Here is an 85,404-nt window from a genome sequence, read left to right as displayed (position 1 = left end):
CCATCATTGTCCGCATCTATGTCCAAGAAATTATAATTGTTATCACCATCTTGGTTGTCATTTGGATAGCTATTCGGTGCACCGTCACCATCGGTATCAGCTCCTGTTCGAGTAGTCGCATTGGCACTATTCGCTCCATTCGTATCGGTTCCTGCTGCCAATGCATTGGTTGGATCGCCATCTACTACATCATTAAAGCCATCTCCATCCGCATCCACATAAGCATCTTCTTGACCATCTCTATTCGCATCCGTTCCGCCTGCTTCTTCGATATCCAAAATACCATCGTTGTCCGCATCTAAATCAAGCATATTTAAAATGCCATCACCGTCTAAATCATCGTTTGGATAAGTATCAGGAGTTCCATTATTATCACCATCTGCCCCTGTCACTAATAATGCATTGCCAGTATTAGAGCCGTTACTATCATCTGCTAAAGCCAATACATTCGTTGGATCACCATCGACCACATCATTAAAACCATCGTTATCGCTGTCGGCATAACTATCAGCACGACCATCACCATTTACATCAGTACCACCAGCCTCTACTACATCTGGAATGCCATCATTGTCTGCATCTAAGTCCAGATGATTCAATAAGCCATCTCGATCTGTATCTCCAGTAGGGTATGAATCTGGAACTCCGTCACTGTTCCCATCTACGCCTGTTTGTACCAGTGCATTTGCTGTATTCGCTCCATTTATATCTGTTCCTAATGTTAATTCATTGGTTGGATCACCATCGACCACATCATTAAAGCCGTCACCATCCGCATCGGCATAATTATCTGCACGTCCATCTCCATTCACATCGGTTCCACCAGCTTCTACCACATCTGGAACACCATCGTTATCCGCATCTAAGTCTAAGTGATTTAATAAGCCATCTTTATCGGCATCTTTATTTGGATAACTATCGGGAATTCCATCGGCATTACCATCTCCATTGGTAATAACCAATACATTGGCAAGATTTTCAGAATTACCATCATTTCCTACATCACCGTCAACAATATCATTCCAACCATCATCATCCGAATCTGCATAATTATCAACACGACCATCTCCATTAATATCTGTTCCCCCTGTTTCTACCACATCTGGAATGCCATCGTTATCAGAATCTACATCTAAGAAATCTGGCAGCAAGTCATTGTCTGTATTATTATTAGCAATATCTACTCCTAGAGAAGCCGTTGGGATAAAAAAGTTTAAGTTACTAATACAAGAAGTAAAGTCGCAAAAGTTTACATCTGCATTGGCTTGTAAAGTGATTGTGATAATTCCATCATCATTCCAAAGGTTCCAATCAGCTTGTGGGATTGTAACTGTAAAGTTCATCCCTGGACTAGAGCAATCGGTATAAGTAGGATTGTCTGAATTTTGACGATTAAAAGTGCCTCCAATTGGCGTTCCTCCTTCTCCTGCCAATGTAAATTGTTCAAAATCTGCTCCATAATCACCTTGCAATGTGAACGTAAAATTAACAGGACTAGTGACATCAACGGTTCCAGAGTTAACTTCTATAACATGTGAAGGAGAAGGAATTCTATTACAATTCATCATTTGGAAATTGTGCAAGGCTCTCACATTTCTAATACATGAAACATTGGTACACAGGTTGACATCTGCATTGGCTTGAATCGTTAGATTGACAACATTATCATCATTCCATCTATTCCAATTTGCTTGGGTTATTGTAATGATGAATTGCATTCCATTAACATCACAATCTACATAAGCAGGATTATTAGAATTTTGTCTATTAAAAACACCGCCAATACTTACTCCTTCTTCTCCTGTTACAGTAAACGCCTCAAAATCTGCCCCATAATCTCCTTCTAGATCAAATACAAGAAACACATCAGAACTTGCATCTATATTGCCAGAATTAAAAACAATATTATGGGTAGGTGCAGCAACAGTTTGACAATCATCGGCTGCATTGTATTGTATGGTTCCTGTTGTTATCGGAACTCTAGATGGATAGGTAAACTCGTCATCATATACATCCATCAATCCATCTCCGTCAGAGTCTGTAGTGATATCTATTAGTCCATTTCCATCCGTATCAACCCCACCAGCTTCTACTAAATCGGCAATACCATCGTTATCGGCATCTAAATCAAAGGAATTGATAACAGCATCTCCATCGGCATCAAAGTTATCATTGACACCATCCATATTAGCATCCACAAATCCTGGGAAATTAGGATCTAAATAATCAGGAATGCCATCACCATCCAAATCTAGTAAAGGGTCTATGGGATGTTCTATCAGATCCAAAATACCATCATTATCATCATCAATGTCTATATCATCAGCGATACCATCACCATCCAAATCACAGTTAGGCGTCGTTCTAGCAAAAGGGATAGAAGATACATCATAAGACCAAAACCAAGTATTGATTGTTCTCGCATTTCCAAAATCATCGCACAAAGGAGCTGTAGTTGTTCCATTTCCTGAAGTAGGTCCAGGAACGGCAAATGTTGCTCCACCATTCCACGCATGTGTAGGGCCTGCCGCCCCCTCTAGCATATTTGTTGTAGCTACTCCTATTCCTGTGATATTGTCGGTAGCTTCGACACCACAAGTTCCAAAATCAGCCACAGTAGCATCGTCCCAATATAATTTTCTGGTACCCAAGGAAGGAAAAATTGCTGTTACAGAAAAACCATTGATATTTACTTCTGCATCATGCATTGGTATATTGGTTCGTCCTCTAAACAGTGTGACTGTAATATTAAAGCTAATATTGCCATTGACTGGAGCTCCTAAACCATCTAATCCATTCCAATTGATTACATGATTGCCTGACGTTAAGTCATAAATTTCTATAATTCGATCGGCTGTTCCAGCTTGAAAACCAGCTGTTCCGTTTAAATCTAATAGTATCGCAATATCCCCTGGATCAGGAACAAACAAGGGAATAAAATAATTGCCTGGACAACCATAAATTTTGCTAGGAATAACTGGCGCACTAGAAGGAGGAGCGACAGCAAATATATTGGTATCTGGCACTGTCAAAAAAACTTCATATCCATTAGTTAATGGTGGAGCCGCAGCACCTGTATATTCACTAACTCTATCTACAGCAAAGTTACCTGTATTCCTAATTCCATACTTATTCATTGCTAAGATATACCCCAATGGTCTAAAACCTGGCTCAAAATTAACCCTCAAAACTGAACTGTCGGCAGTATATGCATAATAATCTCCTTCGTAAGAAAAAGCGGAATTGGGTGCAAATGCAGGATCGGCTGGATCATAAGTAATGAAAGACCACCGTTGACAATGCAATCGCCCTGAATAAACGGTATTGTTTGCCTCCGCTACGGTAAAATCAAAGTAGGGAAAAAACATTTCGCTAGGGGCTCCCCCCACTACTGTAGTAGCTCCTCCATCAGTACTTCGGTACAACTCTACTCGATAATCTCCATTGACAGTTGGATTAAAAACAATAGGAGGATATCCCGCTGGGTTGAGCCCATTTACATTGGGACCTGCTACCGCTTGTGCATAGGTTGCAATAAATCCTGGTCCAGCTACAGGGATTGGTGTGGGAGGAACTACCTCTACCCCAAGCGGATCTACAATTCTATAAAAACCATCTGTGACAGGTTGGTTGGTAATTCGTTCCCAAGCATTGAGTCCCAAATAAAGGTTTTCTACAGTATGATCGTTGATGCTTATTTTTAGAATATTTTCTGAAATAGCGCCTCTATATGGTCCCATACCAAGATCAAATCGCACAAATAATGCGGTGCCATTAGTATTGTTGGGCATCACAGCTGATGTTCCTTCTGCTCTCAAATTTTGATTCTCAAACAAAAGAAAAAAACAAAGGCACAACATCATTACCTTATAATGTACTACAATAAAGTGTATCTTTTTTTTCATAATTTTCTTTTTTTCTCTGTAAAAATTATTCCCTTAGTTAAAATATAATTCATCATCAATAATAATATAAAATATTATCACATATAATAATAAATAATATTGTTATATAAAAATTATACCTGTTAATTTATGCGGAAAAAATAGTTAATTCCAATTGTCATTGTCAAGCAGAGGTTCTTGTCCAAATTATAATTGACCTAAATATTGGAGCAAAAGATTATAGTAGGCTCCATCTTATGAGAATTAACTTCTAATATTCTAAAAATGATTGTTGCTTCAAGAACATTTATAAAAGATGTTCTAACAAATTTGATCGATCGTTAAGCAGTGTCAACTGTTCTTTCTTAACTAATTCAATACAGGTATTTTAAGAATATTAGTGTTGTGAAGTAAGCTAAATGTGTGATTGATATAGTGTAATAAAGTACTCCCTTTTGCAAGGAATCAATATAGGGTACTGGAAAAGTATCCTAATATCGTATTTTGAGGTTTTATAAAAATAGAAACAACATCCTATAAAATCATTACTCCGTCGAAAATCATATTAACTTAATTATCAGAAAGATACATCCTACCAATCTTTATACTAAAAGACTAATAATCAGCGGCGAAGCCCTCACACAGTACCACGAAGTAGCAGCGAACCGAGCTGTGCGAGCTCACGACCGAAGGAAGTAACAAAGCTAAACTAATGCAAGATACTTTTTTATGTTTTTACTTCGTGCGCCTGCGGGTTCGTAGAAAAACTAAAAACCAACAGAGTATTAATAAAATGATACAGTAGTCATTAATTTTGTCTACTTTTATCAAATCTCTAGCACTTGCAAAATTCAAAAAAGAAACTAGTTGTAAAATCTAGAGTCACTATTTTATTTTGTTATGGTTGATTGATCACTAAAAATAATTATGTTCGGTATTCATTTCTATTTTTGTGCTACTCTTTTTGCATCTACCTTTTGTCATCCTAATAATATACATTAATTTTATATTAATTGCAAGTTTTAGGCAACATTATTTAGCTGCACTGTCCAGACAAAAGCTTCTATTTTATACCAGATCAGAATATATCTCTGATTAAAAACCTGTCATCAATACTAAAAAGCAAGCATACAATATGAAACGTTTTTCTTCTTCTAATCTATCTCCGCAGATTATTCAAATGTTACAAGAAAAAGGTATTGACCAACCTACAGAAATTCAAGCCAAAGCAATTCCTATTCTATTAGAACATCAAGGAGATTTTGTGGGGCGTTCGGCGACTGGAACTGGTAAAACATACGCTTTTGGAGCACCTCTGTTGTCTAGGATTAATACCAATGAAGGAAAAATTCAAGCAGTAGTTTTGGTTCCTACTAGAGAACTTTGTGAACAAATTGGCAACGAACTGATAGCCCTAGGCAAATACATTCCTAATCTAAAAATTAAAGCTATTTATGGGGGCTCCTCCCTAAAAAGTCAAGTACACGAATTGAGCAATGGGGTACAAGTTTTGGTTGCAACTCCTGGTCGACTGATGGATTTAGTCAATCGAAGGGTTATTTATTTATCTACCTTAAAATTCGTTGTTTTTGACGAAGCCGATGAAATGTTATTAAGAGGTTTTCAAAATGATATTGACCGAATATTGGCAACTACCGACCGCCAATACTCTACTTGGCTTTTTTCTGCAACTATGCCTAATGAAATCAATGGTTTGATAAAAAAATACCTCCACAAAACACTAAAAAAAATTAGTATTGATAAACATATAACAACCAATAGCAGCATTCAGCACTGGGCAGTAGAATTAAAAGCAATCGACAAATTAAATACTTTGCTGTATTATTTGACACGCTTTGGCAATCAAAAAGGCACCATTTTTTGCCGCACAAAATCAGGCGTACAAAAACTTTACAAACAACTCTCTGCCAACAAATTTTCTTGTGGTGCTGTGCACGGTGATTTACCACAAGGTTTGCGAAACAAAATCATGGATCAATATAGAAATGGTCATATCAATCTCTTAATTGCAACCGATGTGGCTGCTAGAGGTTTAGATGTAGAAAACGTTTCTTTTGTTATTCAATATCATTTGCCTGACACGGCTATTGCTTATACACATCGAAGTGGGCGTACCTCGAGAACAGGAAACAAAGGGACTAGCCTTACTTTTATTTTTCCTGAAGAGAAAGCTAAATTACAATTAATAGAACAAGAACTTAAGCTATCTATCAACTACCTGCCTCTTCCTTCTGTCAAGGATCAATTGGTCAACAAGGCGATTTTGTGGGGAAGAAAAATTGCCAAAGAAAAACCCTTAGGAGATTTACTAGATCAAGCCAACAAACAAGCTTTTAAGGAGGAACTGCAACATTTATCTAAAGAAGAATTGCTAGAAAAATTATTGGCTACTTATTTGAGGGAACAATAATTATCATTACTCCATTAAAACCACACAGTAGCAGCCCAGTTAGTTAAAAGCAAAGCACACACGCAGTAAATCGTATTAATTATACTAATAAATGCAAAATAGATACTCTCACCATTAATCGTCAAAAATGGACTTTTTTGTGGCATGGCAGCATATGCCTTATTGTCTTCTATTTTTTATTCTACTCGATTAGACATATTTGTAGCTTTAACCCAGTATTTTGAATATAAGTCTGGTATTCTAAATGGGAAATCAGAATCAATATGTTCTTCACAGAGATTAACTACATCTGTTTTCCCATACATATCTGAAACTACAGCTGTACAAAATTCAAAGTCTATTTTGTTTTCATGATTTTTTATTTTCCCAGGAAGAGAAGAAATCCCAATAATGTTATTGACTCCATATTCATTTTCAGAATTTTTTAAAAAAGGGTCTTCAAAAACCATAAGTATACCTTTTGAGAAGTTAGTAGCGAAACCAATATTTATTCTTTTTTCTCTAGTAAATTCACCTTTCATTCCTACATCCACAAGAAAGGATGAATTTGGTTGATGCGTTGAGATTTTAAAAGAAGGATTCCAATACTCTGTTTCAAATGGCTTATATGTAAATTTCCAACCCATTATTTCAAAAAAAATCGCCCATCTTAATTCTAATTTAGATTGGTATTCAATTTCATTATAAGTAAACCATTTTTTACTGTCAAATATTTTATTAGAAGAAAGAACAAGACTAGCTTTTAATTCAGCATCTTCTTTCCAAGATATTAGGAGTCGTTTAGGATATTTTTCTACATCAGTATCTATAAGTTTAGCACAATTCCCACAAAGCCAAATTCCATTTGAAATATCTTTTCGCTCCTTTGGAGTAAGTTTTTCATCGAATCTAGGTCCTCCTTTTGCAGCAGCAGTAATGTGAGCTGCAATCCCAACTTTTGTAGATTTTGTGGCAATGGAATTTGGACCAATTGTGATTTTTAAACAGTTAGGATTGGAACATTTATGAGCTACTCTTTCTGCTAATGCTCGTTTTACTTTTTCTGGAAAATCATCTCTCATTTCAAAGTTTTTGAATTCTCTTTAAATATAAGAAAAAAAGTTAGATATAGTAGATTAGATTTCAAAGTTTTCGATTTACATGAAAGACAACTGAAAATATATACAGAAGCTCTATTGACCAAAGGCATTTTTTTTGGCAAGGTTAAATAATTCTGGAAATTCTGGATCATCGCAAATTAACAATAAATATTCAAAGGTATCTTTGGGAAATTCTCCTTGTGCAACTAGTTTGCCGAGTATTTCCATCTAATCGGAAGGCTCTGGCGCATCAGAAGGGCAACTAAAAATAGATTCAATTTTTTCAATGATTTCACTAGAATTGGGAAAACGAACAAGCCCCTCAACTAAAGTCTCCCAAGCAATTTGAGGCGAATCATACACTTCTGTTAATGTGCCCAACAATGCATATAACCTAGCTTGATACGCTTCTGGAAATTCATCTTGATGTTCATATATTAAACCAATATAGTCTTTTGCATATTTTTGTATTATATCATAATCCTCCATGTAGGTCATCCAAAAATCCAACAGCTCCAAATTTCGAGCATTCCGTTTTAGTTCTTGAGATAAAATATTTTTTATTGCTTCATTATCTCCTGCCTTATCTAGTTCTTTCAATTTAATCGTTAAATCCATTTTTACTCTATTCATTACTCCGTTGAAAAATCGTATTAGTTTGATTATCAGCAAGATGCACTTTTCTTGGCTTTTATACTAAAAGACTGATAATCAAACTAATGCAAGATGCTTTTTTACGTTTTTCGTAGAAAAACTAAAAAATCAACGGAGTATTATCTATTGAAACCTTTTCTTAAAAAACCTTCATTTTATAAGAATTGATAAATTTTCTACGTTTTTTCACATCCTTTTCTGTTGCTAAATAAGACAAAATAAATAGAAGCTCTTGGGAAGAAAACTTTAAAATACTTCCCCAAATATTTATCTCACCAAAACCTGTTTTAGTATTTATCCACGTACAAATTTTGTAATAGAGGTTTTGTCTTTCCAGCAAACGCTTATTCTTAAGATTTAAACAAATAAATGTATCGTTTGAATATTGTCCTGACGTTGTTTGTTCAAACACTTCTTTAATATCCTCCCATTTTATAAAGCTAGGTTGATGGTATATTGCTTTTAATCCGTTTTCGTTTATTGCTACCAATGGTCTATTATCCAAAGCCATATACAAAAAAAACAAACAAAAGCCGCCAAAAAACATCCCAGCAATTATAATGATTCCTAGAATATTTTTGGTTTCCTGAGTAATCCCTATATAGGCAAGTAGAGCTGTTAGAAATCCAAAAAGTAGGATATAGAGTAAATTGCTATTCTTTTTTCTATAAAAGTTTAGGGCAAAAATTTCCATGAAGTAGACAATTAGCTATTAAATATAATACAACTGAATTCTATGAGATCAGTTGACATTTAAAGCAACGCATTTATCAAGGTAATAGTTCTACCGTTGCCACAATACCATAATGATCTGCTAAATCAATTTGCTTCCCTTTGTGCTCGGCTTTAAGTCTCAACACTTTTTGTTCATAAATATTCGTTTGTGTTGCCCTCGCTTGCAATAAGACATAATCCAACTGAATACCCTGACTATGAGTGTTCCAAGAATTTTTATTGTCAATTGTATACGGTTCTTCCTCATTCAAAGGGTAATCCTTCACTCCGATTGTTTCTATCATTTGAGTGTATTTAGGGGCATTAGATTTTCGGGTATTCATATCTCCCATAACCAACACGGGAACCTTTTCATTAGCATGCTTGTCTAACAAAGTTCGAATATCTTGGTATTGTAATGCTCTAAACTTTTCAGCAGCAGTGGAACCGCCAGATTGAAGGTGCGTTCCTGCAATTTGAAACAAAAAACCTTCTTTTTCGACCTCTACCAACGTACATCCCTTAGCAGCCCAAGCATCTTCATGGGCTCCTTTTGCATAAATAACATGGTCGATATATTTCATTGGAATTTTGCTTACGATAAAAATTCCATTACTGGTTAACCGCCCTTTTTCAATACGGGTATCTACTTGGTAGGGATACATTTCTTTTAGCCCCTTTTTTAACTTGCGTTTGATGTCTCGATCAAATACCTCTTGAAATACAATCACATCATAAGGTGCATTTAAACAATGCTCGATAATCCATGGTGCTCGGATACGTTGTTTTTTTCTCAAAGCACTAGAAAAAATCCCTAAAGCATTGGGCAACATTTGAATATTCCAAGATACTACTTGAACCTCAACTCCCTTGTTAGAAGCATCTGTTTGTCCAAAGCTGGTTTTTATTCCCATTATGCCAATCAGACACAACAAACAAAATTTACATCCACTTTCCAGAATTTTTTTTCTTAGGTGTTGTTCTCTTTCTTTTTTTCTTTTTTTCAAAATAAATATATTTATGCAAACTATAAGTAACAGAAACGCCCATAAATGTATACCAATCTTTTCCAGAACTTCCTCTCGGCGTGTATGCTTTTTCTATCTGATTTCCAGACTCATCATAGCTTCTATTCGATAAATTTGCTGCCAAAAGACCATTGCCATTTCTCAATTCATCTAAGGGCACATAATCGCCACTAACATCATCCAAATAGTCTGTAAAAGTTTTTCTTAACCCAAATTCAAAGGTAAAATTGAACCGTTTGCTTACACAAAATTTAATCCCGCAACCAAACGGAATAGCCACCTCTACCAAACTATACTTGGGACCATAGCCTTCCATTCCTTGCCCCTCTGTCCCCAAGGGTTGCAAATAATGTTTTGTTGATTTGTAAACCGTGGTAGGGTTAAAATGAAAAACGCCAATACCCGCAAATACAAAGGGGGTAATAGGTTTAAAATTTCGTTGAGGATGAAACGGTAAAATATTGACCTGTGCCAAAGCAGAAAATTCTAAAATATGAGAATGGAAATTTAAATTTCGCTGTCTACGACCAGAATCATAACTAGAATTTCTATCATCTCCCCTAATCTGCCCCCAAATAAGGTTTCCCCGAACAGAAATCCGATCGGTAAAGTTATATTGATACGTTGCCCCAAGCGCAAAACTGGTTCCTAAAAAATATTCTTGTGGAGGAACTAAATCTCCTAAATAATTGCTTACTCCCATTAGAACGCCAACTTCGCCATATTGGGCATTCATTCTTAATGTTGTTATCAATAAGAATAAAGATAGTAAAACTACTTTCATGTATTTGTGTTTGTATTTGTGTTTGGTAATTATTGATCCAAGATACTGTTGTATCAAAAGCTTGCAAAGATAGTTCCTTACACTTTAAAGCAATGGTTTTTAGTTTACTTTTTATACTTTCGATGTTTTAATCATCTACTAAAACCATGCTAACAGCACTCAAGCCAAGGATATAAGTTTCCTCTGAACAACATAACATCACCTTCCAGAGGCAGCTATTTCCTTTTCACAAAACTACAACGTTAATTTAAGTGTTTTTATTCCTATAAAAGCCAACAAAGATAAAGTCGATTTCATTTGATTTTATAACTTTACGCACAAAACAGATTACAAAATAATACACAAAACACAACAAACTTCCTATGGAAAAGAAACCAACCATTTTAATCTCTAACGACGATGGTATTACAGCACTTGGCATCAGAAATTTAGTCGAAGTTGCCCAAAAATTTGGCAATGTAGTCGTAGTAGCGCCAGACAGCCCGCAATCTGCACAAGGGCATTCCATTACCATTGAAGACCCTATCCGTATTCACAGTTCTGATATTTTTGGTCCCAATGTTCAGGCCTATGAATGTACTGGTACTCCTGTTGATTGCATCAAGTTGGCTAAAAATGTTGTCCTAAAAGATCAAGACATAGATCTCTGTCTTTCGGGCATCAACCATGGTTCTAATGCCTCTACCAATGTCATTTATTCAGGTACCATGTCAGCAGCAATGGAAGCATCTATGGAAGGAATTCCTGCCATTGGTTTTTCTTTATTAGATTTTGCAGCCAATGCTGATTTTACAGCAGCCAAACACTTTGTAGAACAAATTGTATCCAAAGCATTGTCAGAAGGATTGGGCGAGACCTTGCTATTGAATGTCAACATTCCTAAATTGCCTTTAGAAGCCATCAAAGGCACTCGCATTTGTCGTCAAGCAAAAGGATATTGGTCAGAAGACTTCCAAAAAGGAATGGATCCAATGGGACGTGCTTACTACTGGTTGACAGGCAAGTATGTCTACGAAGATGAAGGGGAAGATTCTGACATTTGGGCCTTAGAAAATGGCTATGTTTCTATTGTTCCTGTTATGCATGATTTGACACATCATCAAGCTTTACCTAGTTTAGAACACTTTGGCAATTTGTAGTTTTTGCTGTTTCTTGTAACGAAGTTAAAATTTCGTATTATAACTTAACAACAATTCATTGTCTGCAAATTACAAACTGGAGTTCTGCAAGTAACAAATTTTGCAGAACATACCTTACAAAAACACATTATCTATGTTAAAAAATAAATTTATTAATGGGCTTATGGTAGGAATCGTAATTCCATTGATTGCTTTTCCTATTATTTATCTCTTTGACCAATCTTTAGTTAGTTCTGAGTCTGTTAATATAACAGGCAATGATCATTTTCTTTGGACAGGATTTAAAACAAGTACTTTGGTACTCATGGCTTTTTGTTGCAACTTAATTCCTACTTATTTTGCCAACAAACGCTACCTAGAAGAATTCATTCGAGGAATTATGGTACCAACAATCATCTATTGCTTTATTTGGTTCTTTTACTTCAAAGATAATTTTCTCTAACGATAGGCTTTTTTTGACTAGATTATGAATCTTACAATTTCCTGCTTTTGTCTAAAAAAAGTAGGTTTGTGTCAAAGTAATTCCATAACATACAAAATCTACATCTTTTAAATATGTACATTCGACCAAGAAGAAATAGAAAAAGCGCAGCAGTACGTTTTCATGCACAAGAAACCCATTTACACGCAGGACAATTAATTTATCCACTTTTTTTGTACGATGGTAAAAACATCAAGCAAGAAGTTCCTTCTTTGCCTGGAAATTACCGATGGTCTTTGGACCAACTTATTCCTGAAGTAGAAGCGTGTCTAAAACTTGGAATTACAACCTTTGTTTTGTTTCCTGCGGTAGAAGAACATCTAAAAGACAACATCGCTAGTTATAGCTATGCTGAAGATAATTTTTACCTCCATGCTATTTATACACTCAAACAAACATTTCCAGAATGCTGTATCATGACAGATGTAGCAATGGATCCTTATAGCTCTGATGGGCACGATGGTTTTGTTTTGAATGGAGAAATTATGAACGATGAAACACTACCTATTTTAGCTAAAATGTCTGTGGCACAAGCACAAGCTGGAGCAGATATTTTAGGTCCTTCCGATATGATGGACGGACGAATAGGTTTTATGCGGGAAGCTTTGGACGATGCAGGCTTTACGAATGTTTCCATCATGTCGTACACCGCCAAATATGCCTCTGCTTTTTATGGTCCATTTAGAGATGCACTGGATTCTGCTCCAAAAGCTGGTGATAAAAAAACCTATCAAATGAATCCTGCTAACAAGCAAGAAGCTCTGCTAGAAGCTCAGTTAGACATGCAAGAAGGAGCCGATTATCTAATGGTTAAGCCAGCCTTGCCCTACTTAGATATTATTCATTTGTTAAAAGAAAATGCAGATGTTCCTATTGCCGCCTACAATGTTAGTGGAGAGTGTGCGATGTTGATTGCTGCTTGTCAAAATGGTTGGTTAGACTTTGACAAAGCCATGCCAGAAATGTTGATGTCTATCAAACGAGCAGGTGCCGATGTTATTTTGACCTATTTTGCCAAAGCTTACGCTGAAATGTTAGTACAAGGAAAAGGTTTTAAAGGTTAATTGTTGCTGCAAACGTTCAAAAGAAAACATTTAAGAGAAAGAATAAGTACTTGGTATGGTATTTATTCTTTTTTTTATTGGCTCAATTTTTTCCCAATCTTGGTAAGTGACCTAGTATACTATAACAATCATGACTCATTTTAAGCCTTTTTTATTCGCTCTATTCATTTTGTTGAACACTAATATTTTATTTGCTCAAACAAAGAAACAACTTTCAAACTTCTACCAAAATTTTGACTCTATTAAATTTGAATTATTACACTTATACACAGATGGCTTACAAGCAACAGCCTCCTATTCTTCTAATAGTAGTTATCCATTCAAAGGAAAGAAAATAAACCCTCCTCCCCTTCTAAAAAAGGTACTTAAAGTCGATCATACCAATGATTACTTTGCCATTTTTCGATATTCCATTGCACCTCAAATTGAAGGGTTAATACTTAGGGTATACGATCAAGAAATGCAATCCAACACAATATACAATCTCATTTACAATACCTCAACACAAACCATCAGGGAAAGCATTTTATTAGCACACGACTATCAAGCCGAAGGTGGCAGTGGCGCAACTCAAAGCTGGATACTTGATTTAGATAACAACCATCAATTAGATATTCTAACACGTAGTTATTACGACAAGTACGAATACAAAAATGCTTCTGAAGAGGTACATTTAATACATCGTGAAAACAGCTATTTAAACATTGTAAAACAGAGTCATTTTCAAAGAACACCCGTCCAAAATGAAGACTTACAACAACTCATAGCAAACGATTTTCCTTACCGCCCTATTTACGCTCCTTTTATGAGTGAAGACACTCATAAAAAATTACTCAATAATATAAAAAAAAGCGGTTTGGTCATTCCTTCTGAAACGGATTAAGTTGCTTTCTCTTGAAAGGAGCTTACGGCAAAGATTAAAATCAAACTTAATCCTCCTGACAGCATAAAGCCATGAATAATTGGCAAAAGAGTTCCATCATAACGCAACCCAATCAAGGTTCCAATAACAACTGCTACGAAGGTAGATACTGATCCAACAATAGCTGAGCCTATTCCCGCAATATGCCCCAAAGGTTCCATTGCCATGCTGTTTAGGTTTCCAAAAAGAATCCCGATGCAAAACAAGGTTGTTATCAAATAAACCATTGTCAACCATAAGGGCATTGCTGTCCCTAAATTAGGCACAAGAATCGCAAAAGTTATTGCAATCAAAACTAAAGTACTAATCGCTGTTTTCACCATCATTTGCGAGCCATAACGCATCACCATTTTGCTATTAAAAAAAGAGGCAAAACCAATAGACATCGCCAATATGCCAAAGTAAATTGGAAACTGATCGCCCAAATGATACTGGTCTTGAAAGATCTGCTGTGCTGAATTGAGAAACCCAATAAAAGCGCTCGAAACCAATCCTGCTGTAATGGTATATCCTAAGGCTACTTTGCTCGAAAAAATCTCTATCAATGAACTTCCTATTCGTTTGAATGAAAAAGGAATTCGATTTTCAACGGCTAATGTTTCGTGCATTCTACTACCAAACCAAAGCAAAATAAGTAAAGCCATTGCCATAATAAATATAAAAATGGCTTTCCAACTTGCCACTAATAGAATCAATTGCCCTACTCCTGGTGCTACGGTTGGAACTAAAATAAAAATCATCATAACAAAAGACATTACTTTTGCCATTTCTCGACCTTTGAATTGATCTCTGATCATTGCTAAGCTCACCGTTCTTGGGCTAGCCAAGCCCAAACCTTGTATGCCTCTTCCGATAATCATTGTTGTCAAATTGGTTGCCCAAATAGAGATCAAACTTCCTATCACAAAAATGATTAATCCTCCATACAAAGGAAGTTTTCGACCAGTACTATCCGAAATAGGTCCATATATCAATTGCCCTATTGCTAGACCAAAAAACAAGGCAGATATGGTTAGTTGATTGCTATTAGGATTGGTGACGCCCAAATCGGCTCCTATAGTAGATAAAGCAGGAAGCATGGCATCTATAGACAACGCTGTCAACGACATCATCATGGCCATTAAAACTATAAACTCTCCAAAATTCATTTTTTGAGTTGTGTTAGGGATAGTTGAGGATTTTGCTGTTTTTTGTTCGGTTGTTATTTGAGATTCCACTAAAATTATTTTGTTTGTTATAAAGATTTAGTAGTTAGTTACGCTGTTACAGCATGTTTTGAACCGACTACTGAAAGATATGGAAGAAACACTATTCAATTGAATAAAGTTTGGAATATGCTCTTTATTTTTATTTTTATTACATTTATTGTATCTAATGATTCCTCAAAAAGCTGTCCCCTGTTTTTTCATCATAAAGTTTCTTTTAATTATTGACTAATGTAATACACCTACACCGTCTGCTTATAAGAAGTAAGTAGTCAAAAAATTTGTTTATCAAACAAGTTAGTCGACTATCATTTCTCAGAACTAAAAAATTAAAGTAAATGCAAAAAACAGTTTACGGTCAAGCTAGACTTTCTATCATCCCTATTCGAGCCAATGCTAGTCATAGTAGCGAAATGGTCAGCCAATTATTATACAATGAAACGTACACCATCTTAAAACAAGAAGAGGATTGGCTGTACATTGAATGTTTGCACGACGGCTATAAAGGTTGGATAGCTGAAAATCAAGTGCACTATATTTCTCAAGAAATCTTTGACACGCCATTCAAACGATATAACCCCGATTTAATTGAGTGGGACCAACAATTGGAACTCAATTTATTTATGGGTAGCCCTTTTTATGATCTTGCTCCTAGTATTGTACCTCCTATAGAACGAGTTTGCAATGCTGCCAAGCAATTTTTGAATAGTCCCTATCTTTGGGGCGGGCGTACAGGTGCAGGGGTTGATTGCTCTGGTTTGGTTCAAGTTGCGTTTAGAATGGGCAATATCTTGCTACCTAGAGATGCTGCTCAACAAGCCAAAGTCGGAAAAAAAGTTGCTTGGGAAGATCGCCAGCGAGGAGATGTAGCCTTTTTTAAAGACAAGACAGGAAAAATCACCCATGTTGGATTGCTTTTGAGTCCAGATACCATACTACACGCTTCGGCTTGGGTACGTATTGACAAAATTGATTCAGTAGGTATTTTTCATCAAAATATCTGCACTCATGAATTATCTTTAATAAAACGTATGCGCTAATTATCTAATAACAAAGCTGTTGGAAAAAACTTTCAAAAAAAATTGTTTTTTTTGTTCAAAAAATTTGCAGATATGAATAATTCCTTCGTATATTTGCATCGCATTAAACAAAGCGGGTGTGGTGAAATTGGTAGACACGCTAGACTTAGGATCTAGTGCCGCAAGGTGTGTGGGTTCGAGTCCCTCCACCCGCACCAACAGAATACGCAGGAAAGTGCAAGTTGCCGAATCGCTGAATTAGCATCATGATTCTCAGCTTGCACTTTTACTTTTTATCAAAAAAAAAATCAAGTTATGCCAACAATAACGCATGAGAATGTTGATGAGCTGAATGCTATTGTAACAATTGAGCTTTCTCAAGACGATTACTTGCCTAAAGTTAATTCTAAGCTAAAAGAATATCGCCAAAAAGCACAAATCAAAGGTTTCCGTCCAGGTAAAGTACCAATGGGCATGATCAAACGTAAATTTGGTACTACTGTTTTGGTAGAAGAAGTAAACGAGGCAATTGGTGAAAACTTAAACCAATATTTTAAGGATAACAATCTTAGAGTTTTGGGGCAACCATTAGCAATTGAAGATAAAAATCTAAAATTGAGTATCCACAAACCTTCTGATTATACATTTAAGTTTGAATTAGGTTTGGCTCCTGAGTTTGAGATCAAAGGTCTTTCTACTGATAATCAGCTTCCATTCTACGACCTTAGCGTTAGCGAAGAAGAATTAGAGGCTGAAATTGACAACGTTCGCAAAAAATACAGCAAAGGATTCCAAGAAGGAATTAATGATGTACAAGAAGATGACATGTTGGCCATCAGCTTAGAAGAATTGAACGAGAACGGTGACATCAAAGAAGGTGGTGTTGTAAAAGAAGAAACATTCTTGGCTTTGAGAGATATTGCCAATGAGGAACTTAAAGATAACTTGTTGAGTGCTACTCTAAGTGATTCTTTTGATATCGATGTTTTCACTATTGAGGACAAAGATGAAACTTACATCCGCAAACATGTATTGGGGATTGAAGAAGATCAAGAAATCAATAAAATGTTCCGTTTGACGATCAAAGAAATCAAACGTGTTGACAAAGCTGAATTGAACGAAGAATTCTTCAAACAGTTATTCCCTAACGAGGAAATTGATTCTGAAGAAGCCTTTAGAGAAAAAGTAAAATCAGAAATCTACAAAGGGTACAAACAAAGCTCTTTAAATCACTTTAGCAACTTAGTTTTTGACTTTTTATTGGAAGAAAACAAGTTAGACTTGCCTGTTGAGTTCTTGAAAAAATGGTTGAAAGAAACCAATGAAGGTATTACAGATGAATTCTTTGAAGGAAAAGAATTTGAGGCATTTATCAAGAATACAAACTGGTCGTTGTTGCGCGATAAACTAGCCGAAAAATATAAGGTTGAGGTGAATTACCAAGATGTAGAAGATGCTACTCGTGGCGAAATCTTGCGCTATTTCAACTATCAAATCCCTCCTTATGGCGAAATGATGGACAGTATGTTACAAAAAATATTGTCGGATAGAAAAGAGGTTAATCGTCGTTTCGAGGCGATTATGGATGAAAGAATCCTAGAAAAAACGTCTGAGGATATGGGTAAAGAGATGAAAGATGTTTCTAGAGAAGAGTTTGAGCAAATCTTGAAAGATTATCAAGCAAGCAAAAATCCCGCTCCTGTAGAAGAAAATACAGAAACAGAAGTTGAAGCATAAAAAATCTTATAAAAGATTTTCTCAATGTTAAAATATTATAAAGGCGTTTCACGTTAATTGTGAAACGCCTTTTTGTTTTTGTATCCTCCAATTTTTCGAGCTTTTTGATATATATAGTTAAATTTATTGCGTTTTGAATCTAACATTCAGCAAAAAAAATGTATAAAAATAAAACATAATTTTTATACTTAGTCAGTTTTTTTTCATATCTTAGAGCTTCAAATATATACCATGTTAATGAAAGTATTCTTGATACTTAACCATAAATTAATTTTGGCATTATATTTTAGGAATTATTAAAATAATTTCCCTTTTTTTAATTCTGAGAAACACCCATCCCAAAATAGATTAACGTCCTATAACAATCCCAAATGGAACAGCGAATCCCCTCATTTAAATTATCCTTGATTGATAATTGAAAATATTTTATTTATATTTGAACAGTTTTATTTACTTTTTATTATTGTGAATGAACGTTTTAGTTGTTAACCTTATTTAAATACTTTACCGTATGGCAAAATCAAAAATGGAGGTTTTTACCCTCAAAAATGGTAAACAAGAAATCAAACTTATTTACCCTGAATTACGCAAAGTGGTATTGATACTTCGCGCAATTGGTCATGACTTGCGCAAGAAAATCGTTGATCTTCTTCGTGAGAACGAAACAATGAATGTTACCGATATTTATGTAAAACTACGTATCGAACAATCTGTTGCTTCTCAACATTTGGCTATTTTACGAAAAGCTGGTATCGTCCTAACCAAGCGCAACGGAAAATTCATTTACTATACGCTAAACAATGAGCGTTTGGCTGAGGTATCTGTCTTAGTAGAACAACTTGCTGCCTAGAAATTTGTTGTCCCACAAATTTATTATAACAGCATTAAACAATTTTTTTTTAATTTTATCAAAACATATCCCCTTACAATGGAGTCACAAACCGTTATCATAGACGAGGATAAGCTGGAATTCGCAGCTGAAGTTATGCGCGCCTTAACGCATGATTTAAGATTACAAATCCTTTCTTTTATTGACAAGAATAAGAATATCAACGTTAATAAAATTTACAATACTCTTGGTTTAGAACAGTCAATTACTTCGCAACACTTGCGTATTTTGCGTCTAGCCAATATCGTAACACACGAAAGAAAAGGAAAACAAATTTTTTACAGTGTTAATTATGATTACATTAATAATATTGTAGGAGACATCAGTGTTTTTCTTTCAAAAATTTAATTGCAATCATTGCAAACGGATACAAAAAGCGGCACCCCTTTGGGCTGTCGCTTTTTACGTTACGATACTTGTTGCTTTCTAAACAATCGAATAAGTATATCCTCTGATTACAATTCTGTATTCTGTTGTATCATCTGTGCAAAGCTTTTTTGCTCTATTTTACTTTGGAGCCAAATTAAAATATTGAAGTTGTCCAACGTGATTTTATTCCGAGCTTCTTCTGGTAGTTGATCAAGTTGTTCGTACGTTTCTTTGTATAGTTTTTCTAGTGCTTGATCCTTGTAAACTAGTGGCAACTTTCGCACGAAATTCGATAGAATTGCTTCAAATTCTGAAAAATTTTTCTCCGTCCGCAACATCCGATGCAATCGTCTTGCGATGCTTTCTTGTAAATCAACATTCCCTAATTCATAATGGGCTAATAAATAAAGTAAGTTGATATGAAACGATTCTTTGTTCCAATCTAAGTTTTGATTCTGAAGAATTTTATAACAACAATCTTGTGATTTGTTGTAGTCTTCCATCAAAAAATATAGATAAGAAAGTTGATAGTATATCTTCATAATGCCAAATGCACCAATATCGTCACGAAATACTTCTAACTGCTCATGAAATCGAGCTAATTTCTCTTTGACTCGACCAAATTGGCAAGTTCGGTTGGCAATTGTCAATTCTAAATAAGCCTCATACCGAAACACTAACATTTTAATGGTTTTCGGTGCTTGCTTGGCGTATTTTTGAAAGATCTGTGGTAACCAATCAATTTTTTCTTCTGCTTCTTGGTATGCTCCTACATCAATTAAGATACTGATGTAATTGTGATAAACAATAATATAGGATTTTAGATTGTCTTTTAGAATAATTGGGTTGGCCTCAAATAAGTCGACAATTTGCTTGGCAAAAACCAAAGAGTCATCTAAGTTTCCTTCTACTTGTGAAAAAAAAATATGCGTATTATAAAAAAGCTGTCTAGCCAAAAAAGAAGTTGCTTGCTCTTTTTGAAGCAAAGGATTCAACTGCATCTGTTCCAGTTTTCTTTTTGATAATTTATCTCCAGACAAACTATATTTCTTATAATACAGAAAACAAAGGCTAGATACTCTCCAATAATTGTTATAACTAGCAGCTTGTTGCAACGCTCCTTCTACTTCTGCCCAACTTTGTTCAATGATTTTTTCATCAAAACTATAATAATGTGTTTGATTCAAGGTTCGTTCCCAAAAAATAAACAACGATTTAAATAAAAACTTGTCGGATTTATGTGCTAAGTTAATTCCTTTTTGAATAACTCCCTGACATTGTTCATACAACCCTTTTTGATACAATATTTCAATATCTTTTAACATATCTGCCAACTGGCTTGTGGTAGAGTTTTGACTATGATATTGACGTAAACTTTTCAGAATCAACTTATATAGATCACTTTTTGCCACTCCAAAATTCTTCATAAAAGCCCTCCCTTTAAATTTTTTTATTAACTGAGCTTCGTTATAAATTGATTGTTTTGAAATAGCATTCATCAATTCCAAGTAATTTTTTTCTCCTTTTTGCAAGCCCGCCATTAGTGTGAAATAGCGTTTTTCGGATTTAGACAAAGATTGAATCAAGTCAACTAGTTTCTTCATATATTTTATACTATGCTTTTTTACGAAAACCTCTTTACTAATATAGTTCGTCCAAATTACGAAGTAGTAACATGTTCAATTATCATGTTAAGAAACTAAAAAATATGCTTTTAACTAAATAATAGTCAATTAATTAATAAAAAATAACCTTTAAAAGAAAACTTATTAAATACAAATAGAGATTTGTTTCTATATTTCTAAATATCGACCTTAGTGCTCTGTGAAATTATTATCTAATAATTTTTAAGTGAGCCTTTTATCCGTGCTGCTCATTTCATCTTTATTATGTTGATAGTGCCACTATCCAAGACAAAGCAAATTCCTCAAAATTTTGTTTTTTAGCAAAATCATTAAAATATATCAACCTCCAAATATTATTGAGTGAGTTCTTCTCTGGTTCAACCTTCCCCACAAGGTTGAACCATTATTCTATGGGTGATATCAACCTTACATACTTTCTTAGCAATAGTATAGAACGTCTTTCGTTTTGAAGTTGTTTAAAATTAAGTAATAATCAAATATGAAATCACTTTTTGTCCTACTTTGCGTTGGATTTTGTCAAATAGCTACCTTTAGGGGTATACTCATATTAAAAAAGACGCAGTTTTAAACAACTTCATTATTAAATACTACAATTGATGGTTATTTTCTAAATTACTATTATAATCCTTTATTTCCTCTTTGAACTGTACATGTAAAAATGTTATACTCTGACAACATTGATTATAAATAGTTTTTTAAGAAGCAAGTGTTTAGAAAAAATATAGCTAAAAATAGACTTATTTTTATTATCATTTTTCTTGCTTACTTACTTTTAATTTTTGCTACAGGGCATTCAAATTTTAAGAACTCTATGAGAAAAGTATTAATCAATACCTTTATACTAACTTTAGTCGCACTTGCTATTTCGGGCATTGCATATACAAGTACTACAAGACGTATTCAAGGAGAAGCCATTATCATTATTCTTACACTCGCCCTAATAGCAGCAGTTCCAATAACGATGGGCTATATCATTGCTTCGGCATCACTTCGATCTCCCAATATTGTTTGGACAATCCTTAAGTTTTTTTTGTTTTTAGTCAATGGAGGCTTAATTATAGGAACAACTATATTAACCACCGCAATTCTCCCAGAAGAAGGAGCTGTTTTTGTTGGATATCCTTATATTTTGGCTGGAATTTACACGTATTATCAAACCATAAAAATCATCCGTTCCCCCTCTTATATTGAAACACAAGCTCTGCCAGACAATGATCTTCTAGATGATTTTTTAATGGACTCAAAATAGCAATCATAAGCAATCCATAATAGATATTATTAATCACTCATTTTATTCTCACAAATCAATTCTAATGAATACTTTTTTTGCACGTTCCCTCCTATTTTTAACACTACTTTTAATCGGTTCTTATTCCTCCAAAGCGCAAGATCTTAGTAAGATTGCTCATTCAATACTTGGCAAATGGGTTGTTGACTACGAAGCAACTCAAGCACTAAGTCTATGTAGTCAAAAGAAAAATGCAAGCTATATTAAAACACTCAAAAAATGGAACACCATATTCAAATTTAGAAAAAATAACATTCTAATTACCTGGGAAACAGACCCTTCTAGCAAAAAAAACTACGAAAAATAAATTTTCTTGGAGTCTGAAGAAAAAAGACCTTCCTCCCGAAAAGCTAGAACAATTCAAACAACACTCAGACTTTGACACGATCCTAAAACAAGGTTATTACATTGAACTAAGTATTTTGGAGCATGGCCGTCCGAGACCCGATAGAATGGTTATCTTAAAATTAGAAAAAGACCGATTAGTTATTCTAGATGTTGGTTGTCCAGTTGCTCTAAAGAAGTAATGCTTGTCTTTTGGCATCTATAACAAATTCATAGTAAGAAAATAGGGAGCAATGCTCCCTATTTTCTTATTCAACTGATTCCATGACCATTTTTCTATCCCCTAAATCTATTTCTTGTTTCAGTATTTTTCTTGAAGTTCTATCGATATAATACGTGCTTACTGTTGAGTTATTAGAAATATCATCTGTTGTTTCTACGACCCAAACTTGTTTTTTCTTTCCTTTAAAAGAAATCGTCATTTTTTTCACACTTCTAATTGTAGCTCTAACAACCCCAATTTTTGCAGTAGGGTTATAATCAAAAATCGATATGGTATTAGAATAACCGTTTTTAAGTGGCAACAATCTTACGAGTTCAGGATAAAAATTACTATCAAAAAAAGAGGCGTTTGTTTTCTCAGAAATAGGAGTTTTAATGGCTGTTTTTTTGTCTAAATAATACCCTGTTACCTTTTCTCCAAAATTCAAAACCATATCTCTTTGAGCATTAAAAGAAGAATGATAAATGGGCTCAAAGTTCAATACCCCAACAACCGTACTATCGATCCATTGTACAGGGGATTGCTTCATGCTTATTGTTTTGATAATCTGTATCTTTTCTTTGTCTCTTTGAATTTTAGTTTGAATGTTTCCTATCGGTATTTTTAGAGAATCATTGAGCATAAACCAATCCATTTCAGATGTCTCAGATTGTATCAAGTTCTTTTTGGCAGGATTATACAAAGGACTTAAAGGAGTTTTTTGACTAAAGGCAGGGCTACAAGCGCCTATCACGATTAGCCAAACGTAGAATGTGTATTTCATTGATTAACTATTTTATTCCAATGTGCAATTAGATGTTGACAATTTATTCTAACAAAGCCAATTTGGCTTCATTTTTTAAGCTATTCTAGCTATGACTAAATGTAGTAACTTTTCTGTTTCAACAGGAACAAAACAACTATCTATATATATATTTACGACGAATTCTATTGTTTTTTCGATTTACTAAAATCTCCTTTTGCCCATTGCTCTTGCAATTGAAGATATTTTTCTTGAGGATGACAAGTTACCCAATCAATGTTATTCGCTTTGCATACTTTAATGTGAAACAACAATCCAATCAAAGGATGTCCTATGATAAATAAAAAACTCCAGTGTCCAATCCAATTTGCCAGAAGAAAAGAAATACTTACATAAAAAATAAACTTTCCAGGTATCTTCCATTTGGGGCGTACAAATCGTCCTGTGTGACAATAGCCAACAGTCCAGATTAGTATGGCAATAAGAACATATAACAGTTCTATATTCATAATTCTCTTAGTTACATTTTAAGACTAATTTAGCTTAAAGCGAACAGGCAAATTATACTTGACACGAACCTCTTTCCCATTCTGTCGCCCAGGAATCCATTGCGGCATCAGACGAACTAACCGAAGACACTCTTTTTCCAATGGTTCACAGATTCCCCTAATCGCACGAACATCGACAATCCTTCCATCCTCCATAACCGTAAAACTAATCACAACCATACCCTCCGCAGCATTTTCACGAGCAAATGAAGGATATTGAATATTGCTATAAATAAACTTCAATAGCTTTTGATCGGCACACTTTTTCTTAGCCTTATGGTCGCCCTCTTCTGCTTCACAACCAGGGAATCGTGGCATTTCATCTACAATAACATCATTCTCACTCAATTCTGCTTCCTCTACTTCCAATGTTTGTTGAATGATAGAGTCTGCTTTATACATACCTTCATTCACTACCATCCCCAACGTATCGTATTCCACAAAAGCACCTTCTCGCAAATCATCCTTCCAATAAAGTTCACTTTCCACCTTTCCATTTTGGTAATAATACTTCCAAAGTCCTTGTTTTTCTCCTTTGGTATATATTCCTTCAGAATAAAGCTTTCCATAACTGTAGAATTTCCAGATACCTTCTTTGTAATTGTTCTTATAATTCCCTTCCGAAGTTTTAAGTCCATCATCTGACCAACTCATATACGAACCATGCAAAACGTCCCTATCCTCATATTTATATGTACTTAAGGAGGTAATTTGCCTTTTTTCAGGGTAAATACTTCTTACAATATACGCTTCTTCTCCCCTGACAGAATTTATCCCCAAATACCACGCATATACTTTTGTCTCCGTTGGTTCTAAAAAGTCGTCGTAAGCATTTTCATAGGGATTTTTTTCAGCAGTTGTTTTAGTTGCTTTCTGAGTCGAATTACAATTGACAACTAAAATAGAAAGAGCAATTAATGCCATTAATTGTTTCATGTTGTTTGATTTAGTTTTGGTTTCAGTAAAATAGAGATCGTTTTGTGCCGACAACAAGTCAGTACAAAGTGACAAAGATAATAATTATGCCCTTTAATTTATCAACAAAATATGTATTTAGCCTGCTTCTTGAAACGATTGGCACTTAGCTCCCTTTTGTTAACAGACGATTGTTATCATAAATCAAAGCCAATAAAACCCATAAAGCCCCAAATCCTTCCCACAAAGCGATTAACAAAAGTGCATCTTGATCCTGAACGACACACCAATAGACCAATACAGGTACTGTGATCAATAACCTAAAAACAATGGTTATCTTAAAAAAAATAATCACTCTATGGTAAGCCATGTATAAATAGTAAGCTCCCATATTTGTTGAAGCAATACCACTCAAAACAATAATTGATCTCAACTCAGTTGTATCAACCGAAAATAGGTTCAAACGCTCTACCATATAACTAGGGTGAAATATCGTTGTTATGCCTAATATAAATGCCATACCACCAAATACAGCCATAGCAATACGAGATTGCTGATAAGAACAAGTTCTGCGTTTCATACAATACTTTTTAGTAGCTTGACTCTTAGTGAACACAAGCTTAGTTTTAAAAAGCTGAAAACCTCCTTAAGAGATGATCAGTTATTCTTTTTTTCTAGGTATTGTTTTAATTGTCTTAACAAGGTGAGATGAGCGTTTCGTGCGGTTTTGGTAACAAAACTTGATAGACCTAAGGGGGCGTTTATCGTTACTTGTTCTAAGATATGAGTATGATTAGTATTACTTGCTGTGAATTGATAAGTGCAAGATAGGGAAATACTAGGAAAGCTTCTTACTGTAAAAATGCATGTATTTTCTTCTTCTAATAAAACGCGATGTGCCAAATAAGTTTTAGGGATAAAAATAGATTTCCATACTTTTACCCGTTCTTGAATTTCAAATATCGTCACATTTTGCCCTTCTTCATCCCGAAACTGTTGTGCAATTCTTACACTTTTGAGCAAAGGGTGCAAATGCACATGATTTTGCAAATCACTAAAAAAACTAAAAACATCTGCTAGCGTTCGTTCTACTACTATATCTATTTCGTAACTAGTTTTTTTTATAATTGCGTTCATAAAATCATGATTCTTTGATCATTCGATATTAATATGTTATCGCCAATAAGAATTTACAATATCTCTCTTAATCCTTTTATAAGGGTTCTATCGGTCGTAATTGATGGTTTCCAGCTGAATTGGAGTAGGATTTAAACGAATCCACTTCACAGCAATTTCACACAACCTTGCTGTGCTCCCCGATTTTCGTTTAATCTCTTTAATCAGTCCTGTAAGTTCTTTCAAAATATCTTGTTCAATTTCTTGCCCAAACTGAACAAACTCGTAGAAAGCATCTGCCATTCTTTTGTAATCACTATCCCAATTTATGCCACCATTTCCATCCAATTCATTGGCAATTCGACCAGAAATTCGAATTACTTCTCCTTGAATTGTTTGAGCTGGTCCACTAGAGGGAACTAAGAAATTCCAAAGCTCTTGATGTTGTTGCTGCCAGGTTGTTGCTTGTACAGAAATAGGTGATTTTCCGTCATGTATTCTTCTTCTTTTTACAGGAGTAACATCAAATAAAATATATAGCTCGTCTAGAGCATTGCTTACCTCATCAACAAGATCTTGATTAAAGTTATTTCTGTGAAACTCAAATTGTTCTCCGATTTCTCTAACCAATTTTTTAGTCAATGGGCTTAATGTTGCTTTTGCATTGATCAGAATTTTAGCAATTTCAAGTACACGAATGATAGTAACATTCTGACAAAACCTTAAGGTCAACTCTAAAGGAGTTAAGTTATCTCTATTCAAAGCATCAATTGAAGCTCCCCTTTCTACTAATATTTGGGTATTTTTTACATGGTGTGAAGAAACTGCTGCGTGCAAAGGAGTCCCTATTGAACTTCCATTATCATGAATATCTGCCCCAAGTTCTAATAAACTTTCAATATTTCCTAAACGACTTTTAGCTCTATTATGAAGTGGCGTATTTCCCCAAGTATCTCTTGCTTTTAAATTCGCACCATGCTCGACCAACCACTTCGCTAACTCATGTGGACATTGGTCAAACGCCAGTGCTGTTTTTTTGCCATAACCTCCATATGCGTCCAATTCACATTTATCAAATACCTTGATTAACTCCTCTATACTTGCTTCTTTTAAGAGTGTCTCAAAATTTTTAGGAAGCGTTTTTCTTTTTCTTGCCATATTGTGATTCGTTAATGGTAAGAGACAATATACCAGTTATTTTCCACTCCATTCACAATCGTAGATTTTTCTTCATCGCGAACCACTCTTACCCCAGTTTTATACAAACGAATAAATGATATAAAAAGCCCTCTAAGACCATCATTGACATAAGGCGTATAGGTTTCTATAATTACTTTTTTCTCTTCTTTGTTGTGTTCTATACATTTGAAATAACCTGCGTATCCATTTCTATGATTCATATCATACATTGGACCTAATACCTCTAAAAACTTATCCAATGTCTCCAAGCCTTCGGGCGTTACAATTTCATCTGCCGCAGATTTGCCTAGCTCAAAAATGGTATTTACACCATACTCTCTTTCAATTCTTTTATAAAATCGAATTAAAATATCTAGCTTATACCACTCCTCTAGTTTAGGGTCCGCAATCCCCTCCTCTTCGAGCATTTTTAGGAGGTTTTTCTTAATAAAATTAGGTTTGGCGAAAATAGGATTAAATGCAGATTGCCCGATAAATTCAGTGTTGGGATCAATAGGCTCTAGCATATCTTTAATTTTATGGTTATGAATATAATAAGTCTCTTCAATAAATGTTGTTGCTATTTCAATAATACAATTAAGTAATCAAGCAGGTTAAAACAAGCTTTTCTGATAAAGAGTACAAAAGGCTGTTTACTTCGTGAGATCGCTTTGTTTAGTTAGCTGTGCTACTACTACATGTACTTGTTATTTTTTTTAAACGATTACTTATCGTGAATAATACAACGCTATCCTTAACAAGGATTAATATATAACCTTTCTCCAAATTATCAAAACAACTAGGTATACTGTTTAATAAATTATAAGTAAGTGGACAGGAAAAAATATAGTTAAAAATGTAATTGTTTTTAGTGCTGTTCAAAGAAAAGAATTGAAGTTTTACCTGCGGTGCTACTTCGTGGTAGCGGGCTAAAACGAGATTTTTTGATGAAGAACAGTGCAAAAAGGATTCTATTTTGCCTATAAATTTTTATAAACGATTATTTATTGTTTGTAAAAAACCTTTAAATCCAATTGATGATTTTTCAAAAGCCAATCCCCATTCTAATCATTTCTTCAAATATTAAAAGGTTACTTTTTTACTCCTAAGGCATTAACAGGAAGAATAATTAAATTTCTATAACAAATAATATTCCGTTGACTACCTACGGTGCTACTTCGTAGTTTCAACGGAGTGATGAACAAATTAACCCACTTTAATTTATGAAATACATCCTATGCCTCCTGATTTTCTTTCTATTTTTAGAAAAACCCCATGCTCAAATAGTACGTATAGACTACCTTATGGAGACAGTCCCCCAACTGGTTGCTCCTATTTCCAATACTCCACTAGCCCAAAACCAGTATCCCATTTCGATGCATTATGGAAGTGCTCAGATTAAAAATCTTGACATCATCACAAAACTTAAGCGAAAAACCATTACAAGAATTGATTTAATTTACACTGCCTACAAACGTTCCAATAAGTTTGAACAACACTCCCTTAATCGGCAAAGAATTCAAACCTTAAAGCGCCACTTTCCTATTGTATTTGATAACAACCTAATTCAGTGGAATTTTATCGAACAACAAACGACCGATTATCAAATGGCAGAAGATTTATTTCATGGATTTATGGTGTATACTACTGAACCTGCTGAAGTTTCAGCACCCAATTCATCAACCATCTCTGAATCTAGCAATGGTCGCTCGAAACTTTCTACAGAAGAAGAAATTGTCATTATTAAGAAGATACTCGAAGAAGCTTTTGGCTCCTCTAGTGGTACTTTTGCAAGTGAGTCGCCGCTATCTGGTGGAGGGGGAACATATGAAGCTCCCAAAACCATTATCAAAATAGATACCCTTATTAGTAAACGTGTTATTAAAAATACAACTCGACGTTTCACAGGGCTTTATCTCCCTAGAAATAAACGTTTGCTAGAAAAAGGCAAACGATTTAAAAGACCTGGTCTATTCAAGCTTCGAAAAAAAGAGTCTTTAGATCCAGATCCTGCTTTGGATAAAACTGTTTATGATACTACCTTTACAGAATCAGAGATTTATGAAGAAGGCTCTACAACACGGTCTATAATTAGTACTCTTTCTAAAAGCGGATATTCTGGTGGCTGGTCCCCCGGCAGAAGTAGTTATCGCCAACATTTGCAAGATACTGTTGTACTAAGGGTTTTAGAAAAGCGAAAAACTCGTTGGGAAAATCATATTATTGTGGAAGATGTTACAGGGAGTATGTATCCTTATATTGCACAAACTTTTATTTGGAGACGCAACAACTTTGAGCGTTTAAACGCTCCCCCATTTGTCTTTTTTAACGATGGGGACACTGGTCCTAATGGTTATGAACACATTGGTAATATTAAAGGCATTTACGATATTCAAGACGATAGTATCGAAGTTGTTGAAGAAGTTTGTTATAGTACCATGCGCAAAGGTTCTGGTCGAGATGCGCCAGAAAACAATTTAGAAGCTGTGATTAAGGCTTTAAAAAAATACCCTGACAATGAAGGCATTGTTATGATTGCAGACAATTTTGCGCCTGTAAAAGATATTAAATTATTATCCAAAATTGATATTCCTATCCAAATTATTCTTTGTGGTGTGGAACGCTCTGGAGGTCGAATTCATGCGGATTATCTAAAAATTGCCATAAAAACCAAAGGTGCCATTTATACGATGAACGATGATTTCGAAGCCTTATCCGAACTAGAAGGAGGCAACACTATAAAAATCGGAGATCAAAAATTTAAGCTAACAGGGGACGAACTTCTTTTAGTACATTAAAAACAAAGAGCCATTCTAGGAATTATTTACTTGGATGGCTTTCTTGTTTAACAAAATCAAAGTATGCATTACTTAAAAACTACCTGATAATCATAGGTCATTCCTGGATCACATATTTCAAGAGTTCCTTTTAGGGCATCAGAAATTACTTGTTGTGCTTTCTCTTTATGATAACGACTTAATTCAACTTTTAACCACTTATCTCTTACTTTTGGGGACTCCCCTCCTCCTATACTTTTTACCCAAATAAATTCTTGTTTTTCACTTCGATCTTTCAGACCAATATATTTTTCGCTACAAGGGGCATTGTATATTCCCTTATAAGATATAGTTTTTTGTCGAAGTAATTTCACTAAGCTTGTTTTTTCAATTTCTTTTTCAAGCTTTTCAATCGTTATAATATCTAAAGGTACTCCCTCATCGACTCCTTGTAGATTATTTTTGATATTGACTTGAGGCAGTTTAGGCAAAGCCCAGTCTCTGACCTCAAAAGAATACATTTTCTCCCATTTTTTATTGAAAGTATAAATTTGAAAAGTATTTATACTAGAATTATCATCATGGTAACAAACAAAACCAATTTCATCAGTTCCATTGCCATCTATATCTCCAATTTTTTCTAGCCAAGCAAGACCAAAATCGCCAATATTTTTTAAGGTATCAACTAAAGAAGCGTTATCTACTAAAAATGAATAGTTTTCGCCAATTTCATGTCTAAAATAAGCATAGCTACCAACAGGGATATTTTCGTAAAATTTATTGGTTTCTTTTCTTGTTTTAAGACTGACGAATTTTTCTGTCAGAGTATCTATCTTACCATCTCCATCAAAATCACCACTAATTTTAAAACGATATCCCCAAATAGCTTTCCCCATAACTTCTTCAATACGCTCCTCTTTAATCACCTCTTTTGGAGTTACTTTTATCGAATAATTGGACTCTTGTTCCGTACTTTTTTCCGAATTCTGATTGCATGAAAAAATAAAGATTGATAAAAATAAAAGTAGTCCCCCTTTACAAGTAATACTCATCATAAATTTTGGATTTTATTGTTTTGCCGCCTCTTCACTTTCTTAAATTTGAACTCATAATTTCTCGAATTTTCAACAACTTAAGTTTTTACTTTTACTAAATGAAAAAAGTTGCTATTTTAAAAGTCTAATAAACTTGTGCTTGAACCTAAGCATATCATTATCAACAATCAAAAAAGAATGAAAAGCATGAAACAATTTAAAATTTTAGGATTACTCTTCCTTAGTTGCTTGGGCTGGGCGTGCAATAAAGACAATAGTACCAATCCTGATTGCATTGGTTCTTTTACAGACCCCAGAGATGGCAAAGTTTATACTACAGCTATAATCGGTCTACAATGTTGGATGACAGAAAATATGCGTTTTGAAATGACGGGCGACTTAATCAACCCTATGAATCCGACAAACCAATATGGCAGATTGTATACGTACAATCAAGCCTTAAATGTTTGTCCTGATGGTTGGCACTTGCCTTCAGATGAAGAGTGGATTGCCTTAGAACGCTTTTTAGGAATGTCTAAGACAGAAGCTGATTTTGTTGGTTCTAATAGAGGCAATAACGAAGCTGCCTTATTAAAATCTACTTCTGGATGGTCTGATTTGAATGGCACGAATGACTTTGGTTTTAATGCTTTTCCAGCAGGTTCTAATAACAATGGTAATTTTCAAAACTTAGGGGACAATGCCCGTTTTTGGTCCCACACAGGTTCTGGCGCCAATACTGCTTACTCTAGAGTTTTCTTTCATAACACACAGCAAATTGCACGTTATAGAGATAATGTGAATTTCGCCTATTCGTGTCGCTGTTTAAAAAATTAAACTACTTTTATCATTACTTCGGAATAACAGCGTAACTAACTAAAAGCAAAGCGCTCACGAAGTAACCTAACAATATCAACACACATGTTTCGATTCACACTGACCTGTTTTATTCTATCTACTTGCTTACATCTAAAAGCGCAACAAATAGATACTATCTCATTTGTATTGACCTCTTTTAACAATATTTATATTCCTGCTCTTTTAAATCAAAAAGATAGTCTAAAAATGATGTTTCACACAGGAGAGAGTGGTGTCTCCATCATTGAAGAAGTATTTAACAAGATCGCTACTAAAAAAAACGCTACCAGTACAGAAGCCAATAGTTGGGGCGGAAAAGGGACTGCTAAATTTTTTAAAAACAACACATTCTCTATTGGGAATCATCGTTTCGATAGTCTAGTCGTATGGGTGGACAAACATTCAGGACAACTAACCGATGGTAAGTTTGGACCACTTCTTTTTAAGGGAAAAATGATTGAAATTAACTACCATGATAAAAATTTTGTTATCTATGAAAGTGCCCCGTCAAAACAACATTTAAAACAGTTTCAAAAGTTTCGATTAACACAAGAAAAAGACTTGTTATTTATTGAAGGAAAATTAAACATTGGGCGACAAAGGTTGCAACAAAAATTTATGATTCACACAGGCTATGGAGGAACAATTTTACTGGACGATGCCTTTGCTCAAAAACATCAATTAGGGCGTCTCTTAAAGATTACCAATGAAAGTACGCTAAAAGATGCTTATGGCAATACCTTAACAACTAAAAAAGCCGTCTTACCCTCATTCAAGATTGGGCGTACTAAGTTTAAAGCACTCCCAATTAGCTTTTTTGAAGGTTCCATTGGACGGCAAAAAATAAGCGTTCTTGGCAATGGGTTATTGAAACACTATAATATGATCTTAGATATAGAAAACAGCTTGGTGTATTTAAAACCTAATCATCTATTTGAACAATAGACCTTCTTAAGCCTTATATGCCTATACATTAGATAGAGTCTTTAAGAAGATTCTATCTAATGTTCGTTTCACAAAAGTTGTTTGCCCAGTAATCAATTGATTTTTATTTTTGGCAATGTTTTACTTGCAGTTGCAAAACTTCATCACCATACATATCAGTATATCCCTGTTTGAGCGCATTGTCTAAATCCTCACAAGCCTTAGCGATCTTTTTCTTCTCAATCCAAATCAATGCTCTAATTTTATATGCATAAGGATTGCCAGGAAAGAGTTTAATTGATTTATCAATATCTTTCATAGCTGCATTTAGTTGCCCTAATTTTAATTTACTAAAACTCCGATTGCTATACCCTAAAGGCTCATTGGGTGAAATTTTGAGAGCTTGATCAAAGTACTCTACAGCCTCTTTGTGTCTGTTCAATCCTTGGTATTTAAAGCCAATATTAATGTATGCAGGAAAATACAAGCTATCAATTTCAACTACCTTAATTAGATACCTTAAGGTTTCCTCCCCTTTCCCAACTTCATCAGCTACCATTCCCAAATTGGTCAAAACGGCTAAGTTAGTAGAATCTAGTGCGTAAGCTTCCATTAAATCTTGGTAAGCCCCTTCATAGTTCATAATTCTAGTTTTTGCCCCTGCTCGGTTCGACAAATAACTAACTCGCATTTCTTCTGTTTTTGCCAGTCGAATGGCTTCTGTATAATCTTTAATCGCATCTTCAAAGCCTCTCAAATGCAACAACAAATTAGCTCGGTCGTTGTATAACAGTGCTTCTTCTGGAAATTTTTCTAATGCCACACCATAAATTGCATAAGCCTCTTGATAGGCTTTTAACTGAGTTTTTAACTCTGCCCAAACCGCATAATAATCGGCTTGATTAGGATCTAATTTAAGAGCTTGTTCAATTTCAGTTAACGCAGCTTTGTAGTTCTCTTTATCATAAAGTTCTAATGCTTTTTCAAAATAATCGGCTGCCGTCTGAGAAAAAGCAATATTGGCAAGCAATACGTAAAAAAGACAAAGTAATGTTTTCATTGTTTTAGTTTTAGTTTGATAATTCCTTATAATAAGACAAAAATCCAAAAACTCAGAATAGTTTTTGGATTTTTTATCCTAATACTCCGTTGATTTTTTATTTTTTCTACGAAAAACGTAAAAAAGCATCTTGTATTAGTTTGATTACCAGTCTTTTAGTGCAAAGGTTAATAAAAATACATCTTGCTGATAATCAAACTAATACGATTTTTCAACGGAGTAATGTTATCCTACTTGTAGTCTTTATTAGTCTACAATCGTAACCAAGTCATCTTTGCTCTTGCGCACTTTTTCTAGGTTTACCAACCAGTCTTTCTCAGTATCTCTATATCCAACTGTCATCATCACACAGCTTCTAAGCCCTTTGGATCTCAAATCTAAGATTTCATCCAGTTTAGCAGGATCAAATCCCTCCATAGGAGTACTATCTACTTCTTCAAAAGCTGCTGCCGTCAATGCTGCCATCAATGCAATATAGGCTTGTCTTGCAGCATGATTAAAGTTTTCTTCAGCATCTCTCTGAGGATAAATATTTAATAATTGCTGGCGATAATTCTCCCATCCTTCGTTCTTAAATCCACGTACTTCATTGACCAAGTCAAACATTTTATTAATTCGATCTTCTGTATACGTATCCCAAGCAGCAAAAACCAATAAGTGAGAACAATCCGATACAACAGATTGATTCCAAGCAATTGCCTTGATTTTTTCTTTTACCTCTTGGTTGGTAACTACAATAATTTCGAAAGGTTGTAATCCACTAGAAGTTGGAGCCAAATTGGCAGCCTCTATAATGGTATCAATTTTCTCTTGAGGTACCTTTTTACCATTCATTGCTTTGGTAGCATAACGCCAATTTAACTTGTCTAATAATTCCATTTTTATTGTTTGTTCTTTAATGATTAAATTATAATACTCCGAAACAAGCAAAACTTAAATTGGTTCTAGAAAAATTATTTTGTACAAAGACTTAACATTTTATTAACTCATATTTCCTGTTGCCATTCCCCATAACACCTCCATTATCTATCTAATTTTTCCATTCTTAGATAAGAGGCTAAACCATGAAAGATCTTACAACAAATAGAACTTTGTTAAATCTTAGCCATTTTTTTATATTAAAATTGTATATTGTAGAACAACTATTCAATCTATTTCAAATACTACGCTACTATGGTTCAATCTTACAAAAAGAAACACAAACTTGCTGCATCGTACGATACTATCATTATAGGTTCGGGGATAGGTGGTTTAACTACTGCTGTTTTATTAGCTCAGAAAGGTCAAAAGGTCTTGGTGTTGGAGCGTCACTATACAGCAGGTGGTTTTACCCATATTTTCAAGCGCAAAGGTTATGAATGGGATGTTGGAATTCATTATGTGGGTAGTATGGAAAAAGAATCTAGCATTCTCAAAAAAATATTTGACTCTATCACTGACCAACAACTAAAATGGGCAGATATGGGAGCGGTATACGATCGCATTGTCATTGGGGATAAAACTTATGATTACGTCAAAGGTGTTGGTAACTGGACAGAAAAAATGATTGGCTATTTCCCTGACGAAGAAAAAGCAATTCGAGCATACGTAGATTTAATTTTTAAGGTTAGTGCTACCAGTCGCAATTTTTTTGTTGAAAAAACAATGTCTCCAATTTGGAGCAAATTATTGGGATGGTTCTTGCGAAAGCCCTATCTCGAATATGCTAGAAAAAGCACCCATGACGTACTCGGTTCTCTAACCCAAAATCAAGAATTAATCAAAGTATTGGCAGGTCAATATGGAGACTATGGTCTACCGCCCAAACAAAGTAGTTTTGCCATGCATGCCTCTTTGGTCAGACACTATTTTTCAGGGGGCTTTTTTCCTATTGGTGGATCTTCTCAAATTGTAGAAACGATTGCTCCCGTATTAGAACGTTTGGGATCTACTATTCTTATTAGTGCTGAAGTTGACCAAGTAGTTATAGAAAAGAATACGGCTGTTGGTGTTCGAATGAAAGATGGAAAAGTATTCAAAGCAAAACACATTATCAGCAATGCGGGGCTATACACTACTTACAAAACTTTGCTTCCTGCTCCTATCGTGCAAAAACATCGTTTGCAACAACAACTTAACAAAGTACAACATTCTGTAGCTCATGCTTGTCTCTATATTGGTTTAGATGGAAGCCCTGAAGAATTGCAGTTGCCCAAAGCCAACTACTGGCTCTACCCTGACAAACTGAGTCATGATGAATGTGTTGAGAATTATTTAAAGGATCATAACGAGCCTTTTCCTGTTGTTTATATTTCTTTTCCTGCCGCAAAAGATCCTGATTGGAACAATCGCTATCCTGGTAAAAGTACAATTGATATTATCACACTCGTTCCTTATGAAACATTTGAAAATTGGGATGGAAAACGATGGAAAAAACGAGGTGAAGACTATGAAGCACGCAAGGAAAAAATTGCACAACGCCTCTTAGAGATACTATACAAGAAAGAACCTCAACTAAAAGGAAAAGTGGATTACTATGAGTTGTCTAGTCCATTAACAACAAAGCATTTTGTCAATTATGAAAAAGGTGAGTTATATGGTTTGGAACATACTCCAGAACGATTTGAACAAAAGTTTCTACGCCCAAGAACGCCTATCAAAAACTTTTACTTGACAGGGCAAGATATCACTACAGCGGGCATTGGTGGAGCAGCCTTTGCTGGTCTGTTAACTGCTTCTACTATTACTGGTGATAATATTGCAAAAGAATTGATGTCTTCAGACTAAAAAATTAAGGCTGGATTTTTCTTTTCAAACAATACAACTCATTCAAAAAAAGCAAACTTCAGAAACTATACGAACTAAAAAATAGTTATATTTATACTTTGCTGCATGACCAAATCACATCATTTTGATTATTAAAAAGATACGCTTTTATTGCCTAAAATATTAAAAATGACTTTAAAAGATAAATATATAAACCCTCTTACAGATTTTGGTTTCAAAAAACTTTTTGGAGTTGAACCTAATAAAGAGCTTTTAATTGATTTTCTCAATCAATTGCTCCCTTCTATCCATCAGATTAAAAACCTTACTTATACTAAAAATGAGCACTTAGGGAGCAGTGAATATGAAAGAAAAGCCATCTTTGATTTGTATTGTGAGAGTGAATCTGGCGAAAAATTTATTGTAGAAGTGCAAAAAGCTAAACAAAATTTCTTTAAAGATAGATCGGTCTATTACTCTACTTTCCCCATACAGGAACAAGCAAAAAAAGGGGATTGGAATTTTAAATTGGCAGCTGTTTATACAATTGGTATCTTAGACTTTATTTTTGATGAACACAAAACTCAAAATGAGTTATTACATACTGTTAAACTAAAAGATCAAAATGACAATGTATTTTATAATAAACTAACCTACATCTATATTGAGCTTCCTAAATTCACTAAGTCCGATAACGAGTTGCAATCTAAGTTTGATAAATGGTTGTATGTTTTTAGACATCTAGCCAACCTGCAAAACCGCCCTGTTGTGCTTCAAGAAAGAATTTTTAAAAAACTCTTTGAAGCAGCTGAAATCGCTAAATTTACTCCCAAAGAAAAAGAACAATACGAGGAAAGTTTAAAATATTATCGCGATTTGAAAAATGTTGTTGATTCTTCTAAAGAAGAGGGAATTAAGGAGGGCAGAGAAAAGGGTATTAAAGAAGGTAAAGTCAAAAAAAGTATAGAGGTAGCCAAAGAAATGAAAACAGATGGTTTTTCCTTAGAAAAAATAGCCCGATATACAGGTCTCTCAATTGAGGAAATCCAAAAACTATAAAAGCCTCCTTGTGGTGTTATATCCCCAAATATTATTTTTAACTAAACTTCATACCAAATGAAACAACCCATCTATTTTATATTTCTATTGTTCCTATTCCTTCATAGCTGCGATCTATCGCCACAAGGTCCTAGTGATGAAGCACTAAGTAAGATGACTCGTAGTGAAAAATGGGCAAGTTTAGAAAAGGGAATGTCACAAGAAAATGTCCTCCGAATTTTAGGAAAACCCAGCTCCCAAAAAGTTTGGTCAGGGCAAACTACTTATAAATTTGAATGTTTTACCTGTTCTGCTACCTTCAGCGAAGACGGGGAATTATGGTCTTGGTTCGGTCCTTCAGAAAGTCTATAATACAGTCATAAATATTTCTTACCCATTTTTAAGAGGCTTGAAAGCATTTCTTATCTTTAGTCAATGAATAAGACCGTCCTGTCATTTAACTTTGTTGTATAAACCTTAAAACAATCAAAAACTACAAACAAAGCTTATTATGACACTTGCACTAAAAATGCCTTTACCCCAACAACGTTCTGCTGCCTTAACAGCTGGTCTTTCCATTATAACCATGGCAATCCTTGCTATTTTTTCTATTGGTTATGCCTTTGGTCAATTAATTATCTTGGAAGATGCGATTATGACCATGAATAACATTCAACAAGACATAAGCCTATTTGTATTAGGGATAATAGGATTAATCCTTATCTTCATTTGCGATTTACTTGCCTCTTGGGGGCTATGGGGATATTTTAAGCGATTCGACGAAACTAGGTCCAAGTGGATGGCTGGATTTAGATTGGTTTATACGATCATTCTAGGAATTGCCATTACAACTTTGGTTTTAATCCTGCCCCACCTCCCAAATTCAACCTTATCGGCTTCTGAAGTCTTGAATCAAATTCAGAACTTCTATACCATATGGTCATTTGGGTTAATCATCTTTGGTCTTCATTTGCTTTTTTTGGGATTTATTGCTCTACGAGAAACTCCTGTACCCAAAACAATCAGTTGGCTTTTGTTAATTGCTGCTGTTGGTTATCTATTTAATAATATTGCCAGTTTGAGTAGCGACCATTATCTACACTACAAGCCAATTGTAGAAATGATTTTTAGTTTACCAATGATTTTTGGGGAGCTTGGGCTCGGTATTTGGCTTATTGTTCAAAACAATAAAAAAAGCTAGATGCGCTATTTCTTAGAAGCAACCCTTTTTCGAATTCGACTCAAAGACTCTGGTGTCACCCCCAAATAACTTGCAATTTGATGCTGTGGGACTCGATGCAACAAGTCTGGTTGATTTTTTAACAAATCGCAGTAACGTTTTTCGGGTGAGGAACTTATAAAGTTTGCAAATTGTTCTTGAGTTTTACCAAATCCTTGCTCCAACAACAGTCGAATAAATGCTTCTAATTTAGGATGTTGCTGATACATTGCCTGTTCTTGTGTTGGATTACCAACTAGTAAGATACAATCTTCTACACAGACTAAATAATGCGTTGAAGGACTTTGTTCTGCGTAACTTGTAAAAGAAACGGCGGCTTGTTTTTCTGTATAAAAAGCAGTCGTCTTTTCTTCCCCATCTACTAGGTAATATTGGCGAATGCAGCCTTCTAACACAAAAAAACATTTGTCTGCAATTTCGCCCTCTTTTAACAACAATGTGCCTTTAGGGAAAGCCTCTATATGAAGTTGTGCAGCGATTTCCTCCATTTCTGTTGTTGTAAAAAACTCAAATTGAGCCATGTATTCTATAATTTTCTCCTTCATTTTTGCCAGAATTTTGTTGAAACAACTAGATACAGTTTACTAAGTTACTCAATCAAAACAAAACCTGCCCAGTAAAAAGGGCTATACTTTTCTTGCATTTCCTTTTGCGCCAATTTCAACGCTTGTTTAGCAGAGCCTGTTTGTAAATAATGCTCATAAAAAACGCCCATCAATTCTGCTGTTTCTTTGTCGGGGATTCGCCATAACGTCACCAACATTTGGCGTACACCTGCCGATTTTAAAGCTCTCTGTAAGCCAAAAATACCTTCGCTATCATATACATCGCCCAGTCCAGTCTCACAAGAAGATAAAACTACTAAGTCTGTTTTATACAAGTCCAAATTTGATATCTCATAGGCGGTCAAAACCCCATCATCTAAGCCTTCTATTGGGCGTTTGCCTTGCCACACTCGGTTGGCTCCTGTCAAAATCAAACCAGAGCGCATCAAAGGATTTTGTGCATAAATGATTTGTTTGTAAAATTCCTTGGAACCGACAGGGCTTGGAGTCAAAGGTCTGAAAAAATAGCCATGTGTGGCGATGTGTAAAATATAAGGTGCTGCTTTTCTAGAATGCAATTTTACTTTATCTTCCAAAGCCTCCTCTCCTACGTACTTATGCGTCTGCCAATTCTTCTGATTAAACAGCACATCAATCGTTTCTACTTCTTCTTTCGTTCCAACCAAGTAGTTAAAAAATAGATTTCCTCTAGAAAAATTATTAGCCAATGCTCGACTCAACGGCAACGCAGTATTCGCATAAGCATATAAATCATAAGTTGTTAAAACCTGTGTAGAATCTTTTATCTTTTTAACCAAATTGACCAACTTAGCAGAATCTACGCTAAATTTAGCCCCCCCAACCAAGACAATATCTTTCCTTATATTTTGGGTATTGGTAGGGTATACAAAGTCTCTAAAAGAACCATATTGTACCACCTCATAAGAATCTAAAAGAAATTTTCCATTTTTGTCTCGAAGCGCAGCAAATGCTATTTGATGTAACAATCCAGTTGGAGATATATAAATTCGCTTAACTCTGGTCAACTCCGGTTCTAATGGTTTCCAAATCAATTCATAAAGTTCCTTATTGGTTAAAGAACTATTGATGTAGCTTTGGCTATTTTTAGTGATGTTAATATTTAATATAGCCTGCAACTCCTTATGATTGCTCAACGAAATCATTTGAGTCGTCTTTTTTCCTTTTTGGATAACCATCGCATAGTAGAGAATGGAATCTTCCCAATCTTTGCCATTATGATAGTTAAAATGAATAAAATCTATGGCTACTTCTCCCGCCTTTAGACGTTCTCGTATGCTATCTACGGTCAGCTGTTGACGACGTAACTTAAACTGATTGGATAAAGCTCCAGAAGCAGCACTCAATTGTTTCTCTAACCCCAAGGCACGTTGATCCAAGTCTTCCAAATTTATACCCAACATATCTCGCTCCAATTTGGGCATTACCGCCGCTTGTGCCAATTGGCGGCGTACTCCCAGCCAATTGTAGTATTGGTTTCTCAATAAACTATCCCCTGCCGTTAACAAGCTAGCCCTTGTCGCAATACTGCCCTCCAAAGCCAAACCTTTTATTGCTAAATTGATGTTCGCAATTTCATTACTCAATTCAGGCATATTGGGCAATAGTTGTATTGCTGAGGAGTAAAATTGATGAACTGTTTGATTTAAATTCTTTAAAAATTTCAACCGCTCCGCTTCATTCAAACTAGGATAATAACTGTATAATTGATGGATTAAATTCTTTGCCAAATCCATTAATACTTCCAGTGCTTTTTTATAATCTCTTTTAACCAAATAAAAATTAGATAAGTGGCCTAATGTAGTTGTATACTCTGGATGGCTGACACTAAATTCATCTTCCAATAATGCCTTAGCTTGTTGATGGTACTCTTCAGAGTTCTCCAATTCATCAACCGACAGATGTAGTGCTCCTAAACTGTTCAATGTGATTGGATATTGGGGATGGTGATTGCCAAATATTTTTTCAATCAAATCCTTAGCATCTAAATAATGCTGTTTTGCTTTCTGCACATCTCCTACCTGTTGATAAAAAGCGCCCAAATCATTTAATAAATCTGGATAATCCGCATAGTCTATTCCCGAAAACTGAACAATACTCTGTTGTGCTTCTAGATAATACTGCTCTGCTTTAACAGGATCGTTTGCGGCTTGATATAATTCTGCCATTTGACTCAACCCTTTCGCATAATTGGGTTGATCAACGCCACTATATCGAATAGGGTTTTTATTCGCATTGATATCTATATTGCTAAACTCCACCGAATTCGTGCTAGTTGCAGATAATTCTACTTGTTCTAATTTTTTGTTATCAACAATTGGTTCTTCTATAAGAGTTGTCATTTGCTGATCAACAGAGTAATAAAAACATTTTGAGAGATTCCAAAATGTTCGTGCCGCAAGGCTAGATAACTTCACCTCTGATAATCGACTACTTTTCATAGCTTGATTCATTGCCCCAAAACTATGAATTTTATGCTGAGCAAGCCACTCTAACCCTTTCCAGTTGACAACAATCGTTGTCACATACTGTTGCTTACCTTCTAAAGAAACAACACGTGTTTTATCTTGACACAAAAAAGCTCGTTTAAGTCCATTATTAGTAATAAAAATCCAATAATCGCCTTTTGATAAGATTGCTCCAGAATATGTACTAGTAATTGTTGCTGTTAAGCCTTTGATCGAACTTACAAAGCGAATTGAATAGTCTTGATTGGTTTTAGCGTCTAAGGTTACCGAGCAGCTAATCCAACCCGATTCAGCTACCTGATAGATGCTTTTGTCACAATCTTTTTGTCCAAAGGTAAGCGTTGAGTATCCCCAAAATAAAATTATGTAGAGTAAATATGGCATATGAATGTTCCTGAGTTTATCATTGAGATACAGTAGAACAAAATATACTCTATTATGAGATGACCGATTAATTTTTAATTAATTTTCATTCTACTGTTTATGCTTGTCACAATAGTTCGTTCAACTGACTCTAACAGCAGTTCATTCTACCCAATAAAATGCGCGTGAGTGCAGTGTTATAACATATCATAAAGCATATTACTTTATTCCTAAAAGTACCATAAAGTAATCAATTTTAATTAGGAACTTGTTATAACATTATTGAATTTTTCCAATTTAAAATTTCCTTTATTTAAGATGGCATATCCGTAATCAATGTAAAAGTAGCCGTTAGCCCTACACTAAAATTTCGAGGCAACTTATGCACTCCAAAAATAGCCCTAGAGTGTTTTCCTTTTTCACCTAAAATATTGACAAACAAATCAGAGGCTCCATTGACAATAGAGGGTCCTTCGTCCCAATGTTCTCCAGATTGATAATACGCATCAATGTGGTTCAACCCAAGCACTTTATCAAAACCTACTTTTGCTTTTATTTGAGCTAGGACATTCAAAGCACATAATTGCATCGCTTTGTAACCGTCCTCGGTAGAAATTTCTACGCCTAAACGACCTTGATAAAAATGAGCTTGATTAATAATTGGAAATTGGATAGCCACATAAGCTATTGCCCCACGTATATTGACAGAGACATAAGACCCTCCTGGCAATGACACATTAGGTAAACTTAATTTTAATTCTCGCAGTTTTTCTTCTACTAAATTCCTGTTCATACGTTAATAAAATAGGTTTTATAAGATATTCTTTATTCAAGGCAACTCACCATGAACCAAGTAGGATAAGAGAAATAAATATATTGCTCCTTAGTCTTCCTTGCTTAAGTTTCATAGTAAACAATAATATAATAATAATTCGCTAATTTTTGTTCTGTAGAAGGGCTAAAAAATGAGTTGTGGTAAGTATTAAAATTTATTTCCGTTTGGCTACAACCTCATCGTAGGAATACAGTGCAGTATCCACAAATTTCTTATTCCAAACCAAAGGATTCATTGCTAAGACAATTACTTTTAATCGGTTCATTCGTTTACATACGGCAGGAAATTCCTCTAATTTATTTCCTTTTAAATTTAACGTACGCAAACCTTGTAGACGCTCCAAATCATCTGGCAATTGGCAAATTTCATTGTTGCCTAAAGACAAATACCACATTTGCTGAAAATCTAGTAACTTTTTTGGAAAAGACGTTAGATTAGCTTTTTCGATAGCCACTCGTTTGGCATTTTTATACAAAAACAATTCCTCTAGTGCTTGGAAGTAACAATTTTTCAAAACGAAATCAGGTCGTTTGTCTATCAAGAAATTAATTAAGGTATTTTTTTCTTCTGTTGACAAATGCTGTAACCAAAAACGCAAACCATTCTTAAAATTCCTAAAAACATAACGACCAATCCTCCAAGCATCCAACTCCGTCCCTTTGGTATAATGCTGTAAATTATCCTCCAACGTGTACTCATCTAAGGTGGCACGCATAATGGGACGAACCTTAGCCGCCAATTTAGATTGCAGCGTTTTGCTTGCGTTTTGTTTTAACAAACTCAATACCTTTTTTCGAAAAGAGGCATCATTTTTTGTATCTCTCCAAATCAAAAACAAATCTGTTAACAAGACTTTCGGCACCCCTCCTTCCTTCATAATAGCCAATGCCAAGGTTCTATTTTCAATATCTTTGTGATAAAGCAAGGTCGTCAAATGTTCTATATCTGTTGGACTCGTTTCCTCTGTTTTTAGATATCTTCCTTTTTCAATTTCTAAAAAATTCAACAAAGTTGCTTCGTCGATGAACACCAATTGCTCAACATTATTTATTGAAGGTAGTTTGATGGGTGGTGCTAATACGACATGCGTTGTTGTAGCTTTTATTTTGGTAACATATTGAATTCCTTTTTCTTTTATTTTTTCTTTGAGCGACTTCTTAGGTAGATTCGTTTTACCCCAAATTGCCAGTTCACTTTTTTCATCTAGTGGATTGTTAGCCAATGCTTCTTGCTGTTGTAGCAATAGCTGTTCTAATGCTCGTTCACCAATCTCTTGATGTTTTAGAGTCAAGCACTTTAGTAAGCTGTCTTGTTCAAATGTTCTTTTTGAAGATTGAGTTAATAACTGATAAGCCACTTTTCTACCTTCAAAATCTAAAGAAACGACTTTGAAAGCCTTTAATAAAATAGAAAAGGAAGTTGCTTTTAACCAATCCTCATCCAAACCCAAATCTTGGGCATACAAACGACAGCCATTAGAATTTAAATCCAAGTTAAGAATGGCTAAGGGCAATTGTTTGTAAGGATTGTTTCTAATATCTAGAAAAGTGAGTGCTTTTAGTTTTTTGATAAAATTTGGCGACAAGGATTCTAGTCGATTGCCCGCAATTCTCAATTCCCTTAAATGCAAACAATCTTCGTCCAATTCAGGCAATTCAGACAACGCATTATTCGTCAAACTTAACTGGGTAATACGTGTATTGAGTGCGAAAAAGTCTTTGGAAATAGATTGGATTTTATTTCCTGTCAAATGAAGTTGTAAATCTCGTTCCCCAAATGCTAGTGATTTCGGAACAACCTCCAAAGCATTGCCTGTAATTTCTAGATAAGTTAACTGCTTTAAATCTGCCAAGTACTCTGGCAACTGTTCTAGTCCACAATCTCGAATGACTAGTGTTTCTAAATGCTGAAAGTTCGTAATTGCTTGAGGAATACGTTTAACATCGCATTTTATAAGAACTAACGACTTTAATTTAGAACAAGCAAATATTGCTTTAGGAAGACGGTCAAGTTTTCTAAACCGTGCAGAAACAATTTTTGCCTCATTTCCTTTTATATTGCTAGAGTCGTATACTTCCATCTCAAATACATTATCTAGATTTTAACTTCTTGATCGTAATCAAAAAAGTAGCGTTCTTCTAAAGAGGCAATCGCAAAACCTGCGCCCTGTTTTTGACATTCTCGACTAATTAATTGGCAACATTTCTCAATATTATTTTTATCCAAATGCGAAAAAGGTTCGTCCATAATTAAGAATCTAAACGGTTGGCAAAGCGCACGAATAATAGCAATACGTTGACGTTGCCCATAAGACATTTGACCGCATTTTTTCTCCAACAAATGCTCTACTCCCAACTCTGTCGCCATCGCTACAATAGCCGACTCGGGTTGATGATTGGTTAGGTTATTTTTCAATTGTATATTTTCTAAAGCTGTCAATTCCAAAAACAAGCGTAAATCTTGAAAGACAACCGACAATTCTCGTTGGCGAATGTCTGCCCACTGATCCAAACTCAATTCTGTCAAAGCATACTCCCCTCCCAATGCATTGATACGGACATCTCCAGTATAGTCTTTTCTCAAACCATACAAAATGTGTTGAAATGTCGTTTTTCCTTTACCAGATGGCGCTTCTACAAAATATCGAGTAGCGGCATCAAAAGCAAATGTAGTCCCCCAAATATCAGAGGTTTCTAATTGATCGCTCAAAGGAATAGGAACTAGGTTGTTAAAAGAAAACATGAATAGAAAATAATTTAAGAATTAAAATGTAGTGCCGTGTTCACCAATAACTAGCTTATTGAACAAACAACTGTCATCAATATACAATTAAGTCCGTAGATTCACTTAGTTTTATAAGCTGATTTTCAGCCAAAGTTAGAGCCAAGAACTACTCAACAGCGCTTGACTTTTTCTTTTTCTTCCATTTGTAATAAACCCCAACACCAATATTGGGTCCCTGTTGTACATTATTTGCCCATAAACCACCTGACAAAGAAAAATTCATACCAACGTAATCCGAAACAGGTACAATCGCCTTCAAAGTGAATGCTACAAAATTTTGATTGTTAACATACAAACCTGTTTGTACTTCTTGGGTTGAGTTTGGAATATCCGACTGCCCTGGCAAACAAACAATCGCATCCAAAGCTACTGCTAAATAGGTACGCTTCCCTACTCGCCATCCTATTTCAAAATTCGCAACCCACTGGTGACTGTAGTCGTGGGTTCTAAAATTCATACCACTTTCCAAATACGTATACATTTTCTCTTTGCCATATCCTATAGATAAAGAAGGTTGAAATCCCCAACAAGGATAAGCTGTTCTCAACCCTGTATTAGGATTATAAGCTTGTATAGCAGTTGGTGCCGAAATCAAAGCATGAGCTGCTAAATGGATGGTTTTACTAAAAAAATTATACTTTCCTCCTAATCGAGCATTTCCTAAGTCGACTAGAGTTCCTGCATCCAATACCATGCTTGGAGGACCAAAAGCATTAGTTCCCAATTGATTCGGGTCAACAGTTTGCACCTCTTGCCCAGATGAAACAATTTTTAGAGGTAATGAAGCAGAAAGGGTGAAGCGTTTTGTCAAACCATATTCTGCATACAACTCTGCTGTAGCGTCAAAAATAGACCGATTTAAAAACTTGGTTCTATACGCATTGATCGAAAGTCTATTAATAGGTGGAATGGCATACGCTGCAAATTGTACATAGCCTTCTCCCTTTTTTTTTGCCCAAGGTCCACCAGCATAACTATCTCCCCATAATAGCCCAAGTAATAGTGTTAATATTGCGTATCTCATTTTATTTTGTAGTTAGTTGTTGCCAATACAACTCATAGATCAAAAAAAACACAAGTCATCCATAAACTGAATGACTTGTATTACAACATTTTATACTTCAATTAATATTTAAGAGCCAAATATCTCTCTTAGTTTTGCCTCCAACGTAGCTCCTCTAAGGCGTTTGGCAACAATATTCCCTTCTTTATCAACCAAGACAGTATACGGAATACCACGCACGCCATAAGGTTTCGACAATTGAGAACTCCAACCTTTTAAATCACTGACATGATGCCAAGTTAATTTATCTTTTTTGATTGCATCGACCCATTTATCTTTATTAGTATCCAAAGAAACTCCTAAAATATCAAAACCTTTGTCCTTATATTTATTGTACAAACGAACTACATTCGGATTTTCACGACGACAAGGACCACACCAACTTGCCCAGAAATCAATCAACACGTATTTACCTCTCAAATCCGTCAATGATAGCGTTTTACCTTCAGGTGTTGCCCCTGTAATATTAGCAGCTGCTTCTCCTACACCAGCAGCACCTTTCAGCTTGGCGTATTGTTCTTTCATAAACTTATCTAACATAGGGTAATCTCCAGTATACTTATCCATATAAGCTTTGCTGTACTTCATAAATACCTCATTGTTTCTTCCCATCATTCCAAAAGTAACTGCTACCAAAGTAGGTTGGTGTAGTTGGCTCGTTTCTGGAACTTTTGCAAATAAACTATCAAGTACTGCTTTTTGTTCGGGACTCTTTAACCCTACCGTTGAAAGTGCTGTCGCATAATTTTTTACATTCTCATAGTAAAATGGCAATCTAGCATATACAGAGTCTTCAAAATCTACATAATCAAAAAATGACTCCGCAAAGTAAGCTCCTTCTACTTGTCCAGATTTTCCATTATTTTGATAACTCTGAAAGGTATTAAAAGCCATAATACGAGCTAATTCAGAGTTTTTTTGGCGCAAAGAATCCAGCAACATCATTTTTTCTTTGTCTTCTTTAGCCATTTTTTTCTTAACCTTTTCCAAGGTGGCATTATCTCCCTGTCCATTTTTATAATCGGTCATCAAAGTCATAAAAGTTTGGTTATAACCTTGAATTCGCTTCATTAGTTGATCATACTCTTTGTTCAAGGGACTATTGATAACCTTCAAGTCAGCTAATTTTGGTGTTACACCTTCCAGAATCACTGCTTTTTCTGTTCCCAACAAAACAGGTTTCAAATCTCTTAAACTAGCGCCAACATAATACATTCCTCTAGGTACTTGCCCTAAGTCGAAAGTACAGCCAAATCCTGCATCTGTTTTTGTTACGGCTTTGGTGACTACTTCTTCTGCTTGAATGCCTTTCCATGCATAAACACGAAGGCTATCTACTACATTGGTCGTATCCGAAACCTTTACTTCTAAGGTAATTGATTTAGGTAATTTTGTTGTTGTTTTTTTGGAATCGTTACAAGCCCAAGCTAGTATACACCCCAAGGTTAAAATTGTCCAAGTACGCATCATTTCTTTTTGGAATTATAAATATACTTTTAGTAGAGTTGGTGAACCAGTCAATAAAAAGGAACTTTTCCCCAATTATTGCGCTCTTTTAAAGTCTTTTTAATAAGGTTCTTTGAGAGTTCAAAGATACATTTTTTGCGGTAAAGTCTTGGATGAAAACAAAACTTTATGAAGTTGTTAAAACTATTAAAAATATCTGTTTCTTCTTTGACATTTAGAGAACGTAAAATATTACTACAATCTTTTTTTTATAGTTTTTTATCTTTTTCTGCTATCAAGCTTAGTAAGCCTTTAACCGTAATAATCATGGCTATAAAAATAAAGTTCGCAATCAAAATAATTGTCAAAATCATTCGGTACCCTCCTGCCTCAAAAACACTAAGTTTCGAAAAAAGAGTTGCCAATGCAATCACCCCTATCATAATAAACATAAATCCATAAATAGAATGGACCAAATATTTCTTATAATCTTCAGCAAACATACTCATCCCATTATTCATAATAGAATACAACAACAAACAAGAAGTACCAATCATCCATACAGTCAACGATTCTTGAGCTACAATAGCTGCTCCTAACATTCCTACAAGGGCACTTCCTCCAAATATTGCTGCTTGAACCATTGGAGGCATGATATTTTTCTTCTTTATATTTTCCATAATTTTAATTGAATCTAAGTAATCGCTCAGCATTTTCAACGATAACATTGCTTACACTTGTATTGACTATAAGATGAAGTGATTCGTCTTAACCGATCACTCAACAACATACGACTTGCCTGTTACATTACTTCGTGGGAAAATCGCATCAGTTTGATTATCAATAGAGTATACTTTTGCTGCTTGATTCCTTAAAGGGTTGATAATCAACGGCGAAGCCCTCACACGGTAAATTGATGCAAAGATGCTTTTTTAGTTTTTCACAAAAAAGCTAAAAAATCCACGAAGTACTACTGTTAACAAACAAATAAAGAAAAAGTCACACAGCAAGCTATGCAACTTTACTATTATAGGAACTATATTTTGTGACCATCATTCATCGTTTAGCTTACAATTCCTTGGCAGCTAGACCCTGCTCCTGCGGTACAGCCATAACAATGCTGTCCCAGCATAATGTTGCGCTGTTCCATTGCCGACAAATCAAAATCTTCGATGTGTTGAGGAACTGATTTTTCTACCTGTAGTTGCAACATTTGGTTGAAGTCACAATCATACAAATATCCATCCCATGAAACAGACAATGTATTGCGGCACATCACACCTTCTGCTGCTGCTGGATTAAACGATTCTAGCAACAACTGCATATAGTCGTCAAATTTATCTTCCTTCAACAAAAAGTCCAAGAAACGACTAATAGGTAGATTCGTAATGGTATACAAATTATTAAATTCGATATCGTACTCTGTTTTTAAAACACGCTTATAATCTGCTTCCAAGCTCATTTGGTTGCCTGGCAAACTAGCGCCTCCAGGATTAAATACCAAATGCAATTTTAAGTCAGTTCCTTCTTTTCCATATCCCAAATCATTCAATACACGTAAGGCTTCAATAGAGCGCACAAAAGTCTTATCTCCTCTTTGTTTGTCTGTATTTTCTGCTGTATAACAAGGCAAAGAAGCAATAACTGTTAACTTGTGTTTTTTGAAAAACTCTGGATAAGTTCTGTACTCCTTATTAGAAACCAAAATGGTCAAATTGCTTCGAACAATAATCTCAATATCTTTACTAATAGCACGAATTTCTTCAATGAACCACTTAAAATTAGGATTCATTTCTGGAGCTCCTCCTGTTATATCAATTGTTGTCGTATTAGCTGCTTTGATGGCATTTAGGCAGTATTGCATTGTTTCCTTTGTCATAATTTCGGTACGAGTTGGTCCCGCATCGACATGACAATGCTCACAAGTCATATTGCACATATAGCCGATATTCACCTGAAAGATTTCTAATTGAGTAGGCTTGAAAGGCATCAAGTTAATATCTTGTAATTTTTGTTCAAACTTTGTTATTTTAGGAGTTGTTTCTTCCAAGATAGCAATTTGAACATTTGGAGTAGCTAATTTACTACCACGTTTTTTTAGCGTTTGTAATTTCATGTATGCTTGTTATTTGACAAAATTTTTGATAAAAAAACAAGGGCATTGATTTTATTTTGTCAGTTTCAATGTTTGCCTCAATACGTTATTTGTAATTCATGTTATTCATCTACTCAATCAGCGTATTAGATGGTGTCCATCATCTATACTATAAGGTTGCCTCTTGACAAGAAACTATAGCTATACCAATTCCTTGTTACATGAACTACGTTTAAGATACGTGCCTATTTGATACAATTTAACCAAATTTAATATTAATAAAGCTATAAAACAACGATTTGTTCAAAAGGTTTTGTGCTTTGATTTGCTCTACAATAAAAATTCTTAAAAAATTACAATAAAAAGATTTTTGTTTAGCACTCCTTTCTTTATTTTGGTTGTTTGGCTATATCAAAACATTCAATTATGAGCAAATACCTATTAGAAACGCCTCGACTTGGTTTAAGGACTTGGCAGGAAATTGATTTAGAACCTTTTGCAAAAATTAATGCTGATTCTCAAGCAATGCAATTCTACCCAAACACATTAGATAAAGCTGCTACCAAAAAAATGCTTGCTCGTATTCAGCAACAATATGCCGATTACGGTTTTTCGGTTTATGCTGTGGATTTATTAAAAGACAAACGATTCATTGGGTATATTGGTTTTATGCGCCCTAGTTTTGAGAGTTATTTTACTCCTTGTGTTGAAATAGGTTGGCGGTTGGATCCTAGTGTTTGGAATCAAGGCTTGGCAACAGAGGGCGCATTGGCTTGTTTAGAGTATGGTTTTGGCACCTTAGGCTTTCAAGAAATCTATTCGTTTACCGCCGAAATTAACAAACCGTCAGAACGAGTTATGCAGAAAATTGGTCTCAAAAAAGTCGATACATTTCTCCATCCACTTCTCGAAAAAGATAGTCCATTAGCCCTACATGTTTTGTACAAAGCCAATCAATCATAAAATCAACCAAACACTAAAACTCTTTTCTTCTACTACGCTCTGAATATAAGTATTCGTAATATATTGTCTATTATAGTAGTAATTCATTGATTAGTTTTACTACGCTGTGTCGTACTCCGTGAGCGCTTTGTTTTTAGTTAATTTTATTATTCCTTGTGGTCATGAGCCAGCAAACTAGGTTCGCTGCTACGGTGTCGTTTCAATAAATTAATACTATAGATGAAGGCAGATTTTAAAAGAACACTAAAACCTTATGAAAAAAAAATTAATGTCCATTCTACTTTCTTCATTCTTTTTCCTTGTTGTACTTATTCTTGGAGCAGATTATTATGTTCAATCCTCTGTTCAAAACAAATTATACAAGAATATTGAGACCATTCCTTACAATAAAGTAGGGCTAGTCCTTGGCACTGTAAAGTTGCTTCAAAATGGAAATTTGAATCGCTATTACAAATATCGGATAGAAGCTGCGGCAGCACTATTCAAAGCTGGGAAAATTGACTTTATTTTAGTTAGTGGTGACAACAGCCGAAAAGGATATGATGAGCCTACGGACATGAAAGAAGACTTAATAAAAAAAGGCATTCCTGAGCACAAGATTTTTCTAGATTATGCAGGTTTTAGAACTTTAGATTCTGTCGTTCGTAGCAACGCTATATTTGGACAAAAAAACATTACCATTATTTCCCAAAAATTTCACAATGAGCGTGCGGTCTTCATTGCCAACCACAAACACATCAATGCGATTGGCTTCGAAGCCAAAGATGTTTCCATTCGAGCAGGTTTGAAAGTTCAAATTCGAGAAAAACTAGCCCGAGTCAAAGTTTTGATTGACGTTTTGTTTGGGGTTCAACCTAAATATCTAGGGAAACAAATCGAAATTCGGTAAAAGTGATAATCCCTACTTTAGGTATACTTATCCACCCAAGCCAAAAGCTTGTTGAGTTCGTATGGGCTATTCTTATAGGCCTCTATAAAATGTGCTCTAAGATTGATAAAAACCTGTTTTCGCTCCGTTCGACTAGGACTTTTGCATGCTTTCTGAATCGCATTTAAAAAGGTTGAGAAATTAGCATCATTGTATTTTTTTCGTTTCAATGTCTTGATATAATTTTCTAAGAATTGAAAGTTTTCTAGTTCATAATGACAAGTAATCATCATAAAATCTACTTTAATCCGACTTGCTATATTAGCATCATCTTTGTAACAATCCCAATAAGCACTGATGCTATTCAAACAAGCATTGTAATCTTTGAGTTTTAGATAGGATTCTATTATTGAGAGCTGAACCACCTTTAAGAGTACAGGGTTTAATGCCGCAATATATTTACTCGTATAGTCAACCGCTTCTTGAAGTAATTTTTCTAGTTCTATCAATTTTTCTATAACGATTAAATGTTCTAGCTTTAGAATAAAAAACCTTAGTAATATATCTTTTGAAATACTTAAATCAGAGGTGTAATTTGCTTGAAAAAAAACATAGAGTTCATCCAATAACTCATTAAATCGTTGATATTGCTGCAACATTAATGCAGCAGCAGCGAAATTGAGTAAGAAATTACAGTATGTATTTTTATCATCTCCTTTTATTTTTAATGGCTTTAATTTTTGATGCATTTGTTCTCGAATCTTATAACCATCTTCAATACGCCCCTCTTGATTATTTCTAATAGCCAATAGCTCACTGTGAACAATCTGTCCTGCAACTGTATAACATTCAAAACGGTCAAACTTATTTTGGAGTTCTGTCAATGTTGGAAAGTCTAGTTGCGCCCTAATCTTTGGTTTGCTTCTAGCATAATGGTAGAGTTTGTTCAACCAAACATACACATCTATCTCTTCTTTTTGAATGTCTAAATATTGATGAATACTTTCGTATAATTTTTCTGTATTTTCAATTAACTTGTTTTTGTTAAAATTGATTTTAATGAGTGAAAAATACTTCAGCTGCAAAAATTGGAACATAGCAACATAATTATTGTAGCCATGTTTTTGTGCCAATGTACTCCCTTTTTGGATCAACGTACTTGACTGGTTGTACAAGCCTTTTTTGATCATTATCTTAGCTTGGTTATAATAAGAACCCAATTTGATCTCAATATCGTTTTCTTTGTAAAACCCCTCTAAGCTCTCTAATACCAATTTCCCCAAATAGCTTTTTATGTTCTTGAACTTTTTTAGTCCAACCTTTGCTTGATATTCTTTCTCAAAGTCTGCTTGATTAATCGCTTTCCGCTTGTCCAATAAACGAAATAGCAAAACATACGGATTCGGTTCTTCTGTAATATGTCGAGTAGCATACAGGGTGAAATACCGCTTCTCGGCACTAGACAAACTCTGTATCAATTCTTGCAATAAATCTGTCTTCATAAAGTTTTCTTAAAACATTACTCCGTTGAAAAATCGTATTAGTTTGATTATCAGTAAGATGTACTTTTGTTGGCTTTTGTGCTAAAAGGCTGATAATCAAACTAATGCAAGATGCTTTTTTACGTTTTTCGTAGAAAAACTAAAAAATCAACGGAGTATTATTAAAAAAGATTAATCTAAAAAAGCTTTTTTAGTTGGTCATTTTGTAAAACACTCAATTTTCAATTATCTTTCTAGCTATTAAAAATCCGTCGTCTGCCGCTTCCTTTTATCAACTTTACAAGATTACAACCAGATGAAACAAGTATCTGTTCCCAATGACATACTTACCAATACACAGGATATTAATTTAATCCATTACAAAAGTAAGACAGAGTTAATAAAAAGTAAAGTAGCTTTCTCTCAATATGTATTTAGTTTTCTAATTGAGGGTCAAAAACAAATCCACAACACCGATGGGATTTTATCCATCAATAACAACGAATTTACGCTCATTACGAACCCAGTTTGTTTGATGACAGAAAAAAAGGGACTGGATTCTAATAGTTATGAAAGCTGTTTGTTGACATTTAATGACAAGATTTTGCACGATTTTCAACAAAAATATGCCATTACACCTCTTCCTTCTGAGAAGCTTTGCAAAAATGTCTTAAAATTTAGCTATGACAATTACACTCAAAATTTTCGTCGTTCTTTAGAAATTTTACCCCATCAACAATTATCTCAAGAAATTCTAACCATCAAATTTCAAGAGATCATGCTCTATTTGTTGCACAGAGAGCCCCAAATCTTAGATTCTTTTCTTTCTCAACGACATACAAACATAGAAACACATTTTAGATATAGTGTTGAAAACAATATTTACTCCAACTTGAGTTTGGATGAATTGGCATTTTTATGCAACATGAGTACCTCTACTTTTAAGCGTTATTTTGCCAAATTTTATCGCACTTCACCCCACAAATGGATGACAAACCAACGGATGAATAATGCCTTGCAATTGTTGCAACAAGGCAAACGGCCTTCTGAAATTTTTACTGACTTGGGATACAAAACCCTTTCTAGTTTCACTAGAGCTTACAAAAAACATTTTGGTCAACTACCCAGTGAACAGCTCCCTTCTAGGAGTATTTCCAACAAATGAGCTTTTTAGCATACCTGTTGACCTTTTTAGTATCTTCTTATAGAATACTTTTGTACTTAGTTAAAATATTTAGCAACAAACATTGTAGACCTCTTGTATGCTGTTTGCAAAACGTTGCACCATTAAAACTTTTATCTTATGTATCAATTTTTAGTATTCATCTCTATCTTTTTATTTTCATTCAATCTAAAAGCTCAAACATTTACTTTGGAAAGCAACGACTTAGGAGGACAAGCTACCCTCCAACAAGTTTTTAACGGCTTTGGCTGCACAGGAGAAAATATTTCACCACAATTATCATGGAAAAATGCCCCTAAAGGCACCAAAAGTTTTGCCATTACAATGTACGATCCTGATGCGCCAACAGGTAGTGGCTGGTGGCATTGGCTAGCTTTTGATATTCCTAGTACGACTAAAGAGCTAAAAAGTGGAGCAGGAAAAGCTCAAAGCGACCTGCTGCCAACAGGAGTAATTCAAAGCTTAACAGACTATGGAACTATTGGTTACGGAGGTCCTTGCCCGCCAGAAGGTCACGGTTTTCACACCTATATTCTTACTGTTTATGCCCTTAATACAGATAAATTAGGCGTAGACGAAAAGGCGAATCCTGCGTTAGTGGGTTATATGATCAATTCCAAAACCATTGAGAAAGCTTCTATTGTTGTCTATTATAAACGATAGTTCTTTTTAACAACTTGTATAAGATTTGATTTTTATTTAATTTGAGTTTACATTACTTCGTGGAAAAATCGTACGATAGCGCATTAAGTTCAAATTAAATAAAAATCAAATTATGAAAAATAAAGAATTTCGCCACTATGCTCACCTAATGGTAGATTGGATGGCAGATTATTTTGAGCAAATCGAAGACTATCCTGTCAAAGCACAAGTTCAACCTAGGGAAATCTATAATCAACTACCTGCTCAAGCACCGATTGAAGGAGAAGCAATGTCTGCAATATTTAAAGATTTTCAAGACATTATTTTACCTGGCATTACCCATTGGCAGCACCCTAACTTTTTTGCTTATTTTCCAGCCAACACCTCTTTTCCCTCTATTTTGGGTGAAATGCTTACTGCTACTTTAGGCGCACAATGTATGATTTGGGATACCTCTCCTGCTGCTGCAGAATTGGAAGAACGTGTCATGAATTGGCTAAGAGATTTAATGGGTATTCCTGATAATTTTGAAGGGGTTATTCAAGATACCGCCTCTACAGCTACCTTAACTGCAATTTTATCTGCTCGAGAAAAAGCAACGAATTTTGATAGCAATCAAAACGGTATCACAGCCAATAACCTTAGAGTATACTGTTCAACAGAAACACACTCATCAATTGAAAAAGCTGTAAAAATTGCAGGTTTGGGTAAAAAAAACTTAGTTAAAATACCTGTTGATGATCAACTCCTTATGCGAGGAGATGCCCTAGAACAAGCCATTCAGGAAGATATCAACAATGGACTTCATCCAACCTGTATTGTTGCTGCAATTGGAACCACGGGAACCACTGCCATTGATCCACTACAAGAGATTGCTGCTATTAGTCAAAAATATGCTATATGGCTACATGTCGATGCAGCTTATGCTGGTTCTGCTTTAATTTTGCCTGAGTTTCAGTGGATGATTCAGGGTATAGAGCAAGTTGATAGTTTTGTTTTTAATCCTCACAAATGGCTGTTGACTAATTTTGATTGCTCTGTTTATTTTATAAAAGACCAAGAATGCCTCTTGAGAACCTTTGAAATATTACCCGAATATTTAAAAACAACCAATAGAGGTATTGTCAACGATTATAGAGACTGGGGAGTACCTTTAGGAAGACGTTTTAGAGCCCTTAAATTATGGTTTGTGCTCCGCTCCTATGGTGTCAAAGGTTTGCAAAAACAGTTGCGAACACACATTGATTTAGCACAAGAACTTACTAGTTGGATTCAGACAAGTACTGATTTTGAGATCTTAGCTCCTACCAGTTTAAATCTTGTTTGCTTTCGTTATCACCCTACTCCTATCAACGATGCAGCAACACTAAACAATATTAATGAAACTATTTTGCAACACCTCAACAAAACTGGTCTTCTGTACTTGACACACACAAAGATCAAGGGGCAATATGCTATAAGACTAGTCATAGGACAAACCTTTGTTAAAGCACATCATATTAAACATGCTTGGCAACAGATTCAAGAAATTGCTAGAAAAACCATAACAGCTTGAACGTTTTTAACAAAAATCTATTAATTTTATAGTTTGAACTATATGATAATATTTTGTGTTTTTTGTCTGTTTATAGACATGTATCTACAAAGTAAAAAAATATATCACACGGATACATTTTTCTATGATAAGGCAATAAGCCTATATTAAATCACGCTGTAACTAAAAAGATGAGTCACCAACGCATACTAGATGAGGTCGCTAAAACAAGTATTCAATTAATGCTTCAAGAGACCTTCTATGGTCACTTTTTCACAAGTATTCTGAAAGATGTTTCAGAAAGAACGAGTTCGATTGCTACAACCATTAGCAGCAATCAGATGATCAAATTGATTGTCAACCCAGATTATTGGGATAACACATTAAAAATACCTGGCGACGAAGAGGCTACCAAAGCACTGCGTTATGGCGCCATCAAACATCAAATTCTGCACATCGTTTTCAAACATGCGCTACGTTTTCCTGAATTTGGCAATAAGAAGCTGTTTGGTATTGCTTCGGACTTAGCTGCCAATCAATACATTCGTTCCGACCAATTAACAGAAGATGCCATTCGAATGGAAGACTTTCCTGAATTCAAATTGAATAGAGGGCAAGGAATTGATTATTACTACAAACGCTTATCTGAAGAACTGCAAGATATGCAACAAGACGGTGGTAGTGGTTGTGGAGATGATGATGAGGAGGATAGTGCTCAAAGTGACGATAAGGCGGCTAACGGTTTGAATCAAGCTCAAAATCGCTTAAAGGAGTTGATGGAAAATGAAGACAACGAACAGTTGAATCAGCATAAGTTTTGGGATGAATTTGAAAGATTGTCTAGCGCCGAACAAAAAATGATTAATGCTGCCATCAATGAATCTATTGTTAACTCGGTTTCTAGGGTCAAATCCAAAGACTATGGCAAGTTGCCTGGCGGTCTTCAAGAATATATCAACTTACTAGTAGAATCTTTAAAACCTAATGTCAACTGGCGAAGAGTTTTGCGTATTTTTACAGCTAGTAGTAGCCGTACTCGTTTAAAAAACACGATACGAAGACCTTCTAAACGTTATGGTACAAACCCTGGAATTAAAATACAGTCAAAACAAAAGATTTTGGTAGCTATTGATACTTCTGGTTCGGTCAATGAGGATGAGTTAAGAGAATTTTTTGGTGAGTTGTATCACATTTGGAAACAAGGAGCAGAAATTTATGTTGTGGAGTGCGATACACATATTCACAACCAATATACTTACACAGGAAGACCGCCTGAACTTATTAGTGGTCGTGGAGGAACGGACTTTAATGCTCCAATTGAATTTGCTAATGAAAAACACCTACCTGATGCCATTGTCTATTTTACGGATGGCTATGCACCTGCTCCTGTTGTCGTTTCTAGAAAACCCATTTTATGGATGGTAACGAGCCAAGGTATTGACAAAGACACTTGGGATTTCTTGCCTGGAAGAAAGGTTAAGATGACCAAACAATTAGCCTAAGGTCTAAGAATAAATAAAAAACGATGAGAAGATAATATTTTTTGGTCCTCTCATCGTTTTTATCAATAGTTTGTTAAAAAAAATCTTACCACCCTGATAATCAACAAGTTAAAAACTTATTACATTTTACATTAAGCCTTTGATTATCAACTGCACAGCACTCACGAAGTAGCAGCGAACCGAGCTATGCGAGCTCACGACCGAAGGGAATAACAAAGCTAACTACCATTTTATAACACTATTAAATTAATACTTCGTGGCAATCAAATTAATACAATTTCTCCACGAAGTAATATTAAGATGTTTACTTAGTTATATTAACATCCATAGTTGGGTAAGGTATTCCTATATTATTTTTATCAAATGCCTTCTTAACATGCTCATTCATGTAAAAGAAAACATCCCACCAATTGTTAGGATCTGTCCAAAGACGCACTGCTAAATTCACAGAACTATCTCCTAACTCTGCTACGACAACGCCTGATTTATCCAAGTCAATAACATGCTCACAAGTTGCTGCTACTTCCATGATGACTCTTTTGGCAGTATCAATATCTGCATCATAACTAATTCCAAATGTAAATGCTACGCCTCGCTTTCCTTGCATAGAATGATTGGTCATAGTTCCATTAGATAATGGACCATTAGGAATAATAATCACTTCATTATCTAAGGTTAACAGAATTGTATTAAAGATTTGAATTTCTTTTACGGTTCCTGTAAAACCTTGTGCTGTTAACAAATCACCAACCTTGAAAGGCTTAAATAGTAAAATCATTACTCCTCCTGCAAAGTTACCCAAACCTCCCTGCAACGCCATACCAATGGCAAATGCAGCAGCACTCAAAATGGCAACAAACGATGTAACTTCCATTCCCAATGTACTCGCAACCGCCAACATTAATAAGACTTTCAGTAGTACATTAATCATGGATACTAAGAAAGGGCGTAAGGAGACATCAAAATTTGCTTTCTTCATGCTCGCTCTGATAATATCTACCACCTTATTAATAACGATAGATCCTACAATCCAAACGACAATTGCTAATCCCAAAGATTTAAGCGCATCCAAAAAACTCTCTCCTTGCAAAAAGGCAATGATATCAAAATCGGTATCAGCCAAAAATAAAAATGCATTCATTTGATTAAAAATTTAATGGGGGTTTGATTAAATAAAATGATTCGTAAAAGGTTTCTGATCCTTAAATTACACTTTTTTATCTATCTACATAATTTTTTTTCGACAAATAGTATTTTTTACACTTTGTATAAACGTATGTTTAAGCTGTAGAAGATTCGAAATAAAAAGACTATTTGAGCGTCCCTCAAATAGTCTTTTATCAAAGAAGTTGTTTAAAATTATTACTAGTTCTCGTCTTGTTTTAATACATTAACATCCATGGTTGGATAAGGTATTCCTATATTATTTCGATCAAATTCTAACTTAATATTCTCTTGCATATAAGAATGTACTGCCCAATAATCAGCTGTAGCTGCCCAAGGACGAACGGCAAAATTAACAGAGCTATCGCCCAAACTTGATACAAACACAGCCGTCTTAGAATGATCAGTAATATGTGGACAACTTTTTAAGACTTGGTCAATTACTTCTTTTGCTTTTTGAATGTCATCTCCATATCCAATTCCAAACGTCATGTCTACTCGACGAGTTGGTTCCATAGTTATATTTTGAATAGGCCCATTAGAAACAGGACCATTAGGCAAAATAATAACTTGATTATCTGGAGTTACTAAAATGGTATTAAAGATTTGAATTTCTCTCACTTTTCCTGTGAAGCCTTGCGAAATAATGACATCACCAATTTTAAATGGCTTGAAAACCAAAATCATTACTCCTCCTGCAAAATTAGCCAAACCACCTTGTAAAGCCATTCCTACTGCAAAAGCAGCGGCACTTAAAATAGCTACAAAAGATGTCACTTCCATCCCCAATGTACTTGCAACCGCCAGCATCAATAGGACTTTGAGCAATGTACCAATCATTGATATTAAAAATGGGCGTAGAGAAGCATCCATTTTAGCTCTTTGCATAGCATTCGTGATTACTTTTACAACTTGGTTGATAACAATCGTACCAACAATCCAAACCAGAATAGCTAAGCCCAACGATTTTAATGCATTAATAAAGCTTTCTCCTTGCAAAAAAGCCATTAAATCAAAGTCTGCTAATAATAAATATGTATTCATTTTACTAAAGATTTAAGGGGGTAAAAAATAAGATGTAAATAAATATAGTAAAAGGTTTCAGCATCGAAAGTATAGTTTTATATCTACTTCCCCTAATTATAGATAGGTATCTTTTCTTGAAAAATCAAATTTATGGTGTTATTTTTGGTACTTGGTAAATACAAATCAACATTGCCAATTTATTGATTATTTAAATACAATTCTTATGAGAACCACATTCCTTTTCTGTATACTCTGTGCTATTTTTCTTAGTGCTTGCGAACCCAATGTGACCCCACCGAAAAATGATGCCAAACTTGTTTTTAAGTTAAAATTTGACCCAACACAAGATCGATTAGATGCTTTTGCCCAACCCTCAAGTGTTCCTAATGGTAATGCTGCTCAAAATCCTCAATTTAATGGCATGAGTGCTCACAAAATAGAGCTAGTGCCTAGTGCTTTGACTCCTGTCAATGGTGGGGCTATTGTTTATCATGGTGCAGAAACCACTTCTGGCGGAGACAATGCCATTGATTTTGATAAAGCAGTTGTAAAAACAGAAGGTGAAACATTTTATGAAATTCCATTGACAGATGTAACACCAGGAACATATCCACACATTCGGGTATCCGTTAGTTACCAAAATTATGATATTGTTTACAATGTCAAAAATGTCCCTACTTGGCCTTCTGGCACCACAGATCTAAATAATGAAAAAGGTACGATTGCTTCTTTTGTTGGGTTTAATAGTTATATCAAAGATTTGACACCTAAAAATAGAACCAAGTCAATCAACTCAAACAAGCTACAAGGCTTCTGGGCATTTGAGACCAATTTAAGTAATCCTTATTCCAGTGCCAATTCTATTTATAGTGGCGATGCACAGGCTACAACTGTTGTGAACCCTCTAAATGCCACTACTCCTACTCCTCCAGGTTCTTGCTTAGTTACGGGTAGTTTTGATGGCAATCCATTAGAAATAACGGGAAATGAGACAGAAGATATTGTTGTAACGTTATCTTTTTCTACCAATCAGAGCTTTGAGTGGGTTGATTCTAATGGTAATGGTGAGTTGGATATTGATGCTAGTGCAGGAACAACCGAAGCGGTTGTAGACATGGGGCTTCGTGGTTTAAAACCAAGCTTCCAATAAGCCTTGCGGCTACCTAGTTCATTATCAATACTATTTATTTTAGTAGTTCATTGATAGACACATTACTTTGTATATAGTCGCATTAATTCGATTATCAAGGACAAAAGTTAAAACTTATAAGTAAACCCAGTATCGTAAGTTCATGACTGTAAGAAATGGCAAAACGAACCAATCCACGACCACAGCGTAGCAACGCAACTAAGTATTATTAACCAATACGAAACAAAGTTACTGGAGGGATTTCTTGATGACAATTCCTCCATTTTTTTTATTCCTTCCTAAAAAAGAATTACATTTGGTGTTCCTTATTCTATTATAATACACCGTACACCAAATCAGATATTACAGCAATGGATTTCACAGCAATTTTAGAATTATTCAGTACCAGTCAAGCATGGATTTCTTTAGGTATGCTAACGTTAATGGAAATCGTTTTGGGTATTGATAATATTATTTTTATTTCTATTGTTGCGAACAAACTCCCTCAACAACAACAACCCAAAGCTCGTAATATTGGTTTGTTTTTAGCAATGTTATTGAGAATTGTTTTACTTTTTGGAATAACGATTATCATTGCTATGCAAGATCCCTTATGGGAGCCACATATTTGGGGCATGCATGCAAAAGTGACGGGGCAAAGTCTAATCTTGATGTTTGGAGGTTTGTTTTTATTGTACAAGTCCGTCTCTGAAATTCATCATAAATTAGAGGGTGTTAATGAAGAAAACACAGGAGATCACAACCCTAAAAACACATTAGGCAGTATCATTCTTCAAATCTGCTTGTTAAATATTGTCTTCTCATTTGATTCCATTTTAACAGCCGTCGGACTCACACAAGATGTCGCGCGAACACCAATGGCTTCTGACCCTACTCGTTTCTATGACCCATTGTCTATTATGATCTTAGGGGTGGTAATTTCCATGATTATCATGATGGCTTTTGCAGGACCAATTGGTCGTTTTGTCAACAAGCACCCTTCTATTCAAGTACTAGGACTCTCCTTTTTAATTTTGATTGGATTTATGTTGGTTGTAGAAGGTGCTCATAGCGCTCACCTAATGCCAAGCAATGTAGAAGTCCCCAAAGGGTATATGTATTTTGCTATTTTCTTTTCCTTAACAGTAGAATTGCTAAACATCAAAGTCCGCCAACAAGGAAAACCAGTGCAACTAAAGGGAGCATTGGAAGAAGCCAAAGAAAGAGATTTATACAATTTGGATACGACCAATGACACGACAGTAGAAGTAACTGTTATTCAAGACAATGAAATGGAAAATGACTAATCAGATCAATAGGACTCCTTAGAACTGATCGTTATTCTTTATTTATCTTCTTAAGGCAGCAAATATTTGTGCTTACAACGAGTTCCCTGCCTTGCTTTTGCTCAAGATATCGTAAAGCAACTCTTTGGCACGAAATAGTTGTGCTTTTACAGTTCCAATAGGCAAATCAAGCTGCTCAGATATTTCTTGATAAGAAAGCTCTTCAAAAAATCGTAGTTCAATCATCACTCGATATTTATCACTCAACTTATTCAATAAATCGCGCATAATTAATTTACGCTGTTGGCGAATGTAGCGTTCTTCTGGATCTAAAGCCGTTGACTTTAGGTTATTAGAAAAATCTTGCTCGCCATCCTTTTCTAAAGTATCGTCTATGGATAATAATTTTAAGCGTTTTTTACGCAAAAAATCAATACCATTATTGGTCGCAATCTTAAACAACCAAGTACTAAAAGCATAATTGGGTGTATAAGTAGCTAATTTTCTAAATGCCTTCCCAAAAGCCTCTATGGTCAAATCCTCTGCATCATCGTGATTGTGTACCATCTTAAACATCGTATGATAAATCGAATCTCGATAACGTTCCATTAACTCTGCATAAGCCAATTGATTATTCCCCTCTACGGCCTTGCGAACCAATTCAAAATCTTCTAATGCTCTATCTGATAAGTTTTTATTCATTGGTTATGCTATTTCTATTTCCAAGTTTTGTTTTGCTGCCCCATCAAAGACGAAGCAAAAATAATATAATATATAGGAAGTAAGGCATCTAAGATCAAAACATACTTCAAAAACGATCGTTGTTTGACTTTCCTTAGATATTTCCCAAACACGAGATGCATCAATAAAGTTCTTAATAAAATGATTCCTACTATTGAGTTCGTCCAATTATTTGTTATAATAAAGATACACAATCCTAGATAAAAACAAAAATGAGAAACAGAAAGTAATCCGAGTAATATTTTATGTTTGAATTTGTAAGTCGTACTAGTCGAGTAATGTCGCTGTTTTTGTCGATACAAAGCCTTCCATGAGTTAGGAGGATTCGAATACATAAAACTATCTTCATGCAAGCAAATAGCTGTGTTGTGATTATTCGCAACCGCATTGATAAACAAATCATCATCTCCCGAAGCAATGTGCTGATGCCGTTCAAATCCATTTTCTTGTATAAAAAGAGACTTCCGATACATCAAATTTCGCCCCACTCCCATATAAGGAATTTTCCACAAGGCAAAAGAGAGATACTGAATGGCAACATAGATTGTTTCAAATTGCACCCAACGATTTAACCAAGTTTTGGCACGTGTGTAGGGACCATACCCTAACACAATAGCACTTTTTGACGTTTCTGCTTGTTGATACATTTGTCGTATCCAATTGCTAGAAGCTGCCTTACAATCTGCGTCTGTTAGCAAAATCCAAGGGTACTTCGCTTGAGCAATACCTTTTGTTAAGGCTTCTTTCTTTCCTTGACGTTGCTTATTACGTAGATGTACCACTTTTAAATGTGTAAATTGTCCTTCATAGGTTCTTAATACATCTAAGCTTTCATCACTAGAGTCGTCGTTAACAACAATAACTTCAAATATTGGATAATCTTGCAGTAGTATAGATTCTAAGTTTTTTTGTAGATTTGCAGCTTCGTTTCTAGCACAAATTATAATAGATACTCCTGGAAACGAACAAATGGTATGATTTTGCAAGGGGCGATACCAAACTAATCGTTGAAAAACAATCCCCCAATAGCCTAATTGAAGGATAGCGATACTATACCACATTATAAAAAAAACATCCATGGTGATTTTCTTTTTTTGAACACCGAAAATAGAACTCCCAATCCAAAGCACACAATTTAAACTAAAAAAATGTCTATGAAGATGAAATTTGATTTAGAGGCCAATGATGTCAATTCGAGTGCAAGAGCAGGCTGTTTGCATACCGCTCATGGGGATATCCAAACGCCTATTTTTATGCCTGTAGGAACCGTTGCTACTGTAAAAGGTGTTCACCAACACGAATTGACCAATGACATCAACGCTCAAATTATATTGGGCAATACCTATCACTTATACTTGCGCCCAGGAACAGATATTTTGGAGCAGGCAGGTGGCTTGCATAAATTTAATGGTTGGGACAAACCCATCTTAACAGATAGTGGAGGATATCAGGTTTTTTCATTGGCTCACCGCCGAAAAATAAAAGAAGAAGGGGCAACTTTTGCTTCCCATATTGATGGATCGAAGCACTTGTTTACTCCTGAAAATGTGATGGATATTCAGCGCAAAATTGGAGCAGATATTATCATGGCGTTTGACGAATGTACACCTTATCCTTGTGAGTACAAATACGCCAAACGCTCCATGCACATGACTCATCGTTGGTTAAAACGTTGTTGGACAAGGTTCAATGAAACAGATCCCTTGTATGGTTATGAACAAGCGCTCTTTCCTATTGTACAGGGTTCTGTATACAAAGATTTGCGCAAACAATCGGCAGAAACTATTGCCAACTATGATAGTGTTGGTAATGCAATTGGGGGATTATCTGTTGGAGAACCTCACGAAGATTTGTATGAGATGACCGATTTAGTTTGTAGCATTTTGCCCAAAGAAAAACCTCGTTATTTGATGGGTGTTGGCACACCTGCCAATTTATTGGAGTGTATTGCGTTGGGAGTAGATATGTTTGACTGTGTATTGCCCACTCGAAATGCTCGTCATGCACTTATTTACACCAAAGAGGGGGCTATGAATATGAAAAATGCCAAATGGAAAGCAGATTTTTCTCCATTAGATCCTGATGCTCCTAATCCAACCTCTCGCTTTTATACCAAAGCCTATGTACGACACTTATTTGCTTCGGGAGAGTTGTTAGGACCACAAATTGCCTCTATTCACAACCTTGCTTTTTATCTTTGGTTGGTTGGTGAAGCTCGCAAGCATATTATAGCAGGCGACTTTACTGCTTGGAAAAATGAAATGGTTCCTAAATTAAGTCGTCGTTTGTAGTACAAAATCGCTTTTTATATCAAAGAGAGGCTGCCTGATTCAATATTTCAGACAGCCTCTTTAACAACCACTTATTAGATATTATTCTCTTAATTACTTATTAACATTCTTACAGTTCATTTCCCCATCGTTCCAAATCCCTGTCATATACCAAGTGTCGCTATAGACGCCACCCCCTTCATAATTTCTTCTTATAATTGCCCCAACATAATAACACTTACCATCTTCTTTTTGAGTTGCGAATTCAACTTGTACATTTTTATTAAGAGGTATATAAGCATTTTTATTGACATACCACCCTGGTGAAGCAATGGTTACTCTAAGTATTTTTCCATATTTAGCAGGAAGCTCATCTTTGGCATACGACTCAATTTTACTATCTGACATTCCTTTTCTCAAACGCTTACTATCAATAATTTCTTGTGCGTACTTAGCTTGATGTGCTGCTAACTTGCCACTATTGATATATTCTTCTAACATACTTTTTTCTTTGTCCATTTTTGCGGTCAAGGCATTTGCTGACGTATGATCTTTTAACAAGTTTTGCTTATATTCTTCTAACAACTTAGTAGGTTTCTCAAACTTTTTTAAATAATTATCTGCATTTAAAAGGTAAGTTTCTTCTTGACGGCTATTTAAACGGTGAATATTTTTGATAAGCGCATTTACGTCCTGCTCCAAGTCATCTACTTTTTTGTAAACATCTACTTCAAAATGATTGTTAACGGTAGCCACTATCTTTTGAGTACGACTGCTATTTTTAAAATGCTCTGGTTGCTCTTTTTCATAACCTGCTAGCAAGGCTTCATAATCTTTATAGTTAGGAGTAAAATTGTCATTACTATAATCCGAACCTAAAGCAACCCATCTATTGTACTCTTCTAAACGGTCAATGTATTGAGATTTATTAGAATAATTGGCAAGGTCGTCCATACATTGCTTTTTCAAAAGAGGATAGTCTTCATTAAATTGTTTTAAATAAGCTCTATCTTTTTCTGCAGGATCTTGGTTTAAGATATCTAAATTCTCTTTCGCTTTACTCAAGTAATTTAATATTTTACTTTGTGATTTCTCATCGGGACTTATTTTCCAAGAAGCATCCTCCATTGCACTTTTGGCATATCTTATATTATCCCTTACCTTGCTATACGTTTCATAGCTCGGTAGTTCTGAGCGACGTGTTGGAGCACCTTCAGAAGTCCTCCCTGTATTAGAACTAGAAGTGGTGCTTTGAGTTGTGGACGATTTTTTATTTGATTCGGAAGACGTTGAGTTAGAGTTGGAGGGTTTGGATTTTGAAGGAGCCGTTATTTTAGGTTTTTTGATTTTTATTTTCCCAAATTGGGCAAAAGAGTAATTGGTACAACTTAACAATAGAACGCCAATGATAATAGTAATCTTCATTTACTTTAGTTTTTTTTAATAATGTTTTCTTTGTGTTAAAATTAATGTATTTGAATACTCTAAAGTTAAACGCCCCTTCTTTCAAAAGAAAGGTAAAGTTTGTTTGCCTTTAAGATATTTACCCAACAAACAAACGACCTAAGAAACTAATTATCAACAAACTAAAACTAATAAGTAGAATATTTTTACAAGCATTTTTTAAAAGAAAACTTCATTACTGAGTATTTGCAAAAATGTATCTTTACTGGCAGGAGAACTAGAAGCAGTATTGCAATATTGTAGCACATCATCAAATTCCTGAACAATGGCTTGCCCTTGGGGCTTCACATTCTTGTTAGGAGCAGGACTTTGCTTATTGGAAGCCAATACATTTTCATTGCGATTCTCTTTTGGACGAGCCTCTTTGTAGACGACTTTGATTAATGTGTCTGCTGGTAACTCTTTGACTTTTGTAATATATTCTTTAACAAAAACGGTATCTCGCAAATGTTCCTCTGCAACAATAATAGTTTGGTTTTGTTGGGCTGTTCCCAAGCCTCGTACAAAGAAAAAAACAAAAATCAAAGCAGCAGCAGCCTGCCACGCAGGTATTTTGTACGCTAACAAAGCAGCTATGATTCCTTTGGGAGGTTGCGTTTCTTTAGATTTTTTAGCTTTCAAAGCCGCCAAAGCCCTGTTAGGAAGAGGAGGGGCAGGTTGAATTTGAGTCGATTCTTGTTCCCAAAAATCTTGGCTAGCCAAAATAATGCTTCGCTCATAATCATAGGCTTCCGAAGACATTTGCTCCAATACAAAAGCTTGTTCTGCTGCATTTAATTCATCAAATGCTTTTTGTTCTAATAAATTATATATTTCCATTTTTATTTAATCTTTTGTCAAAAGGCTTGCTCTAAATGGAGCCAATCTCTTTCCTAATAATTTTGTGGCACTACTCAATCTAGATTTAACCGTCCCCAAAGGACAATTCATCACCAGTGCAATTTCTTGAAGACTCAAGCCTTCTCTGTATTTTAAAACAAACGCTTCTTTGTATACATAAGCCAACTCGTCTAATGCTACGTTTAATTGCGCTTGAAAAATTCCCGTATTCAACTCCACAGACGCTTGAGTCGTTGTCAATTTGGGTGCCTTTTCTAACTCTAAAAAGCCTCCTTTTTGCGCTCTAAAATAATTCTTACAACTATTCGCAGCTACAGTAAAAATCCAAGTTTTAAAATTTCGTGTTACATCAAATTTTTCGGGAGTTTCCACTATTTTTAAGAACACATCTTGCAATAAGTCCTGTGCTTTTGCCTCATCTTGCCGCAACATCTTGTACATAAAATACAAAATTCGCTGACTGTATCGCTGATACAGTTCATTAAACGCCCATTCTGCCCCTTCTTGAACATGTCGCATTAAATCCTCGTCCGATTTGTTTTTTATTCTTTCCATAATAAAAAAAATAGGCTGTTCTGGTTCGTTAAAGAACAACCTAAATTAAAGCGAATTCATTATTTTTGGGCTAGTTTTTCATAATAGTTCAACTGTTTTTTTATGGCTTCTTCTTGCTGACACCCTTTGCTTATACTCAAAACAATCTTTTTAATTTTAGCTTGCTTGCGAACATCCTCTACTAAAATATAATGTTTGTATAATAACATTAATCCTGGAACATAGAGCAAATTATAACGATCTACAGCACTAGGAAAAACTTCATTGTGGAAGGTACAAACTAGATAATCTAATAAAATATGGTTCTCAAAATTATTAATCAAATAAGAAGTTGTGCTAATTTCCTCATCGCAATAAAACATTGCCAATCCTACATTAAATAACTTATCACTCAGACCTAAAGCAGCATGATTCCCAGCGATACCCGTATAAAGAGGACGTTCTCCTTTATGCTCAATAATGTGATCTACAATCATCTTTATTCCTGTAATTTCTTCTTCAATTTCAGGAATACTCAACTCTTTAAACAAAGCTTTTCGATAATTCTCTAAAAAAATCAAACTACTATTGATAACCGTCACATCTTTTCGTACTCCTTCTGCATACTGCAAGACTAACGAGGGGTACGTATCATTATCTCCAAACGTAATTAAAATAGCATTCTTTTGAGTACTCATTAACATATTATAATTCCAATTTAAGAGTGTTGGCGACAAATCGCTACTAGCTTTCCAATTTTTGCATACTTCTTCTAACTTCTCTTTATTTCGATTGGTTTCATAATACGTAACCAATTCATCATATACATCAGGACGAGTAGCATCTAATTTATAAGCTTCGAAAATATGCTCAATTCCCTTCGATTTATCCATTTCATCATAACCTTGAATGTAATGATACTCATAGGTTCCTTTTATCGGCACTTTCATTTCGGTTACAATTGCCTTCATTCTTTGAATCCACTTTTCTCTTGTTCCTTGATCGGGTGCTAATATCTTAGCCATTCGCGCTGCTGTGTAATAACTCAACCAACCATCTGCATGTTTCGGATTTTTCGTTAGTTCTTTTTTCCACAATTCATGTTGTTCAACATACCAATCGTATTCATATTGCACCTTAACAATAGAATGTACTTTTTGGGGTTGAACGGTTTGAGCTTCCGCAAATATGATAAAGCTTAAACATAAGGTCATTACAAGAATTCTATTTTTCATTTTTCTGCATTTTTAGTTTTTATATTTATCCGTTATACCCCGCCCAAAATCAAAGGTTCGCAGAAGGTGAAAATTTTTCAAAAAAAAAAAATAGAAACCCAGCTAGGCATTGCTTCCATAGCTAAATTTCTATTCTCATTTAAATAAGATCTTAAGTTGCAACTATTATAATATATACTTGCCTATGTGGTCAATCAAATCTCCACCCAAATAAAGCACACCATCTTGTTCTTCAATAGAGCTTGCTTCAGGTACTCGTTTGCCAGAAGTATCGCAATAGGTTTTTAATATTTCTCCCGTAGGGCTTAAATGCATCACAATGCCATAAGCCTGCATAGCTGGTTTCATAAAGTCGGGCAAGCCAAAAACAAGTTTTTTCAACCAAACATTAGGCTGCAAATTGTCTAAATCATCATTTCGGCAAGAGCTAAAACCCAACCAGAAACTACCGTCTGCTCTTCTAGAAATGCCATTGGGCAAACCAGGTAAATTGTCAATAAAGGTATCTATTGTTCCTTTTTTAGAACCTTTTAACCAATAACGCAATACCCTATATTTTGTCAAATCTACCATCAAGACAAATTCATCATTTTTAGAAACAGCTACGCCATTACCAAAAAAAGAACTATCAATCAGCGTTTCAACAGCCTTTGTTCTTGGGTCATAACAAAATAAACCACCATCTGGGCGTGCCTCTAAAACGATTTTAAGTGCATTTGACATACTAAAGGAATATTTAGAAGAAGTGCTAGAAAAATAAATTTTCCCATCATTAGCAATATCAACATCATTGGGAATTAAGAACGAGCGACCATACTCATCTTCTTGAGCCAATACCGTAATTGTTCCTTTAGGATCAACAGAAATTAATCCTCTTTTTTGATCGCACGCAATCAAATTTCCTTCGGCATCAAAATGCAAACCTGCCACCCATTTTTCGGTATCACAAAAAACAGAAAGGGTTCCATTTTTATCAATTTTGACAATAGCTCCTTGGTTAAAATCATTTTTTTTGTGCACCCCACAATACAAATTACCTGCTTTATCAATCGCAATATCTTCAGGACCGTACCATCCCTTTAAATCAATCCATTCTGTTTTTTGTAATAATTCATTGGTTTTTAAAACGCCTTCTAATTTTGGTTTTTGCGGAGGCACCCAAGCAATAGGATCAATACGAGTCGATTTAATGGTAGTTGATACAATAAAAACTAATAATACGGTTACAACTAGGTACTTTGTTATCCTTTTAACTGTCATTTTTTTGTGTTTAATAATTTAATAAAACACAAAAGAGCAGCAATCAGAAAAAAGATACCTTAACAAATGTTAGGAACGAACAATTTCCCTACGAATTCTGCTCAATGACTCAGGAGCAATGCCTAAAAAACTAGCAATTTGATACAATGGAATGCCTTGGATAATTTTGGGATGGCTTGTTTCTATAAAATCTAGATAGCGTTGTTTGGCCGTTTTTGTTTGCATCAACATTGTTCTATCCAAGATGCAAAGATAGTTTTGCTCTGCCAAAATACGCCCAAATCGTTCAAAATTAGGAAATTGCTCATACAATTGATATAAAGCTTCATAAGACAAACTATAAGTTGCACAATTTTCGACCGCTTCTAAACATTCCAAAGACGGTTGTTGTCGCAAGAAACTAGAAAATACCGTCATTAACGCACCATCACAGGCAAAATAAGTATTAATTTCTTTACCGTCTTCCAAGTAATAAGAACGCATCAATCCAGAGTCTATAAAATAAATGTGTTGTGCGACCATTTCCTCTCGCACAACCAAAGACTTTGCATTAAATTCTTTATAAACCAAGTAACGCTGAAAAGTTGCCCATTCCTGCTCTGATATATTCAAATGTGTTGTCAATAAATCTTTTATATATTCCATAGTTCATCTGCCTTCGGCATTTTAAAAATGTTAGCATATTTTTGATTAGTAGAAACAATATACTATAAACGAACAAAAGCCCCTTCTACAAAAGTAGTAGAAGAGGCTCCAATTATTTTGTCAAGGTACAACCTTGTCAGCTTCTATTTATTAAGCGTTGGTGTTCTCTAACAACCCAAAAGTAGCTTTTACTTCATCTACTCGATCCAATTTTTCCCAAGTAAATGTTTCGAACTCTTTACCATTTACAGTAACCAAACCTGGTGTACGTCCCATGTGACCATACGCAGCTGTTTCAGAATAGATAGGATTTCTTAATCCCAAGTTGCGAACGATTGCTGCTGGACGCAAGTCCCATAATTTTGCAATTTTTGCAGCAATTTCTCCATCGTTCATATCAACTTGAGCCGTACCATAAGTATCAACAAACAAACCTACAGGCTCTGCAACACCAATTGCATACGCTACTTGTACCAAACATTGTTTAGCCAAACCAGCCGCAACAATATTTTTAGCAATATGACGAGTAGCATAAGCAGCAGAACGGTCTACTTTTGAAGAATCTTTACCAGAAAAAGCACCACCACCGTGAGCACCTTTACCACCGTAAGTATCTACAATAATTTTACGTCCTGTCAAACCAGTATCACCGTGTGGTCCACCAATAACGAACTTACCAGTAGGATTGATATGGTAAATAATATTGTCGTCAAACAAAGCTTGTACACGTGCAGGTAGTTGAGCCACAACATTAGGAATCAATATATTGATAATGTCTTCTTTGATTTTTGCCAACATCTCTGTATCATCTGCAAAATCATCGTGTTGAGTAGACAATACAATTGTGTTAACACGTATTGGTTGGTGATCGTCACCATACTCAATTGTTACTTGAGATTTAGCATCTGGACGCAAGTAAGGAATTTGCTTCCCTTCTCTACGCAATTTTGCCAACTCTCTTAATAATCTATGCGATAAATCTAATGCCAAAGGCATATAATTATCGGTCTCATCTGTTGCATAACCAAACATCATTCCTTGGTCACCAGCTCCTTGCTCGTCTTCTGATTTTCCAACATCTACTCCTTGAGCTATATCTGCAGATTGCTCATGGATAGCAGAAAGTACTCCACATGAATTTGCGTCAAATTGGTATTCTGATTTTGTATATCCGATTTTACGGATTGTATCGCGTACAACTTTTTGTACATCAACATAAGCCTTAGAGCGAACTTCACCACCTACAACCACCTGACCTGTAGTGACAAATGTTTCACAAGCTACTTTTGATAATGGGTCTTGAGCTAAAAAAGCGTCAATAATAGCATCTGAAATTTGGTCAGCTACTTTGTCTGGGTGTCCTTCCGAAACTGATTCGGACGTAAAAAAATATGGCATAACTAAGATTTTTTAATGTCTTGTATTTAAATTCCAAGCAAAGATAGTTAAATAATACACACTAAAAAACAACTGCATTCTAAAAAGCTATTTTGCTAAAAAAACCAGCTCAAGATCGAGCATATATTAACCTATGCAAACAAAACCAAACCAAGTTAAATTTTAAAAAATACAAAATACACAAAATATAATTTCATTCATTCTGAAAATGAAAAAAGATAAAAAACAAACTATTAAATAGAGCTTTTCTTTATCTAAGCAATTTATCAAATAAGTATTTTGCTTACGCTATTCGAATTAAACGCCTCAAACGCAATAAATAAGCCTTATGCTGAGCCAGTGTCTCTATATTCCCTTCAAAACTTTGAATATTTTTCAAATTAGGAAAACTTAGCTTAGCTTTCGACAGAGAATAGGAACAAATCAAATTGGGGTAATTATATCCCAAAATTAAGCTTTGTAAAGTATCTGTTTTTACTTTTTTTAGACCAATTTTTTTCGCCGTTCGTTCATTAATAATATAGCTGGTTCCTCGAACTTTTAAATTCCCTTCTCCTAAATTTTCGTATTCTTCAATCAAATTTAATAAGCCATCCAAATAAGATTTGACAATGAACTTTGTTCTTTGTTGCCCAGTCAATGTTCGATCCAAAACATAATAGTAATCGAACAAAGTGCCTCCATGAATAGTAATGATTCCATTTTTTTCTCGTTCTGTCAAAAACAAAGGGGAACGATAAACCAACACTCCTTTTTTGACTAAAGATGGCGTGTCAAAAAAAGGGGCAATAATGGACAATGTAATCATTACAAATAACAAAGACAATAAGGGACAACTAAGTGTCCAAAACAAAAAGAATAAAGCCAAATTGAATAAAATTGCTGTAATTGCTATTTTTATTTGTATTTGTTGCTGTTCTTTTTCCGTTTTTAAGTAAAATCGATGTTTCAAATTGGATCATAATAAATAGTTGCTAGAATCATATTCGCTTGCTTTCTTGTTCTTTATTCAAACAATAAAAACGACATACCAAGCTTTGCCTAGCTCAGTCAAAAGGAGCTAAATAATTAGCAAACTACTAAATAAAAGTATGTGAATAGCGATATGAAATAAGCAATCGTTCAGAAAAAATGATACTTTTGCAACAATGCATTTAGTTTTGAGTTCAATATAAGAATAAATTCACTTTGGTTAGTAGTTAGCTACGCTGCTAGCTATTATTTGGTGCAACGTTACTTTTAAAATAAATCAATATACGCCTTGAATCTTGAATTTTTAATTGCCAAACGAGTTGGAACTGCAACAAAAAAATCTTTTTCTAGAGCAATTTTGCGCCTAGCAGTTGTTGCTATTGCCTTAAGCATGGTTGTCATGATTTTGGCAACAGCTATTGTTTCAGGTTTTAAAAATACAATTAGTGAAAAAATATTTGGCTTTTGGGGGCACATTCACATTACTAGTAGTTACTCTCCTTCTAGCTATTCGTTTGAAAGCAGCCCTATTAATCAAAATCAAGATTTCTACCCTAGTGTCGATACAATCAGAAAGGTATTGCACAAAGTACCTGAAACAGATATTATAAACTCAATTGGCTTAAACAGCTACAACCCTAACCTTTACATTGGGTTATCATTCATGCTACTGGCATTGCTTTTTTCTTTTGCGCCCCAATTCTTAAAAAAGCGAATCCGCCTAAGTTATCGTTTATTTGTAGCTTTTCTGCTAACACTTGCCAGCATAGCCTTGCTGGTTACGCAAGAGTATCAAATCGTCCAAAAAGATGTCATTCACGAAACAGAAGGTGGTATTCGACACATCCAACTGTATATTCATAAAGAAGGCATTATCAAAACAAAAGACCAAATTGAGGGTATTGTTTTACGAGGAGTCGGAGCCGACTATGATTGGGATTTTTTAAAACAATACATCAAAGAAGGAGATATTTTAGACACCCAGTCAGAAGATGCTAGCAATGGCATTCTCATTTCTGAAACAACTGCTAATCGTCTAAAATTAAACTTGGGCGATAAGTTTTTGATTTATTTTGTTCAAGAAGGTAATTCCCTTGGGCGAAAGTTTACAGTGGTGGGCATTTACAAAACTGGATTGGAAGAATACGACCGCCGCTTTGCATTGGTTGATGTTCGAAAATTACAACAACTCAACAACTGGCGACCTTTCCGAAGTTATCCTGTTGAATTAAATTTAGATGAGGAACAGTTTATTCTAAAAGGCTTAACGGCTGGAACTGCCCCAACTGATTTAGGGTGGAAGTATGTCCAAGAGCACTGGAATAAAGGCAATCAATTGAACTTTGAAGATCCTAATTTTATGGGAGCTGTTATTCCTCATGAAGTTGCTCGACTCAAAGGAATTGATGTGGGAGATTCCTTGAAGCTAAAATATACCGATACAGGAGGTGACACGCACATGTTCAACTATACAGTCAGTGGTATTTATCAGGGTCCCGAAGATGCTAGAGTGCAAAAAACTGTTTTTGTCAATTGGCAATCTATCAACAACTTGAACCAAGTACTCCCTGCACAAGTTTCTGGATTCGAAATCTTTGTAGACAACATTAAAGATTTGGATGCACTCGGCGATTATACCAATTACGTTGTACTTATGGGCGCAGATCAATACGCCAATACCATCAAGGAAATTCAACCCAATATCTTTGACTGGCTAAGTTTGACCGATATGAACGAGCGAATCATCCTATTATTAATGATCTTGGTTTCAATTATTAATATGACAACCTCTTTAATGATTCTTATTTTAGAACGAACCAATATGATTGGTATTTTAAAGGCATTGGGAACTCCTAATTGGTCTATCCGAAAAGTTTTTCTTTACAATGCAGCTTACATCATCGGCTATGGTTTATTTTGGGGGAATCTTATTGGTATTGGGCTTTGTTTACTGCAAATGCAATTTGGCATCATGACACTTCCCGAAGATTTGTACTATGTATCGGTTGTCCCTATTGAATTTAATTGGCTAACTATTTTAGCTTTAAATATTGGCACCATGTTAATTACATTGGCAGTACTCATTATTCCATCTTGGTTGGTTTCTAAAATTGATCCTGTAAAAGCCATTCGATTTAGCTAAAGTCTACAACTATTAGTACTTCGTGGATTTTTTTTGCCAAAAACTAAAACATCCACAAAGTAATGCAACTATCACAATCCATTTCACTTATATTTTTTAGAATACGCAGACGTGTTCAAAATCTAAAAAATTCTTTGGTCTATTCTGTCTAGAAAATTCTTCTAAGACAGACTTTTCTAATTGGCGTACACCTTATTCCCAATAAGGCTCCTTTTTTCCCTACAGTGTTAAAGCATTGTCCCCATATCAATCATAATTTTGTTTTTCTATCTCCTTAGTGCAAAAAAAGTGAGTTGGACTAAAAAAAGCAGAAACGATTAAATATCAAATATTTAAAAAAATAAAATTTTATAAAAGCCTACATATAGCCCCTTTTTTAGGACAATATAAAATTAATTTATCCTCTATTATTCTCTTCGAGGACTCATATTTGCAATCCCTTTCCACGTCAATTAAAAATTCAATAAGTTGTCTTGTTAAGCACAAGTCGATGTATTCCCTCGCCTCTTTTAAAACCGAACAGATGAACACATCACTTGCTCTATCAGACTTCTTTTTTATCAAACCACAGTCCACTAAAGTTATCTGTCAACTGACAGTAGATGAACTTGCATTTATCATTGGGCTAACTAATTAAAATACTATGAAAACAAATTATTGTTTACGCTTTCAAAAACTATTATTCCTTTGTTTGTTCCTTCTTACGATGGGACAAATGGCCCAAGCAACTCATGCTGTTGGAGCCGACTTAACGTATACTTGTGTTGGCAACAATACTTACGAAATAACCTTAAGGTTTTATAGAGACTGCGGAGGCGTTGCAGCTCCAAGCAGTCCATCAGTTACTATAGCTGGCAATTCAGGATGTTCATCTGTTAGTTCATCTCTAACGCTTTCCTCTGTCAGTTCACAAGAAGTTTCACAAGTTTGCGCTGGCACACAAACCACCTGCGCAGGAGGTTCTGTCCAAGGGACTCAGGAGTTTATCTATCGAGGTCAAATTCAACTACCAACAGGTTGTGATAGCTATACAATTAGCTTTACAGAATGCAACCGAAATTCAAGTATTACCAATCTAAATGCTAATAATGCTTGTATTTATATAGAAACGGTCATCAATACCGCTTTGGCTCCTTGTAATAACTCTCCACAATTTAATAATTTACCTGTACTCTATAGCTGTCAAGGTCAAATTAGCCAGTTTAACCACGGTTTTTTTGATCAAGATGGCGATTCTTTAGTATTTTCTTTAATCAATCCCAAAACAACAAATGGAGCAAACATTTCATTTGTGAGTGGTCTAAGTGCTACTACTCCATTGCGCTTGCAATCGGGAACTACCTTTCAGTTTAATAGTACTAATGGGCAAATGACCTTTACTCCACAAACCAATTTAGGTCAAGTAGCTGTTATTTCAGTAAGAATTGATGAGTATAGAAATGGGCTTAAAATTGGTTCTCTAATTCGAGATTTACAAATGATTATTTCTGCCAATTGCTCTAGTTTACCTCCTGTTTCTGGCGCTATTACTCCAAGTTCTGGAACCGTTACAGGCAACTTAATTGCATCTTGTGGAGGAGCACCTTTAGTCATTGACTTTAGCGTATCTGATCCAGATGCCAACGATATTCTTACAGCCACGAGCGACATTAGTTCTGTAATCAATGGAGCAACAACTTCTGTAACAGGCACCAACCCTATTACCATCCAACTAATTATACCAACCGCTTCCATCCCTTCAGGGAATTATCCATTTACCATTACAGTAAATGATGGTGCTTGTCCTACTCCTAATGTTCAAATTATTGGTTATAATCTGCAAATTACCAATCCCTCTCCTACGGTTACCATCAATGCTAGTGCTACGACAATTTGTTCTAGCGAATCGGTTACATTAACTGCCAATGGGGCAAGTACTTATTCTTGGAATAATAACATAAACAACGGCGTTCCCTTTTCTCCCACCAACAGTGGAACCTACACTGTCATCGGAACAGCCAGCAATGGATGTACAGATACCGCTGACATTAATATTACCGTTAATCCAAGCCCTACGGTTAGCATCAATGCGACAGCAACTACACTCTGCCAAGGAGATTCTGTCACGCTTTCTGGCACAGGTGCCATCAGTTACAGTTGGAACAATAATATTTCTGACGGCGTTGCCTTTTCGCCTAGTGCAACTGATAATTATAGCGTTACAGGTACTGCTAGTAATGGGTGCAGCAATACGAGCCAATTAACAGTCGTTGTCAATCCATTACCAACAGTAGTTGCCAATGCCTCCTCTACCGTTATCTGTCAAGGAGAAGCATTAACCTTAACAGGCTCTGGTGCCGCTAACTATGTTTGGGACAATGGTGTTGTTGATGGGGTTTCTTTTACTCCTACTAGTAATGCCACTTATTCTGTAACAGGAACCGATAATAATGGTTGTGCTAATACAGATCAAGTAACTGTTAATTTTGTCAACACTGCTCCACCCGTTGCCACCAATAGCGCCAACTCCAATCAAATCTGTCAAGGAACCAATACCCTTCTTACAGGAACGGTGAATAGTGCCAATGGAGAAACAATTGCTTGGTATTACAACAATACACTAATACCTGGAGCTAATAGCAGTACCTATGCAGCTCATCAAGCAGGAGACTATTATAATGTGGTTACCAATACTGATGGTTGTACTACGCAATCATCAACAGAAAGCATTACTTTCTTCCCTCAAGAGCAAGCTATTTTTGCTACTTCTGCCGCTAATTTCTGTGGAGGAACGGGCACCATTACCTTAACTGCCAATACTATTGCTGGTGGCAGTTATACTTGGCTTAACAACAACAGTCCTATTTCGGGACAAACGCAAGCTACTTTAGACATTACAACTGTTGGTAATTATCAATTGGTTATCACTAGTTCAAATGGATGTTTAGATACTTCAGCCGTATTTTCGCCAATCAACGCTGCTTATCCACAAATCAATCTTACAGCCCCTAGTAATAGTTATTGTGCTGGTTCTAACTTAACACTAAACGCTAACTTAGATCCAGGAGCGACCTATACTTGGATATTAGATGGTAATAATATTACTACTCCAACGCTAGAAGACAATACAATTAGCATTAATAATAGTGGTATTTATACTGTTGAAGTAACGAATGCTTTGGGCTGTACCGCAACGTCTAATGCCTTAACCATTACAGAAGCACCGCTGCCGACTGCAACAATCAACGCTGCATCTACTAGCTTCTGCGTCGGAGGTTCTACAGAAATTTCTGCCAACTACATTGCAGGAGCTACGTACGAATGGTTTTTAAATGGCAACTCTCTAGGCGCAGCTACAATTGGAGACACGACATGGACTGCTAGCAGCTCTGGTAATTATACCCTTGAAATCAACGATGGCTGCATCAATACATCAAATGCGATCAACCTAACTAGTGTTGCTGTACCTGCTGCGGCTGGTACGATATCAGGATATAGTAATTTGTGTTTTGGAGAAAGTGAAACGTATTCTATTAACAATGTAAATGGTGCCACTTATTACGTATGGACCATTAGCCCTGCTGGTGCTGCAACAATTAGTCAAGGTCAAGGTACCAATACCATTACTCTCAACAGTACCCATGTTGATTTTCAACTTACCGTAGTTCCTACGAACTATTGTGGTGCGGGTACAGCTTCTAATAAAAACATTGATTTAAGCAATGGCTTTGGTTGTCCTGATGTTGCTTTCGCTGCCGATGTAACCAATCCTTGTGAAGGCGATCCTGTTGTGTTCACCAATCACAGTAGTTCCAATTTAGGTTTTGGCTTGAGTCCATTTTGGGACTTTGGAGCAGGAGCATCTCCTGCAACAGCAACTGGTAATGGTCCTCATTCGGTTACTTATGCTACCCCTGGTCTAAAAACCGTTACCTTAGAATATAGAGATCAATTTGGGTTTGCCTTTGATAGCAAGACTAGCGTTGACTACATCAATGTAACCGCCTTCTCTTCTTGTGGCGTTGCTGTTTCTAACATTCAAAATAAAGCCAATATTTCTGTTTATCCTAATCCAACAACAGGAAATGTATCTTTAGATTTGGGGCACATTCCAACGGAAGCAACCATTCAAATTACAAGTGTTCATGGGCAAATATTGCACACTTTAAAGGTAACACAACAACAATACTTAGATTTATCTTTGGAGGGATACCCTTCTGGTTTGTATTTGGTTTCTATTAAGATGGATGCTTCTACAGCCATATTAAAGGTAATAAAAGAGTAATGTCTTGTCACAATAGTTAGCGATACAGCTACTATGTGCTTGTTAAAACACCAACTATTGTTAAACTCTTACGGCAGCTTGCTACACGATGGCAAGCTGTCTTTTTTTGTCTCTAATCCATGCTTATTTTCCATAGAATGATAGCTTCCCCGACTTTATTCCAAGACAATTTTGCAAGCTTTCTAAAATTGTTGTATGTTGTTTTTTGTTATAGCAATATCAAGTTTACCATTTCATAAAAAGGACACTGTTTAGCAAATCACGGGTCATTATAAACACACTAACAAATCGTGCATTCAAAAACACAACTCATACAATACTTCAGGCAGTTCCCTAACACCCAACTAGTTGGGCATTTTTTAAAATTGCTACGATTTGCCTTTGAACAGCTTCAGATCAAGGAAGATGCCTCTAATTTATTGTGTTCTATTCACAGTGACAATACTGCGCTTTATGTACAACTCAACAACTGCCCTATTCTTATTCACAAAGTAAGAGATAGAAAACACTACATAGAACTGCTTTGTCTAGCCAAAGATCAAGACTCTTTACCCAATAGCCAAAATTTTCAAGCTAGCAAACAGAAAATTGGTAAAATGCGTACGGGAATGGCTCGTTTTCAGTTATCCAAACCTGTTTTGACCAATCAAGTAATTATTGCAATTTGGTTACAAGCACTTCAGCTTTTGGCGCAGCAACCTCGCAAAAAAACAACCCATCAAAAGTCTAATAATCTATGGATTTATCGAGCTGCTATGAATATGTTTGTTTACAATGAGCTACTTAAAGATGTAGACAATAAGGATAAGTACTTGACCATTCTTCCCAAGGCCATTCAACAGTTGCTAAAAGAAGATTTGGATATTATAAAGGTCCAACAAGCTAATGTTTTTTGGTTTCAGAAAGCTCAAGAAGTTTTAAAAGCATTCCAAGATATTGAATTATCGCCCAGTATTTACCAACAATTTTTAGAAGACTATCAACTATTTGAAGGACGTTACGACAGCTTTGTTCAATCTGTTCAAAATAAAAAGCCTTATGCTGATTTTGCTTTATTAATAGGAAAACTAATTGCTTATATAGATGAAAAAGCAGCGGCCAAACAAGAGTGGAATGATTATTCAGACAAACGCTGTGTTGCCTATACTGGTATTCGACAAAACTTGTGGATTCAACAATTAACACAATACAAACAGGCTGGCAATGACTTAGATGCGATTCGCACTACAAATATCAAAGACGCCTTACTCTACTTAATTCATCCAGAGGAGCATACGCCTATTCTGTCGACTAAAAATCAACGCCAAATTGCCAACCACTTATTAGATAGTACTTATCAAGCCGATTTATTTACCTTGCAACTGGTCAGCTATTTTAACAAGTTTGATTTATCGGCAACAAGCTTCAGTAATTATACCTATCTAATCAAACTATTGTTGTATGCTCCTAGCATACAAAATTTGTGGAAATACACCGATGAGGATATTTATTATGATGAAATCACGCACCAACAAGTTACAGAGCCAAGTAATGGTTATAAAATAGCGGCTAATACTAAATTTCCTCTCAATCAAATCCTCTATGGTCCACCAGGTACGGGAAAAACGTTTGAAAGTATTCGCAGAGCCATTGCGATTGTCGAAAATAAGTCGTGGACACTGGTGCAACAGATGGATGCCAACACCATTCAAAAACGCTTTGATGCTTACGTAAGTAATGGGCAAGTTGTTTTTACTACTTTTCATCAAGCGATGTCGTATGAGGACTTTGTCGAGGGTATCAAGCCTGTTGTTGTTGACAATCAAGTCCATTACAATCTACAAAATGGTATTCTTAAAAACCTTTGCCACCATGCGTTACAAGATCCAGACAAAACCTTTGTACTAATTATAGATGAGCTAAACCGAGGAAACGTTGCCAATATTTTTGGGGAATTGATTACCTTATTGGAAGAAGACAAACGCCTTCAAATGCTCAATGCCTTAAAAGTACAACTTCCCTACTCCAAAACGCTTTTTTCATTGCCACCCAATTTATATTTGATTGCTACAATGAATACAACCGATCGAAGTATTGAGCAGTTGGATATGGCCTTGCGGCGCCGATTTTCTTTTATAGAAATGTTGCCTGATTCTATCTTATTGAGTGAAAATATTGAAGGCGTAAACCTTCGACTGATGCACCAAAAGATGAATGAACGCATTGGTATTTTGCTAGACGATCATCACTTAATTGGGCATTCTTATTTCATGAATATTAGTAGTCTCAATGAGTTGCAAGAAATTTTTAAAACACAAATTATTCCTCTTTTGTTAGAATACTTTTATGGTGATTTTGGTAAAATTGGCTTGGTACTCGGCAAAGATTTTTTGGATCTAAAAAAAATAGAATACAATCGTTTTGCTAATTTTGATTACGAGGGCTTAGATCGTGCTTGGGACAAACCAATGTACAGCATAAAAGACTTCCCATTACCCAAAGATGCTTATCAAAATATTTATCAATAATTTGTTGTACTTTCTTGGTCATGTCGTTATATATATTTAACTTGCAGTAGTTAAATAAATATACTCTTCAAAAAGGTGATTTAATTATTAAATTTAAAGGGTCATTTATTCAATAATACTATCACTATCTATCTATCAACAACCCGAGGATATTAAGATTTAACAATTCCCACCAAATCACCAAAGGAACATCAAGCCATTCCCGCTTGGTGTTTTTTTTGCTCTGTGGCAATCTATAATATCTATCACAAAAAATTTAAAACCATTAATGCATTTGTTAAAAGTAGTTTTTATTTTCCCCCTCCTATTTTCAATACTTACAGGATGCACCAATACACAGTCCTCTCCTCAACAAACAGATTTAAAAAATGTCCTTAGCGGCAAAGAATTATTCATAGAATGGGGTCAAAAAAACTTGATCTCTTTTGAGAACGAAGCAAAGTTGCTTTCTGATAGTTTGCTCGAAAAAATTGCAGCGGATATTGCCAACGCTAAAGTTGTTCTACTCAGCGAGGGATTTCACAATTGTGAAGAGATGTTACGCTTGCAACAACAACTCATCCCCTACTTAATAGAACACAAAGGGTTTAATACAGTCATTACAGAAAGTGGCTTGCCTGAATCCAAATATATGAACGATTATATCCATGGCAAAGACTCCATCTCTAATTTATGGGAACGAAGTGTCGGAAGCATGTACACCCAATGGAAAACAGGTCGAAAAACCATCGAATCACTTCGCACATATAATCAACAACATGCCAACCAAGTGGATTACATCGGAGCAGATATTGGCGGTTTTTATAATAATTGGCGATTTCCATTTGAGCAAATCTTCTCTTATATAGATTCAGTAGATGCTCCTCTTTCCAAACAACTTAGGCGAGACATGGCTCCTTACTTCAAAGTGATGACTAAATGGGCAGCTTATCATTATATGATTAAATTAACGGACAAACAGAAAAATAACTTGATGGTTATTTTGGAAGATTTAATTGACTCATTCCAATCTAACAAAGCGACCTATATTAGCAGAAGCAGTCTCAAAGATTATCAATGGATTTTGCAGTGTATTCGCTCGATGCGAATGGCTGAAAATTATTATCGAAATTACCAAGATGCCACTGATAGCGTCAATAGCCATTCAAAATATGCGGGGTTAAATGGTCGAGAAATTGCCATGGCTAAGAATATTCAATGGGCGTTATCATATAAAAAAGAGGCTAAAATTATTGTTGTCAATCACGTTGTTCATACTAAAACAGCCTCTCAGTACCAAGGCGAAATGTATGGCAATTTTACACCAATGGGACAACTGCTGCAACAGCAACTCAAGGATAGTTTGTATGTCATAGGTATGGTTTATGGGAAAGGACTTTTCTGGAACAAATGGCAAGTGCCCGACAAACGTTTTGTGGATACCATCCCCGCACCACCTATAGAAAGTATGGAGCACGTGATGAAAGCAATTGCAACAAAGAACTATTACCTCAATTTCAAAAAGGTGCCATCTTCTACCTATAGTTGGTTCAATGCCAATACAATGATAAAAGAAAATGATTATGAGATAACAATCAGACCCTCTGAGTGGGATGCCTGCTTTTATCTACACGAGGTTCATCCAGCCAAGCCTGTGGA

The 85,404-nt window shown here is 35.3% G+C and carries 71 protein-coding genes, 1 tRNA gene and 1 pseudogene (1 of these 73 cut by a window edge); 32 read left to right on the top strand and 41 right to left on the bottom strand.

Features of this window, described 5'->3' with window-relative positions; all coding sequences use genetic code 11:
- Positions 1-3,905, bottom strand: a pseudogene (locus CG11_RS25850) (hypothetical protein); the annotation flags it as partial.
- A gap of 1,114 nt (positions 3,906-5,019) precedes the next feature.
- Between CG11_RS25850 and CG11_RS25845 the strand changes: the two are divergent.
- Positions 5,020-6,315: a DEAD/DEAH box helicase gene (locus CG11_RS25845; protein WP_052599862.1), complete on the top strand. Its 1,296-nt coding sequence runs from the start codon at positions 5,020-5,022 to the stop codon at positions 6,313-6,315.
- 176 nt (positions 6,316-6,491) lie between these two features.
- On the opposite strand, the gene CG11_RS25840 is transcribed toward CG11_RS25845, so the two are convergent.
- From CG11_RS25840 to CG11_RS25820, 6 genes are all read right to left on the bottom strand, one after another.
- A complete protein-coding gene (locus CG11_RS25840; protein ID WP_052599860.1) occupies positions 6,492-7,376 on the bottom strand; it encodes an HNH endonuclease in 885 nt (294 codons plus the stop codon).
- Between the two features lie 111 nt (positions 7,377-7,487).
- A complete protein-coding gene (locus tag CG11_RS30970) occupies positions 7,488-7,622 on the bottom strand; it encodes a hypothetical protein (protein ID WP_255351977.1) in 135 nt (44 codons plus the stop codon).
- Entirely contained in the window at positions 7,623-8,027 is a 405-nt protein-coding gene (locus tag CG11_RS25835) for a hypothetical protein (RefSeq protein WP_052599859.1), read from the bottom strand. It abuts the gene before it with no gap.
- A 160-nt stretch (positions 8,028-8,187) separates the two neighbouring features.
- Entirely contained in the window at positions 8,188-8,742 is a 555-nt protein-coding gene (locus tag CG11_RS25830; protein WP_052599857.1) for an STM3941 family protein, read from the bottom strand.
- A 76-nt stretch (positions 8,743-8,818) separates the two neighbouring features.
- Positions 8,819-9,676, bottom strand: a complete 858-nt coding sequence (locus CG11_RS25825; protein WP_052599855.1) for an endonuclease/exonuclease/phosphatase family protein — start codon at positions 9,674-9,676, stop codon at positions 8,819-8,821.
- A 28-nt stretch (positions 9,677-9,704) separates the two neighbouring features.
- A complete protein-coding gene (locus CG11_RS25820; protein ID WP_081909658.1) occupies positions 9,705-10,574 on the bottom strand; it encodes a DUF6089 family protein in 870 nt (289 codons plus the stop codon).
- Between the two features lie 362 nt (positions 10,575-10,936).
- Between CG11_RS25820 and surE the strand changes: the two genes are divergently transcribed.
- The 4 genes from surE (at position 10,937) to CG11_RS25800 (ending at position 14,141) form a co-directional block, all read left to right on the top strand.
- Positions 10,937-11,713 carry a 5'/3'-nucleotidase SurE gene (gene surE / locus CG11_RS25815; RefSeq protein WP_052599852.1) on the top strand — a complete coding sequence of 259 codons (777 nt, stop codon included), beginning with the start codon at positions 10,937-10,939 and terminating at the stop codon, positions 11,711-11,713.
- Positions 11,714-11,846: 133 nt separating this feature from the next.
- A complete protein-coding gene (locus tag CG11_RS25810) occupies positions 11,847-12,155 on the top strand; it encodes a hypothetical protein (protein ID WP_052599851.1) in 309 nt (102 codons plus the stop codon).
- 113 nt (positions 12,156-12,268) lie between these two features.
- The gene (gene hemB / locus CG11_RS25805) at positions 12,269-13,258 is read left to right on the top strand and encodes a porphobilinogen synthase (RefSeq protein WP_052599850.1); all 990 of its coding nucleotides are present in this window, start codon (positions 12,269-12,271) and stop codon (positions 13,256-13,258) included.
- Positions 13,259-13,388: 130 nt separating this feature from the next.
- Entirely contained in the window at positions 13,389-14,141 is a 753-nt protein-coding gene (locus CG11_RS25800; RefSeq protein ID WP_052599849.1) for a hypothetical protein, read from the top strand.
- Here CG11_RS25800 and CG11_RS25795 read toward each other — a convergent pair.
- On the bottom strand, positions 14,138-15,397 hold the full coding sequence (locus CG11_RS25795) for a multidrug effflux MFS transporter (protein WP_197043944.1): 1,260 nt from the start codon (positions 15,395-15,397) through the stop codon (positions 14,138-14,140). The genes CG11_RS25800 and CG11_RS25795 overlap by 4 nt on opposite strands.
- Positions 15,398-15,723: 326 nt before the next feature.
- On the opposite strand from CG11_RS25795, the gene CG11_RS25790 reads away from it, so the two are divergent.
- The 5 genes from CG11_RS25790 (at position 15,724) to CG11_RS25770 (ending at position 19,378) form a co-directional block, all read left to right on the top strand.
- The gene (locus tag CG11_RS25790; RefSeq protein WP_052599848.1) at positions 15,724-16,425 is read left to right on the top strand and encodes a C40 family peptidase; all 702 of its coding nucleotides are present in this window, start codon (positions 15,724-15,726) and stop codon (positions 16,423-16,425) included.
- 112 nt (positions 16,426-16,537) lie between these two features.
- Positions 16,538-16,622, top strand: a tRNA-Leu gene (locus CG11_RS25785).
- A 97-nt stretch (positions 16,623-16,719) separates the two neighbouring features.
- Positions 16,720-18,141 carry a trigger factor gene (tig, locus tag CG11_RS25780; protein WP_052599847.1) on the top strand — a complete coding sequence of 474 codons (1,422 nt, stop codon included), beginning with the start codon at positions 16,720-16,722 and terminating at the stop codon, positions 18,139-18,141.
- 511 nt (positions 18,142-18,652) lie between these two features.
- Positions 18,653-18,991, top strand: coding sequence for a helix-turn-helix transcriptional regulator (locus CG11_RS25775; protein ID WP_052599846.1), 339 nt, complete (start codon positions 18,653-18,655; stop codon positions 18,989-18,991).
- Between the two features lie 78 nt (positions 18,992-19,069).
- Entirely contained in the window at positions 19,070-19,378 is a 309-nt protein-coding gene (locus CG11_RS25770) for a helix-turn-helix transcriptional regulator (RefSeq protein ID WP_052599845.1), read from the top strand.
- 107 nt (positions 19,379-19,485) lie between these two features.
- Here the strand turns inward: CG11_RS25770 and CG11_RS25765 are convergent, their stop codons facing one another.
- Positions 19,486-21,003 carry a hypothetical protein gene (locus tag CG11_RS25765; protein WP_052599844.1) on the bottom strand — a complete coding sequence of 506 codons (1,518 nt, stop codon included), beginning with the start codon at positions 21,001-21,003 and terminating at the stop codon, positions 19,486-19,488.
- Positions 21,004-21,856: 853 nt separating this feature from the next.
- Here CG11_RS25765 and CG11_RS25760 point away from each other — a divergent pair.
- Positions 21,857-22,294, top strand: a complete 438-nt coding sequence (locus tag CG11_RS25760; protein WP_052599843.1) for a hypothetical protein — start codon at positions 21,857-21,859, stop codon at positions 22,292-22,294.
- A gap of 64 nt (positions 22,295-22,358) precedes the next feature.
- Positions 22,359-22,640, top strand: coding sequence for a hypothetical protein (locus CG11_RS25755; RefSeq protein WP_052599842.1), 282 nt, complete (start codon positions 22,359-22,361; stop codon positions 22,638-22,640).
- Between the two features lie 286 nt (positions 22,641-22,926).
- On the opposite strand, the gene CG11_RS25750 is transcribed toward CG11_RS25755, so the two are convergent.
- The 7 genes from CG11_RS25750 to CG11_RS25720 all read right to left on the bottom strand — a co-directional run bounded on the left by CG11_RS25750 (position 22,927) and on the right by CG11_RS25720 (position 27,928).
- A complete protein-coding gene (locus CG11_RS25750; protein WP_052599841.1) occupies positions 22,927-23,664 on the bottom strand; it encodes a hypothetical protein in 738 nt (245 codons plus the stop codon).
- Between the two features lie 164 nt (positions 23,665-23,828).
- On the bottom strand, positions 23,829-24,152 hold the full coding sequence (locus tag CG11_RS25745; protein WP_197043943.1) for a hypothetical protein: 324 nt from the start codon (positions 24,150-24,152) through the stop codon (positions 23,829-23,831).
- Positions 24,153-24,176: 24 nt separating this feature from the next.
- Positions 24,177-25,127 (bottom strand): energy transducer TonB, encoded by a 951-nt coding sequence (locus tag CG11_RS25740; protein ID WP_052599839.1) that lies wholly within the window; start codon positions 25,125-25,127, stop codon positions 24,177-24,179.
- Between the two features lie 145 nt (positions 25,128-25,272).
- Positions 25,273-25,686, bottom strand: coding sequence for a hypothetical protein (locus tag CG11_RS25735; protein ID WP_052599838.1), 414 nt, complete (start codon positions 25,684-25,686; stop codon positions 25,273-25,275).
- A 77-nt stretch (positions 25,687-25,763) separates the two neighbouring features.
- Positions 25,764-26,243 (bottom strand): SRPBCC family protein, encoded by a 480-nt coding sequence (locus tag CG11_RS25730; RefSeq protein ID WP_052599837.1) that lies wholly within the window; start codon positions 26,241-26,243, stop codon positions 25,764-25,766.
- Positions 26,244-26,330: 87 nt separating this feature from the next.
- Positions 26,331-27,380 (bottom strand): ankyrin repeat domain-containing protein, encoded by a 1,050-nt coding sequence (locus CG11_RS25725; RefSeq protein WP_052599836.1) that lies wholly within the window; start codon positions 27,378-27,380, stop codon positions 26,331-26,333.
- A gap of 11 nt (positions 27,381-27,391) precedes the next feature.
- Positions 27,392-27,928 carry a hypothetical protein gene (locus CG11_RS25720; RefSeq protein ID WP_052599835.1) on the bottom strand — a complete coding sequence of 179 codons (537 nt, stop codon included), beginning with the start codon at positions 27,926-27,928 and terminating at the stop codon, positions 27,392-27,394.
- Between the two features lie 696 nt (positions 27,929-28,624).
- Here CG11_RS25720 and CG11_RS25715 point away from each other — a divergent pair.
- Positions 28,625-30,199: a hypothetical protein gene (locus tag CG11_RS25715; protein ID WP_156039904.1), complete on the top strand. Its 1,575-nt coding sequence runs from the start codon at positions 28,625-28,627 to the stop codon at positions 30,197-30,199.
- A gap of 68 nt (positions 30,200-30,267) precedes the next feature.
- Here CG11_RS25715 and CG11_RS25710 read toward each other — a convergent pair whose 3' ends face one another.
- Positions 30,268-31,104 (bottom strand): hypothetical protein, encoded by an 837-nt coding sequence (locus CG11_RS25710; RefSeq protein WP_156039903.1) that lies wholly within the window; start codon positions 31,102-31,104, stop codon positions 30,268-30,270.
- Positions 31,105-31,419: 315 nt separating this feature from the next.
- On the opposite strand from CG11_RS25710, the gene CG11_RS25705 reads away from it, so the two are divergent.
- Together CG11_RS25705 and CG11_RS25700 are read left to right on the top strand one after the other, a co-directional pair.
- Complete coding sequence (locus CG11_RS25705) at positions 31,420-32,049, top strand: FISUMP domain-containing protein (RefSeq protein ID WP_052599832.1); 630 nt, start codon at positions 31,420-31,422, stop codon at positions 32,047-32,049.
- 84 nt (positions 32,050-32,133) lie between these two features.
- Positions 32,134-33,015, top strand: a complete 882-nt coding sequence (locus CG11_RS25700) for an aspartyl protease family protein (protein ID WP_052599831.1) — start codon at positions 32,134-32,136, stop codon at positions 33,013-33,015.
- Positions 33,016-33,118: 103 nt separating this feature from the next.
- Here CG11_RS25700 and CG11_RS25695 read toward each other — a convergent pair whose 3' ends face one another.
- Positions 33,119-34,054, bottom strand: a complete 936-nt coding sequence (locus CG11_RS25695) for a tetratricopeptide repeat protein (RefSeq protein ID WP_052599830.1) — start codon at positions 34,052-34,054, stop codon at positions 33,119-33,121.
- Positions 34,055-34,300: 246 nt separating this feature from the next.
- A complete protein-coding gene (locus CG11_RS25690) occupies positions 34,301-34,933 on the bottom strand; it encodes a nitroreductase family protein (protein ID WP_052599829.1) in 633 nt (210 codons plus the stop codon).
- A 294-nt stretch (positions 34,934-35,227) separates the two neighbouring features.
- On the opposite strand from CG11_RS25690, the gene CG11_RS25685 reads away from it, so the two are divergent.
- The 4 genes from CG11_RS25685 (at position 35,228) to CG11_RS25670 (ending at position 39,038) form a co-directional block, all read left to right on the top strand.
- Positions 35,228-36,820, top strand: a complete 1,593-nt coding sequence (locus CG11_RS25685) for an NAD(P)/FAD-dependent oxidoreductase (protein ID WP_052599828.1) — start codon at positions 35,228-35,230, stop codon at positions 36,818-36,820.
- 168 nt (positions 36,821-36,988) lie between these two features.
- Entirely contained in the window at positions 36,989-37,858 is an 870-nt protein-coding gene (locus tag CG11_RS25680) for an Rpn family recombination-promoting nuclease/putative transposase (RefSeq protein ID WP_052599827.1), read from the top strand.
- Positions 37,859-37,915: 57 nt separating this feature from the next.
- Positions 37,916-38,209 carry a hypothetical protein gene (locus CG11_RS25675; RefSeq protein WP_052599826.1) on the top strand — a complete coding sequence of 98 codons (294 nt, stop codon included), beginning with the start codon at positions 37,916-37,918 and terminating at the stop codon, positions 38,207-38,209.
- Positions 38,210-38,348: 139 nt separating this feature from the next.
- A complete protein-coding gene (locus CG11_RS25670; RefSeq protein ID WP_081909656.1) occupies positions 38,349-39,038 on the top strand; it encodes a DUF4386 domain-containing protein in 690 nt (229 codons plus the stop codon).
- A 5-nt stretch (positions 39,039-39,043) separates the two neighbouring features.
- Here CG11_RS25670 and CG11_RS25665 read toward each other — a convergent pair whose 3' ends face one another.
- The 9 genes from CG11_RS25665 to arsS all read right to left on the bottom strand — a co-directional run bounded on the left by CG11_RS25665 (position 39,044) and on the right by arsS (position 50,736).
- Positions 39,044-39,622, bottom strand: a complete 579-nt coding sequence (locus CG11_RS25665; RefSeq protein ID WP_052599825.1) for a Crp/Fnr family transcriptional regulator — start codon at positions 39,620-39,622, stop codon at positions 39,044-39,046.
- A gap of 44 nt (positions 39,623-39,666) precedes the next feature.
- On the bottom strand, positions 39,667-42,513 hold the full coding sequence (locus tag CG11_RS25660) for a CHAT domain-containing protein (RefSeq protein ID WP_052599824.1): 2,847 nt from the start codon (positions 42,511-42,513) through the stop codon (positions 39,667-39,669).
- A 292-nt stretch (positions 42,514-42,805) separates the two neighbouring features.
- A complete protein-coding gene (locus tag CG11_RS25655; protein ID WP_052599823.1) occupies positions 42,806-43,285 on the bottom strand; it encodes a RidA family protein in 480 nt (159 codons plus the stop codon).
- Between the two features lie 196 nt (positions 43,286-43,481).
- Positions 43,482-45,407 carry a leucine-rich repeat domain-containing protein gene (locus CG11_RS25650; RefSeq protein ID WP_052599822.1) on the bottom strand — a complete coding sequence of 642 codons (1,926 nt, stop codon included), beginning with the start codon at positions 45,405-45,407 and terminating at the stop codon, positions 43,482-43,484.
- Between the two features lie 14 nt (positions 45,408-45,421).
- Entirely contained in the window at positions 45,422-46,069 is a 648-nt protein-coding gene (locus CG11_RS25645) for an ATP-binding cassette domain-containing protein (protein WP_052599821.1), read from the bottom strand.
- A gap of 148 nt (positions 46,070-46,217) precedes the next feature.
- The gene (locus tag CG11_RS25640) at positions 46,218-47,135 is read right to left on the bottom strand and encodes a hypothetical protein (RefSeq protein WP_052599820.1); all 918 of its coding nucleotides are present in this window, start codon (positions 47,133-47,135) and stop codon (positions 46,218-46,220) included.
- A 108-nt stretch (positions 47,136-47,243) separates the two neighbouring features.
- The gene (locus CG11_RS25635; protein ID WP_063833215.1) at positions 47,244-48,644 is read right to left on the bottom strand and encodes a TlpA disulfide reductase family protein; all 1,401 of its coding nucleotides are present in this window, start codon (positions 48,642-48,644) and stop codon (positions 47,244-47,246) included.
- A gap of 245 nt (positions 48,645-48,889) precedes the next feature.
- Positions 48,890-49,300: a hypothetical protein gene (locus tag CG11_RS25630; RefSeq protein ID WP_052599818.1), complete on the bottom strand. Its 411-nt coding sequence runs from the start codon at positions 49,298-49,300 to the stop codon at positions 48,890-48,892.
- A gap of 383 nt (positions 49,301-49,683) precedes the next feature.
- Positions 49,684-50,736: an arsenosugar biosynthesis radical SAM (seleno)protein ArsS gene (arsS, locus tag CG11_RS25625; RefSeq protein ID WP_052599817.1), complete on the bottom strand. Its 1,053-nt coding sequence runs from the start codon at positions 50,734-50,736 to the stop codon at positions 49,684-49,686.
- Positions 50,737-51,141: 405 nt separating this feature from the next.
- Between arsS and CG11_RS25620 the strand changes: the two genes are divergently transcribed.
- Positions 51,142-51,678: a GNAT family N-acetyltransferase gene (locus tag CG11_RS25620; RefSeq protein WP_052599816.1), complete on the top strand. Its 537-nt coding sequence runs from the start codon at positions 51,142-51,144 to the stop codon at positions 51,676-51,678.
- A gap of 253 nt (positions 51,679-51,931) precedes the next feature.
- On the top strand, positions 51,932-52,567 hold the full coding sequence (locus CG11_RS25615; RefSeq protein WP_052599815.1) for a vancomycin high temperature exclusion protein: 636 nt from the start codon (positions 51,932-51,934) through the stop codon (positions 52,565-52,567).
- Between the two features lie 17 nt (positions 52,568-52,584).
- On the opposite strand, the gene CG11_RS25610 is transcribed toward CG11_RS25615, so the two are convergent.
- Positions 52,585-54,048 (bottom strand): hypothetical protein, encoded by a 1,464-nt coding sequence (locus CG11_RS25610; RefSeq protein ID WP_052599814.1) that lies wholly within the window; start codon positions 54,046-54,048, stop codon positions 52,585-52,587.
- Positions 54,049-54,343: 295 nt separating this feature from the next.
- Between CG11_RS25610 and CG11_RS25605 the strand changes: the two genes are divergently transcribed.
- The 4 genes from CG11_RS25605 (at position 54,344) to CG11_RS25590 (ending at position 58,888) form a co-directional block, all read left to right on the top strand.
- Positions 54,344-55,192, top strand: coding sequence for an AraC family transcriptional regulator (locus tag CG11_RS25605; protein WP_052599813.1), 849 nt, complete (start codon positions 54,344-54,346; stop codon positions 55,190-55,192).
- Between the two features lie 138 nt (positions 55,193-55,330).
- Complete coding sequence (locus CG11_RS25600; protein WP_052599812.1) at positions 55,331-55,873, top strand: YbhB/YbcL family Raf kinase inhibitor-like protein; 543 nt, start codon at positions 55,331-55,333, stop codon at positions 55,871-55,873.
- A 112-nt stretch (positions 55,874-55,985) separates the two neighbouring features.
- Positions 55,986-57,407, top strand: coding sequence for an aminotransferase class V-fold PLP-dependent enzyme (locus tag CG11_RS25595; RefSeq protein ID WP_052599811.1), 1,422 nt, complete (start codon positions 55,986-55,988; stop codon positions 57,405-57,407).
- 170 nt (positions 57,408-57,577) lie between these two features.
- Positions 57,578-58,888 (top strand): VWA-like domain-containing protein, encoded by a 1,311-nt coding sequence (locus CG11_RS25590; RefSeq protein WP_052599810.1) that lies wholly within the window; start codon positions 57,578-57,580, stop codon positions 58,886-58,888.
- Between the two features lie 304 nt (positions 58,889-59,192).
- Here CG11_RS25590 and CG11_RS25585 read toward each other — a convergent pair whose 3' ends face one another.
- Together CG11_RS25585 and CG11_RS25580 are read right to left on the bottom strand one after the other, a co-directional pair.
- A complete protein-coding gene (locus CG11_RS25585; protein ID WP_081909655.1) occupies positions 59,193-60,029 on the bottom strand; it encodes a mechanosensitive ion channel family protein in 837 nt (278 codons plus the stop codon).
- Between the two features lie 224 nt (positions 60,030-60,253).
- Positions 60,254-61,096: a mechanosensitive ion channel family protein gene (locus CG11_RS25580; protein ID WP_197043942.1), complete on the bottom strand. Its 843-nt coding sequence runs from the start codon at positions 61,094-61,096 to the stop codon at positions 60,254-60,256.
- A 205-nt stretch (positions 61,097-61,301) separates the two neighbouring features.
- Between CG11_RS25580 and CG11_RS25575 the strand changes: the two genes are divergently transcribed.
- Both CG11_RS25575 and CG11_RS25570 read left to right on the top strand, forming a co-directional pair.
- The gene (locus CG11_RS25575) at positions 61,302-62,228 is read left to right on the top strand and encodes a hypothetical protein (protein ID WP_052599809.1); all 927 of its coding nucleotides are present in this window, start codon (positions 61,302-61,304) and stop codon (positions 62,226-62,228) included.
- Between the two features lie 350 nt (positions 62,229-62,578).
- Entirely contained in the window at positions 62,579-63,514 is a 936-nt protein-coding gene (locus CG11_RS25570; protein WP_081909654.1) for a TerC family protein, read from the top strand.
- A gap of 72 nt (positions 63,515-63,586) precedes the next feature.
- Here CG11_RS25570 and CG11_RS25565 read toward each other — a convergent pair whose 3' ends face one another.
- On the bottom strand, positions 63,587-64,195 hold the full coding sequence (locus CG11_RS25565; protein WP_052599808.1) for an RNA polymerase sigma factor: 609 nt from the start codon (positions 64,193-64,195) through the stop codon (positions 63,587-63,589).
- A 14-nt stretch (positions 64,196-64,209) separates the two neighbouring features.
- Positions 64,210-65,313, bottom strand: coding sequence for a glycosyltransferase (locus CG11_RS25560; RefSeq protein ID WP_052599807.1), 1,104 nt, complete (start codon positions 65,311-65,313; stop codon positions 64,210-64,212).
- A gap of 81 nt (positions 65,314-65,394) precedes the next feature.
- Between CG11_RS25560 and tgt the strand changes: the two genes are divergently transcribed.
- Positions 65,395-66,525, top strand: coding sequence for a tRNA guanosine(34) transglycosylase Tgt (tgt, locus tag CG11_RS25555; RefSeq protein WP_052599806.1), 1,131 nt, complete (start codon positions 65,395-65,397; stop codon positions 66,523-66,525).
- Between the two features lie 93 nt (positions 66,526-66,618).
- On the opposite strand, the gene CG11_RS25550 is transcribed toward tgt, so the two are convergent.
- From CG11_RS25550 to CG11_RS25515, 8 genes are all read right to left on the bottom strand, one after another.
- Positions 66,619-67,929: a hypothetical protein gene (locus CG11_RS25550; RefSeq protein WP_052599805.1), complete on the bottom strand. Its 1,311-nt coding sequence runs from the start codon at positions 67,927-67,929 to the stop codon at positions 66,619-66,621.
- A 198-nt stretch (positions 67,930-68,127) separates the two neighbouring features.
- The gene (locus tag CG11_RS25545; RefSeq protein ID WP_052599804.1) at positions 68,128-68,787 is read right to left on the bottom strand and encodes a hypothetical protein; all 660 of its coding nucleotides are present in this window, start codon (positions 68,785-68,787) and stop codon (positions 68,128-68,130) included.
- 6 nt (positions 68,788-68,793) lie between these two features.
- Positions 68,794-69,363 carry an RNA polymerase sigma factor gene (locus tag CG11_RS25540; RefSeq protein WP_052599803.1) on the bottom strand — a complete coding sequence of 190 codons (570 nt, stop codon included), beginning with the start codon at positions 69,361-69,363 and terminating at the stop codon, positions 68,794-68,796.
- Between the two features lie 59 nt (positions 69,364-69,422).
- Complete coding sequence (locus CG11_RS25535; RefSeq protein ID WP_052599802.1) at positions 69,423-70,577, bottom strand: hypothetical protein; 1,155 nt, start codon at positions 70,575-70,577, stop codon at positions 69,423-69,425.
- 165 nt (positions 70,578-70,742) lie between these two features.
- Positions 70,743-71,837: an SMP-30/gluconolactonase/LRE family protein gene (locus CG11_RS25530; protein WP_052599801.1), complete on the bottom strand. Its 1,095-nt coding sequence runs from the start codon at positions 71,835-71,837 to the stop codon at positions 70,743-70,745.
- Positions 71,838-71,906: 69 nt separating this feature from the next.
- Entirely contained in the window at positions 71,907-72,482 is a 576-nt protein-coding gene (locus CG11_RS25525) for a Crp/Fnr family transcriptional regulator (RefSeq protein WP_052599800.1), read from the bottom strand.
- 150 nt (positions 72,483-72,632) lie between these two features.
- On the bottom strand, positions 72,633-73,880 hold the full coding sequence (gene metK, locus CG11_RS25520) for a methionine adenosyltransferase (RefSeq protein ID WP_052599799.1): 1,248 nt from the start codon (positions 73,878-73,880) through the stop codon (positions 72,633-72,635).
- A gap of 283 nt (positions 73,881-74,163) precedes the next feature.
- Positions 74,164-74,832: a hypothetical protein gene (locus CG11_RS25515; protein ID WP_052599798.1), complete on the bottom strand. Its 669-nt coding sequence runs from the start codon at positions 74,830-74,832 to the stop codon at positions 74,164-74,166.
- 309 nt (positions 74,833-75,141) lie between these two features.
- On the opposite strand from CG11_RS25515, the gene CG11_RS25510 reads away from it, so the two are divergent.
- From CG11_RS25510 to CG11_RS25495, 4 genes are all read left to right on the top strand, one after another.
- Positions 75,142-76,995, top strand: a complete 1,854-nt coding sequence (locus tag CG11_RS25510) for an ABC transporter permease (protein WP_052599797.1) — start codon at positions 75,142-75,144, stop codon at positions 76,993-76,995.
- A 643-nt stretch (positions 76,996-77,638) separates the two neighbouring features.
- On the top strand, positions 77,639-81,259 hold the full coding sequence (locus tag CG11_RS25505) for a T9SS type A sorting domain-containing protein (RefSeq protein ID WP_081909653.1): 3,621 nt from the start codon (positions 77,639-77,641) through the stop codon (positions 81,257-81,259).
- Positions 81,260-81,549: 290 nt separating this feature from the next.
- Complete coding sequence (locus CG11_RS25500; protein WP_156039902.1) at positions 81,550-83,766, top strand: McrB family protein; 2,217 nt, start codon at positions 81,550-81,552, stop codon at positions 83,764-83,766.
- 268 nt (positions 83,767-84,034) lie between these two features.
- A protein-coding gene (locus CG11_RS25495) for an erythromycin esterase family protein (protein ID WP_052599794.1) crosses the window boundary here: on the top strand, positions 84,035-85,404 show its 5' portion. 4 nt of this gene lie beyond the right edge of the window; only the first 1,370 of its 1,374 coding nucleotides appear in the window; its start codon is at positions 84,035-84,037; its stop codon lies off the right edge, out of view.

Origin of the sequence: Aureispira sp. CCB-QB1, assembly GCF_000724545.1 — a bacterium.
Taxonomy (GTDB): Bacteria; Bacteroidota; Bacteroidia; order Chitinophagales; family Saprospiraceae; genus Aureispira.
This window is presented reverse-complemented; position numbering and strand designations above follow the sequence as displayed.

Excerpts from the sequence above, each read along its gene's own strand:
- CG11_RS25685 (WP_052599828.1), top strand. The coding sequence starts at position 35,228 with ATGGTTCAATCTTACAAAAAGAAACACAAACTTGCTGCATCGTACGAT.
- CG11_RS25590 (WP_052599810.1), top strand. The coding sequence starts at position 57,578 with ATGAGTCACCAACGCATACTAGATGAGGTCGCTAAAACAAGTATTCAA.
- CG11_RS25830 (WP_052599857.1), bottom strand. The coding sequence starts at position 8,742 with ATGGAAATTTTTGCCCTAAACTTTTATAGAAAAAAGAATAGCAATTTA.
- CG11_RS25640 (WP_052599820.1), bottom strand. The coding sequence starts at position 47,135 with ATGAGATACGCAATATTAACACTATTACTTGGGCTATTATGGGGAGAT.
- CG11_RS25630 (WP_052599818.1), bottom strand. The coding sequence starts at position 49,300 with ATGGAAAATATAAAGAAGAAAAATATCATGCCTCCAATGGTTCAAGCA.
- CG11_RS25800 (WP_052599849.1), top strand. The coding sequence starts at position 13,389 with ATGACTCATTTTAAGCCTTTTTTATTCGCTCTATTCATTTTGTTGAAC.
- CG11_RS25730 (WP_052599837.1), bottom strand. The coding sequence starts at position 26,243 with ATGAACGCAATTATAAAAAAAACTAGTTACGAAATAGATATAGTAGTA.
- CG11_RS25680 (WP_052599827.1), top strand. The coding sequence starts at position 36,989 with ATGACTTTAAAAGATAAATATATAAACCCTCTTACAGATTTTGGTTTC.
- CG11_RS25720 (WP_052599835.1), bottom strand. The coding sequence starts at position 27,928 with ATGCTAGAGCCTATTGATCCCAACACTGAATTTATCGGGCAATCTGCA.
- CG11_RS25835 (WP_052599859.1), bottom strand. The coding sequence starts at position 8,027 with ATGAATAGAGTAAAAATGGATTTAACGATTAAATTGAAAGAACTAGAT.
- CG11_RS30970 (WP_255351977.1), bottom strand. The coding sequence starts at position 7,622 with ATGGAAATACTCGGCAAACTAGTTGCACAAGGAGAATTTCCCAAAGAT.
- CG11_RS25580 (WP_197043942.1), bottom strand. The coding sequence starts at position 61,096 with ATGAATACATATTTATTATTAGCAGACTTTGATTTAATGGCTTTTTTG.
- hemB (WP_052599850.1), top strand. The coding sequence starts at position 12,269 with ATGTACATTCGACCAAGAAGAAATAGAAAAAGCGCAGCAGTACGTTTT.
- CG11_RS25595 (WP_052599811.1), top strand. The coding sequence starts at position 55,986 with ATGAAAAATAAAGAATTTCGCCACTATGCTCACCTAATGGTAGATTGG.
- CG11_RS25565 (WP_052599808.1), bottom strand. The coding sequence starts at position 64,195 with ATGAATAAAAACTTATCAGATAGAGCATTAGAAGATTTTGAATTGGTT.
- CG11_RS25650 (WP_052599822.1), bottom strand. The coding sequence starts at position 45,407 with ATGGAAGTATACGACTCTAGCAATATAAAAGGAAATGAGGCAAAAATT.
- CG11_RS25660 (WP_052599824.1), bottom strand. The coding sequence starts at position 42,513 with ATGCCATATTTACTCTACATAATTTTATTTTGGGGATACTCAACGCTT.
- CG11_RS25690 (WP_052599829.1), bottom strand. The coding sequence starts at position 34,933 with ATGGAATTATTAGACAAGTTAAATTGGCGTTATGCTACCAAAGCAATG.
- CG11_RS25765 (WP_052599844.1), bottom strand. The coding sequence starts at position 21,003 with ATGAAGAAACTAGTTGACTTGATTCAATCTTTGTCTAAATCCGAAAAA.
- CG11_RS25670 (WP_081909656.1), top strand. The coding sequence starts at position 38,349 with ATGACACTTGCACTAAAAATGCCTTTACCCCAACAACGTTCTGCTGCC.
- CG11_RS25705 (WP_052599832.1), top strand. The coding sequence starts at position 31,420 with ATGAAACAATTTAAAATTTTAGGATTACTCTTCCTTAGTTGCTTGGGC.
- CG11_RS25725 (WP_052599836.1), bottom strand. The coding sequence starts at position 27,380 with ATGGCAAGAAAAAGAAAAACGCTTCCTAAAAATTTTGAGACACTCTTA.
- CG11_RS25750 (WP_052599841.1), bottom strand. The coding sequence starts at position 23,664 with ATGAAATACACATTCTACGTTTGGCTAATCGTGATAGGCGCTTGTAGC.
- CG11_RS25605 (WP_052599813.1), top strand. The coding sequence starts at position 54,344 with ATGAAACAAGTATCTGTTCCCAATGACATACTTACCAATACACAGGAT.
- CG11_RS25620 (WP_052599816.1), top strand. The coding sequence starts at position 51,142 with ATGAGCAAATACCTATTAGAAACGCCTCGACTTGGTTTAAGGACTTGG.
- CG11_RS25560 (WP_052599807.1), bottom strand. The coding sequence starts at position 65,313 with ATGGATGTTTTTTTTATAATGTGGTATAGTATCGCTATCCTTCAATTA.
- CG11_RS25700 (WP_052599831.1), top strand. The coding sequence starts at position 32,134 with ATGTTTCGATTCACACTGACCTGTTTTATTCTATCTACTTGCTTACAT.
- CG11_RS25635 (WP_063833215.1), bottom strand. The coding sequence starts at position 48,644 with ATGATGCGTACTTGGACAATTTTAACCTTGGGGTGTATACTAGCTTGG.
- CG11_RS25570 (WP_081909654.1), top strand. The coding sequence starts at position 62,579 with ATGGATTTCACAGCAATTTTAGAATTATTCAGTACCAGTCAAGCATGG.
- CG11_RS25840 (WP_052599860.1), bottom strand. The coding sequence starts at position 7,376 with ATGAGAGATGATTTTCCAGAAAAAGTAAAACGAGCATTAGCAGAAAGA.
- CG11_RS25790 (WP_052599848.1), top strand. The coding sequence starts at position 15,724 with ATGCAAAAAACAGTTTACGGTCAAGCTAGACTTTCTATCATCCCTATT.
- CG11_RS25715 (WP_156039904.1), top strand. The coding sequence starts at position 28,625 with ATGAAATACATCCTATGCCTCCTGATTTTCTTTCTATTTTTAGAAAAA.
- metK (WP_052599799.1), bottom strand. The coding sequence starts at position 73,880 with ATGCCATATTTTTTTACGTCCGAATCAGTTTCGGAAGGACACCCAGAC.
- CG11_RS25505 (WP_081909653.1), top strand. The coding sequence starts at position 77,639 with ATGAAAACAAATTATTGTTTACGCTTTCAAAAACTATTATTCCTTTGT.
- surE (WP_052599852.1), top strand. The coding sequence starts at position 10,937 with ATGGAAAAGAAACCAACCATTTTAATCTCTAACGACGATGGTATTACA.
- CG11_RS25600 (WP_052599812.1), top strand. The coding sequence starts at position 55,331 with ATGTATCAATTTTTAGTATTCATCTCTATCTTTTTATTTTCATTCAAT.
- CG11_RS25760 (WP_052599843.1), top strand. The coding sequence starts at position 21,857 with ATGAGAAAAGTATTAATCAATACCTTTATACTAACTTTAGTCGCACTT.
- CG11_RS25615 (WP_052599815.1), top strand. The coding sequence starts at position 51,932 with ATGAAAAAAAAATTAATGTCCATTCTACTTTCTTCATTCTTTTTCCTT.
- CG11_RS25845 (WP_052599862.1), top strand. The coding sequence starts at position 5,020 with ATGAAACGTTTTTCTTCTTCTAATCTATCTCCGCAGATTATTCAAATG.
- CG11_RS25770 (WP_052599845.1), top strand. The coding sequence starts at position 19,070 with ATGGAGTCACAAACCGTTATCATAGACGAGGATAAGCTGGAATTCGCA.
- CG11_RS25530 (WP_052599801.1), bottom strand. The coding sequence starts at position 71,837 with ATGACAGTTAAAAGGATAACAAAGTACCTAGTTGTAACCGTATTATTA.
- CG11_RS25755 (WP_052599842.1), top strand. The coding sequence starts at position 22,359 with ATGAATACTTTTTTTGCACGTTCCCTCCTATTTTTAACACTACTTTTA.
- CG11_RS25655 (WP_052599823.1), bottom strand. The coding sequence starts at position 43,285 with ATGAACAGGAATTTAGTAGAAGAAAAACTGCGAGAATTAAAATTAAGT.
- CG11_RS25550 (WP_052599805.1), bottom strand. The coding sequence starts at position 67,929 with ATGAAGATTACTATTATCATTGGCGTTCTATTGTTAAGTTGTACCAAT.
- CG11_RS25525 (WP_052599800.1), bottom strand. The coding sequence starts at position 72,482 with ATGGAATATATAAAAGATTTATTGACAACACATTTGAATATATCAGAG.
- CG11_RS25535 (WP_052599802.1), bottom strand. The coding sequence starts at position 70,577 with ATGAAAAATAGAATTCTTGTAATGACCTTATGTTTAAGCTTTATCATA.
- CG11_RS25675 (WP_052599826.1), top strand. The coding sequence starts at position 37,916 with ATGAAACAACCCATCTATTTTATATTTCTATTGTTCCTATTCCTTCAT.
- CG11_RS25820 (WP_081909658.1), bottom strand. The coding sequence starts at position 10,574 with ATGAAAGTAGTTTTACTATCTTTATTCTTATTGATAACAACATTAAGA.
- CG11_RS25545 (WP_052599804.1), bottom strand. The coding sequence starts at position 68,787 with ATGGAAATATATAATTTATTAGAACAAAAAGCATTTGATGAATTAAAT.
- CG11_RS25585 (WP_081909655.1), bottom strand. The coding sequence starts at position 60,029 with ATGAATGCATTTTTATTTTTGGCTGATACCGATTTTGATATCATTGCC.
- CG11_RS25810 (WP_052599851.1), top strand. The coding sequence starts at position 11,847 with ATGTTAAAAAATAAATTTATTAATGGGCTTATGGTAGGAATCGTAATT.
- CG11_RS25575 (WP_052599809.1), top strand. The coding sequence starts at position 61,302 with ATGAGAACCACATTCCTTTTCTGTATACTCTGTGCTATTTTTCTTAGT.
- CG11_RS25540 (WP_052599803.1), bottom strand. The coding sequence starts at position 69,363 with ATGGAAAGAATAAAAAACAAATCGGACGAGGATTTAATGCGACATGTT.
- tgt (WP_052599806.1), top strand. The coding sequence starts at position 65,395 with ATGAAATTTGATTTAGAGGCCAATGATGTCAATTCGAGTGCAAGAGCA.
- CG11_RS25695 (WP_052599830.1), bottom strand. The coding sequence starts at position 34,054 with ATGAAAACATTACTTTGTCTTTTTTACGTATTGCTTGCCAATATTGCT.
- CG11_RS25825 (WP_052599855.1), bottom strand. The coding sequence starts at position 9,676 with ATGGGAATAAAAACCAGCTTTGGACAAACAGATGCTTCTAACAAGGGA.
- CG11_RS25740 (WP_052599839.1), bottom strand. The coding sequence starts at position 25,127 with ATGAAACAATTAATGGCATTAATTGCTCTTTCTATTTTAGTTGTCAAT.
- CG11_RS25665 (WP_052599825.1), bottom strand. The coding sequence starts at position 39,622 with ATGAAGGAGAAAATTATAGAATACATGGCTCAATTTGAGTTTTTTACA.
- CG11_RS25775 (WP_052599846.1), top strand. The coding sequence starts at position 18,653 with ATGGCAAAATCAAAAATGGAGGTTTTTACCCTCAAAAATGGTAAACAA.
- CG11_RS25645 (WP_052599821.1), bottom strand. The coding sequence starts at position 46,069 with ATGTTTTCTTTTAACAACCTAGTTCCTATTCCTTTGAGCGATCAATTA.
- arsS (WP_052599817.1), bottom strand. The coding sequence starts at position 50,736 with ATGAAATTACAAACGCTAAAAAAACGTGGTAGTAAATTAGCTACTCCA.
- CG11_RS25735 (WP_052599838.1), bottom strand. The coding sequence starts at position 25,686 with ATGAAACGCAGAACTTGTTCTTATCAGCAATCTCGTATTGCTATGGCT.
- CG11_RS25745 (WP_197043943.1), bottom strand. The coding sequence starts at position 24,152 with ATGAATATAGAACTGTTATATGTTCTTATTGCCATACTAATCTGGACT.
- CG11_RS25610 (WP_052599814.1), bottom strand. The coding sequence starts at position 54,048 with ATGAAGACAGATTTATTGCAAGAATTGATACAGAGTTTGTCTAGTGCC.
- tig (WP_052599847.1), top strand. The coding sequence starts at position 16,720 with ATGCCAACAATAACGCATGAGAATGTTGATGAGCTGAATGCTATTGTA.